The sequence below is a fragment of the Onishia taeanensis genome (genome assembly GCF_900100755.1).
Taxonomy (GTDB): domain Bacteria; phylum Pseudomonadota; class Gammaproteobacteria; order Pseudomonadales; family Halomonadaceae; genus Onishia; species Onishia taeanensis.
In genome coordinates, this window is the sequence record NZ_FNCI01000011.1 from 1 (window position 1) to 113455 (window position 113455).

The 113455-nt window shown below is 62.4% G+C and carries 112 protein-coding genes, 5 tRNA genes and 1 rRNA gene; 35 read left to right on the forward strand and 83 right to left on the reverse strand.

Annotated features, from left to right (window positions below):
- Window positions 1-624: 624 nt before the first annotated feature.
- Window positions 625-1455: a CDP-diacylglycerol--serine O-phosphatidyltransferase gene (pssA, locus tag BLR71_RS12655; RefSeq protein WP_092526987.1), complete on the reverse strand. Its 831-nt coding sequence runs from the start codon at window positions 1453-1455 to the stop codon at window positions 625-627.
- 173 nt (window positions 1456-1628) lie between these two features.
- A complete protein-coding gene (ilvC, locus tag BLR71_RS12660; RefSeq protein ID WP_092526990.1) occupies window positions 1629-2645 on the reverse strand; it encodes a ketol-acid reductoisomerase in 1017 nt (338 codons plus the stop codon).
- Between the two features lie 170 nt (window positions 2646-2815).
- Here ilvC and ilvY point away from each other — a divergent pair, with 170 nt between their 5' ends.
- A complete protein-coding gene (gene ilvY / locus BLR71_RS12665; protein WP_092526992.1) occupies window positions 2816-3703 on the forward strand; it encodes an HTH-type transcriptional activator IlvY in 888 nt (295 codons plus the stop codon).
- Window positions 3704-3818: 115 nt separating this feature from the next.
- Here the strand turns inward: ilvY and ilvN are convergent, their stop codons facing one another.
- Complete coding sequence (gene ilvN, locus BLR71_RS12670) at window positions 3819-4310, reverse strand: acetolactate synthase small subunit (protein WP_092526995.1); 492 nt, start codon at window positions 4308-4310, stop codon at window positions 3819-3821.
- Window positions 4310-6034, reverse strand: coding sequence for an acetolactate synthase 3 large subunit (locus BLR71_RS12675; RefSeq protein WP_092526997.1), 1725 nt, complete (start codon window positions 6032-6034; stop codon window positions 4310-4312). Before BLR71_RS12675 ends, ilvN begins: the two co-directional genes overlap by 1 nt.
- 713 nt (window positions 6035-6747) lie before the next feature.
- Here BLR71_RS12675 and BLR71_RS12680 point away from each other — a divergent pair.
- Complete coding sequence (locus BLR71_RS12680; RefSeq protein WP_092527000.1) at window positions 6748-8115, forward strand: sugar porter family MFS transporter; 1368 nt, start codon at window positions 6748-6750, stop codon at window positions 8113-8115.
- Window positions 8116-8248: 133 nt separating this feature from the next.
- On the opposite strand, the gene clpB is transcribed toward BLR71_RS12680, so the two are convergent.
- A complete protein-coding gene (clpB, locus tag BLR71_RS12685; protein ID WP_092527003.1) occupies window positions 8249-10852 on the reverse strand; it encodes an ATP-dependent chaperone ClpB in 2604 nt (867 codons plus the stop codon).
- Between the two features lie 160 nt (window positions 10853-11012).
- On the opposite strand from clpB, the gene BLR71_RS17660 reads away from it, so the two are divergent.
- Entirely contained in the window at window positions 11013-11168 is a 156-nt protein-coding gene (locus BLR71_RS17660; RefSeq protein WP_175491678.1) for a hypothetical protein, read from the forward strand.
- Here the strand turns inward: BLR71_RS17660 and pgeF are convergent.
- Both pgeF and rluD read right to left on the reverse strand, forming a co-directional pair.
- Window positions 11165-11929: a peptidoglycan editing factor PgeF gene (gene pgeF, locus BLR71_RS12690; RefSeq protein WP_092527005.1), complete on the reverse strand. Its 765-nt coding sequence runs from the start codon at window positions 11927-11929 to the stop codon at window positions 11165-11167. The genes BLR71_RS17660 and pgeF overlap by 4 nt on opposite strands.
- A gap of 28 nt (window positions 11930-11957) precedes the next feature.
- The gene (gene rluD / locus BLR71_RS12695) at window positions 11958-12917 is read right to left on the reverse strand and encodes a 23S rRNA pseudouridine(1911/1915/1917) synthase RluD (RefSeq protein WP_092527007.1); all 960 of its coding nucleotides are present in this window, start codon (window positions 12915-12917) and stop codon (window positions 11958-11960) included.
- A gap of 149 nt (window positions 12918-13066) precedes the next feature.
- Between rluD and BLR71_RS12700 the strand changes: the two genes are divergently transcribed.
- The gene (locus tag BLR71_RS12700) at window positions 13067-13873 is read left to right on the forward strand and encodes an outer membrane protein assembly factor BamD (protein WP_092527009.1); all 807 of its coding nucleotides are present in this window, start codon (window positions 13067-13069) and stop codon (window positions 13871-13873) included.
- Window positions 13874-14024: 151 nt separating this feature from the next.
- Here the strand turns inward: BLR71_RS12700 and BLR71_RS12705 are convergent, their stop codons facing one another.
- Window positions 14025-15656, reverse strand: a complete 1632-nt coding sequence (locus BLR71_RS12705; RefSeq protein WP_092527011.1) for an NAD+ synthase — start codon at window positions 15654-15656, stop codon at window positions 14025-14027.
- A 111-nt stretch (window positions 15657-15767) separates the two neighbouring features.
- Between BLR71_RS12705 and BLR71_RS12710 the strand changes: the two genes are divergently transcribed.
- Complete coding sequence (locus BLR71_RS12710; protein WP_092527013.1) at window positions 15768-16031, forward strand: PP0621 family protein; 264 nt, start codon at window positions 15768-15770, stop codon at window positions 16029-16031.
- Window positions 16032-16049: 18 nt separating this feature from the next.
- Here BLR71_RS12710 and thiO read toward each other — a convergent pair whose 3' ends face one another.
- On the reverse strand, window positions 16050-17153 hold the full coding sequence (gene thiO, locus BLR71_RS12715) for a glycine oxidase ThiO (RefSeq protein WP_092527015.1): 1104 nt from the start codon (window positions 17151-17153) through the stop codon (window positions 16050-16052).
- 154 nt (window positions 17154-17307) lie between these two features.
- On the opposite strand from thiO, the gene BLR71_RS12720 reads away from it, so the two are divergent.
- Window positions 17308-17832, forward strand: coding sequence for a GspH/FimT family protein (locus tag BLR71_RS12720; RefSeq protein WP_092527280.1), 525 nt, complete (start codon window positions 17308-17310; stop codon window positions 17830-17832).
- Here the strand turns inward: BLR71_RS12720 and BLR71_RS12725 are convergent.
- The 17 genes from BLR71_RS12725 to rplU form a co-directional block, all read right to left on the reverse strand.
- Window positions 17829-18251 (reverse strand): type IV pilin protein, encoded by a 423-nt coding sequence (locus tag BLR71_RS12725; protein WP_092527017.1) that lies wholly within the window; start codon window positions 18249-18251, stop codon window positions 17829-17831. The genes BLR71_RS12720 and BLR71_RS12725 overlap by 4 nt on opposite strands.
- A 9-nt stretch (window positions 18252-18260) precedes the next feature.
- The gene (locus tag BLR71_RS12730) at window positions 18261-21689 is read right to left on the reverse strand and encodes a pilus assembly protein (protein ID WP_175491679.1); all 3429 of its coding nucleotides are present in this window, start codon (window positions 21687-21689) and stop codon (window positions 18261-18263) included.
- A 4-nt stretch (window positions 21690-21693) separates the two neighbouring features.
- Window positions 21694-22113 (reverse strand): pilus assembly PilX family protein, encoded by a 420-nt coding sequence (locus BLR71_RS12735; RefSeq protein ID WP_175491680.1) that lies wholly within the window; start codon window positions 22111-22113, stop codon window positions 21694-21696.
- 71 nt (window positions 22114-22184) lie between these two features.
- Window positions 22185-23177: a PilW family protein gene (locus BLR71_RS12740; RefSeq protein WP_175491681.1), complete on the reverse strand. Its 993-nt coding sequence runs from the start codon at window positions 23175-23177 to the stop codon at window positions 22185-22187.
- Window positions 23174-23584, reverse strand: coding sequence for a type IV pilus modification protein PilV (gene pilV, locus BLR71_RS12745; protein ID WP_092527025.1), 411 nt, complete (start codon window positions 23582-23584; stop codon window positions 23174-23176). The genes BLR71_RS12740 and pilV overlap by 4 nt, the downstream gene beginning before the upstream one ends.
- Window positions 23581-24051, reverse strand: coding sequence for a GspH/FimT family pseudopilin (locus tag BLR71_RS12750; protein WP_092527027.1), 471 nt, complete (start codon window positions 24049-24051; stop codon window positions 23581-23583). The genes pilV and BLR71_RS12750 overlap by 4 nt, the downstream gene beginning before the upstream one ends.
- 153 nt (window positions 24052-24204) lie before the next feature.
- Window positions 24205-25158 (reverse strand): 4-hydroxy-3-methylbut-2-enyl diphosphate reductase, encoded by a 954-nt coding sequence (ispH, locus tag BLR71_RS12755; protein WP_175491682.1) that lies wholly within the window; start codon window positions 25156-25158, stop codon window positions 24205-24207.
- 190 nt (window positions 25159-25348) lie between these two features.
- Entirely contained in the window at window positions 25349-25795 is a 447-nt protein-coding gene (fkpB, locus tag BLR71_RS12760; protein WP_092527031.1) for an FKBP-type peptidyl-prolyl cis-trans isomerase, read from the reverse strand.
- Window positions 25796-25808: 13 nt separating this feature from the next.
- Window positions 25809-26351: a signal peptidase II gene (gene lspA / locus BLR71_RS12765; RefSeq protein WP_092527032.1), complete on the reverse strand. Its 543-nt coding sequence runs from the start codon at window positions 26349-26351 to the stop codon at window positions 25809-25811.
- A complete protein-coding gene (ileS, locus tag BLR71_RS12770; RefSeq protein ID WP_175491683.1) occupies window positions 26344-29178 on the reverse strand; it encodes an isoleucine--tRNA ligase in 2835 nt (944 codons plus the stop codon). Before ileS ends, lspA begins: the two co-directional genes overlap by 8 nt.
- A gap of 10 nt (window positions 29179-29188) precedes the next feature.
- Window positions 29189-30322 (reverse strand): bifunctional riboflavin kinase/FAD synthetase, encoded by a 1134-nt coding sequence (gene ribF, locus BLR71_RS12775; protein WP_092527034.1) that lies wholly within the window; start codon window positions 30320-30322, stop codon window positions 29189-29191.
- Window positions 30323-30419: 97 nt separating this feature from the next.
- Window positions 30420-32030: a murein biosynthesis integral membrane protein MurJ gene (gene murJ, locus BLR71_RS12780; RefSeq protein WP_092527282.1), complete on the reverse strand. Its 1611-nt coding sequence runs from the start codon at window positions 32028-32030 to the stop codon at window positions 30420-30422.
- A gap of 174 nt (window positions 32031-32204) precedes the next feature.
- On the reverse strand, window positions 32205-32471 hold the full coding sequence (rpsT, locus tag BLR71_RS12785; protein WP_092527035.1) for a 30S ribosomal protein S20: 267 nt from the start codon (window positions 32469-32471) through the stop codon (window positions 32205-32207).
- 216 nt (window positions 32472-32687) lie between these two features.
- Window positions 32688-33827, reverse strand: coding sequence for a glutamate 5-kinase (gene proB, locus BLR71_RS12790; protein WP_092527036.1), 1140 nt, complete (start codon window positions 33825-33827; stop codon window positions 32688-32690).
- 54 nt (window positions 33828-33881) lie between these two features.
- Window positions 33882-35072 carry an Obg family GTPase CgtA gene (gene cgtA / locus BLR71_RS12795; RefSeq protein ID WP_092527037.1) on the reverse strand — a complete coding sequence of 397 codons (1191 nt, stop codon included), beginning with the start codon at window positions 35070-35072 and terminating at the stop codon, window positions 33882-33884.
- An 87-nt stretch (window positions 35073-35159) separates the two neighbouring features.
- Complete coding sequence (rpmA, locus tag BLR71_RS12800; RefSeq protein ID WP_092527038.1) at window positions 35160-35417, reverse strand: 50S ribosomal protein L27; 258 nt, start codon at window positions 35415-35417, stop codon at window positions 35160-35162.
- Window positions 35418-35450: 33 nt separating this feature from the next.
- Window positions 35451-35762, reverse strand: a complete 312-nt coding sequence (gene rplU, locus BLR71_RS12805; protein WP_092527040.1) for a 50S ribosomal protein L21 — start codon at window positions 35760-35762, stop codon at window positions 35451-35453.
- A 262-nt stretch (window positions 35763-36024) separates the two neighbouring features.
- On the opposite strand from rplU, the gene ispB reads away from it, so the two are divergent.
- The 4 genes from ispB (at window position 36025) to BLR71_RS12825 (ending at window position 39696) form a co-directional block, all read left to right on the forward strand.
- Entirely contained in the window at window positions 36025-36999 is a 975-nt protein-coding gene (gene ispB, locus BLR71_RS12810) for an octaprenyl diphosphate synthase (RefSeq protein WP_092527043.1), read from the forward strand.
- A gap of 115 nt (window positions 37000-37114) precedes the next feature.
- Window positions 37115-37191, forward strand: a tRNA-Pro gene (locus tag BLR71_RS12815).
- A gap of 322 nt (window positions 37192-37513) precedes the next feature.
- Entirely contained in the window at window positions 37514-38665 is a 1152-nt protein-coding gene (locus BLR71_RS12820; protein WP_092527288.1) for a zinc-binding dehydrogenase, read from the forward strand.
- Window positions 38662-39696: a proline racemase family protein gene (locus tag BLR71_RS12825; protein ID WP_092527046.1), complete on the forward strand. Its 1035-nt coding sequence runs from the start codon at window positions 38662-38664 to the stop codon at window positions 39694-39696. Before BLR71_RS12820 ends, BLR71_RS12825 begins: the two co-directional genes overlap by 4 nt.
- A 39-nt stretch (window positions 39697-39735) precedes the next feature.
- On the opposite strand, the gene BLR71_RS12830 is transcribed toward BLR71_RS12825, so the two are convergent.
- Window positions 39736-41205 carry a sigma-54 interaction domain-containing protein gene (locus BLR71_RS12830; RefSeq protein WP_092527049.1) on the reverse strand — a complete coding sequence of 490 codons (1470 nt, stop codon included), beginning with the start codon at window positions 41203-41205 and terminating at the stop codon, window positions 39736-39738.
- Window positions 41206-41486: 281 nt separating this feature from the next.
- Between BLR71_RS12830 and speB the strand changes: the two genes are divergently transcribed.
- The 6 genes from speB (at window position 41487) to BLR71_RS12860 (ending at window position 49204) form a co-directional block, all read left to right on the forward strand.
- Window positions 41487-42437: an agmatinase gene (gene speB, locus BLR71_RS12835; protein ID WP_092527065.1), complete on the forward strand. Its 951-nt coding sequence runs from the start codon at window positions 41487-41489 to the stop codon at window positions 42435-42437.
- Window positions 42438-42553: 116 nt separating this feature from the next.
- Window positions 42554-43939, forward strand: coding sequence for a YjiH family protein (locus tag BLR71_RS12840; protein ID WP_092527068.1), 1386 nt, complete (start codon window positions 42554-42556; stop codon window positions 43937-43939).
- Window positions 43940-43950: 11 nt separating this feature from the next.
- Entirely contained in the window at window positions 43951-45570 is a 1620-nt protein-coding gene (locus BLR71_RS12845; protein WP_092527071.1) for a 5-guanidino-2-oxopentanoate decarboxylase, read from the forward strand.
- Window positions 45571-45643: 73 nt separating this feature from the next.
- Window positions 45644-46960: a purine-cytosine permease family protein gene (locus tag BLR71_RS12850; protein ID WP_092527074.1), complete on the forward strand. Its 1317-nt coding sequence runs from the start codon at window positions 45644-45646 to the stop codon at window positions 46958-46960.
- On the forward strand, window positions 46957-47706 hold the full coding sequence (locus BLR71_RS12855) for an MBL fold metallo-hydrolase (RefSeq protein WP_092527077.1): 750 nt from the start codon (window positions 46957-46959) through the stop codon (window positions 47704-47706). The genes BLR71_RS12850 and BLR71_RS12855 overlap by 4 nt, the downstream gene beginning before the upstream one ends.
- Before the next feature lie 52 nt (window positions 47707-47758).
- A complete protein-coding gene (locus tag BLR71_RS12860) occupies window positions 47759-49204 on the forward strand; it encodes an aldehyde dehydrogenase family protein (protein WP_092527080.1) in 1446 nt (481 codons plus the stop codon).
- A gap of 131 nt (window positions 49205-49335) precedes the next feature.
- Here the strand turns inward: BLR71_RS12860 and BLR71_RS12865 are convergent, their stop codons facing one another.
- Window positions 49336-49674: a hypothetical protein gene (locus BLR71_RS12865; protein WP_092527083.1), complete on the reverse strand. Its 339-nt coding sequence runs from the start codon at window positions 49672-49674 to the stop codon at window positions 49336-49338.
- 223 nt (window positions 49675-49897) lie between these two features.
- Here BLR71_RS12865 and BLR71_RS12870 point away from each other — a divergent pair, with 223 nt between their 5' ends.
- The 4 genes from BLR71_RS12870 (at window position 49898) to BLR71_RS12885 (ending at window position 52862) form a co-directional block, all read left to right on the forward strand.
- A complete protein-coding gene (locus tag BLR71_RS12870) occupies window positions 49898-50386 on the forward strand; it encodes a hypothetical protein (protein WP_092527085.1) in 489 nt (162 codons plus the stop codon).
- 209 nt (window positions 50387-50595) lie between these two features.
- Window positions 50596-51282, forward strand: coding sequence for a type 1 glutamine amidotransferase domain-containing protein (locus tag BLR71_RS12875; protein ID WP_092527088.1), 687 nt, complete (start codon window positions 50596-50598; stop codon window positions 51280-51282).
- 129 nt (window positions 51283-51411) lie between these two features.
- Window positions 51412-52224 carry a 2,5-didehydrogluconate reductase DkgB gene (gene dkgB, locus BLR71_RS12880; RefSeq protein WP_092527091.1) on the forward strand — a complete coding sequence of 271 codons (813 nt, stop codon included), beginning with the start codon at window positions 51412-51414 and terminating at the stop codon, window positions 52222-52224.
- A 224-nt stretch (window positions 52225-52448) separates the two neighbouring features.
- A complete protein-coding gene (locus BLR71_RS12885) occupies window positions 52449-52862 on the forward strand; it encodes a VOC family protein (RefSeq protein ID WP_092527093.1) in 414 nt (137 codons plus the stop codon).
- Window positions 52863-52881: 19 nt separating this feature from the next.
- Here the strand turns inward: BLR71_RS12885 and BLR71_RS12890 are convergent, their stop codons facing one another.
- Both BLR71_RS12890 and BLR71_RS12895 read right to left on the reverse strand, forming a co-directional pair.
- Window positions 52882-53097 (reverse strand): hypothetical protein, encoded by a 216-nt coding sequence (locus tag BLR71_RS12890; RefSeq protein ID WP_092527103.1) that lies wholly within the window; start codon window positions 53095-53097, stop codon window positions 52882-52884.
- Window positions 53098-53258: 161 nt separating this feature from the next.
- Entirely contained in the window at window positions 53259-53819 is a 561-nt protein-coding gene (locus BLR71_RS12895) for a YceB family lipoprotein (RefSeq protein WP_092527106.1), read from the reverse strand.
- A 243-nt stretch (window positions 53820-54062) separates the two neighbouring features.
- Here BLR71_RS12895 and BLR71_RS12900 point away from each other — a divergent pair, with 243 nt between their 5' ends.
- Window positions 54063-54860 carry a TlpA family protein disulfide reductase gene (locus tag BLR71_RS12900; RefSeq protein ID WP_092527109.1) on the forward strand — a complete coding sequence of 266 codons (798 nt, stop codon included), beginning with the start codon at window positions 54063-54065 and terminating at the stop codon, window positions 54858-54860.
- Window positions 54861-55047: 187 nt separating this feature from the next.
- Window positions 55048-57990, forward strand: a complete 2943-nt coding sequence (gene rapA, locus BLR71_RS12905; RefSeq protein ID WP_092527112.1) for an RNA polymerase-associated protein RapA — start codon at window positions 55048-55050, stop codon at window positions 57988-57990.
- A gap of 179 nt (window positions 57991-58169) precedes the next feature.
- Here rapA and BLR71_RS12910 read toward each other — a convergent pair whose 3' ends face one another.
- Complete coding sequence (locus BLR71_RS12910) at window positions 58170-59075, reverse strand: TIGR01777 family oxidoreductase (protein WP_092527114.1); 906 nt, start codon at window positions 59073-59075, stop codon at window positions 58170-58172.
- Between the two features lie 333 nt (window positions 59076-59408).
- Here BLR71_RS12910 and BLR71_RS12915 point away from each other — a divergent pair, with 333 nt between their 5' ends.
- The 10 genes from BLR71_RS12915 (at window position 59409) to BLR71_RS12960 (ending at window position 68750) form a co-directional block, all read left to right on the forward strand.
- Window positions 59409-60428: an NAD(P)/FAD-dependent oxidoreductase gene (locus tag BLR71_RS12915; RefSeq protein ID WP_092527116.1), complete on the forward strand. Its 1020-nt coding sequence runs from the start codon at window positions 59409-59411 to the stop codon at window positions 60426-60428.
- A gap of 95 nt (window positions 60429-60523) precedes the next feature.
- On the forward strand, window positions 60524-60892 hold the full coding sequence (locus BLR71_RS12920; RefSeq protein ID WP_092527118.1) for a sirohydrochlorin chelatase: 369 nt from the start codon (window positions 60524-60526) through the stop codon (window positions 60890-60892).
- A gap of 152 nt (window positions 60893-61044) precedes the next feature.
- Window positions 61045-61956, forward strand: coding sequence for a MerR family transcriptional regulator (locus tag BLR71_RS12925; RefSeq protein ID WP_092527120.1), 912 nt, complete (start codon window positions 61045-61047; stop codon window positions 61954-61956).
- A gap of 72 nt (window positions 61957-62028) precedes the next feature.
- Window positions 62029-63477 (forward strand): deoxyribodipyrimidine photo-lyase, encoded by a 1449-nt coding sequence (phrB, locus tag BLR71_RS12930; RefSeq protein ID WP_092527122.1) that lies wholly within the window; start codon window positions 62029-62031, stop codon window positions 63475-63477.
- A gap of 27 nt (window positions 63478-63504) precedes the next feature.
- A complete protein-coding gene (locus BLR71_RS12935; protein ID WP_092527124.1) occupies window positions 63505-63963 on the forward strand; it encodes a nuclear transport factor 2 family protein in 459 nt (152 codons plus the stop codon).
- Between the two features lie 105 nt (window positions 63964-64068).
- Window positions 64069-64872, forward strand: a complete 804-nt coding sequence (locus BLR71_RS12940; RefSeq protein ID WP_092527127.1) for an SDR family NAD(P)-dependent oxidoreductase — start codon at window positions 64069-64071, stop codon at window positions 64870-64872.
- Window positions 64869-66185 (forward strand): NAD(P)/FAD-dependent oxidoreductase, encoded by a 1317-nt coding sequence (locus BLR71_RS12945; protein WP_092527130.1) that lies wholly within the window; start codon window positions 64869-64871, stop codon window positions 66183-66185. The genes BLR71_RS12940 and BLR71_RS12945 overlap by 4 nt, the downstream gene beginning before the upstream one ends.
- Window positions 66182-66946 carry a DUF1365 domain-containing protein gene (locus tag BLR71_RS12950; protein WP_092527133.1) on the forward strand — a complete coding sequence of 255 codons (765 nt, stop codon included), beginning with the start codon at window positions 66182-66184 and terminating at the stop codon, window positions 66944-66946. The genes BLR71_RS12945 and BLR71_RS12950 overlap by 4 nt, the downstream gene beginning before the upstream one ends.
- Window positions 66943-68211, forward strand: coding sequence for an SAM-dependent methyltransferase (locus BLR71_RS12955; RefSeq protein WP_092527136.1), 1269 nt, complete (start codon window positions 66943-66945; stop codon window positions 68209-68211). Before BLR71_RS12950 ends, BLR71_RS12955 begins: the two co-directional genes overlap by 4 nt.
- Complete coding sequence (locus BLR71_RS12960) at window positions 68208-68750, forward strand: DUF2878 domain-containing protein (protein ID WP_092527139.1); 543 nt, start codon at window positions 68208-68210, stop codon at window positions 68748-68750. Before BLR71_RS12955 ends, BLR71_RS12960 begins: the two co-directional genes overlap by 4 nt.
- A gap of 49 nt (window positions 68751-68799) precedes the next feature.
- On the opposite strand, the gene BLR71_RS12965 is transcribed toward BLR71_RS12960, so the two are convergent.
- Window positions 68800-70662 (reverse strand): putative bifunctional diguanylate cyclase/phosphodiesterase, encoded by a 1863-nt coding sequence (locus tag BLR71_RS12965; protein WP_092527141.1) that lies wholly within the window; start codon window positions 70660-70662, stop codon window positions 68800-68802.
- Between the two features lie 251 nt (window positions 70663-70913).
- On the opposite strand from BLR71_RS12965, the gene fabA reads away from it, so the two are divergent.
- A complete protein-coding gene (fabA, locus tag BLR71_RS12970; protein ID WP_092527144.1) occupies window positions 70914-71429 on the forward strand; it encodes a 3-hydroxyacyl-[acyl-carrier-protein] dehydratase FabA in 516 nt (171 codons plus the stop codon).
- A 13-nt stretch (window positions 71430-71442) separates the two neighbouring features.
- Window positions 71443-72660 (forward strand): beta-ketoacyl-ACP synthase I, encoded by a 1218-nt coding sequence (gene fabB, locus BLR71_RS12975; RefSeq protein WP_092527146.1) that lies wholly within the window; start codon window positions 71443-71445, stop codon window positions 72658-72660.
- A 121-nt stretch (window positions 72661-72781) separates the two neighbouring features.
- Here the strand turns inward: fabB and BLR71_RS12980 are convergent, their stop codons facing one another.
- Genes BLR71_RS12980 through BLR71_RS12995 form a run of 4 tightly spaced genes read right to left on the reverse strand, consistent with a single transcriptional unit; the run spans window position 72782 to window position 76544 of the window.
- Complete coding sequence (locus tag BLR71_RS12980) at window positions 72782-73537, reverse strand: lysophospholipid acyltransferase family protein (protein ID WP_092527148.1); 756 nt, start codon at window positions 73535-73537, stop codon at window positions 72782-72784.
- On the reverse strand, window positions 73534-74430 hold the full coding sequence (locus tag BLR71_RS12985) for a sugar nucleotide-binding protein (RefSeq protein ID WP_092527164.1): 897 nt from the start codon (window positions 74428-74430) through the stop codon (window positions 73534-73536). Before BLR71_RS12985 ends, BLR71_RS12980 begins: the two co-directional genes overlap by 4 nt.
- A 49-nt stretch (window positions 74431-74479) precedes the next feature.
- Window positions 74480-75112 (reverse strand): single-stranded DNA-binding protein, encoded by a 633-nt coding sequence (ssb, locus tag BLR71_RS12990; RefSeq protein ID WP_092527166.1) that lies wholly within the window; start codon window positions 75110-75112, stop codon window positions 74480-74482.
- 55 nt (window positions 75113-75167) lie between these two features.
- Window positions 75168-76544 (reverse strand): MFS transporter, encoded by a 1377-nt coding sequence (locus tag BLR71_RS12995; RefSeq protein ID WP_092527291.1) that lies wholly within the window; start codon window positions 76542-76544, stop codon window positions 75168-75170.
- Window positions 76545-76717: 173 nt separating this feature from the next.
- Between BLR71_RS12995 and uvrA the strand changes: the two genes are divergently transcribed.
- Complete coding sequence (uvrA, locus tag BLR71_RS13000; RefSeq protein ID WP_092527169.1) at window positions 76718-79570, forward strand: excinuclease ABC subunit UvrA; 2853 nt, start codon at window positions 76718-76720, stop codon at window positions 79568-79570.
- A gap of 205 nt (window positions 79571-79775) precedes the next feature.
- Here the strand turns inward: uvrA and rplQ are convergent, their stop codons facing one another.
- The 47 genes from rplQ to rrf all read right to left on the reverse strand — a co-directional run bounded on the left by rplQ (window position 79776) and on the right by rrf (window position 113300).
- On the reverse strand, window positions 79776-80159 hold the full coding sequence (gene rplQ, locus BLR71_RS13005) for a 50S ribosomal protein L17 (protein ID WP_092527172.1): 384 nt from the start codon (window positions 80157-80159) through the stop codon (window positions 79776-79778).
- Window positions 80160-80198: 39 nt separating this feature from the next.
- Entirely contained in the window at window positions 80199-81197 is a 999-nt protein-coding gene (locus BLR71_RS13010) for a DNA-directed RNA polymerase subunit alpha (RefSeq protein ID WP_092527175.1), read from the reverse strand.
- A 78-nt stretch (window positions 81198-81275) separates the two neighbouring features.
- Window positions 81276-81896, reverse strand: coding sequence for a 30S ribosomal protein S4 (rpsD, locus tag BLR71_RS13015; RefSeq protein ID WP_092527178.1), 621 nt, complete (start codon window positions 81894-81896; stop codon window positions 81276-81278).
- Window positions 81897-81908: 12 nt separating this feature from the next.
- Window positions 81909-82295 (reverse strand): 30S ribosomal protein S11, encoded by a 387-nt coding sequence (gene rpsK, locus BLR71_RS13020; protein WP_011505752.1) that lies wholly within the window; start codon window positions 82293-82295, stop codon window positions 81909-81911.
- Window positions 82296-82334: 39 nt separating this feature from the next.
- The gene (rpsM, locus tag BLR71_RS13025; RefSeq protein ID WP_092527180.1) at window positions 82335-82691 is read right to left on the reverse strand and encodes a 30S ribosomal protein S13; all 357 of its coding nucleotides are present in this window, start codon (window positions 82689-82691) and stop codon (window positions 82335-82337) included.
- Window positions 82692-82815: 124 nt separating this feature from the next.
- Complete coding sequence (rpmJ, locus tag BLR71_RS13030; protein WP_031384759.1) at window positions 82816-82929, reverse strand: 50S ribosomal protein L36; 114 nt, start codon at window positions 82927-82929, stop codon at window positions 82816-82818.
- 28 nt (window positions 82930-82957) lie between these two features.
- Entirely contained in the window at window positions 82958-84286 is a 1329-nt protein-coding gene (secY, locus tag BLR71_RS13035; protein WP_092527182.1) for a preprotein translocase subunit SecY, read from the reverse strand.
- Window positions 84287-84721 carry a 50S ribosomal protein L15 gene (rplO, locus tag BLR71_RS13040; protein ID WP_092527184.1) on the reverse strand — a complete coding sequence of 145 codons (435 nt, stop codon included), beginning with the start codon at window positions 84719-84721 and terminating at the stop codon, window positions 84287-84289.
- A 3-nt stretch (window positions 84722-84724) separates the two neighbouring features.
- Complete coding sequence (rpmD, locus tag BLR71_RS13045) at window positions 84725-84907, reverse strand: 50S ribosomal protein L30 (protein ID WP_092527186.1); 183 nt, start codon at window positions 84905-84907, stop codon at window positions 84725-84727.
- Window positions 84908-84913: 6 nt separating this feature from the next.
- Window positions 84914-85414, reverse strand: coding sequence for a 30S ribosomal protein S5 (rpsE, locus tag BLR71_RS13050; RefSeq protein WP_092527189.1), 501 nt, complete (start codon window positions 85412-85414; stop codon window positions 84914-84916).
- An 11-nt stretch (window positions 85415-85425) separates the two neighbouring features.
- Window positions 85426-85776: a 50S ribosomal protein L18 gene (gene rplR, locus BLR71_RS13055; protein WP_092527192.1), complete on the reverse strand. Its 351-nt coding sequence runs from the start codon at window positions 85774-85776 to the stop codon at window positions 85426-85428.
- Window positions 85777-85785: 9 nt separating this feature from the next.
- A complete protein-coding gene (rplF, locus tag BLR71_RS13060) occupies window positions 85786-86316 on the reverse strand; it encodes a 50S ribosomal protein L6 (RefSeq protein ID WP_092527195.1) in 531 nt (176 codons plus the stop codon).
- Window positions 86317-86325: 9 nt separating this feature from the next.
- Window positions 86326-86718, reverse strand: coding sequence for a 30S ribosomal protein S8 (gene rpsH, locus BLR71_RS13065; RefSeq protein WP_092527198.1), 393 nt, complete (start codon window positions 86716-86718; stop codon window positions 86326-86328).
- A 31-nt stretch (window positions 86719-86749) separates the two neighbouring features.
- Window positions 86750-87055: a 30S ribosomal protein S14 gene (gene rpsN, locus BLR71_RS13070; protein WP_092527201.1), complete on the reverse strand. Its 306-nt coding sequence runs from the start codon at window positions 87053-87055 to the stop codon at window positions 86750-86752.
- 10 nt (window positions 87056-87065) lie between these two features.
- Window positions 87066-87605, reverse strand: coding sequence for a 50S ribosomal protein L5 (gene rplE, locus BLR71_RS13075; protein ID WP_092527205.1), 540 nt, complete (start codon window positions 87603-87605; stop codon window positions 87066-87068).
- Between the two features lie 18 nt (window positions 87606-87623).
- Window positions 87624-87941, reverse strand: a complete 318-nt coding sequence (gene rplX, locus BLR71_RS13080) for a 50S ribosomal protein L24 (RefSeq protein ID WP_092527208.1) — start codon at window positions 87939-87941, stop codon at window positions 87624-87626.
- Between the two features lie 14 nt (window positions 87942-87955).
- Window positions 87956-88327, reverse strand: a complete 372-nt coding sequence (gene rplN, locus BLR71_RS13085) for a 50S ribosomal protein L14 (RefSeq protein WP_092527211.1) — start codon at window positions 88325-88327, stop codon at window positions 87956-87958.
- 49 nt (window positions 88328-88376) lie between these two features.
- A complete protein-coding gene (gene rpsQ / locus BLR71_RS13090; RefSeq protein ID WP_092527214.1) occupies window positions 88377-88637 on the reverse strand; it encodes a 30S ribosomal protein S17 in 261 nt (86 codons plus the stop codon).
- Window position 88638: 1 nt separating this feature from the next.
- Window positions 88639-88830, reverse strand: coding sequence for a 50S ribosomal protein L29 (rpmC, locus tag BLR71_RS13095; RefSeq protein ID WP_092527216.1), 192 nt, complete (start codon window positions 88828-88830; stop codon window positions 88639-88641).
- Entirely contained in the window at window positions 88830-89243 is a 414-nt protein-coding gene (gene rplP, locus BLR71_RS13100) for a 50S ribosomal protein L16 (RefSeq protein WP_092527219.1), read from the reverse strand. Before rplP ends, rpmC begins: the two co-directional genes overlap by 1 nt.
- A 15-nt stretch (window positions 89244-89258) precedes the next feature.
- Entirely contained in the window at window positions 89259-89957 is a 699-nt protein-coding gene (gene rpsC / locus BLR71_RS13105) for a 30S ribosomal protein S3 (protein ID WP_092527222.1), read from the reverse strand.
- Between the two features lie 11 nt (window positions 89958-89968).
- Window positions 89969-90301, reverse strand: a complete 333-nt coding sequence (gene rplV, locus BLR71_RS13110; protein WP_092527226.1) for a 50S ribosomal protein L22 — start codon at window positions 90299-90301, stop codon at window positions 89969-89971.
- Between the two features lie 18 nt (window positions 90302-90319).
- Window positions 90320-90595, reverse strand: coding sequence for a 30S ribosomal protein S19 (gene rpsS, locus BLR71_RS13115; protein WP_072824351.1), 276 nt, complete (start codon window positions 90593-90595; stop codon window positions 90320-90322).
- A gap of 33 nt (window positions 90596-90628) precedes the next feature.
- Entirely contained in the window at window positions 90629-91459 is an 831-nt protein-coding gene (gene rplB / locus BLR71_RS13120) for a 50S ribosomal protein L2 (RefSeq protein WP_092527233.1), read from the reverse strand.
- A 17-nt stretch (window positions 91460-91476) separates the two neighbouring features.
- Window positions 91477-91773 (reverse strand): 50S ribosomal protein L23, encoded by a 297-nt coding sequence (gene rplW, locus BLR71_RS13125; RefSeq protein ID WP_092527236.1) that lies wholly within the window; start codon window positions 91771-91773, stop codon window positions 91477-91479.
- The gene (gene rplD / locus BLR71_RS13130) at window positions 91770-92378 is read right to left on the reverse strand and encodes a 50S ribosomal protein L4 (protein ID WP_092527239.1); all 609 of its coding nucleotides are present in this window, start codon (window positions 92376-92378) and stop codon (window positions 91770-91772) included. Before rplD ends, rplW begins: the two co-directional genes overlap by 4 nt.
- Window positions 92379-92392: 14 nt before the next feature.
- The gene (rplC, locus tag BLR71_RS13135) at window positions 92393-93031 is read right to left on the reverse strand and encodes a 50S ribosomal protein L3 (protein ID WP_092527242.1); all 639 of its coding nucleotides are present in this window, start codon (window positions 93029-93031) and stop codon (window positions 92393-92395) included.
- Window positions 93032-93182: 151 nt separating this feature from the next.
- The gene (gene rpsJ, locus BLR71_RS13140) at window positions 93183-93494 is read right to left on the reverse strand and encodes a 30S ribosomal protein S10 (protein ID WP_092527245.1); all 312 of its coding nucleotides are present in this window, start codon (window positions 93492-93494) and stop codon (window positions 93183-93185) included.
- 166 nt (window positions 93495-93660) lie between these two features.
- Window positions 93661-94854, reverse strand: a complete 1194-nt coding sequence (gene tuf, locus BLR71_RS13145) for an elongation factor Tu (protein ID WP_092527247.1) — start codon at window positions 94852-94854, stop codon at window positions 93661-93663.
- 29 nt (window positions 94855-94883) lie between these two features.
- A complete protein-coding gene (gene fusA / locus BLR71_RS13150) occupies window positions 94884-97004 on the reverse strand; it encodes an elongation factor G (RefSeq protein ID WP_092527248.1) in 2121 nt (706 codons plus the stop codon).
- Window positions 97005-97067: 63 nt separating this feature from the next.
- Entirely contained in the window at window positions 97068-97538 is a 471-nt protein-coding gene (gene rpsG / locus BLR71_RS13155; protein ID WP_092527250.1) for a 30S ribosomal protein S7, read from the reverse strand.
- 131 nt (window positions 97539-97669) lie between these two features.
- Window positions 97670-98044 carry a 30S ribosomal protein S12 gene (gene rpsL / locus BLR71_RS13160; RefSeq protein ID WP_092527252.1) on the reverse strand — a complete coding sequence of 125 codons (375 nt, stop codon included), beginning with the start codon at window positions 98042-98044 and terminating at the stop codon, window positions 97670-97672.
- 150 nt (window positions 98045-98194) lie between these two features.
- Entirely contained in the window at window positions 98195-102412 is a 4218-nt protein-coding gene (gene rpoC, locus BLR71_RS13165) for a DNA-directed RNA polymerase subunit beta' (protein ID WP_092527256.1), read from the reverse strand.
- A gap of 120 nt (window positions 102413-102532) precedes the next feature.
- On the reverse strand, window positions 102533-106609 hold the full coding sequence (rpoB, locus tag BLR71_RS13170) for a DNA-directed RNA polymerase subunit beta (RefSeq protein WP_092527259.1): 4077 nt from the start codon (window positions 106607-106609) through the stop codon (window positions 102533-102535).
- Between the two features lie 233 nt (window positions 106610-106842).
- The gene (gene rplL, locus BLR71_RS13175; protein WP_092527262.1) at window positions 106843-107214 is read right to left on the reverse strand and encodes a 50S ribosomal protein L7/L12; all 372 of its coding nucleotides are present in this window, start codon (window positions 107212-107214) and stop codon (window positions 106843-106845) included.
- Between the two features lie 92 nt (window positions 107215-107306).
- Window positions 107307-107813: a 50S ribosomal protein L10 gene (gene rplJ, locus BLR71_RS13180; protein ID WP_092527264.1), complete on the reverse strand. Its 507-nt coding sequence runs from the start codon at window positions 107811-107813 to the stop codon at window positions 107307-107309.
- A gap of 257 nt (window positions 107814-108070) precedes the next feature.
- Complete coding sequence (gene rplA, locus BLR71_RS13185; protein ID WP_092527266.1) at window positions 108071-108763, reverse strand: 50S ribosomal protein L1; 693 nt, start codon at window positions 108761-108763, stop codon at window positions 108071-108073.
- 2 nt (window positions 108764-108765) lie between these two features.
- Complete coding sequence (gene rplK / locus BLR71_RS13190) at window positions 108766-109197, reverse strand: 50S ribosomal protein L11 (protein ID WP_092527269.1); 432 nt, start codon at window positions 109195-109197, stop codon at window positions 108766-108768.
- Window positions 109198-109319: 122 nt separating this feature from the next.
- Entirely contained in the window at window positions 109320-109853 is a 534-nt protein-coding gene (gene nusG / locus BLR71_RS13195) for a transcription termination/antitermination protein NusG (RefSeq protein ID WP_092527272.1), read from the reverse strand.
- Window positions 109854-109861: 8 nt separating this feature from the next.
- Complete coding sequence (secE, locus tag BLR71_RS13200) at window positions 109862-110230, reverse strand: preprotein translocase subunit SecE (protein ID WP_092527274.1); 369 nt, start codon at window positions 110228-110230, stop codon at window positions 109862-109864.
- A 72-nt stretch (window positions 110231-110302) separates the two neighbouring features.
- Window positions 110303-110378, reverse strand: a tRNA-Trp gene (locus tag BLR71_RS13205).
- A 143-nt stretch (window positions 110379-110521) separates the two neighbouring features.
- A tRNA-Thr gene (locus BLR71_RS13210) sits at window positions 110522-110596 on the reverse strand.
- A gap of 20 nt (window positions 110597-110616) precedes the next feature.
- Window positions 110617-110690, reverse strand: a tRNA-Gly gene (locus tag BLR71_RS13215).
- A 48-nt stretch (window positions 110691-110738) separates the two neighbouring features.
- Window positions 110739-110822: transfer RNA gene (locus BLR71_RS13220), tRNA-Tyr, on the reverse strand.
- Window positions 110823-110930: 108 nt separating this feature from the next.
- Complete coding sequence (locus BLR71_RS13225) at window positions 110931-111770, reverse strand: type III pantothenate kinase (protein ID WP_092527276.1); 840 nt, start codon at window positions 111768-111770, stop codon at window positions 110931-110933.
- Entirely contained in the window at window positions 111767-112747 is a 981-nt protein-coding gene (locus tag BLR71_RS13230; protein WP_092527278.1) for a biotin--[acetyl-CoA-carboxylase] ligase, read from the reverse strand. Before BLR71_RS13230 ends, BLR71_RS13225 begins: the two co-directional genes overlap by 4 nt.
- A 437-nt stretch (window positions 112748-113184) precedes the next feature.
- A 5S ribosomal RNA gene (gene rrf, locus BLR71_RS13235) occupies window positions 113185-113300 on the reverse strand.
- Between the last annotated feature and the right edge of the window lie 155 nt (window positions 113301-113455).

Below are 113455 nucleotides of genomic sequence, written 5' to 3' on the forward strand. Positions count from 1 at the left end.
GGCTCAAGGTTCAAACGTCTCAAAAAATCAGCCGATATGGCTTCTTTTGACGAGTCGCTTGCCTTGAAGTATCGGTGACTGATCACCCCTTCATCGACAAGCGCCCACATGAATTATCTGATCGATTGTTAAAGAGCAGCTCCGAACTCTTAAAGAGTGGAGCATCTCGCATTTGCCTGGCCGTTTGGCCGGCGCCCTGCGAGGAAGGCGTATTCTACTGAATCGGCGGTGAATGTCAACCCCTGCTGTTGTCGTTCGCTCTAGATGACCGAGTGAACTAGCGGCGAGTTGAGCGCCGATCGAGTGGAGGAGCATTCTACCGTTTCCGGCGTTTTTGTCAATGCTCATCGACTCAAGCGAACCGAAAAACCTTAACGAAAACAAGTGCTTCCAACACTCTTTACCGCTTCCGACGTTTGCCCGTCGGCGGCAGCGGATGCGTACTTTACGGATTATCGGCGGGGCACACAACCCCTTTATGTGAAAAAGATGACAAAGGGGTTGTGGATAGATGACGGCGACCGACCGGGTGTGGATAAACAGGCCCATCAGACACGATAACGCCCGCACGAGGGCGGGCGTTATCGAGCAGGCAGCAGACGATCAGGCCGTGGTGCTAGAAGATTAGCTAGCCGGCTGCTTTTTCATCTTGCGCAGCGCGGCAAGCACTGGCCCCGAGGCAACATAGGCGGCGAACAGCAGCAGCAGCATGACCGAGGGTTCTACCGAGATCACCACGAAGCCCAGCACGATGGCGAGCAACACCACGAAAGGCACAGGCCCCTTGAGGTCGACATCCTTGAAGCTGTAGTAGCGGATATTGCTGACCATCAGCACGCCCGATGCGGCAACCACCACCAGCATCAGCAGCTTGAAGGCGAAGGCATTGGCATCGAAGCTGTGGAAGGTCCAAACGCTGGCGGCCACCAGGGCAGCGGCAGACGGACTGGGCAGCCCGATGAACCACCGCTTGTCTGTAGAGCCAATCTGCACATTGAAACGCGCCAGGCGTAGAGCGGCACAGGCCACGTACAGGAAGGCTACCACCCAGCCGACCTTGCCGAGGTCCTGAAGAATCCAGGTGAAGGACACCAAGGCGGGCGCCATGCCGAATGAAATCATGTCGGCAAGGCTATCGTACTCGGCGCCGAAGGCACTCTGGGTATTGGTCATGCGCGCAACGCGGCCATCGAGGCCGTCGAGCACCATGGCGATGAAGATGGCGATGGCGGCAGCTGAAAAGTCGCCATTGATGCCGGCCACTACGGCGAAGAAACCCGAGAACAATGCGGAGGTGGTGAACAGGTTCGGCAGCAGATAGATGCCACGCCGCCGGATCTTCTTACCATCCTCGACCGCTTCTTCGATCACCTCCGTCTCGCGCAAGAAGGTCGCAGTGACATCCTCGTCGTGTTCGGCGTGCTCGTGTTCGGTCTTATGCGAATCCTGGCTCATAGAGGTCTTCCGTTGCTGGGATATGTGTCTGTGACACGGGGACCATTCTACATGCTAGTTCCAACAACGATAGTAACGGTGGAATGAACGAAAACAGCGAGGGCGCGGAAATCCGCGCCCTCGCTGCCATGACGGCTATCTCACTAGCCGACTCTATCGATCCGAGCTATCGATCAGTTCTTGGACTTATCGACCAGCTGGTTGGCGGCGATCCAGGGCATCATGGAGCGCAGCTTCTCGCCGACCTGCTCGATCGGGTGCTCGGCGTTGAGACGACGACGCGCGGTCATCGACGGATAGTTGGTCTGGCTCTCAGCGATGAAGCTCTTGGCATAGTCACCGTTCTGGATGCGCTTGAGGGCATTGCGCATCGCTTCGCGGGACTGGTCGTTGATGACCTCTTTACCGGTGAAGTACTCGCCAAACTCCGCGTTGTTGGAGATGGAGTAGTTCATGTTGGCGATGCCGCCTTCGTACATCAGGTCGACGATCAGCTTGAGCTCGTGCAGGCACTCGAAGTAGGCCATTTCCGGGGCATAGCCTGCCTCGGTCAGGGTTTCGAAGCCGGCCTTGACCAGCTCGACTGCGCCACCGCAAAGAACGGCCTGCTCGCCGAACAGATCGGTTTCGGTCTCGTCACGGAAAGTGGTCTCGATGATGCCGGTACGACCACCGCCCACGCCTGCCGCGTAGGACAGTGCCAGCGCCTTGGCGTTGCCGGTCGCGTCCTGCTGGACGGCGATCAGGTCGGGAATGCCGCCACCCTTGACGAACTCGGAGCGCACGGTGTGACCCGGCGCCTTGGGCGCGATCATGATCACGTCCAGGTCCTTGCGCGGCTCGATCTGGTTGTAGTGGATGTTGAAGCCGTGAGCGAAGGCCAGGGTTGCGCCCTGCTTCAGGTTCGGCGCGACTTCCTGCTCGTAGATCGCCTTCTGGTTCTCGTCAGGCGCCAGCAGCATGACCACGTCAGCGGTCTGGCTCGCTTCGGTAACAGACGCGACCTTGAGGCCGGCCGCTTCAGCCTTGGCGGCAGAAGAAGAACCCTTGCGCAGCGCGACAGTGACGTCGACACCGGATTCCTTCAGGTTGTTAGCGTGTGCGTGGCCCTGGGAGCCGTAACCCACGATGGTGACCTTCTTGCCCTGGATGAGAGAGAGGTCGCAGTCCTTATCGTAATAAACGTGCATGGCGATATTCCTGATGATAAGTGAGAAAAGTGTCAGCGTTGATGGCAACCCGCGCCGTCTATCGCGACGCTTGTGGTATGTGATGCCGATGCAAGGACGATACGACAGACAATGCGTTGCGTAAAACGCTATATTTGCAATATCACATCCCGAAAAGTGCAATGACTCCTATGGACATACGCGACCTCAGGCATTTCCTGAGCCTGGCCGACACCCTGCATTTCGGCCGCGCCAGCGATGCCTGCCACGTCAGTCCCTCGACGCTTTCTCGTTCGATACGCTCCCTGGAAGAAAGCCTCGGCGCCACCCTCTTCGAGCGCGACAACCGCCACGTGGCCCTGACTCACCAGGGGCTGACCTTTCAGGCCTATGCCCGGGATGCCCTCGAGCAGTGGGAGCTGGTTCGTCATGCCCTGATGGAAGAAACCGCCGCACTCGCCGGCGAGATCAGCATTTTCTGCTCGGTCACCGCCAGCTATAGCTTCCTGTATGAGCTGCTGAGCGACTTTCGTACCCGCCACCCGCGCATTGAGCTCAAGCTGCATACCGGCGACCCGGCCCATTCGATCTCGCGGGTACTGGCCGGCGAAGAGGATATGGCAATCACCCCGCGACCGCGACGCCTCCCCGAGGCCCTGGCGTTCAAGCCGATGACCACCTCGCCACTGGTGTTCATCGCCCCACGGGACGGCGCCGACTGGATGCCCGCTCATCCAGAAGTCCCCACCGCCGAGCAATGGGCCGAGGTGCCGATGATTCTTTCCGAGTCGGGCCTGTCGCGGGAGTACAGCGACACCTGGTTCAAGGCGCTGGGCATCACGCCGCGCATCTACGCCCAGGTCGCCGGGCACGAGGCCATCGTCAGCATGGTCGGTCTGGGCTTCGGCATCGGCGTGGTGCCGAAGATCGTGGTCGACAACAGCCCTCTGGCCGCCCGGGTGCAGACCCTGGCGGTGAAACCCGAACTGCCCCACTACGACGTCGGCCTGTGCGTGGCCCAGCGCCGGCTGAAGAGCCCGCTGATCCGCGCGCTATGGTCCGAGGTCTCGGCACAATAGCGCCACACTCCACTGGACTGACACGAAGGCCAGGCACGAAAAAGCCGCTCCGAGGAGCGGCTTTCCTAGCGACTTGCCTAGGGCGTGGTCTTGGCTTGCGGCCACGTGTACGGCCTCAAAGGCTCAGCACCTTGTCGCCGCGGGCGATGCCCGAGACACCGGTACGCGCCACCTCGAGGATACCCACCGGGGCCATGGCCTGGAGGAAGGCATCCAGCTTGCTGGCGTCGCCAGTGATCTGCACCGTGTAGAGGTTTGGCGTCACGTCGACCACCTGGGCACGGAAGATGTCGGCGGTGCGCTTGACCTCATCACGGGCCGCGCCGAGCGCCTTGACCTTGACCAGCATCAGCTCGCGCTCGATGTGCTGCCCTTCGGTCAGGTCGACCAGCTTGACCACGTCGATCAGCTTGTTGAGGTGCTTGGTGATCTGCTCGATCACTCGGTCGTCACCGACGGTGGTGACGGTCAGGCGCGACAGCGTCGGGTCTTCGGTCGGCGCGACGTTGAGCGACTCGATGTTGTAGTTGCGCTGTGAGAACAGCCCCACCACACGAGACAAGGCGCCGGGTTCGTTTTCCATCAGGATCGAGATGATATGGCGCATCAGGTCCGCTCCGTCTTCGAAAGCAGCATGTCACGCATGGAGCCCAGGGGCACCTGCATCGGATAAACGTGCTCGCGCGGGTCGACGTAGACGTCGAGGAACACCAGCTCGTTCTTGTCAGCGAAGGCCCGCTCGAGAGCGGGTTCGAGATCCTCGTGACGTTCCACCTTGAGGGCGGTGAAGCCATACGACTCGATCAGCATCTGGAAGTCAGGCAGCGACTCCATGTAGGACTGGGCGTGACGGGACTTGTAGTTCAAATCCTGCCACTGGCGCACCATACCCAAGGAGCCGTTGTTCAGGTTGATGATCTTCACCCCCACCCCGTACTGCTTACAGGTGGAGAGTTCCTGCATCATCATCTGGAAACTGCCCTCGCCGGTGATGCAGACCACATCATCGTCCGGATAGCTCTTCTTGATGCCCATTGCCGCCGGGAAACCGAAGCCCATGGTGCCAAGCCCACCCGAGGTAATGAGACGATTGGGCTTGTCGAACTTGTAGTACTGGGCCGCGAACATCTGGTGCTGGCCCACGTCGGTGGTGACGTAGGCCTCGCCGCGGGTTACCCGGCAAACGGCTTCGATCACTTCCTGAGGCTTGAGCGGCTCGCCTTCCTGCGACGGCTCGTAAAGCTTGCCGACCCGCTCTTCGCGCCAGCCATCGAGCTTCTGCCACCACTCGGCGAGTGCCTCGGGCTGACTGACTTCCTTGCCCTGAACCAGGCTGATCATTTCGTTGATGACGCTGGCCGCCGGCCCGACGATCGGCACGTCGGCGCGCACGGTCTTGGAGACCGAGCTGGGGTCGATATCGACGTGAATGATCTTGGCCGTGGGGCAGAACTTGGAGGTGTTGTTGGTCACGCGGTCATCGAAGCGCGCTCCGATGGCGATCACCAGGTCGGCATGGTGCATGGCCATGTTCGACTCATAGGAGCCGTGCATGCCCAGCCAACCGAGACACTGCCGATCACTCTGCGGGTAGGCGCCGATGCCCATCAGCGTAGTGGTGATCGGAAAGCCCAGATGCTTGACCAGATCCGTCAGGCCTTCGCTGGCGTTACCGGTGACCACCCCGCCGCCGGTGTAGAACACCGGGCGCTTGGCCTTGAGCATCATCTCCACGGCTTTCTTGATCTGGCCGGTATGGCCGCGAGTCACCGGATTGTAGGAGCGCAGCTTGACCTTCTTCGGATAGACGTACTCGTAGCGCTCAGTGGGGGCGGTCATGTCCTTGGGAATGTCCACCACCACCGGCCCGGGGCGACCGGTCGACGCCAGGTAGTACGCCTTCTTCAGCACCTCGGGAATCTCCGACGGGTGCCGGATCGAGAAGCTGTGCTTCACCACCGGGCGGGTCACGCCGATGATGTCGGTTTCCTGGAAGGCATCGTCACCGATCAAGTGGCTCATCACCTGCCCGCACAGCACGACGAGCGGAATCGAGTCCATGTAGGCGGTGGCGATGCCGGTCACGGCGTTGGTCGCGCCGGGACCCGAGGTGACCAGCACGGTGCCTGGTTTGCCGGAAGCCCGAGCATAGCCGTCGGCGGCATGCGTCGCGGCCTGTTCATGGCGTACCAGGATGTGTTTGACCTTGTCCTGACGAAACAGGGCGTCGTAGATATGCAACGCCGCTCCGCCGGGGTAGCCATAGATATATTCGACGCCCTCGTCCTGAAGGAAGCGGGCGATCATGTCGGCGCCGGAAAGCAGTTCCACTGTATTTCTCCCCTGGAGGTCTCGAGTGCCTTGCCGTGCTCAAAGAGACACGCAAGTCGAGTGCGGCGGTATGCCGCGGCCGGTCGATGCCGGCACCTGATGCCAAACCCTGGCTTCATTCGGCCCGGATGGGGCCTGCACTCACATCACGGCGGTTCACCGTGTCGGGGCGTTGGCCGAGCGTGGCGGGTAGCCTTGCCCGGAAAATCCTTCGGCGGGTAGAGGTCTTGCGACCCACCCTTCACGCGGCGGTCGGGGATCGCCCGGTTTCGTCCGCGCCCGCAATCAGGAACCGTCAAGAGTCCAATAGGCCCTCGATAGTGTCAACCGTGAAACCGCGCTCCTGCGACGAGTCGACGAGAACCTGCCGCCTCAACCGGCTAATGGCGGCCCGAAATGGCCTATGGGTGCGGTGCATATGGTAACGGCGCCACTTCTCTTAGACCAATGTCTAGCGCATTCCGGATGGTAGATTTGTCGACTGGTTGCTGTAATAGTCTTCGGCTGACACGATTCAGCCAACCACACAACGCACTCATAGCCTTTCGTCGGGCTTTTCCGGCCGCTTGGATCAGCAGATAGCATCGCCCTGGCCCGAACCTTCTAGCCTTAGCGTTTGGGTCTTAGTCTTAGGTGAATCGATTCACCCAAGGCTAAACACTCAGAGGCTCAAGAGAAGCAGCGACGAAAGGTGCCCAGCAAGGAGAAAGTGAATGTCTCGCATCGTTCAGTGGTCGATCACGGTAGCCCTCGCCGGCTTCCTGTTCGGCTTCGATACCGCCGTCATCTCCGGCGCCGACAAGCCCATTCAGGCCCTCTGGGGACTCAGCGACCTCCAGCATGGCCTGCTGGTCATGTCGATGGCGCTGTGGGGCACGGTGATCGGCGCCATCGGCGGCAACTGGCCCACCGACAGGCTGGGGCGCCGAGCCACCCTGGTGCTGATCGGCATCCTCTACCTGAGCTCGGCGGTTGGCTCGGCGCTGTCCACCGACCCCTACTGGTTCTCGTTCTTCCGCCTGATCGGCGGCATCGGCGTGGGGATATCCTCGGTCGCCGCCCCTACCTACATTTCCGAGATCGCGCCAGCCAAGCACCGCGGCGCCCTGGTGGGCCTGTACCAGTTCAACATCGTGTTCGGCATCCTGATGGCTTTCGTCTCCAACTTCGTGCTGGGCTCGCTGCTGGGTGAGGGCGCATGGCGCTGGATGTTGGGCATCGAGGCCGTGCCGGCACTGCTGTATACGCTGATGATCTGCCGTGTGCCGAAGAGCCCGCGCTGGCTGATCCTCAAGCGTAACGACGTTGAGGGCGCCAGCGAGGTACTGAGAAAGATTGACCCCAACGCCGATGTGGACCACGAAATCGCCACCATCCGCGCCGCGGAAACCAGTGAGCAGAAGGCCCATGCGCCCTTCTTCTCCGGACGCTATCGCCTGCCAATCCTGCTGGCCTTCTTGATCGCCTTCTTCAATCAGCTCTCGGGCATCAACTTCATCATCTACTACGCGCCGCGAGTGTTCGAGGCCGCCGAGCTCGGCAATAGTGCCGCCCTGCTCTCATCCGCCGGTATCGGTCTGGTCAACCTGGTCTTCACCATGGCCGGCATGGCACTGATCGACCGCCTGGGGCGTCGCACCCTGCTGTATGTTGGCTCGGTGGGCTACTTGGTCTCGCTGGTCATGATCTCGCGGGCCTTCTTCCTCGGCGACCTGGGTGGCATCGAGGTGCCGCTGCTGCTGGGGCTGTTCATCGCCGCTCACGCGATCAGCCAGGGGGCGATCATCTGGGTATTCATCGCCGAGGTCTTCCCCAACCATGTGCGCGCCCGCGGCCAGTCCTTCGGCAGCTCCGTGCACTGGATCTGCGCGGCCCTGATCACCCTGGTGATGCCCTGGGTGCTCGGCACCTTCAACGGTGGCCCGGTGTTCGCCTTCTTCGCGGTCATGATGGCGCTGCAGGTGCTGTTCGTGAAATTCCTGATGCCCGAAACCAAGGGAGTGTCCCTGGAAGTCCTACAGGAGCGCCTGGTGCGCGAGCCGACACCGAAGGCGCGCCCCGCCAGCGCCGGCAGCCGCTGATCGCGCTGCAGCCGCTGGTCTGACAGCCAGCGCTGACGGTATGCAATAATCGACATGCAACGAAAAGGCCCGCCTCCGAGAGAGGCGGGCCTTCTTAGTATCGGCCCCTGAAGGCCGGTCGGCTTAGACGAGCTTATACCTTGCTGAACAACAGCTTGCCGTCGTCGCTGACCACCTTGATGGTATCGCCAGGCGAGAACTTGCCGGCGAGCATGTCCTGAGCCAGCGGGTTTTCGATCCGGCTCTGGATCGCCCGCTTGAGTGGCCGGGCACCAAATACCGGGTCAAACCCCACCACCGCCAGTTGGGCCAGGGCGTCGTCACTGACCTCGAGCGACAGCTCGTGCTCGGCGAGCCGGGCGCGCAGACGATCGAGCTGGATGCCGGCAATGGCCTGGATCTGCTCTTGGCCGAGGGCGTGGAAGACCACCACTTCATCGATGCGGTTGATCAACTCGGGACGGAAGTGGTCACCGACCACCGCCATCACCATGTCCTTCATGTGCTCGTAGTCTTTCTCGCTATCACCGCTGTCCTCGCTACCCATGCGCTGGATGATGTCCGAGCCCATGTTGGAGGTCATCACGATCACGGTGTTGCGAAAGTCCACGGTACGCCCCTGACCATCGGTCAGCCGGCCGTCCTCGAGCACCTGCAGCAGGATGTTGAAGACATCGGCATGCGCCTTCTCGACCTCGTCGAGCAACAGCACCGAATAGGGCTTGCGACGCACCGCCTCGGTCAGGTAGCCGCCTTCTTCGTAGCCGACATAGCCCGGAGGCGCACCGATCAAGCGGGCCACGGAGTGCTTCTCCATGAACTCGGACATGTCGATGCGCACCATGGCTTCCTCGGTGTCGAAGAGGAAGTTGGCCAGCGACTTGCACAGCTCGGTCTTGCCCACCCCGGTCGGGCCGAGGAACAGGAAGGAGCCGTTGGGCCGGTTCGGGTCGGCGAGCCCGGCGCGGGAGCGGCGCACGGCATTGGCCACCGCCGTGACCGCTTCGTCCTGGCCGATCACCCGTTCGTGCAAGGCCTCTTCCATACGCAGCAGTTTGTCGCGCTCGCCCTCGAGCATCTTGGACACCGGGATGCCGGTCCAGCGTGACACCACTTCGGCGACCTCTTCCTCGGTGACGTTGGAGCGCAGCAAGGTGTGGGTCGAGGTATCCGCGGTTTCGCTTTCCTCGATCTCGGCGATCTTGCGTTCGAGCTCGGGAATCACCCCGTACTGCAGCTTGGACATCGCCTCATAGTCGTTCTGACGCTTGGCAGCGTCGAGTTCGATGCGTGCCTTGTCGAGCTCTGCCTTGTGCTGGGCCGCGCCCTCGATGCTGGCCTTCTCGGACTTCCAGACCTCGTCGAGATCGGCGTATTCTCGGGCCAACTCGTCAATTTGCGCCTCTAGGCTCTCGAGACGCTTCTGAGAGGCATCGTCGGTCTCTTTCTTAAGCTGCTCACGCTCCATCTTGAGCTGGATCAGACGCCGGTCGAGGCGGTCCATTTCTTCAGGCTTGGAGTCGAGCTCCATGCGAATCCGCGAAGAGGCCTCGTCGATCAGGTCGATGGCTTTGTCCGGCAGTTGACGATCGGTGATATAGCGCGCCGACAGCTTGGCCGCGGCGATGATCGCCGAATCGGTGATGTGGAGACGATGATGGACTTCATAGCGCTCCTTGAGGCCACGCAGGATGGCAATGGTGTCTTCCTCGGAGGGCTCGTCGACCAGCACCTTCTGGAAGCGGCGCTCCAAGGCCGCGTCCTTCTCGATGTACTTGCGGTACTCATCCAGGGTGGTAGCGCCCACGCAGTGCAGCTCGCCGCGAGCCAGCGCCGGCTTCAGCATGTTGCCGGCGTCCATGGCGCCTTCGGCCTTACCGGCGCCGACCATGGTGTGCAGCTCATCGATGAACAGGATCACCCGACCCTCTTCCTGGGCCAGCTCGTTGAGCACCGCCTTGAGCCGCTCCTCGAACTCGCCGCGGAACTTGGCGCCGGCCAGCAGCGCGCCCATGTCCAGCGATAGCACGCGCTTGTCTTTGAGCCCTTCTGGCACTTCGCCGTCGATGATGCGGTTGGCCAGGCCTTCGACGATGGCGGTCTTGCCGACGCCGGGCTCGCCGATCAGCACCGGGTTGTTCTTGGTGCGACGTTGCAGCACCTGGATGGTACGGCGGATCTCATCGTCGCGGCCGATCACCGGGTCGAGCTTGCCTTCAGCGGCCCGGGCGGTCAGATCCAGGGTGTACTTGGAGAGCGCCTCGCGGGACTCCTCGGCGTTGGGATCGTCGACCTTCTGGCCACCGCGCAGGCTGTCGATGGCCGCGGCCAAGGCCTTCTGAGTGAGGCCGGCCTGGGTCAGCAGCTTGGTGATCGCATTATTCATGGAAAGCGCCGCCACCAGCACCAGCTCGCTTGCGATGAACTGATCGCCGCGCTTCTGTGCCTCCCGGTCGGCGAGATTCATCAGCCGCACGAAGTCCCTGGACGGCTGCACCTCGCCGTCGAACTGGCCCACCTCGGGCAGCCCATCCAGATAATTGGACAGCGCGCTACGCAGGGCGGTGGCATCGCCGCCTGCCTTGTCGACCAACCCCTTGAGACCGGCGTCGCGATCTTCGAGCAGCGCCATGAGCAGATGGCCCGGATCGAGCTGGTTATGGCCACGCCCCACCGCCAGGGATTGGGCATCGGCCACCGCGGTTTGCAATTTGCCAGTGAATTTTTCGAATCGCATCACATCCTCCATTAGGGCAGCGACGAGTTCGGACGCACCGCCTGCCTGTGTCGTGTCTTGACAGTATCAATGGAGGTATGTTGACCCGCTTTCAAGGCGTCGGCCGAGGAAAGAGGCGCCGACTTGATGCAGATCATAATTGGCAGGACGCCCCCGGCACATGAAGCGCGAAGACGCGGTGAATCCCTCCCAGGACGCTCGGCTTTTTCATCTGACCGCCACGGATGGCGGAAATACCGGAATTGCATGGATGCATTATCCGGCCCTGAAAAAGGCGCTTCGCTTTTCCATGCCCGGGGCCGAGAAAGACTCTTAGCGCAGCCAGATAGCGCTGGCCATGCGGCCGGTGACGCCGTCGTCACGGCGGTGGGAGTAGAAGCGCGGCTCGCAGGCGGTGCAGAAATGGCCACCGCTGATGTGGGCAACGCCAAGCCGCTCGAGACGCAGACGCGCCAGCCGGTAGATATCGGCCATGTAATGACCGAGACGATAGGGGCTAGGTTCGAAGGCGCTTTCGGCCTCGGGTTGCACCGCCACGAAGGCATCGTGCACTTCGGGGCCCACCTCGAACTGTGCGTTGGAAATGGCCGGCCCCAACCAGGCCATCAGCTCGCTGGGCTCGGTGCCGAGTGCGGCCACCGTGGCTTCGAGTACGCCGCCGGCAAGCCCACGCCAGCCCGCATGGGCGATACCCACCCGGGTGCCCAGCCGGTCGCAGAAGAACACCGGCAGGCAGTCGGCGGTCTGCACCACGCAGGCATGGCCGGCATCGAAGGCCACGGCGGCATCGGCTTGAGGCGCATCAGACACATAAACCTGCTGAACGTTGGCGCCATGCACCTGGTCGAGCCACAGCAACGGACGGTCACTGCCGATCTCGGCCTGCAGCAGCTCGCGGCAGCGCGCCACCGTGGAAGGATCGTCATCCACATGTTCGGCGGTATTGAAGGCCGCGAAGGGCCCTTTGCTGGGCCCGGTCTCGCGGGTAGTGACCAGGGCCCGCACCGTGCTCGGCGCCGGCCAGTCGGGCAGCACTAGCGTGGGGTGCGGGTGCAGCGTCTCAGCGGGGTCCGTCATCACCGGATTCCTCAGCAAAGCAATGGCCTCATCGCATGGTTTCGTGGTCGTCGCGCAGGTAATCGAGCAACATCAGCATATCGTCGGGCAGCGCGGCGCGAAACTCGAGGCGCTGGCCGCTTTCCGGATGAATGAAAGCCAGCTTGCGGGCATGCAGGGCCTGACGCGGGAAGCCACGCAGCAGGTCCTTGAGATCGTCGTCCGCCCCCGGCGGCAGCTTGAGACGGCCGCCATAGAGGCTATCGCCGATCAGCGGAAAGCGCTGGTGGGCCATGTGCACACGAATCTGATGGGTCCGTCCGGTCTCGAGCTTGCAGCGCACATGGGTGTGGTTGCGAAAACGCTCGGTCACTCGGTAGTGGGTAACAGCCGGCTTGCCAGACGCCGTGACCGCCTGGCGCTTGCGATCTTTTGGATGGCGCCCGATCGGCGCCTCGATGCGCCCGCCGGAGGTCACCACCCCGGTGACAATGGCATCGTATTCACGCGAGACGCTGCGCGCCTGGAGCTGCTCGACGAGCTGGGTCTGGGCGGCCAAGGTCTTGGCCACCACCATCAAGCCGGTAGTATCCTTGTCGAGGCGATGCACGATGCCGGCGCGAGGCACGCTAGCCAGCGCCGGGCAATGATGCAGCACGGCGTTGAGCAGGGTACCGTCAGGGTTACCGGCGGCCGGGTGCACCACCAGACCGCCGGGCTTGTTGATCACCAGCACGGCGGCGTCTTCATGGACGATGTCCAGGTCGATGGCCTGGGGCTCGAAGCGCAGCTCGTCCTCGACCACGGCGGTCAGCACGAGCTGCTCTCCGCCGTAGATCTTGTCCTTGGGCTTAGCACGGGCGCCGTCGAGGGTCAGGTCGCCGGATTTGATCCAGCCCTTGAGGCGTTCGCGGGAAAAATCGGCGAAGATTTCCGCCGCCACCTGATCGAAGCGCTGGCCGGCCATGGCCTCGGGAATGCGGGCGTCGCGATGTACGGTTTCTGACATGGGGGCTGTGTGCCTTTGAGGTGGCACTGACGAGACACCAAGGCTCGGCGCTTTGCGGCCTGCCCTGAGTGGTTTATCGTGAGTGCTTTATGATGAGCCGCTGCGTAATTCTACCACGGCCATTCGGGTTGTTTGAGACGAGGACCATGATGCGCGTTTTCCCCCGTGGCACACGGCTGGGCGCCTATGCCCTAACAGCCGCCCTGCTCGCCGGCTGCGCCGGCAACGATACCGTTCCCGATGAACTCGCGGAAGCCGAGCTCTACCAGCAGGCGATGACGGCGCTGGAAGCGCAGAACTATACCAACGCCGTGAGCCGGCTCGAAGCCCTCGACGCCCGCTACCCCTTCGGCGAGCACGCCGAGCAGGCACAGCTGGAGCTGATCTACGCCTACTACCAGACCGACAACTGGGAGTCGGCGCGGGCGGCTGCCAGCCGCTTCATCCGCTTGCAGCCAGATCACCCTCAGGTCGACTACGCCTACTACATGCGCGGCCTAGCCGCCTATCAGGCGGGCCGTTTCAGCCTCGAAGGGCTCAAGCTGATCGACATTTCCAAGCGCGACCTGGGCGCCACCCGCGACTCCTACAAGGACTTCCGGGAGCTCATCGAGCGCTTCCCGGACAGCGAGTATGCCCCGGACGCCCATCAGCGTCTGGTCTACCTGCGCAACGTGCTGGCCCGCCATGAGCTGCAGGTGGCCGACTTCTATCTGCGCAAGGGCGCCTATCTGGCGGCGGTCAAGCGCGGGCGCTGGGTGATCTCCCACTACCCGGAGGCGCCGGCCAATCAAGATGCCCTGGCGGTCATGGTCGAAGGCTATCTGGGTCTTGGCATGGACGATCGAGCCCGCGAAGTGCTCGCCACTCTGATCGAGAACGCGCCGGATAACGAGCGCCTCGACGGCAGGGCCTTCGAGCCCCGTTACGTCGACGCCGAGCCGCTGACGCTGTAACGGGCTCCTCCGGGGAGCTGTAAGTCATAAGAGGTAAGCTGGAAGAAAAATCAAACGCTAAAAACACCTGTCTTGGCAGATAGCGATTCTTCCAGCTTCCAGGCGCGCAGCGCCGCTTTTCCCTCTTATAGTTCCCCGGCGAAAGCCGGGGTCATTCCCCGGGCTGCCAACCGTTGACGATCGGGTAGCGACGGTCGCGCCCGAAGCCCCTTGGTGTCACGCGCACACCTACTGGCGCCTGACGACGCTTGTATTCACAGCGATCCACCAGCTTGACCACCTGGTAGACATCCTCGCGAGCAAAGCCGGCCTCGATGATCGCCTCGGCGCTCATGTCTCCCTCGATGTAGCGAACCAGGATGGCATCCAGGGTGTCGTATCCGGGCAAGGAGTCGCTGTCCTGCTGATCCGGCGCCAGCTCGGCCGACGGCGGCCGCTCGATGACCCGTTCGGGAATCGCCGGCTCCTGGTCGTTGCGCCAGCGTGCCAGGCGATAGACCCAGGTCTTGTAGACGTCTTTCAAGGCATTGTAGCCACCGACCATGTCGCCATAGAGGGTGGCGTAACCGACCGCCATCTCGCTCTTGTTGCCGGTGGTCAACACCATCAGGCCCTTCTTGTTGGAGATCGCCATCAGCAGCACGCCACGGCAGCGGGACTGCAGGTTCTCCTCGGTGGTGTCGCGCTCGGTGCCGGCAAAGCTCTCGGCCAGGGTGTCCATGAAGCTTTCGACCATCGGCGCGATGGGCATCACCTCATAGCCAACGCCCAGCAACTTGGCCTGTTCGGCGGCATCCGCCCGGGAGATATCGGCGGTGTAGTGATACGGCATCATCACCGCATGCACCCGCTCCGGCCCCAGCGCGTCTACCGCAATGGCCAGCGTCAGTGCCGAGTCGATGCCACCGGAAAGGCCGATCACCACGCCCTTGAAGCCGCTCTTGTTGACGTAGTCACGCACCCCGGTAACCAGCGCGCAATAGAGGCTTTCCTCGGGCTCGGGCAGCGGCTCACACTCGCCTGACTGTGGCACCCAGCCATTCTGCTCGCGCAGGAACTGCACCGGCATCAGCCCTACCTGCCAGTGGGGCGCCTGCACCTGCAACTGGCCATTGGCATCGACGCAGGCCGAGCCGCCGTCGAACACCAGCTCGTCCTGGCCACCCACCTGATTCACATAGACCAGCGGACGCTTGGCCTCGGCGGCCCGCTCGCGCAGGAGCTCGAGACGCTCTGCGGGCTTGTCCTGATGATAGGGCGACGAATTGAGCGTGATCAGAATCTCCGCGCCCGCCTCGCAGGCCAGGCGAACCGGCTCGGTCTTCCAGACGTCCTCGCAGATCAGGATGCCGAGCTTGGCGCCCTTATGCTCGATCACCAGCGGCTCGGTGCCGGCGCTGAAGTAGCGCTGCTCGTCGAACACCTGGTAATTGGGCAGCGCCTGCTTGGCATACTCGTCGAGCCATTCGCCGTTATACAAAAGGCCCGCCAGGTTATAGGTCTGCCCTTCTCGGCGACCGGGGTAACCAATGATCACCAGCACGTCGCGGGCGACCTTGGCGGCCATTCGCGCACGAGCCTCCCGCAGGCGCGTCTCCATGGAGGGGCGCAGCAGCAGATCCTCCGGCGGATAGCCGGTCAGAAACAGTTCGGGGAATACCACGATATCCGCGCCGTGCTCGATGCGGGCCTCGCGCACCGCTTCGATGGCACGCTCGGCGTTGCCGGGAATATCGCCGACCAGGGGGTCGAATTGGGCCATCACCAGCGTCAGGTCTTGCATGGTCGGGGAAATCTCTCGAAACTCTCGGATACTCGTATTGTCCCGCATGGCCGCCCGAGTAGCAAAACACAAGACCTTCTTAACGCGGCCCGACTAGGGAGTCACAAAAGGATGAACCTGTTGATCATTCGCCTGATCATTTTCGCTGTGGTGTTCTGGGCTGGCCTCAAGCTCTACCGCATGTACCGCGACTGGAAGCTGGAACGCGACGAATGGGAGCGCAAGGAGACTCGCCAGGATGGCGGCCATATGGTGCGCTGCGTCTACTGCCAGGTGCACCTACCCGAGGATGAAGCCCTACGCGAGCAAGGCGAATGGTTCTGCGGCACTCCCCATCGCGACAAGTACCTGGCCGAACAGCGCCCATCCGACTGAGGTCGTCGTCGGCCGCCGCTACCCGCCACCAAGGCGACCCGCCAGCCGGTAAGGGGCCGGATCGATGATCGGCTCACGGCCCAGCAGCTCATCGACCAGCAGTCGCGTCGAGGCCGGCGCCAGCACCAGACCGTTACGGTAGTGGCCGGCATTGACCCAGAGGTTCTCCACGCCTGGGACCGCACCAATGAACGGAATGCCCTCTGGGGAGCCGGGGCGCAGCCCGGCCCAGTGATGCTCCACCTCGCAGTCGGCGAGCGCCGGCAGGATCCGGGTGGCGCTCTGCCAAAGCGATTCTCGTGCATCAACGCTGAGCGCTTTGTCGAAGCCAGCTTCTTCCAGCGTCGATCCCGCCAGGACACGACCATCGCCGCGGGGAATCACATAGCGACCATCCATCAGCACCACCCGCTGGACGAGCCCCGCCGGCGCCTTGAAGAGAATCATCTGCCCCTTCACCGGCCGCACCGGCAGCGCCACCTCGACGCTCTCCAGTAACTGTGCCGCCCAGGCACCGCCGCAGACGATCACACGCCCCGCCGCGATCAAGCCCTCCTTCGTGCGGGCACCAACCACCCCGCCGCTCGCAGCGCGCTCGAGACCGGTTACCGTTTCATGCTCACGCAGCGTGACCCGCGGCATCATTGCCAGCCGCGCCCGCAGCGCCTGGCCCAGGCGCGGGTTGCGAATGCTGCCAAGCGTCGGCATCCATAGCGCCTGCTCACAGCCCGGCGTCGCCGCGGGCTCCTTGGCATAGATCACCTCCGGGCCCACCCGCTCTAAGGGCTTGCCAACCTGGCGTGCCCAGTCGAGGGCACGCGCCTCGTCCTCGACACGCAGATACAGCAGCCCCTTCTGGCGATACTCCGGGTCGATGCCGGTTTCTTCCAGCAGTCGCAGGCTAAGTTCCGGGTAGAACCCCTCGGACCAGCGCGACAGTCGCGACACCGGCGTGCCGTAACGCCAAGGGTATAGCGGCGAAACGATGCCGCCTCCCGCCCAAGATGCCTCGCGTCCGCATTCGCCACGTTCGACCAGCGTTACCGACTGGCCCGCGTCGGCCAGCTGCAAAGCCGTCATCATGCCGATGACGCCACCGCCGATAATCAGGAAATCGCTCACAATAGAATACGCTCTGGCTTACGACAGTTTTGGCTAGAGTAATGGAAAGCTCGACAGAATAAAGGGCAAGCGACAGGACGAGCGGGGAAAAGCAACAGCGAGCGCACCGCTCAAAATGCGTCAGTAATCGGACACTCCAGGGAAGGAGAGAGCTATGCGCACGGGAAAGGAACCCCATCCCCTCTATCGTAAGGCTGGCTTCACTCTGGTAGAGCTGTTGGTGACCCTAGTCGTACTGACGGTCATGCTTACCTGGGGCGTGCCCAACTTTCAGCGGCTCATAGAGCGGTTCTCGATAGATACAGGTATCAGCCGCCTTCAGCGAGCGATTGCGCTGACCAGAAATACCGCCATAAGCCAGCAGCGGCGACTGACGCTATGCCCCAGCGCTGATAACGAACATTGCAGCACCAACTGGGACCTGCCGTTACTGATCATGGAGGGTAATGTAAACGGGGATGCGCTCGAGGATGCTGAAATACTGAAGGTAGTCCCTGCTGGCAATCTCGAGCGCGTTAACTTCCGCAATGGCTATCGCTGGCTACGTATCGGTTCGAGTGGCTGGCCGCGGGGGTATAACGGCACCTTTACGCTGTGCGGTCAGGACGCATCAGCGACGCTGGTGATGAGTGCTACCGGACGCCTTAGGGTCGGCCCATCAGGGGACTGCGGGAGCTAGAAACACTGGGCAACCGTGCCAGACCCTGAAATGGATGCCTGCCCGGTCTGATCGAGTGACAGGGTGCCGCATTCGGCATCAGGCGCCTGAGGCCCCGTCGGGGAGGCCTCAATCTTAAACGACTGGGCCGTTGGTTCCTTATCAGCGAAAGCCAGCGTGTAGCGATTGGCATTAGCCAACTCACTGACACACTCAGCATTCGGCAATGGCTGATTATCGTTCTTGTAACTGAAGGTCTCGGTATACCGGCGCTCCATCCCTTGAGCCAACTCATCGAGACAAGCTGAAGCCCGGGTTCGCCATGTATCGGTTACATACCGCTGGTAGGAGGGATAGGCGATACTGGCCAAAATGGCGATGATCGCAACCGCAATCAGCAGCTCGATCAAGGTAAAACCGCGCGACAAACCACTGCGCATGGAAAACTCCTAGGGTTCAAAAATCTGACGCCATGACTGACGGCCTGTTGTGGCTCCCGAAACCCCAGTGCGTTGCGGGCCACCAGGACTGCCTATAGTACCTGCCAGAACGCCTTGGCCGGTTTCCGGGTCGCGCACCACGACCTGAGATTCCCCGTTACCCAGCTTGATGCCCGCCACCACTTGAGCATCGCCATTTGCATCAGTGATGTTGTCAGCACTGTCGACCTTGCCATCACCGTTGGTATCGAAGAAGGCCCTGATGCCAACACCCCCGGTTTCGAGAAGTAAGCTGTAAACGTAACCGTCGACGCCGGCAGTACATTGGCCAAACAGAGGTCTCAGCGTCGAAAATAACGCCCGCTGATGATAGACACCGGCCGGCAGAGTCGGCCTGGATACCATTCTTTCTCCCTCCGGCAGGTCCATATACCAGCCCCGCTGAGCCGTTCCACCATATTTCCTGATGGTACGGAAACCACTGCCTTCATCGATAACAAGGACTTTGTGGAGTAGAACCGAATCAGGGTCGCTAGCTTGTACCGCCGTTAAGTTCTCATTACCCGAATCGAACACTCCATATAAACGCTGTTCGCTTCTATCATAGCGATCATCAACGAACTGAAAACTGCCCGTACCAAATAGTACGACCAGGGTGCTGGAATCACCGGGCTTGAACTCAAGCTGCGCAGGCGCGGTAATCGGCTGGTCAGCTTGACCTTCCAGGAGCTTCTGCGGTGCACTCGACAGATCGGATAAATCAAAACGCCACATATTGCCCTGCTGGTCGCCCGCATAGGCATATTGACTGAAGCCATTGTAGTCTGGCCAGCGCGTTGCCGTAGGCGGTGCCAGTCCATTGGGATTGTCAGCCCCTCCGACGCCAGTATTCCAGCGCTTTAGCAACTGCCCGGTTTCTAGATCGACAACGAACAAGGCGGCTTGCTGAGTCTCGCTGTTATAGCCGTTGCCGAACAATACCACCCAGCGAGATCCTCCCTGATAGCGGATCTTGGAGATTGAAGGACGCGTCACGCCTTCTCCCAGCGCCACGTCGGAGAATTCCCATAGCACGTTCTCCGCGCTCATTTCCTCGGGCTTGGATACATCAAGCGCAAATACCGTACGTCCACCGGCCCCCATGGTGCCCACGACGACCGCATCCGGGCCATCTTCTATTTCGACGTTACGGGCGACCGGCGAGCCATCGACAAAGTATCGGTGAGTGTAATCAAGCGCCATCAGTGATTCTAGCGGTGCTTTATTGCCTCGCTGGTCGTTGACTAATTCACTGGGAAGGTAGGCAAATAGCTCTTTCCCATTATCGGCGGAGAAACCATGCAGCATGCCATCGTTAGCACCGACGAAAACCATACCGAGGCGATCGCTGCTGCTTGGCGGTGTAAGCAAGAAAGGCGCGCTATTCACGATATCGCCAAGCAGGTTAGGTTCTTCCTGACCGTCGGGAATACGGCTACGCAAGCCTTCGACCTCTTTGCCGTACAGCCAGCGAATTTGCCCTGCACTTAGATCGCTGCTGCTGGTACTCAGGATCTGGCCATTGCCGCCGCGCGAGGTTAACAGCAGCCGGTTGTCCGGTGACTGCTCGCGCAAATTATCCTCAGCATCCCACTTTACTTTCCGCTCGCTGCCGGAAAGTAACTGATAGCCCTTGAGCTCCCCCGACCAGTCGGTGCTGCGAAACCCAGCCGAGAAGAGCTGCGTATTCGGTCCAATAGTGTCGTTACTCACCACTACCGGTACGACAGACGCCTCCTGGCGAGAGACGATCGTGCCCAACGCGGTATTCAACCCGTCGACAAACGCTTGAGGATTGGACGCATTGAAGAAACCGCCACGGCCGTTTACTGACGCATGCAGCAGATCATCCAAGCGTGCTTGGTTTGCGGTATCCGAATCACGGCTGTTGAAATCACTTACACTGGGCCAGTCAACACTCTCTCCATTTTCAACCGCCTGCCAGGCGCTATCTGGATCAATAGAACCTGATACACCAAACCCCACACCAAAGGTGGCCATGTGCTGCCAGAAAGCAGGATCCTGAGTATTGACAGGCACATCATTCGCCAAGTCATCGCGGATGTCTCTTTTCCAAAAGTGCATCGCCACATCGGCAAGCGTTGATGACACATCATCGGCATAGGGTGCGGTGGCGGGATATCGATAAGTTCGATCATCAGAACCTTCAATAGTAGGCCCTGCATCCCCATCGGAGTTATTAATACCTGGAGGATTATTCCCACTCCGATAGCCGTCGGTCATCATCAGCGCATAGTTAGCACGGCAGGATTGAAAACCACGGGACTGGTTCGAACTAGGATCATCACGCCAAGGCTCATCATGTTTTTCATAGTAGCTACCGCTACGCTGCAGGCCCCGGCGGAGAGGTGTTCCCTCGGCAGGAACATCGTGAGTATAGAGCTCATCGAAAAAGCCACTGCGTCCTTCTCCTTTAAAGACACGCACGCCCTTCGACACATCTCCCTGAACGACGTTACCGTTGCTATTGATAGTGTCAAAGCCGACCCGTATCGTTTCTCCCAGCTGCGAAAAAGCCTCTCCGATGCCTGCCCGAGCCGCCAGGGTTCTCGAACGATAGTAACTATACCAGTTGGCGAAGTTCTGAATTTCTTCGCCATAGCTACAGCTCGGTGTATTGGCTGAAGCATTGGCACAATCGCTGCGATTCTCGCGCCCCTCCCCTTTAAAGGGCCCATTCCCGAAACGAACCTCCACGCGGCGATAGTGATCAATATCATTATAGCCGCCGCCCAAATAGGTAAAATAAGTCGCTGGGTAGAAGGTCACTTCATAGCTCTCGACCTCTCTATTAAAGCAAAAGAAGAAATTACAAACACGCTCGCTACGCGTAATCGCCTCACAACCCTCGGGCCCCGCCTCTGTAATGCTATTGCAACTGCCTATCCAACGACCCGCCGACTGCGTATTTTCAAACGTAAGGTTACGTCCACCGCGGTTTGGGCTGCTGGGGTTATGGTAGGCATTGATGGGGTTAGCCGCCGCCATTCTGGTACCGTCGGCGCGCGTCCAGGGTCGATAGGTCACGGCGGGGTTATAGTAAAGTGCATTAACTTGCGGTGAGCGGCTATAGGCATTGTAAGCATCGCCCTGATCGAAAGTCGGCACTATATTGGCGTATTCATCTGCTCGAAAACCAGTCTGGTAGACATTATCAGCCCGTGGATAAATAAAACGTGCTGACTCGGCAATATTTGACTCTGGCATATTTTCAAAGCGCATGGAGCCTGAATCATCGATGATGAACATCAGGTTCGGGTCGACTCTGGGGCCTACTGAAAGTGGTGCCTGTGCCAGGCCGGCTGCCTGTGCCATCTGCACAGCCCCCACAAGAAGTGGCAGTAGGGTGCCAAGAAAATATCGTATACGCATGAGCATGCCTTTAATCACCTGGGATGTACCAGCTCTGCAACACCACGCGGCTATTTGGTGAACCACCATAGCCAACTGCATTAATCTGATAAATAGGATAGGGATTATTATTGTCATCCCCCTCTCCAGCCTGCCCTGCCAAGCCACTAGGGTGCCAGATATAGTATCTCGGGCTGCTACTTAACCGTTTTGCATTCAAAGACGTTTTGGTCAAAGAACTATCGTTCCCATTCCACTGGGTGTCCTTGATATTATTCCCCTTACTTGCCTGCTCTTCCGCAGCCTTCAAGGCGGCTTCTGCTGCTTGAAAAGCCATGGCATGATCTCGCTGGTTGGCGACCATACGCTCCTGCAGCGTGGCGTCCTGAACGGAAGATACCGCTAGCAAACTCAACAACAGCAGAAAAAACAGCGAGACAATCAGGGCCATGCCTTGTTGCCGATAAGCGGGAGGCCGGGGCAGCGATTGAGGACACAGAGGCCCAGCGCGCAACGATGGCATCATCTCCTCCCCTCGACCAAACGATTTCGCAAGGCAATCGTTGTCGTAAAGCCTTGATAAAGCCGAAGATCATCTTTCCCAGCCTGGAAATCGATATCGCCGACCGTCACCTTGGCGGGGCTATCTAGCACATTGGTCTCAGACGAGCGCAGCAGCAGGCTAACGCGAACAGCGGAGATATCCCGCCAGCCAGCGCTCGGTGGCGCTTGCACATATTTGTCGCCTACTAAAAATCGTAGCTCCATATCCACCACCGGGCTCGCCAATGTTTCTGAACGACCAGAGACCACATCACGACGCCTAAGGCCAGGCTCACTACGAGTACTGTCCCAGCCAATGTAGTAAATACTCGCCTCAGGCTTTCCAATCCAGCTGGCCCCTCCGGTAAAAGCTTGGGTAAAGGGCTTAGGAGCGCTCAGCTTTTTATCGCTGGTCGTCTCGACGATTTCGCAGTTATTTTTTTCGATAAAGGCCAGAAGGTCTCCAGTCTCCAGCGTACCCTCATTACCCAGCGTTACGTTTTGGCCGCCGGCATTGATATCCTGGACTACGCGTTGCTCGGCTGGCGTGGCCGCATGATGAATCAGCAACAGGTTGCCTTGCTGATAATCATTGGCGCCTATCCCTGAGGTATAGGCATCGTTACCTCGACTTTGCCAGCCTCCTACCGCATCGAAGCGATCATTCGGGAATATATTGTTGGCCGTACCATCTTTCAGATTCAGCACTAAGCCAACGCCTGACCCTGCATCGCCCTGGCAGGCGGGCGCATAACCGGCGTGACGAAGGTCGCGCTGCAATACATCCAGTACAAAGCGACCGTTTTCCTGTACCTCGGAGAGGGCATTCTGTAAGCGGTAGGTGCGCTGATTAGCACTGAATAACTGATAAATGCCTGCGGTGATCACCAACGCTAGCACCAGCACTATCATCAGCTCGATAAGGTTCGCACCACGCTGGCGCGACAGTCTCGAATAATGAACATCTCTCATGGCCGCACCCATGTCTCGAAGCGTTGCTTATTGCCGCCCAAGCTTGGGGATGAGGACCATTCTACGGTGATAACAGCTTCATCACCGTTAACGACCACACTGCCATCACCGCCCGGCAAAGCGGATGCGATATCGCCCAGCCAATCGGTCAGATCACGCTTGGCAAGGCTGCTGCCACTGGGTTTGCCATCCTTGATTGCAATGGCGTAGGTATTCAGTTGATCTTCATTGGCCCGTATTCGATCTCCCAAGTCGTAGGCTAGGCTTTCGGCCTGACTGCGCAGGTAGGCTTCCCGATCCAGGGCGAGCGAGCGTGTCTGCAGGGCAACCATGCCGAGGATGCCGATCCCGAGTACGAGCAGCGCGATCAGCACCTCTATCAACGAAACACCGCTTTGACGTGTCATGGTGGGCAAGAGCTCCCTGCTGCTATTGAACCACTGGGGGCAACCGATAGAACCTGGCTTTTCCCACCCGCACTCAGCGTCAGACAATAGCTACTGGCGCCGGCAGGCCGGCCAAAGGAGTTGAAGGTGACGGTGGCGCTACTGGTGACGGTGACACCGTCATCTCGGGCCGCTTGTTGCTGAATCACCGTCCCGTTGGTTTTATCAGTCACCAGTTGCCAGCCAGTACTCCAGTCGTTTCCGCACTGTTTGAGGCCGCATAGCGTCAGCGTGCGGTTACGCTTGATAGCCTCGCTGCGGGCGAGCCGTAAGGTAGCGTTGAGGTTATTGGTCACGGCCGTTAGTCGGCTGTCACTCACTAACCCGGAAAAACTCGGCACGGCAACGGTCGCAATGATGACGATCAAAGCAACCGTCACCAGCAACTCGATTAGCGTAAAGCCTGACTGCCGCCCAAACCGTGTCATTCAGTCCACCTAAAACCTAGCTGCCTTCATTAATCCATCCCAGCCCAGTATGTCGCAGGAAGACTAACGACGTCATACCCAAGACCAAAAAAACCGGGCCTGGGCCCGGTTCCTATTGGTAGCGGCCCGCCTGAACCTCAGGCGGTAGCCATGCTAACCGCTGGCGATCACCTGCTCGCGCAGTTCCTTAGGCATCGAGAAGGTGATGGTCTCCTCTCGGCCGGCGAGTTCCTCAGGCGCCTCGGCGCCCAGCGCCTGAAGACGATCTATCACACCCTTGACCAGCACCTCGGGAGCGCTGGCACCGGCGGTGATGCCGATCTGCTCGACGCCTTCGAGCCAGCCGGCCTCGATCTGCTCGGCGTCATCGACCAGGTAGGCCGGAGTGCCGACCCGCTCGGACAGCTCACGCAGGCGATTGGAGTTGGAACTGTTGGGGCTGCCCACCACCAGCACCAGTTGACTGTCGGCGGCGAGTTCACGCACCGCATCCTGACGGTTCTGGGTCGCGTAGCAGATGTCATCCTTGCGCGGGCCCTGAATCTCAGGGAACTTGGCGCGCAGCGCATCGATCACCCGGGCGGTGTCGTCCATCGACAGCGTGGTCTGGGTGACGAAGGCCAGGCGGCTCGGGTCCTTGACCTCGAGGGCCGCCACATCGGCCTCGTCTTCGACCAGGTAAATGGCGCCGCCATAACCCGCGTCGTAGCGGCCCATGGTGCCCTCCACCTCAGGGTGGCCGTGATGACCGATCAGGATGCACTCTTGGCCGCGCCGCGCGTAACGCAGCACTTCCATGTGCACCTTGGTCACCAACGGGCAGGTGGCATCGAAGACCCGCAGGCCGCGACGATCGGCCTCCTCCTGCACCGCACGGGACACGCCGTGGGCGGAAAAGATCACGATCACATCGTCGGGGACCTCGTGGAGCTCCTCGACGAAGACCGCCCCGCGCTCGCGCAGAGTGTCGACCACGAAGCGATTGTGGACCACCTCATGGCGTACGTAGATAGGCGCGCCGAAGACATCGAGGGCGCGATTGACGATCTCGATGGCCCGATCGACGCCGGCACAGAAACCGCGCGGGTTGGCCAACTTGATTTGCATATGTTGCCTTGCCTTGATGCCTAGGCATCGCATCTTGGATTTTGTCAGCGGACGTGGCTGCGCTGGGGGCGGGCCATTGCGAAGGCGCTGTAAACCCTTCCCTGGGCGCTACTTTTGCCATCCATGGCAAAAGACCTTCGCCCCATTCAGCCCACAGCGCCACTCACCAGAAAGCACTCAACTAGGGGCATCAGTGAGTGGTCGCCGGGGCGACCTTGATCACGTCGACCTCGAAGGTCAGGGTACGCCCGGCCAGCGGGTGGTTGAAGTCCACCGTCACCTGTTCGCCATCGATCTCTGCGATCACGCCAGGCAGTTCACCGCCAGCGGCATCGGCGAAGGACATCACCATGCCCACCTCCGGCACCTCGCCCTCGAAGTCATCACGCTTCATCAGTTGCACGTTCTGCGGGTTGTGCTGACCGAAGGCATGCTCCGGGGTGATATCGTAGCTGCCGGTGTCGCCGTCGGTGAGCCCGGTCAGCGGCGCTTCGAAGCCCGGAGGCAGGTTACCGTCGCCGACCTGAAAGGTAGCCGGCGCCTTGTCACGGGTGGAATCCACCACCGTGCCATCCTCGAGCTTGAGGGTGAAGTGAAGGGTCACTTCCATGCCCTCGTCGATGCGGTAGTCGCTCATCTGGTTGGCTCCGTCAGGAACTGGCTCGCCCGCGGCGGGCGTCGCGCAGGGATTCGATGATCAGGCTGATGGCGCCCAGGGTAATGGCGACATCGGCCAGGTTGAAGGCCGGGAAGTAGGCCTGGCCCCAGTGGAACGACAGGAAATCGACCACGTAGCCATGCACCAACCGGTCATAGAGATTGCCGAGCGCACCGCCGATGATCAGCGCCAGCGCCACGGCCAGCAGCGTCTCGCCGGCGCGCAGCCGACGCATCCAGACGGTAAGGCCGATACTGGCGCCGATGGCGATGACAGCGAACAGCCAGCGCTGCCAACCGTCGTGCCCGGCAAGGAAACTGAAGGCGGCGCCGGTGTTATGCAAGAGCGTCAGGTTGAAGACCGGCAGCACCTCCACCGGACGGGCGTAGACCAACATGGCCGAGGCCAGCACCTTGCTGCCAAAGTCGGCAACGATCACGGCAAGCGATAGCCATAGCCAGCGCAGCGGCCGCGTCATCGGCGGCGCGCTGTGCTGATCGGCCTTGGCAGCGGCTGATGGTTCTTGATCAGGCATAGTGACGCGTCTCGCCGGGGCCGTCAGGCAGGTTGGTGATGCAGCGCCCGCATAGATCCGGGTGATCCGGGTGGCTGCCCACGTCGGCACGATGGTGCCAGCAGCGCTCGCACTTGGTGTGGGCGCTTTCCACAACGCTGACCTTCAGGCCCTCAAGCTCAGTGGCCTCAGCGGCACTGCCTTCCGCCAGAGGCGCAAGGCGCACGTCGCTGGTCAGCAGCACGAAGCGCAACTCATCGCCGAGCTTGGCCAGGGTCGCCTCGAGGGCGTCATCGACGTAGAGCGTTACCTCAGCGGCCAGACCGCTCTTGATCTGCTTGGCGTTGCGGGCGTCTTCGAGACACTTGTTGACCGCCTGCTTGACCTCGAGCACCCGTGACCAGAACTCGCGGCCCAGCGTCGCGTCCGCGGCGAGCGTGGAGAGCCCCTCGAAATAGGTCTCGAGCAGCACGCTATCAGCGCGCTTGCCGGGAATGTTCTCGTAGATTTCCTCAGCGGTGAACGACAGGATCGGGGCGACCCAGCGCGCCAGCGCCTCGACCACCCGATAGAGCGCCGTCTGGGCACTGCGCCGGGCCAGCGAGTCGCGCTGAGTGGTGTACTGGCGGTCCTTGATCACATCCAGGTAGAAGCCACCGAGCTCCAGCGAGCAGAAGGAATGCACCTGCTGGTAGACCTCGAGGAAGCGATACTCTTCATAGGCGGTTTCGATGCGCGCCTGTAGCTGGGCCGCCCGGTCGACCACCCACTGGTCCAGCGACAACATGTCCTCAAAGGCCACGGCGTCCCGCTCGGGCTCGAAGCCATTGAGGTTGGCGAGCAGGAAGCGCGAGGTATTGCGAATCCGCCGGTAGACATCGGCGGTACGCTTGAGGATCTCATCGGAAACCGCCATCTCGCCGGAATAGTCGGTAGAGGACACCCAAAGGCGCAGGATATCGGCGCCGAGCTTGTCCATGACTTCCTGGGGCGCGACCACGTTACCCAGCGACTTGGACTGTTTGCGTCCCTTCTCGTCCACGGTAAAGCCGTGGGTCAGCAAGCCCTTGTAAGGAGGATGACCGTCGACGGCAGTGCCGGTGAGCAACGAGGAATGGAACCAGCCACGGTGCTGATCGGAGCCTTCCAGGTACAGATCGGCGATCGGCCCTTCGGTATGACCATAGGGGTGTGAGCCGCGTAGCACGTGATAGTGGGTGGTACCGGAATCGAACCACACGTCCAGGGTATCGGTGACCTTTTCAAAGTCGGCCGCCTCGTCGCCGAGCAGCTCGGCCGAATCGAGGTTGAACCAGGCATCGATGCCCTCGACCTCGACACGCTTGGCGACGTCTTCCATCAGCTCGACGGTGCGCGGGTGCAGCTCGCCGGTCTGCTTGTGCAGGAAGAACGGGATCGGCACGCCCCAGTTACGCTGGCGGGAGATGCACCAGTCCGGGCGGTTAGCGATCATCGAGTGCAGACGCGCCTTGCCCCAGGCCGGCACGAACTGGGTCTGCTCGATGCCATCAAGGGCCGCTTCGCGCAGGGTACGACCATCACGGGCGGTAACGTCCATGCCGACGAACCACTGCGCGGTGGCGCGGTAGATGATCGGTGTCTTGTGGCGCCAGCAGTGCATATAGCTGTGAGTGATGGTCTTGTGGGCCATCAGCGCACCGACCTCATCCAGAGCGGCGACGATCTTCGGGTTGGCCTTCCAGATCATCATGCCGCCGAACATCGGCAGGTCATCGACGTAGACGCCATCGCCCTGTACCGGGCTGATGAAGTCATCGAATTCCAGGCCATAGGCGCGGCAGGTGTTGAAGTCGTCCACACCGTGAGTCGGCGAGGAGTGCACGATGCCGGTGCTGCCCTCATCGCAGGTGACGTAGTCGGCCAGGTGCACCGTCGAGGCGCGCTCATAGAGCGGGTGGCGGAACTCGATCAGGTCGAGGGCCTCGCCGCGAGCGGTAGCGACGACCTCGCCCTCGAGGCCGAAGCGCGCAAGACAGCTCTCGACCAGATCCTCGGCCAGCAGCAGCAGGCGATCACCCACGTCGACCAGGGCGTAGTTGAACTCCGGGTGGACGTTGAGCGCCTGGTTGGCGGGAATGGTCCAGGGCGTGGTGGTCCAGATCACCACCGCCGCGGGCTTGCTAAGCTCCGTGAGGCCGAAGGCCGCCGCCAGCTTGGCGTCATCGCCGCTGGGGAAGGCGACATCGATGGCTTCGGACTTCTTGTCGGCGTACTCCACCTCGGCTTCGGCCAGTGCCGAGCCACAGTCGAAACACCAGTTGACCGGTTTCAGCCCCTTGAAGACATAGCCTCCCTTGACCATCTCGGCCAGCGCCCGGATCTCACCGGCCTCGTTGACGAAATCCATGGTGCGATAGGGATTGTCCCAGTCGCCGATCACCCCCAGCCGTATAAAGCCCTGGCGCTGATCCTCGATCTGCTCGCCGGCATACTCGCGGCACAACTCGCGGGCCCGCTGCGGCTCCAGACGCTTGCCATGAGTGGTCTCGACCTTGTGCTCGATGGGCAGGCCATGACAGTCCCAGCCGGGCACGTAGGGCGCGTCGTAGCCAGCAAGGCTCTTCGACTTGACGATGATGTCCTTGAGGATCTTGTTGAGCGCATGCCCTAGGTGAATACTGCCGTTAGCGTAGGGAGGGCCGTCGTGGAGCACGAAGAGTTCCTTGCCCTGGCGCTCCTGGCGCAGGCGCTGATAGAGCGCCATTTCCTGCCAGCGAGCCACCCGGGCGGGCTCTCGCTTGGGCAGCATCCCGCGCATCGGGAAGTCGGTCTCGGGCAGATTCAGTGTGTGCTTGTAATCGCTCATAGCCTTGGGGTCAGCCGTCATCTTGGTCGGTAGGGGCCGGGCCCACCGAGGAGTCAGAAGTCGCGGCTTCGCGCGCCAGAGGCGCCGATGCCAAAGGAAGTCCGGTAGAACGTGAAATTGAAGAGGCAGCAGAAGATGCCGCGTCATCAGCAAAGCCGGCAGCGTCCTGCCGCGCCTCACTTTCTTGCGTTGTCGCTGCTGCCGTCACCATCAACCCATGGCGCGCAAAGTAATGCCTCGCCTGGGTCTGATCGACCTTGATCTGCTGCTTGAGAGCATCCAGCCCATCGAAGGTGATCTCGCCCCGCAGCCGGGCGCAGGGGTAGACGCGCAGCCGCTGGCCGTAGAGGTCCTCGTTGACATCGAACAGATGCACTTCGAGCACGGGGCGCTTGCTGCCCACCGTGGGCCGCCAGCCGATATTGGCCACCCCGGGCAGGAAGCGGCCATCGCTCAGCTCAGTGATCACCGCATAGACGCCCCGCAGCGCCAGGGGCTGAAGGAGCAACGGCACATTGGCGGTGGGCACGCCGATGGTGCGACCAAGCTGCTGATCGACGATCACTCGCCCGGCTAGCCGATAGGGGCGCCCCAGCATCCGCGCCGCCTGAGCGAAGTTACCGCTCGCCAACAGGGTCCGCACTCGGGTACTCGAGACACGCTCGTCATCGAGCAGGAAGGTGCGCGTGTGCTCGACGTCGAAGCCGCACTCCTCACCCACCCTGGCCAACAGCGCGAAGTCACCGTCCCGCTCGCGGCCGAAGCGGAAGTCATCACCGACCACCAGATGGCGCACGCCCAGGCCTGCGACCAGGACGCGTTCGATGAACTGGCGCGCTGTCAGGCTGCGCAGCGCATCATTGAACGGCAGGCACAGCACCTGATCGACGCCGCATTCGGCAAGCAACCGGACCTTGTCGCGCAGCCGGGTAAGCCGCGGCGGGGCCTGGTCGCCGGCGAAAAATTCCCGCGGCTGAGGCTCGAAGACCACCACCGTGACCGGCAGCCCCAGCTTGGCGGCGCGCTCACGCAACTGATCGAGGATCGCCTGATGGCCGCGATGGACGCCATCGAAGTTGCCGATGGTGGCCACGCAGCCTTGCGATGCCTTGGGCAGATTGTGTAGTCCTCGAATCACTCGCATGCGTTACTCGCGCGCCAAGTAAAGGGATCGATTATAACGGCCAGGCCGGCCGGCGCCTATCCATGCCGGCGGGCGCCCCGTTGCTATCCATTCGCCACTAGCCATTCAAGCGAAAGTGGCTCAGCCGAACGCCCAGTGCAGCCAGCCAGGCGAAATAGGCCAGCGCCCCGCCGGCTACCAGAGCGGCCAGGGTTGCGACCCGCAGCCACAGCCCCCAGCCGAGCCACACCTGCCAGTTCGGTGACAGCAGGTAGAGCCCCAGCCCCATCACCGCACAGCCGCCGCCCAATTGCAGGGCAAAGCGCCCCCAGCCGGGCTGGAACACCAGCACGCCATCGCGGCGTAGCCCCCGCGCCAGCAAGCCGGCATTGAGGTAGGCCGAGAGTGCCGTGGCCAAGGCCAGGCCGGCATGCGCCAAGGGCCAGATCAGCATCAGGTTGAAGACCATATTGGCCACCATGGCGATGATGCCGATCTTGACCGGCGTCTTGGTGTCCTGGCGGGCAAAAAAGCCCGGCGCCAACACCTTGATCAGCATGAAGGCCACCAGGCCCAGCGCATAGGCCCTCAGACTCATGGCCGACATGGCGATGTCGTGATCGGTCATGGCGCCATAGTGGAACAGGGTAATCAACAGCGGCTCGGCCAATACGCCAAGCGCCAGCGCCGCGGGCAGGCCCAGCAGCAACACCGCGCGCAATGCCCAATCGAGCATCTTGGCAAAGTGCTCGGCGGACTGCTCGGCGTGGCGCTTGGAAAGCGCCGGCAGAATCACCGTACCGATGGCGATCCCGAACACCCCAAGCGGCAGCTCGACCAGACGGTCGGAGTAATACAGCCAGGACACGCTGCCGGCGGCCAGCAGGGAGGCCAGTACCGTATCCAGCAGCAGGTTGATCTGGGAGACCGACACCCCGAACAGCGCCGGTGCCATCAGGCGCAGCACACGCCGCACGCCCTCGTGGGCGAACGACGGCCAAGGCTTGGGCAACAGCCCCAGCCGGGCAAGGAAGGGCGCTTGGAAAGCGAGCTGGGCGACACCCGCGATCAGCACCCCCCAGGCCAGCGCCATGGCCGGTTCATCCATCAGCGGCGTCAGCAACAGCGCCGCCCCGATCAGCGAAAGGTTGAGCAACACCGGCGTAAAGGCCGGCACCGCGAAGCGATTCCAGGTATTGAGCACGCTGCCGGAAAAAGCGGTCAGCGAGATCAACAACAGATACGGAAAGGTCAGCCTCAGCATGTCGGCGGTCAACGCCAACTTGGTCGGATCGCGGCCGAAACCTGGCGCAAATACCCATACCAACCAGGGCGCGGCAAGCATCGCCAGCGCCGTGATCAGCGCCAACACCACCGTCAGGCTGCCGGCCACCGCATCGAGCAGCTCGCGCACCTCCTCGCGGGTACGGCGAGTCGCGTACTCGGAGAGCACCGGCACGAAGGCCTGATTGAAGGCGCCCTCGGCGAACAGCCGGCGCAGAAAGTTGGGAATCTTGAAGGCCACGAAGAAGGCATCGGCGCCGCTGCCGGCGCCCAGCAAGGCGGCAATGACCACGTCGCGCACCAGCCCCAGCACGCGCGAGAGCATGGTCATGACGCTGACCACCATTCCCGAACGCAGCAGGCCGGCGCGGGCGACGGGCTTCGCTGTTTGCGAAGATGTCGAGTCTTGCTGAGCCACGCGCGATCGTCCCTTCAGTGTTCCCATGCCCTCGTTGCGGGCATCCATGTCGCTCGGGCCGCCCGCAGCACGTCTGGCCTAAAAGCGCCGCGGCCCAAAAGTTTCAGCCATAAAAAAACCGGCCGAAGCCGGTTTTTTCCCTGAGGACCGAATGCCAGGCGCGCGAGGCGCGCCGGCCCATGTCCCTAGGTAGCGTCCGGCTTACGCAGCCAGCGCCTTAATTCGCTTGTTCAGACGGCTCTTGATGCGAGCGGCCTTTTTCTTGGACAGCGCGTCCTTGTCAGCGATGCGGTCGATGACCGGCTGAGCTGTCTTGAACTCTGCCATGGCCTGGCCGTGGTCACCGGTCTGGATCGCCTTGATGACGCGCTTGATGTAGGTACGCACCATGGAACGCTGACCGGCTTTGAGGACGCGACGAGCTTCTGACTGACGAGCGCGCTTACGCGCCTGTTTAGTGTTTGCCACCGTTATCTCCTTGGAGAATCATTACCGGTTTTGCCGGCAACTCTGTATAAGTGTTTGACCTTGCTGGGAAAACCACAAGGCTCCCAACCGGTTTGGCCGTAAAAGTAAACGGGCCGTGTCTGAGAGGATGGCATAGTCTATCACGCGATCCTTGCCCATGCTACAGCCCCCGCCGTCTCTGGGCCGGGAGCCTCTGGGCCATCTCACTAATCGGCCTTATATCACCACCAGATTGTCGCGATGGATCAGCTCGGGGGCTTCCATATAACCGAGCAGGCTTTCGATCTGGTGGCTTGGCTTACCCAGAATGCGCGCGGCATCGTCGGCGCCATAGTTGATCAGCCCCTTGGCGATGCGCTGACCCTGCTCATCGACACATTCCACCATGTCGCCGCGCACGAAGCCGCCGCTGAGCGCCTTGACCCCGACCGGCAGCAGACTCGAGCCCCGCTCACGCAGCACCGTTACGGCTCCGGCATCCAGCGTCAGGCGGCCACGCACCTGCAACTGACCGGCAAGCCAGCGCTTGCGGGCCGCAATAGGGGCCTGCTCCGGACGCAGCAGCGTACCCAAGCGCTCACCCTCCGCCAGACGCGTCAGCACATCGGGCTGGCGACCACTGGCAATGGCGGTGACTGTGCCGGAACGGGCTGCCAGGCGCGCCGCACGCACCTTGGTAGCCATGCCGCCACGCCCTAGCGCACCGCCGCCACCGGCCATCGCCGTCAGCCGCGCATCATCGGCGCGGGCCTCGGGAATCAGGCTCGCCTCAGGGTTATGGCGCGGATCGGCGTCGAAAAGCCCTTCCTGATCGGTAAGGATGATCAGCGCATCGGCTTCGAGCAGGTTGGCCACAAGAGCACCCAAGGTATCGTTATCGCCGAAGCGGATCTCGTCGGTAACCACGGTGTCGTTCTCGTTGACCACCGGCACCACCCGCAGCTCGACCAGCGTGCGCAACGCCGAGCGGGCATTGAGGTAACGCTTGCGGTTAGAGAGATCATCGTGGGTGAGCAGTATCTGTGCAGTGAGCACACCATGCCGGTCGAAGTGGCCTTCATAGCACTCGGTCAGCACGTTCTGGCCCACCGCAGCGGCGGCCTGTAGCGCATGCACGGCACTGGGCCGAGCCTGCCAGCCCAAACGCACCATGCCGGCGGCCACGGCGCCGGAAGATACCAGCACCACTTCTATGCCGCGACGGTGCAGCTCGGCAATCTGGTCGACCCAGCCGCCAATCGCCGCCTCATCGAGGCCGCGGCCGTCGTTGGTCAACAGGGCGCTACCGATCTTCACCACCACGCGCCGCGCACCGGCCAGAGCATCCCGCCCCGGCGCCTGCTCACTGGCCATCATTCCCTGCTCTCCCGAAAAGACACCGCACGCGACATGACATAGCCTACTCGGCGGTCAGGGCGCGTATTCGACTTCGACATCGTAATCATCGTCGTCGAAATCGTCATCATCATCTTCGCCGAAGGTCTTGCGCTTGCGACCCAGCCGCGCCTCGGTGCGCGCTACCGATTCTCGCTCCATGCGCTCACGCATGTCACGCTCGTGCTCGGCGACGGCCTCGTCCTCATTTTCGAGGCGACGCTGCTCGGTCAGCCAGCGATAGACCGCCTGCACCAGCGCATCACAGCCTTCACCGGAGATGGCCGAGATACGGAACACCGGCCCCTGCCAGCCGAGGCGCTCGACGATCTTGTCGGCCACCGCCTGCTGATCTTCTTCGGGAAGCAGGTCGAGCTTATTGAGCACCAGCCAGCGCGGCCGCTCGGACAGCGCCTGAGAGAAGGTCTCGAGCTCGTGCACGATCGCCTCGGCAGACTCCACCGGGTCGGTCTCGTCGAAGGGCGCCACATCAACCACGTGCAGCAGCAGCCGGGTACGGGTCAGGTGCTTGAGGAAGCGCAGACCGAGGCCGGCGCCGTCGGAGGCGCCTTCGATCAGCCCCGGCACGTCCGCCATCACGAAGTGCTGATGCTGACCGAGCTTCACCACCCCAAGGTTCGGCACCAGAGTGGTGAACGGATAGTTGGCGACCTTGGGCTTGGCCGCCGAGACGGCACGAATCAGGGTCGACTTGCCGGCATTGGGCATGCCCAGCAGGCCGACATCCGCCATCACCTTCATCTCGAAGCGCAGGTTGCGGCGCTCGCCTTCGGTGCCCGGCGTAGTACGGCGCGGCGCGCGATTGGTCGAAGACTTGAAATGGATATTGCCAAGCCCCCGGCGGCCGCCCTGGGCGACTAGCACCACCTGACCAATCTCGGTGACGTCGGCGATCACCTCGAGGGTATCCTCGTCGATCACCGTGGTCCCCACCGGCACCTTGACGTGCAGATCCTCGCCGGCGCGGCCGCTCATCTGCCGACCCTGACCGGGCCGTCCGTTCGGGGCCTTGTAAAAGCGCTGGTACTTGAAGTCGATCAGGGTATTGAGGGCGTCGTCACCGATCAGGTAGACGCAACCACCATGGCCGCCATCGCCGCCATCCGGGCCACCCTTGGGCACGTACTTCTCGCGCCGGAAGCTCAGGCAGCCGTTGCCGCCATTGCCGGCTTCAACGATGACCGAGGCTTCGTCGAGGAACTGCATCTCTCACTCTCCTGACGGGATATTACCGTCATGATACGAAAAGGCCCCGCCGGGGCGGGGCCTTTTTCACTGCAGGTTCGCGGCGTCTCAGGCAGAGACGACTGTCACGAACTTGCGGCTTTTCGGACCCTTGGTCTCGAACTTGACCACGCCTTCGTCCAGAGCGAACAGGGTGTGGTCCTTGCCGATGCCAACGCCGGTGCCGGCGTGGAACTTGGTGCCACGCTGACGCACGATGATGTTACCCGGTGCGACGGCCTGGCCGCCGAACAGTTTCACACCAAGACGCTTGGATTCGGAATCGCGACCGTTGCGGGTAGAGCCCGCCGCCTTCTTATGTGCCATTACGAAAACCTCCTGTAAGGGGAACCGCTGCGCTTAGGCAGAGATACCAGTGATCTTGACTTCGGTGAACCACTGACGGTGGCCCTGACGCTTCATGGAGTGCTTACGGCGACGGAACTTGATGATCGACACCTTATCGCCACGGCCATGAGAGACGACTTCTGCCGCCACTTTGGCACCTTCGACCAGCGGAGCGCCAACCTTGACGTCATCGCCGTCGGCGACCATCAGCACTTCGTCAAACTGCAGGCTTTCGCCGGTGGCCACTTCCAGCTTCTCGAGCTTCAGGGTCTGGCCTTCCTGAACGCGGTACTGCTTGCCACCGCTCTTGATAACTGCGTACATAGCGTATCTCCAAACACTCATCGGGTTGAGCTCTTCATCGACCTGCGGCGAGTGGCGCCCCTTTTGGCAGCCATCTGACAGGGAGCATGATGAGTCGGGTGCGGGATTATAATCGCCTCGCACCTGTCAAGCAAGTCGGCCTCTATTATAGCGAACTGCCCCAGCTTGACGCCCTAACGGGGGGCCCATAGCATAAGCGCCATCATACAGGCCCACAGTGCTCACGAAGGCCGACTCCCACCTTTATATAAGCAGCTAGCCCATGCAGCCTACAGCGTCGCCTATTCATGCGGCGGTGGCCGAGGACTTCGCCGCCGTCAACCGCACCATCCTGGCCCAGCTGGCCTCCCGGGTCCCGCTCGTCGAAACCATCGGCAACTACATCATCGAAAGCGGCGGCAAACGGCTGCGCCCGATACTGGTGCTGCTGGCTGCCCGTTCGCTGGGTTACGACGGCAACCGCCATATCCACCTGGCGACGCTGATCGAGTTCATGCACACCTCGACGCTGCTTCACGACGACGTGGTCGACGAATCGCACATGCGCCGCGGCAAGACCACCGCCAACGATGCCTGGGGCAACGCACCCTCGGTGCTGGTCGGCGACTTCCTCTATTCCCGCTCCTTCCAGATGATGGTCGAAGTGGGCTCGATGCGGGTCATGGAAGTGCTATCCGGCGCGACCTGCACCATCGCCGAAGGCGAAGTACTGCAGCTGACCAATATCGGCAACCCCGACATCGACGAAGCCGCCTACTTCGAGACCATCCAGGGCAAGACCGCCATGCTCTTCGAGGCCGCCAGCCACAGCGGCGCGATTCTCGCCGGCGCTAACGCCGAGCAGGAAGCCGCTCTGCAGCGCTTCGGCCGCTACCTGGGCCTGGCCTTCCAACTGGTCGACGATTTGCTCGACTATCAGGGCGATGCCAAGGCTATGGGCAAGAACGTCGGCGATGATCTCGCCGAAGGCAAGCCGACCCTGCCGCTGATCCAGGCCATGGCCAAGGGCAGCCCCGAGCAGGCCAAGCTGATCCGTCGCGCGATCCGCGAAGGTGGCCTTGACCACCTCGAGGAAGTGCTCACCATCGTGCGCGAGACCGGCGCGCTAGAATATACCCGCGAGCGGGCCGAAGCCATGGCCGACCAAGCCCTAGCCGAACTCGACGCCCTGCCGCCCAGTGTCTATCGCGATACCATGGCCGAACTGGCCCATTTGGCAGTCGACCGCCAGACTTGAGCCACCGACCGGCACGGGTGGCCGATAAACGGAAAAAGCCCAACCAGCGTTAGGGCTTGCATAACACCAGCGGATCCGTATAATGCGTCTCCGTTGGGCCGCACGGCTCACACATCGGAGTATAGCTCAGCTTGGTAGAGCGCTGCCTTCGGGAGGCAGAGGTCGTAGGTTCGAATCCTGCTACTCCGACCACAGAATTCAGTAGAAACGGCCACTTAGCTCATCAGAGCGGTGGCCGTTTTTCGTTGGGCACTGCCTAGATTCCTAATAGGCCGCCTACCGCAGCACCGAGCCCAACCTCCTTCCTGCCTCTCCGGCTTTATCCCCCCCCCCCTCCGCAGATCAAGTCGCCGCATCAGCCACCTCCGGCATGATTCCCCCTGCGCATGGGGTTCCTCACGGCTACTCTTCGGGTGCATATTGTCGGCTAGATGCTCGACAACGCTAACTATCTGACGACAAGAGGAGACCCGCTGTGCCTGCCGACACACCGACCGATCAGCTACCCACCACCATGGCCGCGATGTTGCTGACCGGCCATGGCGACATCGACAAGCTCGTCTACCAGGATGACGTCGCGGTGCCAAAGCCTGGCCCCAGCGAGGTACTGGTGCGCGTCACCGCAACGGCCAAGAACAATACCGACCGCAAAGCCCGCGAGGGGCTATACCCCACCAAGGACAAGGGCGACGTCACCTCCTTTGCCATGGGCGGCTCACCGACGCTGACCTTCCCGCGCATCCAGGGCGCCGATGTGGTCGGCCATGTGGTGGCGGTGGGTGACGGCGTGGCCAGCGTGCGGATCGGCGAGCGCGGCCTTCTCGACTTCAACCTCTACCCGGATGAGCGCCACGACCTGAACCTGGTGCCAGATTACTATGGCCACGGCGCCGACGGCGGCTTCGCCGAGTACATCGCCGTGCCCTCGGATCAGTTTCATGCGGTCAGCAACCCGGGGCTACATGACGCCGAACTGGCCGCCATGGGCATGTGCTCCTATCAGACCGCCTATCACATGATGACCTCCGCTCGGGTCTCGGCCGGCGAGCGGGTGCTGGTCACCGGTGCCAGCGGTGGCGTGGGTACGGCGCTGATCCAGCTGTGCCGCATCGTCGGGGCAATTCCCTACGCCCTTAGCCAGCCGGACAAGGCCGAGGCCCTGCTCGCACTGGGCGCTGAAGCCGTACTCGACCGTAGCGACATGGCGGACTTTACCGAGCAGGTGAAGGCCGTGACCGGCGGTGCGCCCATCGATGCGGTGATGGATCTGGTCGGCGGCGAGATGACCGACCGCTTCATCGATACCATGATCTTCGACATGCGAAAGCGCAGCAGCTACCCGCGCCTGTCGATTGCCGGCGCCAGCGGTGGCAACCTGAGCGAGATCATGTGGACACGCATCTACCTATATCAGGTGCAGATCTTCGGCGTCTCCCACGGCACCCGCGCGGAAGCCGAACAGCTCGTCGAGTGGATCCGCAGCGGCCAGCTCAAGCCGGTGCTGCACGCCGCCTTCAAGCTCTCGGCCTTGCACGACGCCGAACGCTACTTCGTCAATCGCGGCAGCAACTACCTGGGCAAGATCGTGATCGTGCCCGATGCCCAGTGGGCCAAGCACGGCGCCCCCTTCGCCCTTAAAGACGCCCCGCAGGAGAGCGCGCAATGAGCCAGCCGCTGAGCTTTCAGTTGATCGACACCCACGCCGGCGGCGACGTCAGCCGCATCGTCATCGGCGGCATCGCACCGCTGCCCGGCGCCAGCGTGCGCGAGCAGATGCACTACCTGCGCGATGACGCCGACGGCCTGCGCCGGCTATTGCTGGAGGAGCCCTACGGCATTCCGGAGATGTCGGTAGACCTGATCGTGCCGGCCACCGACCCGGCGGCCGCGGCGGGCTACATCATCATGGAGGTGATGGGCTATCCCATCTATTCCGGGTCGAACACCCTGTGTACCGCTACGGCGGTACTGGAAAGCGGCATCGTGCAGAAGCAGGAAGGACACCAGCAGTTCAAGCTGGAGTCGCCGGCGGGGCTCGTTCAGATCGACGCGCGCGTCGAGAACGGGGTGGTCGAAGCCATCACCTGCGAGGGCTTGCCCAGCTATATCGACACCTACCAGGCCAGCATTCAGGTGCCCGGCATCGGCAAGGTCACCTATTCGATTGCCTACTCGGGCGGTTTCTATGCGCTGGTGGATGCCGCCGAGCTCGGCTTCTCGCTGGTGCGCGAAGAAGAGCGGGCACTGGCTGACTGTGCCCACAAGATCGTCGAGGCTATTAAAGCCGAACGCGGCTTCTCTCATTACAGCCTGGGCGACGTCGGCCCGCTGCCCTTCCTGCACTTCATGGGGCCTGTCGAGCAGATCGCCGACGATTTCTATCGTTCGCGCTCGACCACCTATGTGCATCCCGGCGTGATCTGTCGCAGCACCACCGGTACCGGCACATCCGCGCGCCTGGCCCTGATGCATCACGAGGGCCGCATCAAGCCGGGCGACCGGCTGGAAACCGTCTCGCTGCGCGAGACCGGTTTTATCGGTGAGTTCACCGGCACCCACCAGGAAGGCAGCCAGGCGGTGGTGGAAAACACCATCACCGGCAAGAGCTATGTACTGGCCCGCTCGGAGATCGTCGTCAACTGTGACGACCCGATGGTCGAGTGCCAAGGGCTTCGCCATATCCTTAAGCAGGACTAAAGCGACAGGAAGGAAGAAAGAACAGGCGCCAGGCAAGCCCTATGACGCCGGGCTGATACGCAGCCCGTGGCGCTGCATCTTGCGCACCACGCTTGGCTGACTGATGCCCAGCCGTTCGGCGATGGCATAGCTGCTGCCAAGCTCACCGCACAGCGAGGCCAGAATGTCGCGTTCGATACGCGCCATGGCCTCCTTGAGCCCCTCGCCCTCGGCCAGCCGGCTCGCTTGCTCACCGGCGGCAGCTGGCCTGGCACCTATGCCGGGCGCAGTCGCCAGGCCCTCACTGACAGAGGGGTCGTTGACCGCCGCCAGGGCATCGCCCTCGGGCGTTGCGATCACCCGGCCCGCGGCAGAAAGCCAGGCGCGCTCCAGCCAGTTCTCAAGCTCGCGCACGTTGCCCGGCCAGTCGCGTCCCATCAGCTCCTGCCAAACGCCGCTGTCGAGAATCTTGTCGCCGCCATAGCGACGGTTGAGCTGCTTGAGCTGGCGCTCGACCAAGCCGGGAATATCCTCGCGACGCTCCCGCAGCGGCGGCAGGGTCACGGGAATCACGTTCAGCCGGTAGTAGAGGTCGAGCCGGAAACGGCCTTCCTCCACGGCCTCGGCCAGGTTCTGGTTGGTAGCTACCACCAGCCGGAAGTCGACCCGCCGCGGCGTGGTGTCGCCCAGCCGCATCAGGCTGCCGTCCTGAATCACCTTGAGTAGCTTGGTCTGCATGGCGAGCGGCAGTTCGCCGATTTCATCGAGGAACAGCGTGCCACCGGCCGCCTGCTCGAGGAGCCCCGCCTTGCCCTTGGGGTTGCTGCCGCTGAAGGCCCCCGGCTGATAGCCGAACATCTCTGACTCGAACAGGCTCTCGGGAATGGCGCCGCAGTTGACGTCGATGAAGGGCCCCTCGCCCCGCGCGCTCCAGCGGTGCAGTTGCCGGGCGAAGGCGGTCTTGCCGACGCCGGACTCGCCCAGCATCAGCACATTGGCATCGGTGGGGGCGACACGCTTGAGCAGCAGGGCGATTTCCTGCATTACGCTGCTGCGCACCTCCAGCACGCCCGCCAGGCCCGCCAGTGCCGGGTCCTGCTCGCCGGGAACCGCGCTCTCCCCGACGCTGCGCTTGAGGTGGTCGCTGAAGCGCTGCTGCAGCAGGGCGTACTCCTCCTGCAGCAGTTGAAGGTCGGTTAAATCCATCGAGCGGCTGACCACGCAGGCCAGCCGCCCCTCGCTGAACACCGGATGTGCCTGGGCGACCACCCGCCGGCCGGTGCCGGTATGCTGCAGCAGCTGCGCCGGCTTGCCGGTGCGAATCACCTCGAGACTCACCGACGGCTTGAGCACGCCCTGCTCGACCAGGGTCCGCACATTGCTGCCACGCAGTGCCTCGCAGGACATGCCATAGACGGCAGCGGCCCCTGGGCTTACATCCCGCACCTGGCCGCTGGCATCGACCACGAAGAAGTGATCATGGGCGGTATCGATGATGGTGCTGAGAATGGCACTGTCCAGCTCGCTCATGAGACGCCCTCCGGCGATACATTGTTGAATCAACGATACGACAATGCATCAACACAGCCCGCCAGGCAATGCATAACTGCATCATGGGCAACTCAACTCGTTGAAATTCAATGACATAAAAGTTGGCACGTTTCCTGCTCTACTACTCCCTATAGAGAGGCGCCTGACCGTCACGACGCGCCAGGACGCTTTGCAAGGTCTTTTGAACAAGGACGGACTCGCGACCAGGACGCCTTACGCGAGAAGCCTTGACTACCGACACCAAGAACAAGGAGCAGGACGTGAGCGACTTCAATCAGCCATTGGGCGGCAATGACATGCCACGTTTCGGCGGCCCGGCCACCATGATGCGGCTGCCGACCCAGGAAACCGCCGCCGGCCTCGACGCCGCCTTCATCGGCATTCCGCTGGATATCGGCACCTCGAACCGCCCCGGTGCCCGTCTGGGGCCGCGTCAGATTCGCGACGAGTCCCGCATGCTGCGCCCCTACAACATGGCGACTCGCGCGGCGCCCTTCGACAGCCTGCAGGTCGCCGATATCGGCGATGTGCCGATCAACACCTTCCACCTGCCCAAGAGCATGGACATCATCAGCGACTTCTACGATGAGGTGCTCGCCCACGGCTGCGTGCCGCTCACCCTGGGCGGCGACCACACCGTGACGCTGCCGGTGCTGCGCGCCATTGCCAAAAAGCACGGCCCGGTGGGGCTGATCCATATCGACGCCCATGCCGACGTCAACGATCACATGTTCGGCGAACCCATCGCCCACGGCACGCCGATCCGCCGCGCCCAGGAAGAAGGCCTGCTCGACAGCCGCCGCGTCGTGCAGATCGGCCTGCGCGGCACCGGTTATTCCGCCGAGGATTTCGACTGGTGCCGCGACCAGGGCTTCCGCGTGGTCACCGCCGAGCAGTGCTGGCACAAGTCCCTCGAGCCGCTGATGGCTGAGGTACGCGAGCAGATGGGCGATGGCCCGGTGTACATCACCTTCGACATCGACGGCCTCGACCCGGCCTTCGCACCGGGCACCGGCACCGTGGAAGCGGGCGGCCTGACCATGCCCCAGGGCATGGAGATCGTGCGCGGCGCCCGCGGCCTCAACGTGGTCGGCGGCGACCTGATGGAAGTCGCGCCGCCCTACGACACCAGCGGCAATACCGCGCTGATGGGCGCCACCCTGCTTTACGAAATGCTCTGCGTGCTGCCGGGCGTCATGCATCGCGACTGACGGCTCAGGCTTCAAGGCACCCCACGACTGACCCGGCCAGCGACACCGCTGGCCATCGGGCCTGAATCACGCACTACACACCCTAAGCCCAATACAACTCCAATAGGGAATACCTCATGTCTTCATCACTAGACGCGACCGACGAGATTGCCACCGATCCCGAACCGATAAACCGCCGAGGGCTGCTGAAGTTTCTAATCCCCTCGCTGCTGGGGGTCGGCCTGTTCCTGGTGCCGTTTTCGGTCAACGACACCATCAATATCGGCATGGGCCTGATGGCCGACGGCCTGAAGGCGGCACTGGGCGATACTCTGCCGGCCATCGCGGTGTTCGTGCTCTGCCTGTCGGTGGTGCTCACCGCCGTGGTCAAGTTCGGCAAGCCCGCTTGGGGCCAGCAGGGCATCGGCAAGGAGCTCTTCGATGTAGCGCCGCTGTGGTTCGCCATGCGCGGCCTCGGCGCGCTGTTCGCGCTGATGACCTACTTCCAGGTCGGCCCTTCCTTTATCACCGCCGCCTACACCGGTGGGGTGATGCTCAACGACCTGGCGCCGGTCCTGCTGACGTTCTTCTTCTTCGCGGCCATTCTGCTGCCACTGCTGGTCGACTTCGGCTTCATGGAGTTCATCGGCAGCCTGGTGCGCAAGCCGTTTAGAATGATCTTCGGCCTGCCCGGTCGCAGCGCCATCGACGCTACGGCTTCCTGGATGGGGTCGGGCACCGTTGGCGTGCTGATCACCACCCAGCAGTACGAGCAGGGCTACTACAATCGGCGCGAAGCGGCGGCCATCGCCACCAACTTCTCGATCGTGTCGATCGCCTTCGCGCTGCTGGTGACCAGCTTCATCGGCATCAACCACCTGTTCGTGCCGTTCTATCTGACCGTGGTGGTGTCGGGGCTTATCGCGGCGATCATCGTCCCGCGCCTGCCGCCGCTGTCGCGCAAGGCAAACACCTACCATGAGCCGGTCGGCTGCCAGATCGCCGAAGAAAGCACCGGCGACATGGGCCTTTTCCGCTACAGCCTGAGCATCGCCGTGGCTCGCGCCGAAACGGCACCCGGCCCCCGCGCGCTGGTGCGCGTTGCGCTCTTCAACGTCGCCGATATCTTCCTCGGCCTGCTGCCGCTGGTGATCGCGATTGGCACCGTGGCGCTGGTATTCGCCGAATTCACGCCGCTGTTCACCTGGCTCTCCTACCCGATGGTGCCGGTGCTCGAGTGGCTGCAGATTCCCGATGCCGCGGCCGCCGCACCGGCAACGCTGGTGGGCTTCGCCGATATGTTCCTGCCGGCGGTGCTGGCCAAGGACATCGACAGCGAACTGACCCGCTTCGTGATCGCCTGCCTGTCGCTGACCCAGCTGATCTACATGTCGGAAATCGGTGCCCTGCTGCTCAAGTCGAAGATCCCGCTGAAGCTCTGGGAACTGGTGGTCATCTTCCTGCTGCGTACCGCCATCACCCTGCCGATCATTGCCTTGATCGCCCACGTCTTCGTCTTTTGAGGAGTGCTGACATGACCTGTGCCGAGCTGCTCATCGCCCTGCTGCGCGACCGTTACGGCGCCGATACCGTCTTCGGCATCCCCGGCGTGCATACCGTCGAGCTCTACCGGGGCCTCGCCGACAGCGGCCTGCGCCACATCACGCCGCGCCACGAACAGGGCGCCGGCTTCATGGCCGACGGCTATGCCCGCGCCACCGGCAAGCCCGGGGTCTGCTTCATCATCACCGGCCCAGGCATGACCAATATCGCCACGGCGATGGGCCAAGCACTGGCGGACTCGGTGCCGATGCTGGTGGTCTCGAGCGTCAATCGCCGCGACACCCTGGGGCGCGGCCAGGGGCGGCTGCACGAGTTGCCAAGCCAGCAGCAGCTGCTGGCCGGCGTCGCCCGTTTCAGCCATACCCTGCTCGATCCGGCGGCCCTGCCGGAGGTGCTGGCCCGGGCCTTCGCAGTCTTCAATGGCATGCGCCCGGGGCCTGTGCATATCGAGATTCCCATCGATCTGTTCGATGCCGAGGTGTCGGCGCCCACCCAGTGGAGCGCCCCAGCCATTCATCGCCCGGCACCGGACCCCGCCGGGCTCGCCACCGCCGCTGCCTGGCTGCATGACGCCAAGCGTCCGCTGGTACTGCTGGGCGGTGGCTGCGTCGCGGCACCCGAGGCGGCCCGCGCGCTGGTCGAGCGCCTGGATGCGCCAACCGTCACCACCATCAACGCCAAGGGGCTGCTGGGGAACGGCGATGGCGCATCGCCCTCGCCACGCCATCCGCTCGATCTGGGGGCCAATGCCGCCCTGCCCGCCGTGCGCGAGCTGGCCCATGATGCCGATGTGATTCTCGCCATCGGCACCGAACTCGGCGAGACCGACTACGATGTGGTGTTCGACGATGGTTTCCTGCTGACGGGCCGGCTGATCCGGGTCGATCTCGACCCCGAGCAGCTGGTGCGTAACCAGTCGCTCTCCCTTGGCCTGATCGCCGATGCCGGCGCCACTCTCGAAGCGCTGCTGGCCCACTTCCCGACGGCCCTGTTGCGTCAGGGACAGGTGCGCACCGCCGCGGCGCTGGAAGCCCTGGCGCTGCCCCTGGACCCGGCGTTCGCGCCCTTCGTGCCCTTGTTCGACACCCTGAACGAGGTGATGCCCGAGGCGATCCTCGTCGGCGACTCCTGCGCGCCGGTCTACGCCGCCAATCATCTGGTCACCAAGTCCGAGCCGCGGCGCTTCTTCAACGCCTCGACAGGCTACGGCACCCTGGGCTACGGCCTGCCCGCGGCCCTCGGCGCCAAGCTGGCTCGCCCGGACCTGCCGGTGGTGGCGATGGTCGGCGATGGCGGCGTGATGTTCACGCTCTCAGAAATTGCCACCGCCGTAGAGGAGCGCCTGCCGGTGGTGATTCTGCTGTGGCACAACGGGGGCTACGAGGAGATTCGTCGCTACATGGCCGCCAACGGCGTCACCCCGATCGGCGTCAACCTGCATGCTCCCGAGTTTCAGACCCTGGCCAATGGCTTTGGCTGCCTATCCACCCGGGTCGAGGATCCTGCAAGTCTCGCCAAGGCCCTGGCGCAGCGCCCCGAACAGGGCCCCTTGCTGATCGAGATAGATGCCCATCGCTGGTCCACCGGCTGAGGGTCTCGATCTGTAAGGCTGCATGGCATCGACAGATCCCGTTTCACCCCAACTCTTGATAAGGACAACAACAATGAGCCAATCCTCGTCACCCTTCGGCCAGGACACCCTGGCCGCCGATAACGTCGAACGCAGCCTGGGCATGCCCGGCACCTTCGCCCTGTGGCTGGGTGCCAATGTGGTGGTCACCACCATCCTTACCGGCATGCTGCTGGTGCCTGACCTGAGCTTTCAGCACGCCATGCTGCTGGTGCTGATCGGCTCTGCGGTCGGCATCATCCCGCTGGTGCTAATCGGCCTGATGGGCCAGCAGACCGGCATGACCACCATGGTGCTGGCGCGCGGCACATTCGGGCGACTGGGGGCGATGTTCCCGGCCTGGGTCAACCTGTTCGCGCTGATCGCCTGGAGCTGGATCCAGGCGCTGCTGGCCGGCATGAGCCTCGACTATGCCGTCTCGAGCCTGACCGGCTATTCCAACGTCGCGCTGTTCACGGTGCTATGCGAGGCACTGGTGGTAATGATCACCCTGCGTGGCCACCTGGGCATCGAGAAGGCGGAAAAGCTTGCCGCGGTGCTGATGCTGCTGCTGTCCGGGGTGGTGGTGTTCGCCTTGGCCCGCAACTACGACCTTCCCTCGATCACCGACATGGAAGCGACGGGCGCCCTCGGTGCCGGTGTGGCCTTCGATATCATCATCGCCACCGCCTTTTCGTGGATTCCGCTGGCCGCCGACTACAACCGCCACTGCCGCTCGCCCAAGGCCGCGGTCATCGGCACCTGGGCCGGCTATGTCACCGCCACCCTGATCGCCATGGGCCTTGGCGCCACGGTCTCGGCCTTGTCGGTCTCGATCGGCTTCCCGCAGACCTATGACCCGACCCAGCTGCTGAGCAGCTTCGGCTTCGGACTGCCCGCCGCCCTGGTGATCTTCTTCTCGGTGCTGACCACCAACGTGATGTGCGTCTACAGCGCGACCCTGTCGTACATGAGCGTGCGCACCCAGAGCCCCTTCTGGAAGCCGGCCCTGATCATCGGCGTCATCTCGGTGCTGGGCTCGCTGATTCCTGGCATCCTCGACCAGTTCCAGACCTTCCTGCTGATTATCGGCAGCGTCTTCATCCCGGCCTTCTCGCTGATGATCGTCGACTACTTCCTGGTCGACCGCGACCGCTACACGCCCAAGCACCTGATCACGGACGCCGCGACCCTGCCGGCGATCAATCCGCAGGCGCTCGGCTGCTACGTGGTCGGGGCGGTTCTCGCCTACTACTGGAACTGGGTCGCGCCGCTGAGCTTCGGCGCATCGCTGCCGGTATTCGTGCTAACTGGGACGCTCTACTTCGTCATCAGCAAGCTGTCCAGGCGCCAGCAGAAGGCCCGCGCATGAGTTCAACGTCCTCGCGCCTCGAGCGCATCGCGCCGGATCAGTGGTATCGCACCCAGCGCCTGAGTGATGGCATCACCCTGATCGACGAGCCTTGGATCAAGCCGTTCTTCCGCTGCAATATCTGGCATGTCCGAGGACGCGACCGCGATCTGCTGGTGGACTTCGGCCTGGGTGCCGTGCCCCTGCGCCGGCATGTCGCGCTGCTCGCCGAGCACGACCTGGTCGGCGTGGCCAGCCACACCCACTTCGATCATATCGGGGCGGCCAGCGAGTTCGACTGCTGCCACGTGCATGCCGCCGAAGCCGATATCCTCGCCGCGCCGGATAACGCTCGCACCCTGGCCGATGCCTTTCTCAACGATGAGATGTTCGACGCCCTGCCTCCGGCGCCCTATGCCCACAGCGGCTATCGCATCCCAGTACCACCCAAGATCGCCCACCTCGAAGATGGCGACGTCATCGACCTGGGCGACCGACGCTTCGAGGTCATTCACACGCCGGGCCATTCGCCCGGCGGCATCGCCCTTTGGGAAGCCGCCACCGCTACCCTGATCTCCGGTGACCTGGTCTATGACGGCCCGCTGATCGAGGACGCCTGGCACAGCAATCTCGCTGACTATGCCGCCAGCATGCGGCGCCTGCGCGCCCTGCCGGCCCGCACCGTTCACGGCGGCCACTTCCCGAGCTTTTCTGGCGAGCGGCTGAACGCCATGATCGACGACTGGCTTGCCCATCACGATCAATGACCTCTCGCCCCACCTCTCTAGACCCATCTCTCGACTTATGACGGAGCGCGTCATGCAAAAGATTGACCAGCAGTTCATCAACAATCACTGGGTGGCCAGCCAGAGTCAGCGCCGGCTGGCCGTCATGGACCCGTTTCGGGAAACGGTGATCGCCGAAGTCACCGCCGGCGACCCGGCCGATGTCGGGGCCGCCGTTACCGCGGCCCGTCAGGCGCAGCCCGCCTGGGAAGCCCTTGGCGGCAATGCCCGTGGCGACTATCTGGACGCCTTCGCCGAGGCCCTGAGCGCACGCCGCGAGACGCTGACCCGGCTCTCGTCCACCAATAACGGCAAGGCGCTGATGGAAGCCGGCATCGACCTGGACGATGCCATCGCCTGCTACCGCTACTATGCCGGTCAGGCCCGCGCTCTGGAGGCCCGGCAGGGGCGCCTGGTGGAACATGCCATGGACGGCGTCGAAGCCCGCTGCTATGAAGATCCCGCCGGCGTGGTCGGCCTGATCGCGCCCTGGAATTTCCCGCTGGTGACCAGCGCCTGGAAGCTCGCCCCGGCACTGGCCGCCGGCTGTACCGCAGTCTTCAAATCGTCGGAAGTCACACCGCTGCCCGAGCTGGCGCTGGCCGATATCGCCCTCGAGATCGGTCTGCCCGCCGGTGTGCTCAACCTGCTCAACGGTGACGGCGACGGCATCGGCGCGCCCCTGAGCCAGCATCCCGGCATCGACAAACTCTCCTTCACCGGCAGCAATGTGGTCGGCGAGAAGATCATGCAGGCCGCCGCCCGTGGCGTGCGCGGCGTGTCGCTGGAGCTCGGCGGCAAGTCGCCGATCCTGGTGCTCGACGATGCCGACGTCGAGCAGGCCGCCGATTGGGTGATGGCCGGCATCTTCTTCAACAGCGGCCAGATCTGCTCGGCCACCTCGCGCCTGATCGTCCACGAGGCGATCAGCGAGCCGCTGTATGCCGCCCTCGGCGAACGTATCGACGCGCTGACGCTGGGCGACCCGCTGGATGAGGGCACCGACATGGGCCCGATGACCAGCGAACGCCAGCGCGATGCCGTGCTGTCCTACCTGGCGCAGGCCGAACGCGAAGGGCTCGAGGCCGTCCGCGACGCCCGCCATCGCACCCTGCCGGATCAGGGCTTCTTCGTCGCCCCGGCGCTGTATCGCGACGTGCCGACCGACAGCCGCCTGTGGCGCGAGGAAATCTTCGGCCCGGTGCTGTGCGCCAGAAGCGTGGCAAGTGAAAAAGAAGCGATTGCGCTGGCCAACGACTCGGCGTTTGGCCTTGCCGCCACCGTGATCAGCGGCGACGCCGAGCGCGCCAAGCGCGTCGGCCGCGCCCTCAGGGCGGGCAGTATCTGGTTCAATACCGAGCAGTTGGTGCTGCCCGAAACGGGCTGGGGCGGCTTCGGCATCAGCGGCATTGGCCGCGAGCTGGGCCCCTGGGGGCTGGCCGGCTATCTCGAGGTCAAGCATATCGTGGGGCCGGCCTGAACCTCGTCAAGGTCACCCCAACGACGCGCCGTCACCCCTGCGTCCGCAAAAAAGAGACCGCCGAGGCGGTCTCTTTTTTCGTTCGCTTGGTTAGGTTCGATGCGACGGCCCGTCGTCGAAGGCGCGGGCCATCAGGCGGCGCCTGGCACCGGGGAAAAATGGGTGCGGGCGTGGTGATAGAGGACGCTGGCATAGCCGTTGCGATGAAGCAGCTTGTGAATCTTGGCCGGGTCTTGATCCTCGAGCGCGCGGCGCAGCTTTTGTTGCTGCTCGGCATCGATCGCTTCGTGCCAGTGGAAAGGCGCTCCCTTTGCCAGGGCCTGCTCGGCCTGCTGCATGAGGTCGATTTCCACTCGCCCACCCTGCTGATAGAGCAGGTCGAAGCCTTCCTGGCGCTCAGCGGCGGGGACGTCGCAGGGCTTCTCCATCGCTTCCAGTACATTGACGTAGTAATAGCTAAGCGGCTGCATCTCGGCTCCTTTCAAGGGAATTGTTGTCTTGCCAACGTGCGTTCTGCCGGTCTTGCCGACCACCCCGCAACGGGGTACTACAGGTTGAGTGTATCTTACCCATGGCATTCCGACAGCCACCCTCGCTCTTGTGCTGGAGGGCCCATGACGGCGCCGGCGTTGCCAGCTCAATAAGAACCCTGTAGGGATAAACTTACTGAATTCGCTATTGGCTAGGTGATGCATGGCGCTACACCCTTTCACGCTCTCGATGAGCAATGCTTCCTCGACAACCAATGCTTCCTCGACCGCCACGGCGTCCTCGGCAGCGACGGCGCCAGGCCGCCCACCTCAGCCGGCCTGGCTCAGGGAGTGCCTGATCTCACTGGCGATCGCGGTACTGATCGGCGTGCTGGCGGTGGGCGCCGGCGTCATCTGGCAAGCACAGGGCCTTGGCTGGCTGGCAGCCGGGCCGCTGGTGGTCGCCATTGGCTGGTGTCTGGCCTGGGGGTTCTTGCTGATACGCCATCTCCACCAGTCGCTGATCGGCGCCCTTGGCTTCTGGCTGGTGCAGGGAACCCTGTGGCACGGCAGCTACCGGGATGGGCCGCTCGGCAAACTCGAGACGCCACTGCTGGTCATCTGGGCCCTGATGCTTGCCGCTCTGGCCTTGACCCTGCTGGCACTCTGGCTTGCCAAGGCTTACCGAAGCCGCCTCGGTATCGGCCGTTAAAACAGGCTCGCCTTCCCAAGCGCCTCGCGTGCGGGCCCGCTATTCAAGAAGAGTTCCCGCCCCTCATATGCGCATACTGCATATCTCGTATCAGTATTCATCAGTTCTCGAATACGGTGACAGCCTCTAGAGTGGCTATTATTAATTCGCCGCCGCGGGCGGCGAGGTAACAGTCGTCACCTTTTTCCAAACCATCACCAGGAGCTTTCATGAGCAAACGCATTCTGATGGTACTGACCTCTCACGACCGTCTTGGCGACACCGGCAAGAAGACCGGTTTCTGGCTCGAAGAGCTGGCAGCCCCCTACTACGCCTGCCTGGATGCCGGCGCCGAGGTAACTTTGGCCTCCCCCCAGGGCGGTCAGCCACCGCTGGACCCCGCGAGTGACGCCGAAGACAGCCAGACCGATGCCACCCGTCGCTTCAAGCAGGACGATGCTGCCAAGGCCGAGCTGGCCAACACCCATCGCCTGTCCGAGATGAAGGCCGACGACTTCGACGCCATCTTCTACCCGGGCGGTCACGGCCCGCTGTGGGACCTGGTCGACGATGCCGATTCGATCCGCCTGATCGAGACCTTCTGGGCTCAGCAGAAGCCGGTGGCAGCGGTCTGCCATGCGCCCATCGTGCTGCTCAATGCACGCGATGAGTCAGGCGAGCCGCTGGTCAAGGGCCGCGAGGTCACCGGGTTCACCAACGGCGAGGAAGACGCCGTGGGCCTGACCGAGATCGTGCCCCAACTGGTCGAGGATGCGCTGATCGGCTGCGGCGGCGTGTACTCCAAGGCCGACGATTTCACGCCCTACACTCGCCAGGATGGCCGCCTCATCACCGGTCAGAACCCGCCCTCTTCCGAGCCGGTGGCCAAGGTACTGCTCGAGGCGCTCGGCCTCTGAGGTCGTCATCGACGCCTCTCATCCCGCCCTTGAATCCGGCGGGATGATCCCAAGGTTTATTAGTCAGCTATCGAGCATGGTGAGAGCGACTCGCCAGGCTCGAATCTTGATCACTGTTACGGAGGTTGCATGACTCAGCACAGCGTTATTCCCAATCCCGGGCTCGGCACCTTCCGTCTTAAGGGCGATACCCTCAAGAGCGCCGTCAGCAACGCCCTGGAGCAGGGCTATCGTCATATCGATACGGCCCAGATGTATGGCAACGAGGCCGAGGTCGGCCAGGCGATCGCCGAGAGTTCGGTGCCGCGTAACGAGATTTTCCTGACCACCAAGGTCTGGCACGACACCCTCAAGCCCGATGATCTCAAGAAGAGCGTCGACGAGAGCCTGGAAAAGCTCGGTACCGATTACGTCGACTTGCTGCTGATCCACTGGCCGTCGCCGAACGATGAGGTGCCGATGCGCGATTACCTCACCGCTCTGCGTGAGGTACAGAAGGCTGGTAAGACTCGTCATATCGGCGTATCCAACTTCACCATGGCGCAAATCGACCAGGCCGTGGATATCCTCGGCGAAGGCGTACTGCTGACCAACCAGATCGAGGTCCATCCCTTCCTGCAGAACCGCGCACTGGTGGAGCACTGCAAGCGCCACGACATCGCGGTCACAGCCTTCATGCCGCTGGCCGTGGGCAAGGTGATGGAAGACGACACCCTCAAGCGCATCGCCGCCAACCACGATGCCACCCCGGCACAGGTCACCCTGGCCTGGCTTCAGGCGCTGGATATCGTGACTTTCCCGTCGTCCACCAAGGCCGATCACCTCAAGAGCAACATCGAGGCGCTGAAGATTACCCTTAGCGACGACGAGCTTGAAGAAATCGCCACGCTCGACCGGGGCGAGCGCATCGCCAACCCCGACTTCGCCCCCGACTGGGACTGATCGCGAAGCACGGTAGCCGCATCGTTCGTATCTGATCTAGCGACGAGATACGAGCGTATAAGGCGATATAAAAAGGGGCGGCGGCCATCAGCCACCGCCCCTTTTTTGCATCTGCCCTTCGGCTCGATAGACCCAGCCACTCACACACATAGCGACAATTCAGCGGCACTGCACCTCGCCGTGGGCAACACTCACGGCATAGACACGGCAATCAGGTGGCCACGATGCAGCGCCTTTCTCTGGACAAGGCAACCCTCAGGGTTCGTGATCTCGATGCGCTGACCCAGGTCTTCGGCGAGCTGCTGCCGCTGTTGATCGCTACCCCCACCGGGGCGGTTTTCGAGCTGGGCAGCGATGCCCGAGGGCATACCCAGGTACTGATGCTGGTGAAGAGCGAAACGCCCTCACTGCCACGCCGCATGACCCTCGAAATCCCCGACGCCGACTTTCCCGCGCTATGTGAGCGCATGACCGCCCGCGGCGCCCGCCTCTATCAGAGCCAGGGCAGCAGTTCCCCCGGCTGCGCCTGGCGGGTGCTGAGCTGCCCTCTGCCCGAGGGGCATCATCTGCAGGTGGTCACCATCGACCCTAGGCGCTGTGCGCCGGTCAACATCCGGCCCGCCGCCACGGGCGCCTGAGCGCCCGGTGAGCGCGCCCTCAGCCGCGATCTGACTGCTTGCGCTGGCGATTTCGCCGGTAGGTTCGCGCCACCGCCAGCACCAGTGCTGCGGCGATCATCAGCCCGAGCGTCAGCCCCTGCCAGGGCCGAGCGGCGTCGCCCATCACGGTTTCAAGCGTAATGACGGCGATCAGGCCAACGGCCTGACTGGCAATTGCCAGCGCGCGCAGGATGTCGAAGGCAGGCTTGGCCATGAGAGCTCCCGGTGTGAATCATCTGAGTGTGGATCGTTTGAGCAGGCGAGGGGGTGTGGATAAAAAATCTCGGATAAAACAGTCTCGGATAAAAAAAGTGTCAGACTGAGACGCCACCCTCGCCAAGCCTCATGATACCCAATGCAAAGGGGCCGGGTCGTCTAGAGCCCCGGCTTCAGCACCAGCCTGCCGGGCTCGATATCCAGGGTCACGGCTCGCGAAGCCAGGCGCTCCTTCCACCCCCAGCCCATGGCGTCCGGGTCCAGGCGATACACCGGCACGCTCTCCAGGGTCTGGGCGACCAGGCGCACCACCATGTCGGTGACCGGCGCGATATCCACCGGCAGCCAGGGCGCATCGATGCGGCTGTCGAGCAGCGTCAGGCGACGCAGATAGATCGCCCTCTCGTCGTTATCGTAATAAGGCATGCCCTCGAGGCTCAGCGACACATCGGCGGGCAAGTTGGACGCGAAGGCGTTGACGGCGACACGACCGGCCACCGCGATACGCACCACGTCGCGACCGTCCGGGCCAACGGCGAGATCGGTGGACTCGAGGCGCAGCGACAGCGGTGAGCCGGCCTTGAGCTGGGTCCGGTCGAAATCTTTCACGGCCGCCGTCAGTTCCTGCTGCAGCGCCTCCTCGCTGACCGAATAGGACAGCGAGGAGCAGCCGCTCAGGCCAAGCAGGCAAATCAAGATCAGGGGAACGAGATGGCGCATGGGACAGACTCCGGCAGAGGGATGCGGCCATCCTGTCCCATTCTTGCCCTGTCGCCAAGCGCCAGCGCGCCTTTGCGCTATAGGCCGCTCTCTTTATGGACGGCATTAGTGACAGGCATTCGTGACAGCCATCGGGCGAGGCAGTAGGCTAAGCGCGACTCTTTGCCACGCGGCGCCGGCGTGCCTGCCGCTCGCTCGTCCTTTTTCGCCGCTGATATTCGCTACTTATCGGAGCCCGACGACATGGATGCCCTGGCCATCGGTCCGCTGCTGATCTCGCTACCGCGCCTCTATGCCCTGGCGGCAGCGCTCGTCCTGCTGGTCCTCAGCCTGGTGCTGCTTGGCCTGCCAAGGCGCGCCCATGCCCGTTGGTTCAATGGCCTGCTGCTGAGTTGGCTGGTGGCGGCGCGCCTGGGGTATGTGCTCACCCACCTCGACAGCTTCGCCGCCGCGCCGCTGGATGCCCTCAAGTTCTGGCAGCCCGGCTATATGGGCCTGGCGGGGCTCGCCGCCGCCAGCGCCTGGACGGGCTGGACGCTGCGGGCCCATATGGGGCGCATGCTGGGCGGCCTGGCGCTGCTGCTGGGCTGCTCGGTGCTGTGGCTGGCGCTGGTCGGCTGGAACCCACTGGGATCGAGCGCCAGCCTGCAAACCCTGCCCGAGCTGACGCTCGAGAACCTCGACGGCGAGCCCATCGAGCTTGCATCGCTCGAGGGCCAGCCGGTGTTGATCAACCTCTGGGCCACCTGGTGCCCGCCCTGCCTGCGCGAAATGCCGCTGCTCGCCGACGTCGCCCGTCGCGATGACATCACCGTGGTCGCCGCCAACCAGGGGGAAGAGCTGCTGCAGGTGGTGCGCTACCTGGACGATAACGACTTAGGCTTCGACCAGACACTGCTCGACCCGCAGCAGCGCCTGGGCGTGATCGTCGAGTCACCGGGGCTGCCCACCAGCCTCTACTTCGATGCCGACGGCCGGCTGGTCGAGCGCCATGTCGGCGAGCTCAGCCGGGCCCAGCTCGAGGCCTGGACGACGCGCTGAACGGGATTCTGCCCACTCGTTCTGCCTAAGGCCGCATGACCTCATCGGCATGCGGCCCTCGCTTTTCCGGCAGGCGCCTTGCCCACTTAAGCCGCGCCCCGCTTTGCTGTAAGATACCGCGCCCTGTCGTCGTCGGCCGCTTTGTGCCGGCTACGTGCGCATCGACCCTTTCAGTATCCGAGGCAGCATGAGCGAATTTTCTCCCGGCCAGCGCTGGATCAGCGACGGCGAAGCCGAGCTGGGTCTGGGCACCGTCCTGAACTGCGATTTCCGTACCGTCACCGTGCTGTTTGCCGCCAGCGAGGAAACACGCACCTACAGCGTGCGCCAGGCCCCCCTGACCCGGGTGGCCTTCGGTAGCGGCGACCGCATCCAGTCCGCCGAGGGCTGGCAGATGCTGGTCGACGACAGCAAGGAAGAACGCGGTCTGATCGTCTATATCGGCGAGGACGACCAAGGCCAACTGCGCGAGCTTCCCGAAGCCCAACTGGCCGACACCATGCAGTTCGACCAGGCCCGCGACCGTCTGCTGACCGGCCAGGTCGACCGCAACGACTGGTTCAACCTGCGCTTTCGCACCCTGCACCACCACAACCGCATCGAGCAGAACCCGGCGCTGGGTCTCGCCGGCCCCAAGGTCGACCTGATCGACCACCAGCTCTATATCGCCGACGAAATCACCGGCCGCCATGCGCCCCGCGTGCTGCTGGCCGACGAAGTGGGCCTTGGCAAGACCATCGAAGCCGGCCTGATCCTGCATCGGCTGCTGCTCACCGGCCGCGCCGAGCGGGCGCTGATCCTGGTGCCGGACAGCCTCACTCACCAGTGGCTGGTCGAACTGCTGCGTCGCTTCGCTCTCAAGGTCACCCTGCTCGACGAGCACCAGAGCCAGGCCCATAGCGACGGCAACCCCTTCGAGACCGGCCAGCTGGTGCTGGCGAGCCAGCAGTGGCTGTTCAACAACCCGCACCGCCAGGCCCAGGCCGAGGCCTGCGACTGGGACATGCTGATCGTCGACGAGGCCCATCACCTGGACTGGACCCCGGACGAGCAGGGCCCCGGCTATAGCTGCGTCGAGCGCCTGTCGACCGCCATCGACGGCGTGCTGCTGCTCACCGCCACCCCCGAGCAGATGGGCCTCGAGAGCCACTTCGCGCGGCTGCGCCTGCTCGACCCGGACCGCTATCAGGACCTCGAACGCTTCAAGGCCGAGGAGGCCGGCTACGTGCAGGTGGCCGAGGCCATTGATGCCCTGGATGCCCTTCCCGCCGCCACCGCGGCCGAGAGCGCCGCCGCCCGGGCGCGGATCGATGCGGTGATCGACGACGCCGACAGCCAGGCCCTCCTCGATACCCTGGCCGAGCCGGAAAGCGATGACGCCCAGCGCGAGGCGGCCCGGCGCCAGCTCACCGAGCAGCTGCTCGACCGTCACGGCACCGGCCGGGTGATGTTCCGCAACAGCCGCCGTCATGTCGGCGGCTTCCCCTCCCGGGAGCTGCACGTCAGCGAACTCGCCCTGCCCTCGGCCTATCGCCGCGTGCTGCGCCGGATCGAGCGCGACGAGGACTACCTCGACGAGCTGCTGATCGAGACCGGGTTGGATCATCCGGACGTGCTGATCTATCCGGACGCCATGTACCGGGCGCTCGGCGAGGACCCGCTCAACGCCGAACCCTGGTGGCAGTTCGACCCCCGTGTGACCTGGCTGCTCGAGCAACTCACCGAGGTCGGCGACGACAAGATGCTGGTCATCGCCCACGACCGCGACACCGCCCTCGAGCTCGCCGAGGGCCTGCGGGTGCTGGGCGGCGTGCATGCGCCGGTGTTCCACGAGGGCCTGACGCTGGTCGAGCGCGACCGCGCCGCCGCCGCCTTCGCCGATGACGAAGACGGCTGCCAGGTGCTGGTGTGCTCGGAGATCGGCTCCGAGGGCCGCAACTTCCAGTTCTGCCGCCACCTGGTGATGTTCGACCTGCCCCAGCACCCGGACCAGCTCGAGCAGCGCATCGGTCGCCTGGACCGCATCGGCCAGCAGCACGCCATCCAACTGCATGTGCCGGTGTTCGAACAGAGCCCCGGCGCCCGCCTGTTGCGCTGGTATCGGGAAGGGATGGACGCCTTCAGCGCGCCCCATGGGGTCGGCAGCGAGCTGTTCGATGCCTTCGGCGACGAGCTGGCCGAGGCGCTGCTCGACGAGGAAAGCCTCGAGGAACTGATCACCGAGACCCGCGCCCTCTTCGACACCAAGCTCAAGGAGCGCGAGGCCGGCCGCAATCGCCTTCTCGAGCACAATGCCTGCCGCCCCGCCCGCGCTGCCAAGGTGATCGAGGCGATCCGCGAACTCGACGACGACAAGGCGCTGCCGCGCTACCTGGAGCAGGCGCTGGATATTTTCGGCGTCGACAGCCAGGACCTCGGCGGCAATATCATGCATCTGCAGCCGAGCCCGCAGATGCTCGACGGCCTACCGGGCCTGGTGAAAGGCGAGGATGGCTTCTCGGCCACCCTGTCGCGCGCCCAGGCCCTGGCGCGGGACGACGTGCAGCACCTATCCTGGGAACACCCGCTGGTGCGCGAGATGATGGCCCGCCAGCTCGACGGCAACATGGGCAACACGGCGCTTGCCCTGCTCAAGCATCCGGCGATTCCCGGCGGCCGCCTGATGACCGAGCTGGTCTTCCGCACCCACTGCCCGGCACCCAAGAAGCTGCACGTCAACCGCTTCCTGCCGGCCACCGCGGTGCGCGTGCTGCTCGACGAAGCCGGCAGCAACCTGTCCTCCAAGGTCTCCTTCGGCGGGCTCGCCAAGAACCTCACCAAGGTCAAGAAGGCGGTGGCCCGCGACCTGATCAAGGACCGCCACGATCAGCTGCGCGAGCTTTTGACCCAGGGCGAGCAAGAAGCCGAGCGCGAGCTGCCGAGCATCGTCGAGGCCGCCCAGACCCGCATGCGCGAGACTCTGGACGGCGAGCTTTCTCGTCTCAAGGCGCTCTCCCGGCACAACCCAGCGGTGCGCGAGGATGAGCTGAAGGCCCTCGCCGACACCCGGGCCGCGCTGGACAGCGCCATCGAAGGCACCCGGCTGCGCCTGGATGCGGTGCGCGTAATCGTCACCATCGACACCGACTAGCCTCGGCGCCGGTCCCGGCGCCCTATCGAACGCCTGAAACCCAGCGCGCCCGGCCACTTTGGCCGGGCGCGCTGGGTTTTACGGCAATACCGCGACTCACGAACCTTCCGTTGCCAAGGGAGATCTTGGTGATAAGGGGGAACGTAGGCGCCGAGAGTTCTGAACCGACTCGAACAGCGCTAGCGCCCAAGGATCGCCGTCAGCGCCTGATCGAGTGTTGGGTACTGGAAGCGAAAGCCGGCCTCCTCGAGGCGCGCCGGGCGCATGTCGGCGCCGGTCAGCAGCAGGTTGGCCATTTCGCCGAGACCGACCTTGAGCACGCAGGCCGGCACCGCCATGAAGGCCGGCCGCTTGAGATGGCGAGCCAGCGTGGCGGTGAAGGCGGCGTTGGTTTCGGGCTTGGGGGCCGAGGCATTGAAGGGGCCGCTAAGGTCCTCGCGCTCGAGCAGGAATTCGAGCAGCGCCAGCATGTCCTCGCGGTGAATCCAGGGCATGAACTGACGCCCACTGCCGAAGGGGCCGCCGAGCCCCAGCTTGAAGGGCGTCAGCATCTTCGCCAGGGTTCCGCCGTCCTTCTCGAGCACCAGCCCCGTGCGCACCAGCACGACCCGCACGCCATGAGCCTCGGCGGCCTTGGCCTCCTGCTCCCAGCGCTCACACAGGCGGTGGGCGAATTCGTCGTGGGGCGGCGTCTCCTCGGTGACCCGGTTATCGCCCTGATCACCGTAGTAGCCCATCGCCGAGCCGGAAAGCATCACCTGCGGCGCGGCGTCGCTCTCGGCGAGTCGACCGCAGAGTTTCACCAGCTCCCGGGTGATATCGACGCGAGAGTCCACCAGCCGATGCTTTTGCGCCTCGCTCCAGCGCTTGCCGGCGATCGACTCGCCGGCCAGGTTGATGATTGCCTCCGGCCGCGCCTCGGCGAACGCCATGACCGTGTCCGCGACCCTCGCACCCGCCGGCAGCAGGTCCCGCGCGCTAGCCGGGTCCCGGGACACCACCAGCAGGTCGTGTCCTGCCTCGGCCAGGCGTTGGCACAGGGGCCTACCGACGAAGCCGGTTCCACCAGTGACCAGAATACGCATGCTGCCTCCTTAGAATACCGAACCCTATGTGATGCCCAACGGCGACGAGCGGTCTTGCCTTGGCAAGCTCTCCCGAATCAGTCGCTGCCGCGGTGCCTGGAAACCAGCACCCGCTGACGTAAAACCGAGCACTAGAAGCTGAGAAAAGAGCCTGATGACAAGCGTGGCTCATGACGATCCTGCCACGCCAGGACCCACTGCCTGCGTCGAGCTCCGGGGCGCTGATGGACCATCACAACCTAGACTAGGGGTTATACAGCGTTTGTACGAGTCTGTTAACCTAGTAAGCATTGATGACTGTAGCGCCAGCCACGACAGTCACCCGGAGGATTCATGACTGCCATTCCATCCATCGCCATTATCGGTGCCGGGCTGTCGGGCCTCGCCTGCGCTCAGGCACTCGCCGATCACGATATCTCAAGCGAGGTCTTCGACAAGGGCCGGGGGCCGGGTGGCCGCATGACCAGTCGCCGGCTCCCCGGGGCCGTCGTCGACTTGGGGGCTCAGTATTTTACCGCCCGCGAATCACGCTTCTCCGAGCAGGTCGCCGTCTGGCGCAAGGCCGGCTTGGTGGCTCCCTGGCCGCAGCGGCTGTGGCGCGTCGAGGCCGACGGCTGGCAGCCCCATCATGATGATCAAACGCGCTATAGCGCTGCGCCGCGCATGAGCGCCCTGACACGCTCGCTGGCCGAGGGCGTCGACCTGCATGCCCAGACGCGCATCACCGGCCTGCAACAGAGAGCCGACGGCTGGTGGCTGGCCGACGATGCGGGTCGCGATCATGGCCCCTATGCCAGGGTCGTGGTCACGGTACCCACCCCCCAGGCCGAGCCGCTGGTCGCGCCCCATGACCCGGCGCTGGCCGCCGACTGCCTCGCCATCGTGCAACAGCCCTGCTGGGCTGGCTACGCGGTATTCGATGAGCCCTTGCCGGAACTGCCCGGCGTCGATGCCGACTGGCAAGCCGCCTTCGTCAATGTCGGCCCGCTGAGCATGGTCAGCCGCAACGACACCAAACCTGGCCGCCAAGCGCAGGACGAGAGCCTGACCCTGCTCGCCAGCCACGAGGCCAGTGCGGCATGGCTGGAAGACGATGCCGATGCGGTTGCCGAGCGGCTTTTCTCGGCCTTCGAGTCGCTCTATCCACGGCCACTGCCCAAGCCGCGTCTGATCGGCGCCCATCGCTGGCGCTATGCCAAACCCTGCGGACCGGCCACCGGCGGCCCTGGTTACCGGCTCAGTGCCCGCGGCATTGCACTTTGTGGCGATGCCTTGCGTTCATCTCGCATCGAGGGAGCCTGGCTTTCCGGGCATGACCTGGGCCAAACCCTGGCCGCCGAAATCGGTTCCTGAACAAAGTGTAAGACGTTGATAGCTGAAAGACTGACGCCCGACGTCAGCGCTGCCACCGATACCACCGCTCATTTCTTGTACGCCACGAGGTTTACATGTCACACGCTCTGATCCTGCTCGCCCACGGTTCTCGTGACCCGCGCTGGAAGGCCCCCTTCGAATCCTTGGCCGAGACCTTGGCGGCACGCCTCTCGACTCCGCTGCGCATGGCGTATATGGAGCTCTGCGAACCGTCGCTCGAAGCCACTGTGGCCGAGCTTCGCGACAGCGGCATCGAGCGCGCCGACATCCTGCCGCTATTCTTCGCCGCCGGTCGGCACCTCCGCGAAGACGTGCCGGGCCAGATCACTGCCCTGGGCGCTGCCCACCCCGATATCGCACTGACGCTACTGCCACCGGTAGGCGAACATCCGGCCTTCGTCGATGCCCTGGCCGGCATTATCGACGAGCGGGCCAACGGCTGATCGGCGGTGATGATGGGATGCCGCTCAACCCATGCTTTGTACAACATCATTGCCTTGTATAATATTTTGCACCATTCTTAGCCCCATCGGCGACGTAGCGTAGTGTTAACGCGTCGCTGCTTCGACCGACCCAGCAAGAGGCTCCCAAGCGCATGACTACCAAGGCGACCCATCCGGCCGATACGCCGCTCTACCCTATTCGTGAGGTCTCACGATTGACGGGGGTCAACTCGGTGACCTTGCGGGCCTGGGAGCGACGCTACGGCCTGATTCGCCCGCAGCGCACGGCCAAAGGCCATCGCCTCTATGCCTATGAAGACGTGGAGCGCGTCGAGAATATCCTGCAATGGCTCAATCGCGGCGTGCCGGTCAGCCAGGTGCGCGAGCTGCTCGACCAGCCGGCGCCAGCCGAGCCCATGGCGCCGGCCATCGGCGATTGGGAAGGGCAGCGCCAGCAGTGGCAGGCCGCCATCGAAGCCTTGGATATCGAGCGCCTGGATGCGCTCTACCACCAGGCCATGACGCTCTACCCGGTGACCACCTGCGTCGGCGAACTGCTCAAGCCATTGGTCGTGTCGTTCGAGGAAAGCTGGGGCGACCAGCTCGGCGCGGCACTGCAGCGCACCACCTTGGAATCCTTCCTGCGCAGCCGCGTGGGCACCCGCCTGTATCACGGCAACAAGGTGGCGACCAACGGCATGGTGCTGATCAGCCGGCTGCCTGACGCCCACGGCATGCTCTGGGAACTGCTGACCGCCCTCACGGCAAGCGACGCCGGCTATCGCGTTCAGCTGTTCGACGACGCCCTGCCCCTTAGCGAGATGCCGCTGGCCGTGCAGCGCCTGAATGCCGTCGCCATGCTGGTGAGCAGCGGCCAGGCCGAGCGCACCGAGCTCTTCCGGCGCCAGCTACCCAAGCTCGCCGAACAGCTCAGCGTGCCGCTGGGGCTCTGCGGGCCGGTGGCGCGCATCCGCGAGCAGGAGCTTAGCGATACTCAGGTCGCGGTACTCGGCGATGACCCGCTCCAGGCCATCTCCCGGCTCAAACCGCTGACCCGGGGCTGAGCGCGGTCACTCCCGATAGCCCTGATACCGCCTTCTCGGACACGGCCCCCTTCCACAATCACAGGAGCGATCATGCAAGGTGAGACTCCGGCCGGCGCGGCCCCTCGACTGGTCTGGCTGCGCAGCGATCTGCGGCTGCACGACAACACCGCCCTGAGTGAGGCGGCCCGACAGGGACCGGTAGTCGCCGTCTTTCTGCGCTGTCTGCCCCAATGGCAGGCTCATGGCCACGGGGCCAACAAGCTCGATTTCCTCAACCGCGGCGTCACCGCCCTGGCCGAGGATCTTGCCGGTTACAACATCCCGCTGCTGCATCGGGAGATCGACCACTTCGATGCCGCCCCGGCTACCCTGCTCGCCCTGGCGGAAGAGGTCGGCGCCTGTGCCCTGCACTTCAACCGCGAATATCCGCTTGACGAGTGGCGCCGCGACGAAGCGGTCATCGCCGCCTTCGACCGCCAGGGTCTGACGGTCAAGGCGCATACCGATGCCATCGCCTTCGCCCCCGGCGAGTTGCTCACCGGTCAAGGCGACTACTACAGCGTATTCACGCCCTTCGCCAAGGCCTGGCACCGGGCACTCACGTCCGAGCGGCTGGCCCTACGCGACACTCCTGCCGTCCAGGCGCCGCTTGAAATTTCAAGCGAGCCGGTACCCGAGCTGCCCGCCCTTGAGGATACCCCCGCCGCACCGGAGCGTTGGCCCGCCGGCGAACAGGCCGCCGCCGACCGGCTGGAACGTTTCCTGCGCTTCCGCGGCCGCCACTACAAGGAACAGCGCGACCTGCCGGCGGTCGCCGGCACCAGCGAGCTGTCTCCCTACCTGGCACTGGGCATGCTGTCCTTTCGTCAGTGCTGTCAGGCGGTGCTGGCCGAAAACGACGGCCACCTCAACGAGGGTGACGCAGGCCTTACCGCCTGGGTCAACGAACTGGTCTGGCGGGAGTTCTATCAGCACATCGTCATCGGTTTTCCCCGCGTGTGCCGCCATCGAGCCTTCCAGCAGCACACCGAGGCGCTGGCCTGGCGCGACGACGAGGCCGCCTTCACGGCCTGGTGTGAAGGACGCACCGGCTACCCGATCGTCGATGCCGCCATGCGCCAGCTGGTCGAAACTGGCTGGATGCACAACCGGTTGCGCATGGTGACCGCGATGTTCCTGACCAAGCACCTGCTGATCGACTGGCGCCGTGGCGAGGCCTTCTTCCTGCGCCACCTGATCGATGGCGAATTCGCCGCCAACAATGGCGGCTGGCAGTGGGCCGCGTCCACCGGCACCGATGCCGCGCCCTATTTCCGCATTTTCAATCCCACCACCCAGTCTCAGCGCTTCGACCCGGAAGGCACCTTCATCAAGACCTACCTGCCCTCTCTGGCGACGCTATCTGCCAAACAGCGCCATGCGCCACCGGCAGGCGATCTGCTCGATCAAGCCGATTACCCTGCGCCGATCGTCGACCACAAGGCTGCCCGCGCGCGGGCGCTGGACGCCTTCAAGGCCCTCAAGAGTGACGCGTCCTGACAGGGCGCGCCCTGAACAGGAGTCATCATGTCCCGTGACCCGGCACTGGAAGCTTTCTGCGCCTTCTTCAATAAGCTAGACAAGACCTATACAGATCAATTGGGAAGCGTATACACTGATGACATCGTCTTTCAGGATCCACTGCACCGTATCGAGGGCCTGAGCGAACTCGAACGCTACTTCGCGGCCTTGTACACGCATGTAGAGGAATGCCAGTTCGCCTTCCACCAACGGCAGCGCCAGGGCGACACCGCCTTCGTCACCTGGACCATGACGCTGCGCCACCCCCGTCTGTCAGGGGGCAAGGCCTATGAGGTGGAAGGCTGCTCACGGCTGACGTTCGCCCCATTCTCGGCCGGCAGTGACGAAGGAATACAAAAGGTGCAGCACCACCGCGACTACTTCGATGCCGGGGAATTGCTCTACGAGCGGCTCCCCGGGCTCGGCTGGGTGATTCGTCAACTCAAGCGACGCGCCGGGGCCTGAAACCCATTGGCCGCTGCCATCGTAGCTAATAGCAATGCTGCCGCATGAAGGATCGCAAGGCGCGTGCCCATCGAGGCCGACACGGCCGTCTGGCCAGGAGGAAGCATGACCACAACACCGCATCCGCAGCGCATCTGGTTGACCGGCGCAACCTCGGGTATCGGCCGGGCACTCGCCGAACGCCTGCTCGACGACGGTCATCGGGTGGCCCTCAGCGCCCGCAGCGCCGAGAAACTTGAGGCGCTGACCGAAGGTCATGACAATGCCCTGGCGGTACCGCTGGACATCACCGACCGCGGCGCCGTGACGGCCGCCGGCCAGCAGATCATGGAGGCCTTCGGCGGGCTCGAGCTTGCCCTGCTCAATGCCGGGACCTGCGAGTACCTGGACGCGCGGGATTTCGATGTCGACCTCGTCGAACGGGTCTTCGCCCCCAACTTCCACGGCGCCCTCTATACCATCGAGGCGGCGCTGCCGCTGCTGCGCCAGGCACGCGACCATGACGGCAGCCGACCGCTGCTGGCAGCCACCTCCAGCGCCTCTGCCTATGTCGCGCTCCCCAGGGCCGAGGCCTACGGCGCCTCCAAGGCGGCGCTCAGCTACTTCATGGAGTCGCTGCGCCTGGACCTCGCCGCCGAAGACATCGGCGTCAGCGTGATTCACCCGGGCTTCGTCAAGACGCCTCTCACCGAGCGCAACGACTTCCCGATGCCGATGCGGGTCAGCGTCGATACCGCCGTGGAGGCCATCCTCAAGGGCCTCGAGAAGCGCGACCTGGATATCCACTTCCCCAAACGCTTCACCTACCTGGTCAAGCTGATGGGCATTCTGCCACCCGGACTGCGCTGGCGACTGGGCCGGCGCATGACCCGCGACCGGGATAACCGGGCCGCAGGAGACGAGACATGAGCAGGCAGCGCATCGCCGTGATCGGCAGCGGCATCAGCGGCATGGCCGCGGGCTACTACCTGTCGAAGCATCACGATATTACGCTCTTCGAGGCCGGCGAGCGCCTGGGCGGTCACACCGCGACCATCGATGTGACGCTGGACGGCCGCGACTACGCCATCGATACCGGCTTCATCGTCTTCAACGACTGGACCTACCCGCACTTTCAGGCGCTGCTGGCCGAGCTGGGCGTTGCCAGCCAGCCCACCGAGATGAGTTTCTCGGTGCATGAGCACGCCTATGATTTCGAGTACAACGGCCACACGCTGGGCTCTCTCTTTGCCCAACGCCGCAACCTGCTACGCCCACGCTTCTATCGCATGCTGGCCGATATCCTGCGCTTCAATCGCTCGGCCGTTCGCGACCTGGACAGCGGCCGCCTGGATCCGGCGATGACGCTTGGCGACTACCTGGACGCCGGCGGCTACGGCGAGGACTTCCGCCACCGCTACCTGCTGCCGATGGGCGCGGCCATCTGGTCGGCCAGCATCCAGGACCTGATGGGCTTCCCGCTGACCTTTTTCGTGCGCTTCTTCAAGAATCACGGCCTGCTGTCGGTCAGCCATCGTCCCCAGTGGCACACCCTGGTGGGCGGCTCCCGCGCCTATATCCCGGCGCTGACAGCCCCCTACGCCGAGGGCATTCGACTGGAAAGCCCGGTGCAGGGTATCCGCCGCCACGCCGATGGCGTCGAGATCAGAAGCCGCCATGGCGTCGAGCGCTTCGATCAGGTGGTGATGGCCTGTCACTCGGACCAGGCCCTGGCACTGCTCGAGGATTCAAGCGACGCCGAGCGTGAGATTCTCGGCGCCATGCCCTACCAGGACAACGAAGTGGTGCTGCACACCGACACCCGCCTGCTGCCCCGCCGTCAGCGCACCTGGGCCAGCTGGAACTATCGCCTGGATGGTCGCGGCACTGCCGCTCGGGTCTCGGTGACCTATGACATGAATATCCTGCAGCGCCTGGAGGCACCGCACACCTTCTGCGTGACCCTCAACGACAGCGCCAGCATCGATCCGCAGCGGATCCTCGGCCGCTTCACCTATGCGCATCCCTGCTTCACCCTGGCCGGCCAGGCCGCCCAGGCGCGCCATGCCGAGATCTCCGGCAGCAGCCGGCGCACCCACTTCTGCGGCGCCTACTGGCGCAACGGTTTCCATGAGGATGGCGTCTGGAGTGCTCGCCGGGTAGCCCTGGCGCTGGATGACACGCCGTGTCCCGCCGACGACGCCCTGGCAGGCAGCGAGAGCGGCGCGGAGGCGCCCGCATGATTGCCGCCCCCCGCTCCAGGATCTACCACGGCCACCTGCGCCATCGGCGCTACTGGCCCAAGGCCCACGCCTTCCGCTATGGACTGTGGATGGCCTGGCTGGATCTCGACGAACTGCCGGCACTGTTCCGCGGCGTGCCCGGCTTCGGCGAGGGAAAACTGGCGCTGGCCCGTTTTCGCCGCAGCGACTATCTGACGCCCCACGAGCGCCCGCTCAAGCAGGTGGTCAGGGAAGAGCTCGAACGCCAGCTAGGCGAGGCGCCTGACGGGCGGGTGTGCATGTTGACCCAGTTGCGCACCTTGGGAGTGGCCTTCAACCCGGTCACCCTCTATTACGCCTATGACGCCGATGACCAACTGGCCGCGGTGCTGGCCGAGGTCACCAATACCCCGTGGGGCGAGCGGGTGCGCTATGCCTGCGGTGTCGATCCGCAGCGTCACAGCCACCAGGCGAGTTTCGACAAGGCCATGCACGTCTCGCCTTTCAATCCCATGGACATGACCTATCGCTGGCGCTTCTCGACGCCCGGTGAGCACCTGATGATGCACATGGAGACCTGGAAAGACGAAGCGCTGCACTTCGATGCCACCCTGACCTTGAAGGCCCGGGCCGCGACCCGCGGCGCACTGGTGGCCACCCTGGTCCGACAGCCCTTCATGAGCCTCAAGACCCTGGCCGGCATTCATCTGGAGGCCCTGCGCCTGTGGGCCAAGCGCGTGCCGATCCATGACCATCCCCATCGCGAGGAGACACCGCCGTGAGTACGATCCGCTCTGCCACCTCAGCGCCGCAGCCCGAGACGGGCGACCGCCTGACCCGACTGCTCAAGCCCCGCCTGCTCGCTCAGTTGAACGATCTAGAAGGCGGCCAGATCACCCTGGTCGAAGGCGATCAGCGTCATACGCTGGGCCGCGGTGGGCCCCTGTCCGTCACGGTCGTGGTCAAACGCGCCCAGGCCTGGCGCCGGCTGGCGCTGGGCGGCACGGTGGGTGCCGCCGAGGCCTATATGGATGGCGACTGGGACGCCGATGACCTGGTCAGCCTGACCCGGCTGTTTGCCGCCAATATGGAAAGGGTCAACGGCGAGGTCGAGAACGGCAGCGCGCGCCTCGGCCGCTGGCTGCTGACCGCCGCTTATGCCCTGCAGCGCAATACCCAACGCGGCGCCCGGCGCAACATTTCGGCCCACTACGACCTGGGTAACGACCTCTTCGCCACCTTTCTCGATACCCAGCACTGGATGTACTCGAGTGCGGTCTTTCCTCACCCGGAGGCGAGCCTCGAGGAAGCCTCGACCCACAAGCTCGACGTGATGCTCGACAAGCTCGACGTGGGCCCTGACAACCATCTGTTGGAAATCGGCACCGGCTGGGGCGGGCTCGCCATCCATGCCGCCAAGAGCCGCGGTTGCCGGGTCACGACCACCACCATCTCCGACGAGCAGTACGCCCATACCGCGAAACGCATCGAGGAAGAGGGGCTTGGCGAGCGAATCACCCTGCTCAAGGAGGACTATCGCACCTTGAAGGGCCGCTATGATCGACTGATCTCGGTGGAGATGATCGAAGCGGTAGGCCACCAGTATCTCAACACCTACCTCGAGACCCTGGACCGGCTGCTCACCGACGATGGCATGGTGATGCTGCAGGCCATCACCATCCGCGATCAGCGCTTCGAGGCCGCCAAGCGTGAGATGGATTTCATCAAACGCTATATCTTCCCCGGCGGCTTCCTGCCCTCGCATCGCGCCATTCTCGACGGCATGACCCGCCATACCTCGCTGAACGTGCTGTCGCTCGACGAGATTGGGCTGCACTATGCGCGCACCTTGCGCGAATGGCGCCACCGCTTCGAGTCGAAGCTAGACCGGATCCGCAAGCTCGGCTACGACGAGCGCTTCATCCGCATGTGGCGCTACTACCTGTGCTACTGCGAAGGCGGCTTCCTGGAGCGCAGCATCGGCACCTGCCACCTGCTGATGGCGAAACCCGGCGCCCGCCGGGATGCGCAGACGGGGTCGCCATGACCCGGCTTGATGCCAATGGCTGGGCAGCCTCAGTGGTCAATATCCTGGCCTTTCAGGTCGGTTGGTTTGCCTGCGTATTGGGGGGCAGCGCGATAGGCGCAGTCGTGGCGGCATTGATCCTGACCGCGCATCTTTACTGGCTGGGGCAACCGCGGGAATGGCGGCTACTGGCGGCGTTCGCCACGCTTGGGCTGGTCATCGATGGCAGTTTCGGACTGCTCGGCGGCTTTGATTTCGCTGGCGGCGATACTGCCCTGGCGGGTGCCGGGGCTGGCCCTTGGGGGGCGCTACCGCTGCCCCTCTGGCTGTGGCTACTGTGGCCGCTGTTCGCCACCCTGCCGCTGCATTCACTAAGCTGGCTATGGCGGCGCCCTTGGCTGGCGGCGCTGGGTGGGGCGACGAGCGGCCCCCTATCCTACCTGGCCGGCGCACGGCTATCCGGTGTGGAGCTGGCGCCCTGGCTGCTGCCGGCGGAGGCACTGGTATGGGCGGTGCTCTGCCTGGGGCTCAGCTATCGTCTGGGCCGAGCGCCATCCTGACCGCCTTTGCCCACTTGGCGCCCTGCAAGCACCTTTAGACCTAAGCTCGCTACGCCGAGGCGACAGCCGCGCCGTCACCCGAGTAAACCCCCGTGGCTTCTTGCCTGAGCTTGGCTTCGACCTCGCCTGACGTCACAGGGCGCGAGAACAGGAATCCCTGCACTTCGGGACAGCCTAGCTTGCGCAGGTAGTCCCGCTGCGCCGGCGTCTCGACACCTTCCGCGACCACCGTCAGCGACAGCCCCTTCGCCATTGCCAGCACCGCGCCAACGATCGCCGCATCCGCTTGATCGTCGGGCAGCGCACGCACGAAGGCGCGGTCGAGCTTGAGCTTGTCTACCGGCAAGCGCTTTAGGTAACTCAAGGAAGAATAGCCGGTCCCGAAATCATCGATGGCAATCTGGTGGCCCTTGTCACGCAGTGAGGTCATGCGCGGATAGACATCGCCTGCCCGCTCATCGAGCAGCACCGACTCGGTGAGCTCGAGCCCGAGCAGGCGGGTCGGCACCTTGTAGCGGGCCAGACACGCGGAAATACGCGATTCCAGGTCGCCTTGAATCAGCTGTAGCGCGGAAATATTCACCCATACAGTCACCCGCGGCAGCCCGGCCTGCTGCCAGCGCGCCAGTTGAGAGGCCGCCTGTTCGATCACCCAGGCCCCCAACGGCGTCATCAGGCCATGACGCTCGGCCAGCGGAATGAAATCTCCAGGAGAGACCATACCAAGCCGCGGGTGGCGCCACCTCATGAGCGCCTCCATGCCCACCAGTGAACCATCCTTCAGGCTGTGCTGGGTTTGGTAATGCAGCTCGAGTTGGTCGCCGTGGGCGAGCGCCGCACGCAGGTCGTTGACCAGCTCGAGCTGCCGGTCTCCAGGCTCATCCAGGGCGGGCTGAAAGCGCTTGTGGTGGTTACGGCCGTGGCGCTTGGCGCTATAAAGGGCGCTTTCCAGCCGCTGCAATAGCACATTGGAATCGCGACCATCGTCCGGCGCCCGGCAACTGCCCACGGTCAACCCTAGGCGCAGCGACTGGCCGTCCAGTTCGAAGGGCGCCGTCAGGTGCTCACTGAGCCCGGCCACCCAGGTATCGTGATCGTCGAAGTTGGTGGTGCGGATGACCATGAACTCATCGCCGCCCAAGCGCCCCACCACACCGCCTGCGACCTGCCGCGCCAGCCGCTGGCCAAAACGCGACAGTAACCGGTCCCCTGCCTCGACGCCCATGGCATCGTTAATGGCCTTGAAGCCGTCGATGTCGATCAGCGCCATATCCAGCCCTTCGCCGGCACGCAGGTGGCGTAGCCGCGAACTCAGTAGATCGTGGAGTCGCCGACGGTTCGGCAGGCCGGTCAAGGGATCCTCGAAACCAATGCGCTGCATGTCCTGCTCACGGGCCTTATGACGAGAAATATCGGTAAAGAGCCCCACGAAATGACTGATCTTGCCATTCTGGGAGCGATAGGCCTGAATGCGCAGCCATTCTGGGTATTGGTCGCCCTGCTTGCGCTGGTTCCAGATCTCGCCTTCCCATTTGCCAAGCGTGGTGAGGGTTTCCCAGTAACGGTCGTAGAATGCCTTGTCGTGACGGCCGGCCGATAGCATCGATGGGTCCTGACCACGCACTTCCTCGAGGGCGTAGCCGGTGATCTGGGTAAAGGCAGGGTTGACCGTGAGGATGCGATGACGGGCGTCGCAGATCATGATGCCGTCTTCGGAGTTCAGCATCACCTGTTCTCCCAGGGCTCGGCGATCATGCTCCTGGCGAACGGCCCGCAAGGCATCCCACACCCCCAGTGCGAGCAGCAACAGGCTCGCCAGGCGCATCCCCACCGCATTGGCCCAGGGCAGAGCGGCGACGCCGAGCAAGCCCAGCCAGACCACAGGTCGGTTAAGTGTGAAGAGCGGCCACATAAGGATTCATCAATTTTACGGTCCATGGACTCGAGCACGAAAGAGGTTCGCACCTTTCATTACTCTATCGGCGAACGCTACCATGGGTTTAATAGTTAATCACCAAAATGCTGAGGGCGCGGCATTAACCCTCGCGTCAGCCGGAGAGCTAGCAAGGGTGGCGACGTGCAATCATCTGGCGCTGCCAGTAGAATGGCACGCAGTCTAGCCGGCTTCCGGCCCACCCTAATATCGACTCTCGGAATGATTCTGTGACCAAGCAACACTCCTTTAGCCACGAAGAGCTGCTGGCATGCAGCCAAGGTGAACTGTTCGGCCCTGGCAATGCCCAGCTGCCGGCACCCAACATGCTGATGCTCGACCGCGTCACCCATATCCATGAGGAAGGCGGTGAATACGGCAAAGGCGAGCTGATTGCTGAACTCGATATCCATCCGGACCTGTGGTTCTTCGACTGCCACTTCCCGGGCGATCCGGTCATGCCCGGCTGCCTGGGCCTGGATGCCATGTGGCAGCTGGTCGGCTTCTACCTGGGCTGGCTCGGTCATCCGGGACGCGGCCGCGCGCTGGGCTGTGGCGAGGTCAAGTTCTCTGGCCAGATCCTACCGGAAGCGAAAAAGGTCAAATACCATATCAACGTCAAGCGCATCATTACTCGGCGTCTGATTCTTGGCATCGCCGATGGCACCGTGTCCGTCGACGGCCGCGACATCTACCAGGCCAATGACCTGCGGGTCGGTCTGTTCACCTCCACCGCGAATTTCTGATCAGGAGGCTCCCATGCGACGAGTGGTAGTCACCGGCCTGGGCATCGTGTCTTGCCTCGGCAACGACCGTCACCAGGTCCTCGATGCGCTCAGGACAGGGCGCTCTGGCATCCGTTTCAAGGACGACTATGCTGAACGCGGCTTCCGCAGCCAGGTAGCAGGCGTCGTTGATATCGACCTCGACACGCTGGTCGATCGCAAGCTGCGTCGCTTCATGGGGGATGCCGCTGCCTATGCCTATGTAAGCATGGCTCAGGCGATCGAAGACTCGGGCCTTACCCCAGAGCAGGTATCGAACGAGCGTACCGGCCTGATCGCCGGCTCCGGCGGCGCTTCCAGCGCCAATCAGGTCGAAGCCGCCGACGTCATGCGCGAAAAGGGCCTGCGCCGCGTGGGGCCTTACCGAGTCACCCGCACCATGGGCAGCACCGTCTCGGCCTGCTTGGCGACCCCGTTCAAGATCAAGGGCGTCAACTACTCGATTTCCTCGGCCTGCGCGACCTCGGCTCACTGCATCGGCAGCGCCGTCGAGCAGATCCAATTGGGCAAACAGGACGTGGTATTTGCCGGCGGTGGCGAAGAAGAGCACTGGACCCTGTCCTGCCTGTTCGACGCCATGGGCGCCTTGTCGACCCATTACAACGAGACGCCGGACAAGGCCTCGCGCCCCTATGACCAGTCTCGCGATGGCTTCGTGATCGCCGGCGGCGGCGGCATGCTGGTGCTCGAAGACCTGGAACACGCCCAGGCACGCGGTGCCAAGATCTATGCCGAAGTGGTCGGCTATGGCGCCACCTCCGACGGCTATGACATGGTCGCACCCTCCGGTGAGGGGGCAGCCCGCTGCATGCGCCAAGCCATGGCGACGGTCAAGGGCGACATCGACTACGTCAACACCCACGGCACCTCCACACCCGTGGGCGATGTTGCCGAGTTGAAGGCGATTCGCGAAGTGTTCGGCGACCGTACGCCGGCGATGAGTTCGACCAAGTCGCTGACGGGCCACTCGCTGGGCGCCACGGGCGTGCAGGAAGCCATCTACTCGCTGATGATGATGGAGCATCGCTTCATCGCGGCCTCGGCCAACATCGAGCAACTCGACGACCAGGCTGAAGGCTTCGATATCGTGACCGAACGTCGTGACGACGTCGAGGTGACGCGTGTACTGTCCAACAGCTTCGGCTTTGGCGGCACCAATGCCTGCCTGGTGCTGGAGAAGTTCAGCGGCTAACGCTCAGGCTTGTCATCTCGCTAACGCAAAGAAGGCGCCCTAGGGCGCCTTCTTTGTTTATCGCACCCGTGTGCGTCGCGTCGGCTTGATCGATATCTCCGCTGGCCGACTGCATCGAGCGTCAGCTATTCACGGTCTCCTTGGCAGGCTCGCTTGCGGGCCTCGGCACCTCGGATATCTCCGCCAGACGCCCCTCGATCCAGGCTTCGACGTCGACCAGCACTTCTTCGGCCGTACGACCTTCGGTCTCGATCGGCGGGCCTATCTCCAGCGTCAGGCGCCCTGGATTCTTCACCCAGTGCCGCCCCGGCCAGCGCTCCCCCGCATTGTGCGCAACGGGCAGCACCGGCACGCCGGCGCGGCAGGCGATCACCGTACCGCTCTTGTTGTAGCGGCGGCGCTCTCCTGTAGGCACCCGAGTCCCTTCCGGAAAGATCAATACCGAGAGCCCCTCATCGAGACGCTCCTTGCCCTGGATGAGGACCTGCTTCATGGCGCGAGCCGGCTTGGAGCGATCCAGTGCAATCGGCTTGAGCAGCCTCAGGCCCCAGCCGAAGATCGGAAAGTTCAGCAGCTCCTGCTTGAGTACCGTGCATACCGGTGGCTTGATCAATTGAAGATAGATGGTCTCCCACTCGCACTGGTGATTCGAGAGAATCACGCAGGCGCCCTCGGGCACGTTTTCCTGCCCGTGAAAGTCATAGCGCACGCCGCAGGTAATGCGGAACCAGGCGATCACCACATGGTTGTAGAGATTCAACAGCCGATAGCGCGAGCGTAATGGCAACAGCGGCGCCAAGGGCAACAGAAAAATCCCGCTAAGTATCATGGCCAGGAAGTAGCCGGCATAGAAGAGCAGACTGCGCAGGATATTCATGCGTTGTCCCCGCAGCGATCAAGCAGTTGGTCGGAAGGACGGTAGGCCTGGCACCAAGCGTCGAGCATGCGCCCGACCTCGAGACGCCAGGGTTTCTGATGCACGCCGAACACCTGAAGCACGCGACGACAGTTCAGGACTCGGCGCAGCGGTTGCCCATGATGATGATCGAGCGCCTTGAGCTCGCCGAGCACCAATGACTGGCCGAGGCCTTCGAAGCGGGTGACCAGCTGAGTGCGCACCATGGAGGCGAAGGCGAAAGCGCTGACCGGCTCGGTGCCCGCCAAGTGATAGACGCCCCAGCTTTCCGCACCGCACTGAATCTGCTGCAGCATGCCGATCAAGGCCAGGGCCGCCGCATCCGCCGACGTCGGGCAGAAGATCACGTCCTGGGCCGCGCTCAATTCATCGCCGCCTACCAGGCTGTCGAGCATGCTGCCAAGCCAGGCGCCACTCCCTTCCAGGGCGAACAGCGGCCCCAGGCGGATGATCAGGTGGCGGGGGTGGAGGTCACGAATCTGCTGGCCGACGGCCATCAGTTGGCGCAATCCCTCATCACGCGGCTCGGGCCGGACGTGCTCGTCGATGGGACCATCGAAGCCATCTTCATAGAGCTGATCCGATACCGCCCAAACCAGGGGCACGCCAAGCTCCCGACAGCTCGCCAGGCAACGCTCTACCGCAGCGGCATGAGCCGTGACGGCTGCCGGCTCGATATCCATGGGCTGCACCAGCGGCGGCACCAGCACCGCATCGGGTGAGATCTCGGCGAGTCGGCTGGCCTCGAGATCCATTCCGGCCTCGATGACCAGCTCGGTATCGGTACGACGATTGGCCTCACGGGCCAGTGCCAGGCTCAGACAGTGCCCGGCATCCAGTATCAACAGCTTCACGAAGACTCCTTCATGGACACCGATTCAGCGCAGGAAAAGGTGGGGCGTCTCAGAACGGAATCTCATCGTCGAAGTCGTCGAAGCTGCCGGGATTCGGTGCACCGAAGTTGTTCCCCTGCTGCGGCTGCTGGGGCGGTTGCTGCGGCGGACGCTGTTGCTGCCCGCCCTGCTGGCCATAGTTGTTACCCTGGGGAGGCTGCTGGGGTGCGTTGCCGTAGTTGCCCTGCTGAGCACCGCCACCCTGCTGGGGCGCATTACCCTGCGGCATGCCGCCGCCCTGGTTCATGCCGCCCGCATAGCTACCGCCCTGAGGGTCGTTCTGCGGATAGCCACCCTGGCCGCCGCTGCGCGAGTCGAGCATCTGCATATCGTTGCAGACGATCTCGGTGGAATAACGATCCTGACCGTCCTGGCCCTGCCATTTGCGGGTCTGCAGACGGCCTTCGACATAGATGCGCGAGCCTTTCTTGACGTACTGCTGAGCGATCTCGGCGAGCTTGTTGAACAGCACGACGGTATGCCATTCGGTGCGTTCCTGGCGCTGCCCGCTCTGGCGATCGGTCCAGCTGTCGGTGGTGGCAATACGCAGGTTAGCGACCGGGTTGCCGGAAGGCAGGAAACGCACGTCCGGGTCCTGGCCCAGATTGCCGATCAGGATGACCTTGTTTACACCACGGGCCATATTCTACTCCTTGATTGCGGGCGACCGCCTGGCCGCTCGAATGAATGATGACCGCCTAGCGGTCCTGGGCGCCGGCCACTCGTGCCAGCGCCTCGCTGTCCAGTTGCTTGCGATCGACCTTGAGGTAGGCAAGACGCTCCTCAGGGACCACCAGCACGTCTTCGACCCCAGCCACTTCGGCGAAGCGCTGCATCAGGGTTTCCAAGGCATCCTCGTGGGTACGCTCATCGAGCGCTACCACTTCGCTTGATAGATGACGCGGCGCGGGCATGCCATACATCACCCCCAGCCAAAGCACACCTACCAGCGTAGCACCGAAGAATACCGCATCCTGCCCCCACTGCTGACTCAGGGCGCCGCCCAGCACACCGCCGAGGAAGGCGCCGAGGAACTGGCTGGTGGAATAGACCCCCATGGCCGTGCCCTTGGTTCCCGCCGGTGCCAGTTTGCTGATCATGGAAGGCAGCGTGGCCTCGAGAAGGTTGAAGGCGGTGAAGAAGACCATCAGCAGGGCGGCCAGACTCCACCAGCCGGTATTCATCAGCCCCATCCCCGCGAGACTCAGCGTCAGCCCGGCCACCGCCAGCACCATCATGCTCTTCATGCGCTGACGCTTCTCGGCAACGATCACCAGCGGCACCATGGCCACGAAGGCAAGCCCCATGATGCCGAGATAGACCCAGCCATGCTGATCGGCCGGCACGCCCAAGGCCGCGAGACGCACCGGCACCGCGACGAAAATCATCATCAGCAGCAGATGCAGGGAGAAAATCGAGATATCCAGGCGCACCAGATCGCCGCGCTTGAGCATCGACTTCAACTGGCCGCGATCGAGCCCAACATCCCGATGGCGCAGCCGGCGCGGTGCCTGAGGCACCAGCTTCCACAGCACCAGAATGCCCAACAGCGCCAGGCCGGCAGTGAACCAGAACACACCACTGAGACCATAGTGGGCGGCAAGCAAAGGGCCCAACACCATGGCCACGGCGAAGGCCACGCCGATCGACAGGCCGATGGTGGCCATCGCCGCGGTGCGCACCTGCTCACGGGTCTGGTCGGCGAGCAGTGCCATGATCGCAGCAGCCACCGCCCCGCAGCCCTGCAGGCCGCGGCCGATGATGATCTCCAGGATACTGTCCGCCTGGGCAGCTACAGCGCTGCCCAGGAAGAACAGCAACAGGCCGACCGCGATCACCGGTTTGCGGCCGATGCGATCCGATAGCTGTCCGAAGGGGATTTGCAGCACGGCCTGGGAGAGCCCGTAGATACCCAGGGCGACACCGACCAGGAAAGGCGTGGCGCCGGCCAAGTCTCCGGCGTGCAAAGCGAGCACCGGCAGCACCATGAACAGGCCCAGCATTCGCGAGGCATAGAGCCCCGCCAGGCCACTGATGGCGCGCCGCTCAGAGGCGGTCAGCAAACGAGAAACCATGGAAAATAGAAATCCCAAACGCATGAAAGGGGCGCGAAGCGCGCCTTGGTAGACCCCGTATTCTACCGGCTCGGCCATGCCCAGGGAAAGGCAGTACCGCGTAAAGCTGCCTGGCTTTGGCGCCGCACTCGCCTAGCCCGTATACTTGAGCTTTTGTGCTGCACGAGGTGGCAATGGACAAGATCCTGGTCAGGGGTGCCCGTACCCACAACCTCAAGCAAATCGACGTCGAGCTGCCACGCGACAAGCTGATCGTCGTTACAGGCCTGTCCGGTTCGGGCAAGTCGTCACTGGCCTTCGACACCCTCTATGCCGAGGGTCAGCGGCGCTATGTGGAATCGCTGTCCACCTACGCCCGCCAGTTTCTGTCGATGATGGAAAAGCCCGACGTCGATCATATCGAGGGGCTGTCACCGGCGATCTCCATCGAGCAGAAGTCGACCTCCCACAATCCGCGCTCCACCGTCGGCACCATCACCGAGATCTACGATTACCTGCGTTTGCTGTTCGCTCGCGCCGGCACGCCACGCTGCCCCGAACACGGCGAAGATCTGGAAGCCCAGACCATTTCCCAGATGGTCGATCAGGTCCTTGGACTGCCCGAAGGCAGCAAGCTGATGCTGCTAGCACCGGTCATCAAGGGCCGCAAGGGTGAGCACCTGCAACTGCTCAGCGAGCTGCGTGCCCAGGGCTTCGTGCGGGCCATGATCGACGGCCAGGTGCTCGAGCTAGACGACCTGGCACCACTGGAAAAGAACAAGAAGCACGACATCAGCGTGGTGGTGGACCGGGTGAAGGTTCGCGAAGGCCTAACCCAGCGCCTAGCGGAGTCCTTCGAGACCGCCCTGGGGCTGGCTGACGGCGTAGCGATCGTTCACTTCATGGACGGCGAGCATGAGGACATCAACTTCTCGGCGCGCTTCGCCTGCCCGGTGTGTGGCTACTCGATCGCCGAGCTCGAGCCGCGCATGTTCTCCTTCAACAACCCGGCCGGCGCCTGCTCCACCTGCGACGGCCTCGGCGTCCAGCAGGTCTTCGATCCGGACAAGCTGATCAGCCATCCTGAGCTGTCGCTGGCCGAGGGCGTGATCAAGGGCTGGGATCGGCGCAGCGTCTACTATTTCAGCCAGCTCCAGGCCGTGGCCGCGCACTACCGTTTCGCCCTGGAAACTCCCTGGCAGGATCTGGCCCGGCATGAGCGAGACGTCATCCTCCACGGCAGCGGTCATGACGACGTCTCCTTCAGTTACGTCAACGACCGTGGCCGCCAGGTGACACGCGAACACCCCTTCGAGGGCGTGCTGCCCAACATGCAGCGCCGCTATCGGGAAACCGAATCGAGCATGGTCCGCGAGGACCTGTCGCGCTATATCGCCGTTCAGCCCTGCCCCAGCTGCAATGGTTCGCGGCTGCGCAAGGAGTCGCGCCACGTCTACGTCGACGACCAGACCCTGCCAGAGCTGGTCGGCCTGCCGATCGGCGAAGCGATGCGCTACTTCGCGTCTCTCAGCCTGCCGGGGCGCAAGGGCGAGATTGCGGTCAAGATCATCCACGAGATCCACGCGCGCCTGGAATTCCTGGTCAATGTTGGCCTGGACTACCTGAACCTGGAACGCAGCGCCGAGACCCTATCCGGCGGCGAAGCCCAGCGCATTCGCCTGGCAAGCCAGATAGGCGCCGGCCTGGTCGGGGTCATGTACATCCTCGACGAGCCCTCCATCGGCCTGCATCAACGCGACAACGACCGCCTGCTCAAGACCCTCGAGCGACTGCGAGACCTGGGCAACACCGTGATCGTGGTCGAGCATGACGAGGATGCGATCCTGGCCGCGGACCACGTGCTGGATATCGGCCCCGGCGCCGGCGTCCATGGTGGCGAGATCGTCGCCCAGGGCACGCCGCAGCAGATCAAGGATACCCCCGGCTCGCTGACCGGTCAGTACCTGTCGGGCACGCGGCGCATCGAGGTTCCGCCCTGGCGCATCCCCGGCAACCCCGAGAAACAGCTCAGGCTCACCGGCGCCTCAGGCAATAACCTGCGTGACGTTACCCTGACGCTGCCGCTGGGTGTGTTGACCTGCGTCACCGGGGTATCCGGCTCGGGCAAGTCGACGCTGATCAATGGCACCCTGATGCCGATCGCCGCCCGTGAGCTCAACAAGGCCACTACTCTGACCCCGGCGGCGTATACCGGCATCGAGGGCCTCGACCAGCTCGACAAGGTCATCGACATCGACCAGAGCCCGATCGGCCGCACGCCGCGCTCCAACCCGGCCACCTATACCGGCATCTTCACCCCGATCCGCGAACTGTTCTCCGGTACCCAGGAGGCGCGCTCGCGGGGCTACAAGCCGGGGCGTTTCAGCTTCAACGTCAAAGGGGGACGCTGTGAGGCCTGTCAGGGCGAGGGCATGATCAAGGTGGAGATGCACTTCCTGCCGGACATCTACGTGCCCTGCGACGTCTGCAAGGGCAAGCGCTATAACCGCGAGACGCTGGAGATCCAGTACAAGGGCAAGAGCATTCACGAGGTGCTCGACATGACCGTCGAGGACGCCCTGGAATTCTTCAGCCCGGTGCCCGCCATCGCCCGGCGCCTGCAAACGCTGCTGGACGTGGGCCTGTCCTACATTCGCCTGGGCCAGAGTGCGACGACGCTTTCCGGCGGCGAGGCCCAGCGCATCAAGCTGGCACGCGAACTCGCCAAGCGCGACACCGGCAAGACGCTGTATATCCTCGATGAGCCCACCACCGGCCTGCACTTCGAGGACATCCGCCAGCTACTGACGGTACTGCACCGCCTGCGCGACCATGGCAACACCATCGTGGTCATCGAGCATAACCTGGACGTGATCAAGACCGCCGACTGGTTGATCGATCTCGGCCCCGAGGGTGGCTCAGGCGGCGGGCAGATCATCGCCGAAGGCACCCCCGAGCAGGTCGCGGCCAACGCTGCCTCGCACACCGGGCACTTCCTCAAGCCCTTGCTGGCACGGGCTACCACCGCCGAGCCCGTCGAAAGCTAGGCTAGCTCTGGGCCTTACGGTCAAGCCCCGTCGACCCGGTGTGCAGTTCCGTGTCGGCGGGGCTTTTCATTGCCTGAACGAAATCGGGTGATAGCGCCGTGAGAACGAACAGAGTGTGCCCGGCATATCCGACAGACATAAAAAAACCGACTCCCGGAGGAGTCGGTTTTCTGTGTCGGATGCCTGGTGCGAGGCAGCGCGAGGATCAATCCTCGGCGGCTTCCTCTGCGACCGGACGATCGACCAGTTCGACGTAGGCCATGGGGGCGTTGTCGCCGGTGCGGAAGCCGCACTTGAGGATACGGACGTAACCGCCCGGACGCTCGACGTAACGCGGACCCAGCTCATTGAAGAGCTTGCCGACCGCTTCTTTGGAGCGGGTGCGGCTGAAGGCCAGACGGCGGTTGGCGACACTGTCCTGCTTGGACAAGGTGATCAGCGGCTCGACGTGACGACGCAGCTCCTTGGCCTTGGGCAGGGTTGTCTTGATCACTTCATGCTCGACCAGAGACACGCACATGTTCTTGAACATGGCCTGACGGTGCGAGCTGTTGCGATTTAATTGGCGACCACTCTTACGATGACGCATGGTTGTAATTCCTTACCAAACTGGGACTCGAGGCGACGCTCACGCGGATGCCTTGTCGTCCTTCAGGCTTGCCGGCGGCCAGTTTTCCAGCCGCATGCCAAGGGACAGACCGCGCGTAGCCAACACATCCTTGATTTCGTTCAAGGACTTCTTGCCGAGATTCGGGGTCTTCAACAGCTCCACTTCGGTGCGCTGAATCAGATCGCCGATGTAATAGATATTCTCGGCCTTGAGGCAGTTGGCACTGCGTACGGTCAACTCGAGATCGTCTACGGGGCGCAGCAGGATGGGATCGATCTGATCCTCTTCCTCCACCACTTCCTGTTCCTTGTCGGCTTCCAGGTCGACGAACGCAGCCAGCTGCTCTTGCAGGATGGTTGCGCTGCGACGGATCGCCTCTTCCGGATCCAGGGTGCCGTCGGTTTCCAGGTCGATGATCAGCTTGTCGAGGTCAGTACGTTGCTCGACACGCGCGGCATCCACGGAATAGGAAACACGACGCACGGGGCTGTAGGTCGCATCCAACTGCAGGCGACCGATGGCCCGGGACTCGTCCTCGGCACCATCGCGGGTATCCGCCGGCTCGTAGCCACGACCGCGGGCCACCTTGAGCTGCATTTTCAGCTCGGCGCCTTCGTTGACGTGTGCGATCACATGGTCGGGATTGACGATCTCGACATCATGGTCGACGGCAATATCACCAGCTGTGACGACGCACGGGCCCTGCTTGTTCAGCGTGAGCATTGCTTCGTCGCGGCTGTGCATTTTGATTGCCACGTCTTTGAGGTTCAGAAGCATCTCGATGACGTCTTCCTGAACCCCTTCGATCGCACTGTACTCGTGATCGACTCCCGCGATTTCGACTTCCACCACGGCGCAGCCGGGCATGGAAGACAGCAGGATACGACGCAGAGCATTCCCCAGGGTGTGACCGAAACCGCGCTCGAACGGCTCGAGCACGATCTTCGCGTGGTGCGCGCTGATCTCTTCGACCTTGATATCGCGAGGACGGAGAAACTCTGTCACTGAACGCTGCATATGAACACCTTTCAGGCTGCCAAACGGATACTCGGTACTCGACCGGGCCACCTCGGTGGCCCGGCGCCGCTAAGCGGATTACTTCGAGTACAGCTCGACGATCAGGTTTTCGTTGATGTCGGCAGACAGGTCGCCGCGTTCAGGCAGTGCCTTGAAAGTGCCTTCCATCTTCTTGGAGTCGACGTCGACCCAGGATACATCACCACGGTTAGCGGCGATGGACAGCGCATTCTGGATGCGCGCCTGGTTCTTGGCCTTCTCGCGAATGCTGATCACGTCACCCGGCTTGACCTTGTAGGAAGCCACGTTGACGGTACGGCCATTCACGGTGAGGGCCTTGTGACTGACCAGCTGACGCGCTTCAGAGCGAGTCGAGCCGAAGCCCATACGGTAGACGACGTTGTCCAGTCGGGTTTCGAGAAGCTGCAGCAACACTTCGCCGGTCGCGCCCTTAACACGGGCCGCTTCCTTGTAGTAGTTGCGGAACTGCTTCTCGAGTACGCCATACATGCGACGTACTTTCTGCTTCTCACGAAGCTGCAAGCCGTAGTCGGAAAGACGCTGACGGCGCTGGCCGTGTACACCCGGAATCTGCTCGGATTTACACTTCTTCTCGAAGGGAGTCACACCACTCTTCAGAAAGAGGTCGGTGCCTTCACGACGAGACAGTTTACACTTCGGTCCAATATAACGAGCCATGAGTCTGTCTCCTTAAACGCGGCGTTTCTTCGGCGGACGGCAGCCGTTGTGGGGAACGGGCGTCGCGTCGGTGATGCTTTGCACGCGGAAACCGGCGGCATTGAGTGCACGCACGGCGGACTCACGACCAGGTCCAGGACCTTTGACCAGCACGTCTACGTTTTTCACACCATACTCGGCTGCAGCAGTCGCTGCACGTTCACTTGCCACTTGAGCAGCGAACGGGGTGCTCTTGCGAGAACCACGAAAACCCGAACCACCGGCTGTCGCCCATGACAGAGCGTTGCCCTGGCGGTCTGTGATCGTCACGATAGTGTTGTTAAAAGAGGCGTGGATATGCGCAACGGCATCCACCACCTGCTTTTTAACCTTTTTGCGATTACTACGCGGGTTAGCCATGTTGATGTTTCTTCCTGTCTTAACGCCAGAACATGCGTGTTATTTGCGAATCGGCTTACGCGGGCCCTTACGGGTACGCGCATTGGTCTTGGTACGCTGACCACGCAGCGGAAGACCACGACGATGACGCAGACCACGATAGCAACCCAGATCCATGAGACGCTTGATATTAAGCGTCGTATCACGGCGAAGGTCGCCTTCTACGGTGTACTTGCCGACCTCGGTACGCAGGCTGTCGACTTCATCAGAAGACAGTTCCTGAACCTTGGCGGTCGGCGCGATACCGGCAGCTGCACAGATATCCACTGCGCGAGTACGGCCGATCCCGAAGATATAGGTCAGCGAGATCGCCGCATGCTTGTTGTCCGGGATATTGACGCCTGCAATACGGGCCATCAGCTTACTCCGAAATTTGAGCGGCTTGCTCGTTTAATCATCTACAAAAGGCGCAACAGCATACCCCTTTACCCAGCTAAGGGCAAGGGGCATGCCGGCACCCGGTTTAGTACAGCCGCCAGGATTAACCCTGACGCTGTTTGTGCCGAGGCTCCGTGCAGATGACGCGGACGGCGCCATTGCGACGGATGATCTTGCAGTTACGGCACATCTTCTTCACGGAAGCTCGAACTTTCATCGTTCTCTCCAAATCGCGTGCGACGCGCTTAGCGCATGCCGCCGCTACCGTAGCCTTTCAGGTTGGACTTCTTCATCACCGAGTCGTACTGGCTCGACATCAAGTGCGACTGTACCTGCGACATGAAATCCATGATGACAACCACCACGATCAGCAATGACGTTCCGCCAAAGAAGAAGGGAACGTTCCAGGCCACGATCAGGAATTGGGGCATCAAGGATACGGCGGTGATGTACAGGGCACCAAACAAAGTCAGACGCGTCATGACCTTGTCGACATAGCGAGCGGTCTGCTCACCAGGACGAATGCCCGGCAGGAAGGCCCCTGACTTCTTGAGGTTGTCAGCGACATCCTTGGGGTTGAAGACCAGCGCTGTGTAAAAGAAGCAGAAGAATACCACCGCGAGCGCGAAAAGCAAGATGTACAGCGGTTGACCTGGCCCGAGAGCCAAGGACGCCTGTTGCAACCAGTCCAGCCCCTCACCGGAGCCGACCCACTGTCCGAGCGATGCAGGGAACAGCAGGATGCTGGACGCAAAGATTGCCGGGATAACCCCTGCCATGTTGACCTTGAGCGGCAGATAGCTGCTTTGGCCCGCATACATCTTGTTGCCCACCTGGCGGCGCGGATAGTTCACCGTGATGCGGCGTTGGCCGCGCTCGATGAACACCACGAAAGCCACCGTGGCGATGCCGAGGATCGTCAGTGCCAGCAAGGGCAGCACGTTCCAGGCACCGTCGTTGCGAGCCAGCTCGAAAGACTGGCCCACCGCGCCCGGCAGACCCGCGACGATTCCCGAGAAGATCAGCAGCGAAATGCCGTTGCCGATGCCCTTCTCGGTGATCGGCGCACCCAGCCACATCATGAACACCGCGCCGGCAACGAAGGTAACCACGGCGGTGAAATAGAAGCTGAAGTCAGCGGTGTAGGCAATCCCTTGTCCGGCCAGACCGACGGACATGCCGACAGCCTGGACGAAGGCCAGGATCACCGTACCGTAGCGGGTATATTGGCTGATCTTGCGGCGGCCGGCCTCGCCTTCCTTCTTCAACTGTTCCAGTTGAGGCGAGACCGCCGACAGGAGCTGCATGATAATCGACGCCGAGATATAGGGCATGATGCCCAGAGCGAAGATACTCATGCGCTCCAGCGCACCACCCGAGAACATGTTGAACATGCCAAGGATGGTGCCCTGCTGCTCCCTGAACAAGGCAGCAAGCTGGTCAGGATTGATACCGGGTACGGGAATGTGAGCACCGATTCGGTACACCACAATGGCGAGGAGCACAAAGCGCAAACGCGCCCAGAGTTCACTCAGACCGCTGCCCATCGCCGGCATGTTTCCTGACTTAGCCATTTAGTCCTCTACCTTGCCGCCAGCGGCTTCGATCGCGGCCCGGGCACCCTTGGTGACCTTGAGACCGCGGACGGTAACCGCTTTGTTCAGTTCGCCAGAGAGGAGCACCTTCGCATAACGCGTGGCGTCCTTGAGCACGTTGGCTTTCTTCAGCGCTTCCAGGTCGACGACATCGCCGTCTACCTTGGCAAGCTCAGCCAGACGAACTTCTTCGCTGACCAGAGATTTCGCTGAAGTGAAGCCGAACTTCGGCAGACGACGCTGCAGCGGCATCTGACCGCCTTCGAAGCCGGGCTTCACGGAGCCGCCGGTACGTGACTTCTGGCCTTTATGACCGCGGCCACCGGTCTTGCCCAGACCGGAGCCGATGCCACGACCGACACGCTTTTCAGCGTGCTTGGAACCCGGTGCCGGGCTCAGGCTATTGAGTTTCATGGATTACTCTCCCTCTACACGCACAAGGTAATTCACCTTGTGGATCATGCCGCGCACGGCAGGGGTGTCTTCCAGCTCGACCGTATGACCGATGCGGCGCAGGCCAAGACCATTGATGGTGGCCTTGTGCTTGCCCAACACGCCGATGGTGCTGCGGATCTGGGTAACCTTGATCGTTGCTGCCATGGTGTCTTACCCCGTGATCGCTTCGACAGACAGGCCACGCTTGGCGGCGATGTCTTCCGGAGACTGCATGGCGGCGAGACCGTTGATGGTCGCACGCACCACGTTCACCGGATTGGTGGAACCGTAGCACTTGGCCAGGACGTCATGGACGCCAGCCAGTTCGAGCACGGAGCGCATAGCGCCGCCAGCGATGATCCCGGTACCTTCGGAGGCCGGCTGCATGTACACCTTAGAGGCGCCGTGACGGGCCTTGATCGGGTACTGCAGGGTGTGGCCGCTGAGGCTCACCTTGATCATGTTGCGACGCGCCTGGTCCATGGCCTTCTGGATCGCGACCGGCACTTCACGCGCCTTGCCGCGGCCAAAACCGACACGACCACTGCCATCGCCTACGACGGTCAGAGCGGTGAAACCGAAGATACGGCCACCCTTGACCACCTTGGCGACACGGTTGACCTGCACCAACTTCTCTTGCAGATCGCCGCTGTTCTGTTCGTTCTTCGCCATCGTAAAACCCTTTAGAATTCCAGGCCGCCTTCACGAGCGGCGTCGGCCAGGGCCTTGACTCGACCGTGGTACCGGAAACCGGCACGATCGAAGGCAACCTGAGTGATGCCTGCTTCCTTAGCGCGTTCAGCAATCAGCGCACCCACCTTGGCGGCGGCGTCTGCATTGCCGGTCGCACCCTCACGAAGCGCCTTGTCCAGCGTGGAAGCACTGGCGAGGACCTTGCCACCATCCGGCGAGATGATCTGCGCGTAGATGTGGCGTGGGGTACGGTTGACGCTCAGGCGATACACGCCCAGCTCGCGAATCTTGGCGCGAGCGCGGCGGGCACGACGGAGACGAGATTCTTTCTTCGCGTTCATAACCCTGCCTTACTTCTTCTTGGCTTCTTTACGACGGATCTGCTCGTCGCCGTACCGGATACCCTTGCCCTTATAGGGTTCAGGCGGACGGAAGGCGCGGATTTCCGCGGCGACCTGGCCGAGACGCTGCTTATCGGCACCTTTCAGCACGATAGTGGTGTTCTTGGGCGTTTCCGCCACGACACCTTCAGGCAGCGTGTACTCGACCGGGTGTGAGAAGCCCAGTGTCAGGTTGAGCGTCTTGCCACTTGCCTGGGCACGATAGCCGACGCCATTGATCTCGAGGGTCTTGGTAAAGCCCTCAGTGACACCGGTAACCATGTTCTGGACCAGTGCACGGGTGGTTCCAGCCATCGCCCAGCTCTTGGCTGACTCGGTCGGAGCGAAGGTCAGTTGACCTTCTTCCTGGCCGATCACGACTTGGTCGTGAACGGTCATCGCGAGTTCGCCCTGACCGCCCTTGACGGTCAGTTGATTGCCGTCGAGTTTAACCTCGACGCCGCTCGGCAATTTAACCGGATATTTGGCTACGCGGGACATTCCAAACTCCTAGAATACGGTGCAGAGGACTTCACCACCAACACCAGCATGACGGGCCGCACGATCGGTCATCACGCCATTCGAGGTGGAAACGATCGCGATGCCCAGGCCGTCGGCAACTTTCGGCAGCTCGGCCTTGCCCTTGTACGAGCGCAGCGACGGCTTTGACACCCGCTGGATGTGCTCGATGACGGCCTTGCCCTCGAAGTACTTGAGGGTAACGGCCAGTTCAGGCTTGGTGCCTTCAGCGACGCTGTAGTCGTTGATAAAGCCTTCTTCTTTCAGTACGCGGGCCACCTCGACCTTCAACTTCGAAGACGGCATGGTAACCGTCTCCTTGGTGGCCATCTGCGCATTACGGATACGAGTGAACATATCCGCCAGCGTATCTTGCATGCTCATTACGTTGCGCTCCTGATAATTCTACGTGGCGTTACCAGCTGGACTTCTTCAGCCCAGGGACATCGCCACGCATGGCGGCTTCACGCAGCTTGTTACGGCCCAAGCCAAACTTGTTGTAGTAGCCGTGCGGACGACCAGTGATGCGGCAGCGGTTACGCTTACGCACCGGGCTGGAGTCACGCGGCAACTGCTGCAGCTTGAGCTGCGCGTCGAAGCGCTCTTCGTCAGAAGCGTTCACGTCATAGATGATGGCCTTGAGCTCTGCGCGCTTGGCAGCATACTTAGCTACCAGCTCTGCACGCTTCTGCTCGCGCCCTACCATGCTTTTCTTTGCCATGATCCCACCCTTATTTCTTGAACGGGAAGTTCAGCGCACGCAGCAGCGCACGGCCTTCTTCATCGGTGTTGGCAGTCGTGGTGATTGTGACATCCAGACCACGGATCCGGTCGATCTTATCATATTCGATCTCCGGGAAGATGATCTGCTCACGCACCCCCATCGAATAGTTGCCACGGCCGTCGAAGGACTTCGGGTTGAGACCACGGAAGTCACGAACGCGGGGGATCGCGATGTTCACCAGGCGATCGAGGAAGTCCCACATGCGCTCGGAGCGCAGTGTGACTTTGATCCCGATCGGCCAACCTTCACGCACTTTGAAGCCCGCGATGGACTTGCGTGCCTTGGTCACCATCGGCTTTTGACCGGAGAGCTTCTCCAGGTCGCCGACGGCATTATCGATCAGCTTCTTGTCGCTGGTCGCTTCGCCGATGCCCATGTTCAGGGTCACTTTAGTGATCCTGGGCACCTGCATCACGTTGGCGTAGCTAAACTGCTCTTTGAGTTGAGCTGCCACCTCGTTTTGATAACGTTCTTTCAAGTTCGCCATTTTGCTACCCGACTCACGTTAGGCGTCGATCTGCGTCTGCGTCGACTTGTAGATACGTACCTTGGTACCGTCTTCTTTCACCTGGAAGCCGACTCGATCCGCTTTGCCGGTCTCCTGATTGAAGATGGCCACGTTGGACGCGTGAATCGGAGCTTCGCGCTCGACGATACCGCCTTGATTGCCTGCCATCGGATTAGGCTTGGTGTGACGCTTGATCATGTTCACACCTGCCACCACGTAGCGATCGTCCTGGAGGACGCGCTTGATGGTGCCACGCTTGCCTTTATCCTTGCCGGCAATGACGATCACTTCATCGTCACGTTTGATTTTTTGCATATCCGCCTCGCTCCTTACAGCACTTCAGGCGCCAAGGAAATGATCTTCATGAACTTTTCGGTGCGAAGTTCACGAGTGACCGGACCAAAAATACGGGTACCGATCGGCTGCTCGTTGGTGTTGTTCAACAGAACCGCCGCATTTCCATCGAAGCGGATCAGCGAACCGTCGTTACGACGGACGCCACTACGAGTGCGAACCACGACCGCCTTCATGACCTGGCCTTTCTTGACCTTGCCACGCGGAATGGCTTCTTTAACTGTTACTTTGATGATATCGCCTACGCGAGCATAGCGACGGTGAGAACCGCCCAGCACCTTGATGCACTGCACCCGGCGCGCCCCGCTGTTGTCGGCGACATCCAGCATTGACTGCGTCTGAATCATCGGTTTTCTCCAAACCTAATCTGACTGCACTGGTTTCGAGCGCGGGGCGTTAACCCTTGGCCTGCTCGACCACTTCGACCAGCGTCCAGGCTTTCTTCTTGGACAGGGGACGCGATTCCTCGATGGAAACCGTGTCACCGGCCTTCGCCTGGTTCTGCGCGTCATGGGCGTGCAGCTTGGTGGAGCGCTTCACGTATTTGCCGTAGATCGGATGGCGCTCGCGGCGCTCGATCATCACGACGATAGATTTGTCCATCTTGTCACTCACCACTTTGCCGGTGAGCGTCCGGACTTTCTTTTCTTCGGACATCTCAGTCACCTGCCTTCTCGTTGAGCACAGTCTTCACGCGGGCGATATCCCGACGAACCTGCTTGAGCAGATGGGTCTGGCTCAGCTGGCCAGTGGCCTTCTGCATGCGCAGGTTGAACTGCTCGCGGAGGAGTTCGAAGAGCTGCGCCTGCAGGTCTTCTACTGACTTTTCACGAATTTCCTGGGCTTTCATCACATCACCGTCCGTTTCACAAAGGTGGTGGATACCGGAAACTTCTGAGCGGCCAGGCCGAAGGCCTCACGAGCCAGCTCTTCAGAAACACCTTCGATCTCGTAGAGGACGCGGCCGGGCTGGATCTGTGCGACCCAGTACTCGACAGAGCCCTTGCCCTTACCCATACGGACTTCAAGGGGCTTCTTGGAGATCGGCTTGTCCGGGAAGACCCGAATCCAGATCTTACCGCCACGCTTCACGTGACGAGTGATGGCACGACGCCCAGCTTCGATCTGGCGCGCGGTAACGCGACCACGACCGGTAGCCTTCAGGCCATATTCGCCGAAACTAATTTTGCTTCCGCGATGTGCAAGGCCGCGGTTGCGACCCTTCTGCACCTTGCGGAACTTCAAACGCTTAGGTTGTAACATCGATCCGCTCTCCCCTTACTTGGAACCTTTCTTCTTGGAGGGCGCACTCTGAGGCTGCTTAGCCTTGGCGCGGACCTCTTCGATGCCCCCGAGGATTTCACCCTTGAAGACCCAGACCTTGACGCCGATGACGCCGTAGGTGGTGTGGGCTTCGTAGGTGGCGTAATCGATGTCGGCACGCAGTGTATGAAGCGGCACACGGCCTTCGCGGTACCATTCGGTACGTGCGATTTCCGCACCACCAAGACGACCAGACAGCTGGATCTTGATGCCGCCGGCGCCGAGGCGCATGGCGTTCTGTACGGCGCGCTTCATGGCACGACGGAACATGACACGACGCTCGAGCTGGCCGCAGACGTTCTGGGCGACGAGCTTGGCATCGAGTTCCGGCTTGCGCACTTCTTCGATGTTGACGTGAACCGGCACGCCCATCATTTGGGTGACGTCGCGACGCAGACGGTCGACGTCCTCACCCTTTTTACCAATCACGATGCCCGGACGGGCCGTGTGAATGGTGATACGAGCATTGTTGGCCGGGCGCTCGATGTGGATGCGACTCACGGACGCATTCTTCAGACGCTCCTCAATGAAGCGACGCACTTCGAGATCGTTATTCAGCTTATCGGCATAGGTACCGCGCTCGGCGTACCAGACCGACGTGTGGTCCTTGACGATACCCAGCCGAATGCCTGTCGGATTTACTTTCTGACCCATCTGGTCGACTCCTACTTCTCGGCTACCATAACGGTGATGTGGCAGGTGCGCTTCAAGATACGATCCGCACGGCCCTTGGCGCGCGGCTGGATGCGCTTGAGCGTCATGCCCTCATCGACGCAAATGGTCGAGACACGCAGCTCGTCGATGTCCATGCCGTTGTTTTCTTCCGCATTCGCGATGGCGGACTGCAGCACTTTCTTAACCAGCTTGGCAGCCTTCTTCGGTGAGAAGGTCAGCAGGTCGAGTGCCTCGGCGACAGGTTTACCGCGCACCTGGTCAGCCACCAAACGGGCCTTCTGGGCGGATAAACGAGCGCCACGCAGCTTAGCTGTGACTTCCATCTCTCAATCCTCTTTGGCTTACCGTTTGGCTTTCTTGTCCGCCGCATGACCGCGATAGGTGCGGGTAGCAGCGAATTCGCCCAGCTTGTGGCCAACCATTTCCTCGGAGACATGCACCGGGACATGTTGACGCCCGTTATGGACCGCAATGGTGAGCCCGACCATATTCGGCAGGATCATGGAACGACGCGACCAGGTCTTGATCGGTTTGCGGTCGTTCTTCTCCACTGCAGTCTCAACCTTCTTCAGCAGATGAAGGTCAATGAAAGGACCTTTCTTCAGTGAACGTGGCACAGCCGTTACCTCTTAATGTCTTGGCAATTTCGATCAGCTACGGGCCTTGCGGCGACGTACGATCAGCTTGTCGGTGCGCTTGTTCTTGCGAGTCTTGTAACCCTTGGTGGGGACGCCCCACGGGGTAACCGGGTTACGACCACCGCTGGTACGGCCTTCACCGCCACCGTGCGGGTGATCCACCGGGTTCATCGCAACACCGCGAACTGTCGGGCGAACGCCACGCCAGCGTTTGGCACCGGCCTTGCCCAATTGACGGAGGCTGTGCTCAGAGTTGCTCACTTCGCCCAGGGTCGCGCGGCACTCGGCCAGGATCTTGCGCATTTCGCCGGAGCGCAGACGCAAGGTGGCATAGTTGCCTTCACGCGCCACGAGCTGGGCGCTGGTGCCGGCACTGCGAGCGATCTGAGCGCCTTTACCGGGCTTCAGTTCGATGCAATGCACGGTGGAACCCACCGGAATGTTGCGCAGCGGAAGGGTGTTGCCCTTCTTGATCGCAGCGTTGACACCGGACTCGATGCGGTCGCCGGCCTTCACACCCTTGGGTGCGATGATGTAGCGACGCTCACCGTCCAGGTACTTCAACAGTGCGATATGAGCGCTACGGTTCGGATCGTATTCCAGGCGCTCTACGACGGCCGGAATGCCATCCTTGATGCGCTTGAAGTCGATCTGACGGTAGTGCTGACGGTGCCCACCACCCACGTGACGTGTGGTGATACGACCGTTGTTGTTACGTCCACCCGAGTGCGACTGCTTTTCCAGCAGCGGCGCGTACGGCCGACCCTTGTACAGATCATCGGAGACGATCTTGACGAGGTGGCGACGACCGGCGGATGTGGGTTTGGTCTTGACGATTGCCATTATCCGTACTCCTGCCCTTATTCGGCGCCAGAGAAGTCTTCAAGGGTCTCACCCGCGGCGAGAGTTACATACGCCTTGCGGTAACCCTTGCGCTGGCCCAAGCCATTGGCGGTGCGCTTGGTCTTGCCCTTGATGTTCAGGACCTGTACGCGGTCAACCTTCTTACCGAACAGTGCCTGGACGGCCTGTTTGATTTCCGGCTTGGTCGCGTCAGAGGCCACCTTGAACACGTACTGGTTGTTCTCGGCGGCGGAGGCGGCCTTCTCGGTCATGTGCGGACCGAGCAGAACCTTGAATACGCGTTCCTGGTTCATGCCAGCTTCTCCTCGAATTTGCGCAGGGCGGAGACGGTGACCAGCACCTTATCGAAGGCGACCAGGCTCACCGGATCGGCAGCAGCGACGTCCACCACATCCACGTGCGGGATGTTGCGAGCGGCCAGGTAAAGGTTCTCGTCGACTTCTTCGGTGACGATCAGTGCCTTTTCCAGGTTCAGCTCTTTGAGCTTGGCGGTCAGCTGCTTGGTCTTGGGTGCGTCAACGGAAATATCCTCGACGACGACCAGACGCTCCTGGCGGACCAGCTCGGAAAGAATCGAGCGGATCGCGGCCCGGTACATCTTGCGGTTGACCTTCTGGGTGTAGTCCTGCGGGCTAGCCGCAAAGGTCACACCGCCGGCGCGCCAGATCGGCGAGCGGATGGTACCAGCACGAGCACGACCGGTGCCCTTCTGGCGCCACGGCTTCTTGCCGCCGCCACGCACATCGGCGCGATTCTTCTGGGCGCGAGTACCCTGACGACCGCCTGCCAGATAAGCAGTAACGACCTGATGGACCAGCGCTTCGTTGAATTCTTTGCCAAAGGTTGCGTCGGACACTTCAACCGTGCCGGCACTAGCACCTGAAAGATTCAGATTCATTGGATCAAACCCCCTTAGCGAGCTTTCACGGCACTGCGAACAACAACGTCGCTGCCCGGTGCACCCGGTACGGCGCCCTTGATCAGCAGCAGATTGCGTTCAGCGTCGACGCGCACGACTTCCAGGCTTTGCACGGTGCAGCGGACATTGCCCATCTGACCGGCCATTTTCTTGCCTTTGAAGACGCGGCCCGGGGTTTGACACATACCGATGGAACCCGGAGCGCGGTGCGCCAGAGAGTTACCATGGCTGTTGTCTTGGGTACGGAAGTTCCAGCGCTTAACGGCGCCCTGGAAACCCTTACCCTTGGAGGTACCGGTCACATCAATCTTTTGACCAGCTTCAAAGAGGGATACGGTGAGCTCGCCACCCACTTCCGGAGCTTCGTCGCCTTCAGCCAGGCGGAACTCCATCAGCGAACGGCCGGCCTCGGTACCTGCCTTGGCAAACTGTCCAGCTTGCGCTTTGGTCAGGTGCTTGGCCTTGCGTGAGCCAGAGGTAACCTGCACGGCGCTATAGCCGTCGACGTCGACGGTCTTAACGCGCGTGATGCGGTTAGGCTCAACTTCGATAACGGTCACGGGCACGGATGCGCCATCTTCGGTAAAGACACGGGTCATCCCGGCCTTCTTACCGACTAAACCGATAGTCATGTTCAGTCTCCTATAGTGTACGGGGCTATCACCCGCTATGGCTGCCCTTTCCAGAGCATTCCACTAGCACATTGTGTGACGCCATCTCGGCGTGACGGCGGCTGCTCCTGACCTTGAAGGGGAGCGGCGACCGTGAGTGTCTAGTGTGGTCTCAGTCGAGTTTGATCTGAACGTCCACGCCAGCGGCGAGGTCGAGCTTCATCAATGCATCAACGGTCTTTTCAGTGGGCTCAACGATGTCGAGCACACGCTTATGAGTGCGGATCTCATACTGGTCGCGCGCGTCCTTGTTGACGTGCGGAGAGACCAGGATGGTGTAGCGCTCACGATTGGTCGGCAGCGGAATCGGACCGTGCACCTGAGCACCGGTACGCTTGGCGGTCTCAACAATCTCCGCGGCGGACTGGTCAATCAGGCGATGATCGAACGCCTTCAACCGAATGCGAATCTTCTGGTTCTGCATTTGCCCTAAACTCCAATGGATGTCGACGGCGCGAGCCGTCTACCCACGCATTCAAAGGATGCGCATTATAGGCATGCAGCCTCACAGAGTCAAACCCTGCGAGACAACATGCGCAGAAAGGGGGCTCCCGCAGGAGCCCCCTTCGATCATCGGGTGAGCCTAAGGCTTACTTGACGATCTTGGCGACAACGCCGGCGCCAACGGTACGGCCGCCTTCACGAACAGCGAAGCGCAGGCCGTCTTCCATGGCGATCGGAGCGATCAGGGTAACGGTCATTTTGACGTTATCACCCGGCATGACCATCTCAACGCCTTCCGGCAGCTCACAGGTACCGGTCACGTCGGTGGTACGGAAGTAGAACTGCGGACGGTAGCCCTTGAAGAACGGAGTGTGACGACCACCCTCGTCCTTGGACAGCACATAGACTTCGGCTTCGAAGACGGTGTGCGGCGTGATGGTGCCCGGCTTGGCCAGAACCTGACCACGCTCGACGTCGTCACGCTTGGTGCCACGCAGCAGGGCGCCGACGTTCTCACCAGCACGACCTTCGTCGAGCAGCTTGCGGAACATCTCGACACCGGTAACGGTAGTCTTGACGGTGTCTTTCAGACCGACGATTTCGACTTCTTCGCCTGCCTTGACGATGCCGCGCTCGACACGACCGGTCACAACGGTACCGCGACCAGAGATGGAGAACACGTCTTCGATCGGCATCAGGAACGGCTGATCGATAGCGCGCTCCGGCTCCGGGATGTACGCGTCCAGGGCCTTGATCAGGTTGGCAACGGCGGTAGTACCCATGCCGTTGTCGTCCTTGCCTTCCAGGGCCATCAGCGCAGAGCCGATGATGATCGGGGTGTCGTCACCCGGGAAGTCGTACTCGCTCAGGAGTTCGCGGACTTCCATTTCGACCAGCTCGAGCAGCTCTTCGTCGTCGACCATGTCGGCCTTGTTCAGGAACACGACGATGAACGGCACGCCGACCTGACGCGAGAGCAGGATGTGCTCGCGAGTCTGCGGCATGGGGCCGTCGGCAGCGCTGCAGACCAGGATAGCGCCGTCCATCTGGGCAGCACCGGTGATCATGTTCTTGACGTAGTCAGCGTGACCCGGGCAGTCGACGTGAGCGTAGTGACGCTCTTCGGACTGGTATTCCACGTGAGCGGTGGAGATGGTGATACCGCGCTCACGCTCTTCCGGGGCGTTGTCGATGGAGTCGAACGCACGAGCGTCGCCACCGAAGACTTCTGCAGATACGCGGGTCAGAGCCGCGGTCAGCGTGGTCTTGCCGTGGTCAACGTGACCGATGGTGCCGACGTTGATATGCGGTTTGGAACGTTCGAATTTTTCCTTAGCCACTGCTATAACCTCTTTACGTTAGCTAACGGTTAACCGTTCTGGTTGATGACGGCTTCCACGATGCTGGAGGGCGCCTCGTCGTACTTCGCAAACTCCATGGAGTAGCTTGCACGGCCCTGGGTCTGAGAACGCAGATCGGTTGCATAACCGAACATCTCAGCCAGCGGCACCATTGCGCGGATGGTCTTCCCAGAGGAAGTATCATCCATGCCCTGCACCAGACCGCGACGACGGTTAAGATCGCCCATGACGTCACCCATAAACTCTTCGGGGGTCACGACTTCGACCTTCATCATCGGCTCCAGCAGCACGGCCTTGGCCTTTTTGGCACCTTCTTTGATCGCCATGGAAGAAGCGATCTTGAACGCGGTCTCGTTAGAGTCCACGTCATGATAGGAACCATCGTACAGCGTGACCTTGACGTCGATCATCGGGTAGCCCGCGATGACACCGTTCTGCAGCTGTTCATAGGCCCCTTTCTCGACAGCAGGCACGTATTCCTTCGGAACCACGCCGCCGACGATCTCGGACGAAAACTTGAAGTGCATCTCCTCGTCTTCGCCCTTGTCTTCTGCAGTCAGCGGTTCGATGCGCAGGTACACATGACCGAACTGACCGCGACCGCCTGACTGACGTACGAACTTACCTTCCTGTTCGACGCTGTGGCGGATGGTCTCACGATAAGCCACCTGCGGCTTACCGATGTTGGCATCGACCTTGAACTCGCGACGCATGCGGTCAACGATGATGTCGAGGTGCAGCTCACCCATGCCGGAGATGATGGTCTGGCCGGTTTCCTCGTCAGTCTTGACTTGGAAGGACGGATCCTCCTGAGCCAGCTTGCCGAGGGCGACGCCCATCTTCTCTTGGTCGGCCTTGGACTTCGGCTCCACGGCCACCGAGATCACCGGATCCGGGAACTCCATGCGCTCGAGAATGATCTTGTCATTCAGGTCGCACAGGGTATCACCGGTGGTGACGTCCTTGAGACCGATACAGGCAGCGATGTCGCCGGCCAGCACTTCCTTGATCTCTTCACGAGAGTTGGAGTGCATCTGGACGATACGGCCAACACGCTCTTTCTTGCTCTTCACAGAGTTGAAGACGCTATCGCCAGACTTCAAGACCCCGGAATACACACGGATGAAGGTCAGGGTGCCAACGAACGGGTCGGTGGCGATCTTGAAGGCCAGAGCGGCGAAGGGTGCACTGTCATCGGCCTCACGGGTCGCGATGGTGCCATCCTTGTCGTCCAGCTCACCCTCGATGGCCTTGACCTCGGTCGGAGACGGCATGTACTCGATGACGCCATCCAGCACGGCCTGCACGCCCTTGTTCTTGAACGCGGAGCCACAGGTCACCAGCACGATCTCGTTGTCGAGGGTGCGACGACGCAGACCGGCCTTGATCTCCTCGATGGACAACTCGCCTTCTTCGAGGTACTTCTCCATCAGTTCTTCGGAGGCCTCGGCGGCGGCTTCGACCATCTCTTCGCGGTACTTCTCGGCGGTCTCTTGGAGCTCAGCCGGGATATCAACCAGGTCATAGTTCATGCCGTGGTTGTCTTCGTCCCACAGGATCGCCTTCATCTGGATCAGGTCGACGACGCCCTTGAACTCGTCCTCGGCACCCCAGTTGATCTGGATCGGCACCGCATTGGCGTTCAGGCGAGTCTTCAACTGGTCGAGAACCATGAAGAAGTCGGCGCCGGCACGGTCCATCTTGTTGACGAACACCATGCGCGGAACTTCGTACTTGTTGGCCTGACGCCAGACTGTCTCGGTCTGCGGCTGCACACCGGAGCTACCACACAGCACGACGACCGCGCCATCAAGCACACGCAGGGAGCGTTCGACTTCGATGGTGAAGTCAACGTGTCCCGGGGTGTCGATGATGTTGATGCGGTGCTCATCGAACTGCTTGTTCATGCCCTGCCAGAAGCAGGTGGTCGCCGCGGAGGTGATGGTAATACCACGCTCCTGCTCCTGTTGCATCCAGTCCATGGTGGCTGCGCCATCATGGACCTCGCCGACCTTGTGAGAAAGGCCGGTGTAGAACAGGACACGCTCGGTAGTGGTGGTCTTCCCGGCGTCGACGTGGGCAACGATACCGATATTACGGTAGCGCTTAAGCGGTGTCTTACGTGCCACGATGGAATTCCCCGTTGGTTGGAGGCGCCCTGGAATATGGGCGCCTCGTGTTGCGAAGCCTGCTTAGAAGCGGTAGTGCGAGAAGGCCTTGTTGGCCTCCGCCATGCGGTGCACGTCTTCGCGCTTCTTCACAGCGGCGCCCTTGCCTTCAGCGGCATCGAGCATCTCACCGGCCAGACGCTGCACCATAGTCTTTTCACCACGGTTACGGGCAGCATCGGCCAGCCAGCGCATGGCCAGCGCCTGACGACGCGAGGGACGCACTTCCACGGGCACCTGGTAGGTAGCACCACCGACACGACGAGATTTCACCTCGACCATGGGCTGAATGGTTTCCAGCGCCTTGTCGAAGATCTCCAGCGGGTCATCATTGTTGCGCTCGGACACACGGTCCAGGGCGCCATAAACGATACGTTCAGCTACAGACTTCTTGCCGCTGATCATGAGGTGGTTCATGAACTTTGCCAGGCGCTCGCTTCCGAACTTCGGATCCGGGAGGATTTCGCGCTTCGCAGCAACTCTTCTTCTAGGCATGATAAGCCCTCAAAACTAAGGGGTCCTTCAGGTAAACCCGAGACTGGTACAGGGCTCGCCTGCAACGCTCGACCTTACTCTTATCAGACCGGTGCAATATGGTATGGCGGTTCCGGCGGCGTTCGAGTCGCTTAGGACTTCGGACGCTTGGTGCCGTACTTGGAACGGCCCTGCTTACGGTTCTGGACACCGGAGGTGTCGAGAGCGCCGCGAACGGTGTGATAACGCACACCCGGCAAGTCCTTCACTCGACCGCCGCGAATCAGCACGACAGAGTGTTCTTGCAGGTTGTGACCTTCACCACCGATGTAGGAAGACACTTCATACCCGTTGGTCAGACGAACACGGCACACCTTACGCAGTGCGGAGTTCGGCTTCTTCGGGGTAGTGGTGTAAACGCGGGTGCAAACCCCGCGACGTTGCGGGCAGGCCTGCAGCGCCGGAACGTCGCTCTTGACGACGGGACGCTTGCGCGGCTTGCGCACGAGCTGGTTAATAGTTGCCATGGTCTGTAGCTGACTCCAATGGTTGCCTTGGCCTTTCGATAGCGAGCGCGGGCGCACCCACCCCACTTTCAAAGGCTGCGCATTCTACTGTCTCAGAGCGATCCGCGTCAAGGCCGGCGCCAAATGGCACCGGCCTTGCGCTGGCTCTGGCTAGATCTCGTCGTCATCCGCGTCGAGGGCGGTGAGCTGAGCGCCCAGCTCCTGCTCGACGTCCTGGGCCGACGGTTGGAGCACGCGCTCGGCGTCTTCGCGACGACGGCGACGCTCCGCATGGTGGGTCAAGCCAGTACCGGCCGGGATCAGACGTCCCACCACCACGTTTTCCTTCAGGCCGCGCAGGTAATCGCGCTTGCCAGTCACTGCCGCTTCGGTCAGCACCCGCGTGGTCTCCTGGAAGGAGGCCGCGGAGATGAACGACTCGGTGGCGAGGCTCGCCTTGGTGATACCCAGCAGCAGGCGGTCGTACTTGGCCGGGAACTTGCCTTCCTGTTCCAGGCGCGCGTTCTGTTCGATCACGCGCACCACTTCGACCTGATCACCGGTGATGAAGTCGGAGTCACCGGCATCGGTGATTTCGACCTTGCGCAGCATCTGACGCACGATCACTTCGATGTGCTTGTCGTTGATGCCCACGCCCTGGAGGCGATAGACCTCTTGCACCTCGGCGGTGATGTACTTGGCCAACTCGCTGACACCCAGCAGACGCAGGATATCGTGCGGGTTGCTCGGGCCATCGGAGATGACCTCGCCCTTCTCGACCGTCTCGCCTTCGAATACCGCGATCTGACGCCATTTCGGGATCAGCATCTCGAACGGATCGCCATCGGTCGGGGTGATCGTCAGACGACGCTTGCCCTTGGTCTCCTTGCCGAAGCTGAGCACGCCGCTGATCTCGGCGAGAATCGCCGATTCCTTGGGCTTACGCGCCTCGAACAGGTCGGCCACGCGGGGCAGACCACCGGTGATGTCCTTGTTACCGGTCGCTTCGACCGGAATACGGGCGACGACTTCACCAACCCCCACTTCGGCACCGTTCTCGATCGAGACGATGGCCTTGCCGGGCAACAGATACTGCACCGGCGTGTTGGAGCCCGGCAGCGAAATGTGCTGGCCGGCGGCGTCGGCGAGCATGATCATCGGGCGCTTGTCACGACCGGAGGCCGGACGTGCTGCGGACTCGATCACCTCGATGGAGGACAGGCCGGTCATCTCATCCACGCTGCGGTGGATGGAGACCCCCTCATCCATGTCGATGTACTGGGCCTTACCTTCGACCTCAGCCACGATCGGATGGGTGTGCGGGTCCCACTTGGCGACGGTCTGACCACCGTCGACCAGTTCGCCGTCCTTGACCGACAGCTCGGCGCCGTAGGGCAGCTTGTAGTACTCGCGCTCACGGCCGTGGTCGTCGGCGACGGCCAGGGCACTGGAGCGAGAGACCACCACCAGCTTGCCGTCGGCACGTTCCACGGACTTGATGTTGTGCAGGCGCACCTTGCCGCCATGCTTGACCTGAACACTGTCGACGGCCGAGGCACGAGAGGCCGCACCGCCGATGTGGAAGGTACGCATGGTCAGCTGGGTACCCGGCTCACCGATCGACTGTGCGGCGATGACGCCGACCGCTTCACCGGTGTTGACCTGATGGCCACGCGCCAGGTCACGGCCATAGCAGGCCGAGCAGACGCCATGCGGCGTGTCGCAGGTGATGGTCGAGCGCACCACGATCTCGTCGACGCCCATGGTGTCGAGCTCGGCACACCAGGCTTCGTCGAGCAGGGTGTCACGCGGAATCAGCACTTCGTCGGTGGCCGGGTCGACCACGTCCTGAGCGACCACACGGCCCAGCACACGCTGTGCCAGGGAGACGATGATGTCGCCACCTTCGATGACCGGGTGCAGCGTCAGACCGTTCTCGGTGCCGCAATCAGGTTCGGTGATCACCAGATCCTGTGCCACGTCGACCAGGCGACGGGTCAGGTAACCGGAGTTGGCCGTCTTGAGGGCCGTATCCGCCAGACCCTTACGGGCACCGTGAGTGGAGATGAAGTACTGGAGTACGTTCAGACCTTCACGGAAGTTGGCGGTGATCGGCGTCTCGATGATCGAGCCATCCGGCTTGGCCATCAGGCCACGCATACCCGCCAGCTGACGGATCTGGGCGGCACTACCACGGGCACCGGAGTCGGCCATGATGAAGACGCTGTTGAAGGAGTCCTGTTCGACTTCTTCACCGTCGCGGTTGACCACGCTCTCCTTGGAGATGCCGGTCATCATCGCCTTGGCGACCTTGTCGTTGGCCTTGGACCAGATATCGATGACCTTGTTGTACTTCTCGCCCGCGGTCACGAGACCGGAGGAGAACTGGTCCTCGATTTCCTTCACTTCGTCCTCGGCAGCATCGACGATGCCCTTCTTGGCATCGGGGATGACAAAGTCGTTGACGCCGATCGAGGCGCCGGACCAAGTGGCCAGACGGAAGCCGGTGTACATCAGCTGGTCGGCGAAGACCACGGCGTCCTTGAGGCCGGTGCGGCGGTAGACCTCGTTGATCAGCCCGGAGATCGCCTTCTTCTTCATCGGCTGGTCGACCAGCTCGAAGGGCGCGCCCTTGGGCAGGATGCGGAACAGCATCGCACGACCCACGGTGGTGTCGTAGAGCGAAGTGCGCTCGACGAGCTCACCGCCCTCTTCCTCCGGCAGGAATTCAGTCAGACGAACCTTGACCCGAGCATGCATGGACACGCTCTGGGTGCCGAAGGCGCGCTCGACTTCCTTGAGATCAGAGAAGATCATGCCTTCGCCCTTGGCGTTGATCTTCTCGCGGGTCATGTAATACAGACCCAGCACCACGTCCTGTGACGGCACGATGATCGGATCACCGTTGGCCGGCGACAGCACGTTGTTGGTGGCCATCATCAGCGCACGGGCTTCGAGCTGGGCTTCCAGGGTCAGCGGTACGTGGACCGCCATCTGGTCACCGTCGAAGTCGGCGTTGTAGGCGGCACAGACCAGCGGGTGCAGCTGAATCGCCTTGCCTTCGATCAGCAGCGGCTCGAAGGCCTGGATGCCCAGACGGTGCAGGGTCGGTGCACGGTTGAGCAGTACCGGGTGCTCGCGGATGACGTCGGCGAGGATATCCCACACCTCCGGCAGCTCGCGCTCGACCATCTTCTTGGCGGCCTTGATGGTGGACGCCTGGCCGCTGGACTGCAGCTTGGAGTAGATGAACGGCTTGAACAGTTCGAGCGCCATCTTCTTCGGCAGGCCGCACTGGTGCAGACGCAGGGTCGGACCCACGGTGATCACGGAACGACCGGAGTAGTCGACGCGCTTACCCAGCAGGTTCTGACGGAAACGCCCCTGCTTGCCCTTGATCATGTCGGCCAGCGACTTCAGCGGACGCTTGTTGGAACCGGTGATGGCGCGACCGCGACGACCGTTGTCGAGCAGTGCGTCCACGGACTCCTGCAGCATGCGCTTCTCGTTGCGCACGATGATGTCCGGCGCATTGAGGTCGAGCAGACGCTTGAGGCGGTTGTTGCGGTTGATCACGCGACGGTACAGATCGTTGAGATCCGAGGTCGCGAAGCGACCGCCGTCCAGCGGCACCAGCGGACGCAGGTCCGGCGGCAGCACCGGCAGCACTTCCATGACCATCCAGGCCGGCGCATTGCCCGACTTGGAGAAGGCCTCGAGCAGCTTGAGGCGCTTGGATAGCTTCTTGATCTTGGTCTCGGAGTTGGTCTGCGGAATCTCTTCGCGCAGATGATTGATCTCCTCGTCCAGGTCGATGTCCTTGAGCAGCGCCTGCACGGCTTCGGCACCCATGCGGGCATCGAAGTCGTCGCCGAACTCCTCGAGGGCCTCGAAGTACTGCTCGTCGTTGAGCAGCTGGCCACGCTCGAGGGTGGTCATGCCCGGGTCGACGACCACGAAGCTCTCGAAATAGAGCACGCGCTCGATGTCACGCAGGGTCATGTCCAGGAACATGCCGATGCGGGACGGCAGCGATTTCAGGAACCAGATGTGCGCAACCGGGCTGGCCAGTTCGATATGGCCCATGCGCTCGCGACGAACCGCGGCCTTGGTGACCTCGACGCCGCACTTCTCGCAGATGATGCCGCGGTGCTTCATGCGCTTGTACTTGCCGCACAGGCACTCGTAATCCTTCACCGGGCCAAAGATCTTGGCGCAGAACAGGCCGTCACGCTCCGGCTTGAAGGTACGGTAGTTGATGGTCTCGGGCTTCTTTACCTCGCCGTAAGACCAGGAGCGGATCAGGTCCGGTGACGCGAGCGTGATTCTGATCGCGTCGAACTCTTCGGACTGTGCCTGCGACTTGAGAACTTTAACCAAATCTTTCATAGGTCGGCTCCGTTGCGGAGTTGTCATAGGCGGGGGCGGCGTGCTGCCCGCCCCCGCGGACCATCTTTCTCGAGCACTGTCGTGAGTACTGTCGCCAGTACTGACTCAAGTCCCGGGTGCTTAGCCTTCCAGCTCGATGTCGATGCCCAGCGAGCGGATTTCCTTCACCAGTACGTTGAAGGATTCCGGCATGCCCGCCTGCATGGTGTGGTCGCCATCCACGATGCTCTTGTACATCTTGGTACGACCTTCCACGTCATCGGACTTGACCGTGAGCATCTCCTGGAGGGTATAGGCTGCACCGTAGGCTTCCAGGGCCCAGACCTCCATCTCACCGAAGCGCTGACCACCGAACTGCGCCTTGCCGCCCAGCGGTTGCTGGGTGACCAACGAGTACGAGCCCGTGGAGCGCGCGTGCATCTTGTCGTCGACCAGGTGGTTGAGCTTGAGCATGTACATGTAGCCCACCGTGACCGGGCGGTCGAAGGACTCGCCGGTACGCCCATCGTAGAGCGTCATCTGACCGGAATCCGGCAGGTCGGCAAGGCTCAGCAGATGCTTGATCTCATGCTCCTTGGCGCCGTCGAAGACCGGCGTGGCCATCGGCACACCGCCCTGGAGGTTCTTCGCCAGCGCGATCACCTCGTCGTCGGACAGGGAGCTGATGTCCTCGAGGCGCGAGCCCTCGGTGTTGTAGACCTTGCCGAGGAAGTCACGCAGCTGGACGACCTGCTGTTCGCGGGCCTCGCGCAGCATGTGCTCGATCTTGACGCCAAGACCACGCGCGGCCATGCCCAGGTGGGTCTCGAGGATCTGACCGACGTTCATACGCGACGGTACGCCCAGCGGGTTCAGAACCACGTCGACCGGCTCACCGCCGCCGTCGAAGGGCATGTCCTCGATCGGCATGATCGCGGAGATAACACCCTTGTTACCGTGACGACCGGCCATCTTGTCGCCCGGCTGAATGCGACGCTTGACCGCCATGTAGACCTTGACGATCTTCAGCACGCCAGGCGCCAGATCGTCGCCCTGGGTCAGCTTGCGTTTCTTGTCTTCGAAGCGCTCGTCCATCTCCTTGCGACGGTTTTCGAGCTGCTCATCGGCCTGAGCCAGCAGTTCGTTGAGCGACTCGTCCTGCATGCGCAGCTTGAACCACTGCTGACGCGGCAGCTCTTCGAGGTACTCCTCGGAGAGGACATCGTCCTTCTTGAGCTTGGGACCACCGTTGACCGGCTGACCGGACAGGGTGCGCTTCAGGCGTTCGAAGGTCGCGTCTTCGGCGATGCGGTAGGTCTCTTGGAGATCCTTGCGCACCTCATCGAGCTGCATCTGCTCGATGGACAGCGCGCGGGAGTCCTTCTCGACGCCGTCGCGGGTGAAGACCTGAACGTCGATGACCGTGCCCTTCATGCCGGTCGGGGCACGCAGGGAGGTATCCTTAACGTCGGAGGCCTTCTCACCGAAGATGGCACGTAGCAGCTTCTCTTCCGGCGTCAGCTGGGTCTCGCCCTTCGGCGTGACCTTACCGACCAGAATGTCGCCCGGGCCGACCTCGGCACCGATATACACCACGCCGGCTTCGTCGAGCTTGGACAGCGCCGACTCACCCACGTTGGGGATATCCGAGGTGATTTCCTCGGCGCCCAGCTTGGTGTCGCGAGACACACAGGTCAGTTCCTGGATGTGGATGGTGGTGAAGCGGTCTTCCTGCACCACGCGCTCCGAGAACAGGATGGAGTCCTCGAAGTTGTAGCCGTTCCAGGGCATGAAGGCGATGCGCATGTTCTGGCCCAGCGCCAGGTCGCCCATGTCGACGGACGGGCCGTCGGCGAGTATATCGTCCTTCGATACCCGGTCACCCGGGCGCACGATCGGACGCTGGTTCATGCAGGTGTTCTGGTTCGAGCGGGTGTACTTGGTGAGGTTGTAGATATCCACACCGGCTTCACCGCCGATGATCTCGTCCTCATTGACCCGCACCACGACGCGACGGGCATCGACCGAGTCGATCACGCCACCACGACGGGCCACCGCGCAGACACCGGAGTCACGGGCGACGAATCGCTCCATGCCCGTACCTACCAGCGGCTTGTCGGCGCGCAGGGTCGGCACCGCCTGACGCTGCATGTTCGCACCCATCAGGGCGCGGTTGGCGTCATCGTGCTCGAGGAACGGAATCAGGGCCGCTGCCACGGACACCACCTGGCGCGGAGACACGTCCATCATGGTGACCTTGTCCGGCGCCATGAAGGTGGTCTCGCCGCGGTGACGCACCTGAACCAGGTCATCGACCAGATGGCCGTTCTCGTCAACCGTGGCCGAGGCCTGGGCGATAACGAAGTTGCCTTCTTCGATGGCCGACAGCTGCACCACTTCATCGGTGATCTGACCGTCCACGACCTTGCGGTACGGCGTCTCGAGGAAACCGTAGCTGTTGGTGTGGCTGTAGGTCGCCAGCGAGTTGATCAGACCGATGTTCGGGCCTTCCGGCGTTTCGATCGGGCACAGGCGACCATAGTGAGTCGCGTGTACGTCACGCACCTCGAAGCCGGCGCGCTCACGGGTCAGACCGCCCGGACCGAGCGCCGAGACACGACGCTTGTGGGTGACCTCGGACAGCGGGTTGTTCTGGTCCATGAACTGGGACAGCTGGCTCGAACCGAAGAACTCCTTCACCGCCGCCGCGACCGGCTTGGCGTTGATCAGGTCCTGCGGCATCAGGCCTTCGCTCTCGGCCATGGACAGACGTTCCTTGACCGCACGCTCGACGCGCACCAGGCCAACGCGGAACTGGTTCTCTGCCATCTCGCCGACACAGCGGATACGGCGGTTACCCAGGTGGTCGATATCATCGACGTCGCCGAAGCCGTTGCGGATCGCAATCAGCTCCTTGAGCACATCGAGGATGTCGCCATTGTCGAGGACGCCGGAACCGGTATCACCGTCACGACGCAGACGACGGTTGAACTTCATCCGACCCACGCCCGACAGGTCGTAGCGGTCTTCGGTGAAGAACAGGTTGTGGAACAGCGTCTCGGCGGCTTCCTTGGTGGGCGGCTCGCCGGGGCGCATCATGCGGTAGATCTCGACCAATGCCTCGAGCTGGCTGCGAGTGCTATCCAGCTTCAGGGTGTCGGAGATGAACGGACCGCAGTCGAGGTCGTTGGTATAGAGCGTTTCGAGGGTAGTGATGCCGGCGGTGGCCAGCTTCTCGAGCAGCTCCGGCGTGATCTCGGAGTTGCACTCGCAGATCAGCTCGCCGGTCTTTGGATCGACTTGATCCTTGGCCAGCGTCTTGCCGTACAGGTACTCCATCGGCACTTCGAGACGCTCGAGGCCCGACTTTTCCATCTGACGGATGTGCTTCTGGGTGATACGACGACCTTCTTCGACGATCACACTGCCATCGGCATCCTTGATGTCGAAGGTCGCGGTTTCGCCGCGCAGGCGCGACGGCACCAGATCCACCGAGAAACCGCTCTTCTCGATGTGGAAGGTGCTGGTCTCGAAGAAGTTATCGAGGATCTCCTCGGCGCTCATGCCCAGCGCGCGCAGCAACACGGACGCCGGCAGTTTGCGGCGACGGTCGATACGCACGAAGACGTTGTCCTTGGGGTCGAACTCGAAGTCGAGCCAGGACCCGCGGTAGGGGATAACCCGCGCAGAGTACAGCAGCTTGCCTGAGGAGTGGCTCTTGCCCTTGTCATGGTCGAAGAACACACCCGGCGAGCGATGCAGCTGGGAGACGATGACACGCTCGGTACCGTTGACCACGAAGGTACCGTTCTCGGTCATCAGGGGGATTTCCCCCATGTAGACTTCCTGCTCCTTGATATCCTTGATCGCTTTGTTGGACGACTCGCGATCGTAGATGATCAGACGTACCTTGACGCGCAGCGGTGCCGAATAGGTGACCCCGCGCAGCTGACATTCCTTGACGTCGAAGGCCGGCGTGCCGAAACGATAGCTGACATACTCGAGAGCAGCGTTGCCCGAGAAGCTCTCGATCGGGAATACGGACTTGAAGGCGGCGTGCAGGCCGAGCTCGAGCCGCTCTTCCGGCGAGCGATCCTGCTGGAGGAAGTCGTAGTAGGAATCAAGCTGGATGGCCAGCAGGTAAGGCACATCCATCACTTGGGGCAGTTTGCCGAAATCCTTGCGGATGCGTTTTTTCTCAGTGTATGAGTAAGCCATCTGTATTCCCCAGCTTGTTCACCATGGGTGACCGATGCGTGTCGGCGCCACCTGACGGGATGGGTCCCGTCAGGCGCTGACGGCAAGCCCCCTCTTGGAAGCTCGCCGTCGGAATTCGGCTAGCGGCGTCGCATGAAAGCGGGCAGCTAGTAACAACAGAAAAAGGCCGGTAGCGGGAAGCCCGCCACCAGCCGTGGAAGCTTACGCAGCGCGTGAAGCCATGGGCACAAGGATTACTTGAGCTCCACGCTCGCGCCGGCTTCTTCCAGCTTCTTCTTCGCTTCTTCAGCGTCGTCCTTGGACATCGCTTCCTTGATGGTCGCCGGAGCGCCGTCGACGGCACCTTTGGCTTCCTTCAGGCCGAGACCAGTGATCTCGCGGACGGCCTTGATGACGTTGACTTTCTTGTCGCCAGCGCCGGTCAGCACCAGGTCAAATTCAGTCTGCTCTTCTTCAGCAGCGGCTTCACCGCCACCCGGGCCGGCGACGACGGCTGCAGCCGCGCTCACGCCGAACTTCTCTTCCATTGCAGAGATCAGCTCAGCCACTTCCATGACGGACATGTCGGCGACGGCGTTGATGATGTCTTCTTGGGTAAGTGCCATGTTCAATTTCCTAGACTTTGCGGAGCCTCGGCCAGGAGACCAAGTGCTCATGATTCAATGGTCGGTTCAGGCTACTCGGAGAAGCGCGCCAATCAGGCAGCGGCCGCTTCTTCCTTCTGGTCGCGCAGTGCCGCGAGAGTACGAACCAGCTTGCCGGCAGAAGCTTCCTTCATGACGGACATCAGCTTGGCGAGCGCTTCTTCGCGTGTCGGCAGCGTGGCCAGACGGTCAAGATCGGAAGCCGGGATGAACTCGCCTTCGTATGCCAGCGCCTTGACTTCGAAGTCCTTCTCACTCTTGGCGAACTCCTTGAACAGACGGGCAGCAGCGCCCGGGTGCTCGTAGGAGAAGGCCAACAGCGTCGGACCTGAGAAAGTCTCATCCAGAATCTCCCAGGGAGTTCCGGACAGAGCGCGGCGCGCCAGAGTGTTGCGAACAACACGGATCTGCACGCCATTCTCGCGTGCCTGCTTGCGCAGGCTGGTCATGGCACTAACGTCCACGCCACGAGAATCAGCAACTACGACGGAGAGAGCGTCCTTAGCGGCCTCACTGACCTCGGCAACAATTGCCTTCTTGCCTTCGAGAGCTAGTGGCACAGTGATCACTCCTTCGTGCCGGAACCGAGAGACTCACGCCTCACAGTTCCGGGGGTTACCATCTCTTCTCACCTAATGGTGAGAAGGCTTGGGTGATGGTGCACACCAGTGACTGGCGGCCACACCATCTGCGCAGGCTTCCCCTGAGGGAGATTAAGCCGTGTCTCGCATGCAAGACACGGCACCTGCGGTCTTTGACGGCGCCCCGGACTCCATGAGGAAGGCCGAGGACCGCAAAGTATCTTTGGCTACATCGATCACGCGTAAGCGGAATGATCGACGGTCAGACCCGGGCCCATGGTGGTGGACAGGGTCAGTTTCTTGAAATACACACCCTTGGAGGTGCTGGGCTTGAGGCGCTTGAGGTCTGCGACCAGCGCTTCAAGGTTGCCGCGGATATCGTCAGCAGCGAAATCCACTTTACCCAGGGTGGTATGAATGATGCCGTTCTTGTCGGTACGGAAACGCACCTGACCAGCTTTGGCGTTCTTGACCGCGGTGGCGACGTCCGGCGTCACGGTGCCGACCTTCGGGTTCGGCATCAGGCCACGCGGGCCGAGAATCTGACCCAGCTGACCGACGACGCGCATGGCGTCCGGCGAGGCGATGACCACGTCAAAGTCGAGCTGGCCTTTCTTGACCTGCTCGGCCAGGTCGTCCATGCCAACGATGTCGGCACCGGCTTCCTTGGCAGCATCAACGTTGGCGCCCTGGGTAAAGACGGCTACGCGCACGTCTTTGCCAGTGCCGTTGGGCATGACGGTAGCACCGCGCACAACCTGGTCGGATTTACGCGGGTCAACGCCCAGATTGATGGCGACGTCGAGAGATTCTTTGAACTTGACGGTGGACAGCTCGCTGAGCAGAGCCACGGCTTCATCCAGGGTGTAGACCTTGGACGCGTCAACCTGCTCTTTGATCTTCAGAGCGCGCTTGGACAGTTTAGCCATGATCAGAGACCCTCCACGTTGAGGCCCATGCTACGGGCGCTACCGGCAATGGTACGCACCGCGGCGTCAAGATCAGCAGCCGTCAGATCCGGCTCCTTGGTCTTGGCGATCTCTTCGAGCTGGTCGCGAGTCACGGTGCCGACCTTCTTCTTGTTCGGCTCACCAGAGCCGGACTTGATGCCAGCAGCCTTCTTCAGCAGGACGGCCGCGGGCGGCGTCTTGGTGATGAAGGTGAAGCTGCGGTCGGAATAGACGGTGATGACGACCGGCGTCGGTAGGCCCGGCTCGATATCCTGGGTCTCAGCGTTGAACGCCTTGCAGAACTCCATGATATTGACGCCGTGCTGACCCAGCGCGGGGCCCACGGGAGGACTCGGGTTAGCTTTACCAGCTGCAACCTGCAGCTTGATGTAAGCCTGTACTTTCTTGGCCATGATAAGACTCCAATTGGGTGCTAGCGCCTTTCGGCTCCCCGGTTGAATGACCGCCTTGGCGGCCTGACTACTTCTGACTGGCGTTTGATCATACTCAGCTGATCACGCCTCCAAATCGAGATTCAGTCCTTCTCGACCTGGGAAAACTCAAGCTCGACAGGAGTCGCACGACCAAAGATCAGCACGCTGACCTGGACGCGACTCTTGTCGTAGTTGACCTCTTCCACCACACCATTGAAGTCGGCGAAGGGGCCATCGATGACACGCACAGATTGACCCGGCTCGAAGACGGTCTTCGGCCGCGGCTTGTCGGTGCCGTCCTGGACGCGACGCAGAATGGCATCGGCTTCTTTCTGACTGATCGGGGCAGGCTTTTCTTTCGTACCACCGATAAAACCGAGAACGCGGGGCGTCTCGTTGACCAGATGCCAAGTTGCGTCGTCCATCTCCATCTCGACCAACACATAGCCGGGATAGAACTTGCGCTCACTCTTGCGGCGCTTGCCGTCGCGCATCTCGACCACTTCTTCGGTCGGCACCAGAATCTCGCCGAAGCGATCTTCCATGCCATACATCTTCACGCGCTCGATGAGCGAGCGCATGACATGCTTTTCGAAGCTGGAGTAGGCATGCACGACATACCAACGCTTGGACATGGAATCTCCTAACCAATGACGCCGGACATCGCCCAGCCAAGAAGGGTATCAATCAGCCACAGCATCAGACCTACCACCAGCACAGCCACCATCACGATCGCAGTGGTCTGAATGGTTTCTTGGCGGGTCGGCCAGACGACGCGCTGAATTTCCTTGCGCGCACTGCGGGCCAGCTCCAGGAGATTGCGCCCCTTGGTGGTGGTGATAGCCACACCGGCGGCAAGCGCACACAGCACCACGACGCCCAATACACGGTAGAGCAGCGCTTGATCGGCGAAATAGGAGTTACCGACAACGGCAACGACTACCAGAGAGACGACAACCGCCCACCTGAGCCCGTCGTGGCGCGACTCCTGCACCTCGGCGTTTTGTTTCATGCGAACGAGACTCCTCAGGGTGCAGCAATCGAAACATGAAAGTATAAGGGATATTACCAGTCTGGGGAAGACTGGCAGGCCAGGAGGGAATCGAACCCCCAACCTGCGGTTTTGGAGACCGCTGCTCTGCCAATTGAGCTACTGGCCTGTATCTGTGCTTCCACTGGAAACCCTTTGCAGGCATCCCGTAACAGCGGGCGCTATCATAGCGAAAGCCCCTCTGCCTGACAACCCCCGAAAACCACCGGGAGCAAAAAGAAAAGGCGAGCTTGCGGCTCGCCTTTTCTAATATGGAGCTCGTGGGCGGATTTGAACCGCCGACCTCACCCTTACCAAGGGTGTGCTCTACCCCTGAGCTACACGAGCGAAACACTTACAGCAAAAACTGGAGCGGGCAGCGGGGATCGAACCCGCATCATCAGCTTGGAAGGCTGAGGTTCTACCATTGAACTATGCCCGCCTGCCCGGCTCTTACTACCGAATCGACTGAAGGCGGTTCGGCAAAATCTGGTGGAGGGGGAAGGATTCGAACCTTCGAAGCTTTCGCGGCAGATTTACAGTCTGCTCCCTTTGGCCACTCGGGAACCCCTCCGAATCACGCGGTAAATTCTACCGCTTTTCGCAACAATGTCAAGCGCTTATCTTACTTTATCCGAACCGCGGCTCGAACACGCTTGCCCTGCGAACGCGCTGCATTCTGTCAAAGCAGCATGGAGAATGCAAGGCTTGCACGTATTTTTTCCAGCGACACGGGGGCAGGGATCTGCGGTGCACCCGACAGCCGCCCTGCTCGCTCGGCGGCCGTCTGCGGGAAGCACGCCTCCAGCCCGCCATAGACCATATCGGGCCACAGGGCATGTGGCACCCGGATGCCGCGCGACACCACCCGCGCATCGCCACCGGTCAGTAGCAGGGGGAGCGCCACGCCCTCGCGGTCACAGACTTCGCCATAGATACGGTTCACGGCACTGACCGCCGCCATATAGATGCCATGATTGACCGCTTCCACCGTATTGCGCCCGGGTGCCAGCAGCTCATCGGCTTCGCTATCGGGGTCAATCGCCACGTTCCGCGTGCCAAGCTTCAAGCTCTCCTTCATCAGGCGCAGACCCGGCAAGATATAGCCGCCCAGGTGGCGCCCTCCGGGAAGCACGAAATCGATGGTGATCGCACTCCCGCAGTCGACCGTGCAACAGGCTCCCGCCAGCTGGTAGCTCGCCAGCGCGCCCAGCCACCGGTCCACGCCGAGCCGGCCGGGCTCGTCGTAGCCATTGACAACGCCAAGCGACTCTCGCACCGGTCGCGCCACGTGCACCAAGCCGACCTCATGGCGCAGCAGCTCGACGGTCTCCTGCAGCACCTTCTGGCGAGCGACGCTTGAGATGCGCACCGCGCTCACCACATCGAGGTCAGGAATATCCGAGCCTGGCCGCCATTCCTCACGCGTCCACACCGCACCACGCGAACGGATCTCGCTGCTCGCGACGTCCTTGAGGCGCCACTTCGACAGAGTGTTGCCGATATCCAGGTCCAGAATCATGAATGACCACGCACGCTGATTTCGCCACTCGCCAGTGACTGACGCTCTCCATCCAGCCATACCACCAGGTTACCGGCGGCATCGACCCCCTCGGCTATCGCTTCCTGACGTCGCGGCCCCTGGATGATATCGATGGCCTGGCCTGCGTGGGCGTGACGTCGGTTCCAGCCGTCACGCCAGCCAGCGAAACCTTCGCGCTCGAAACGCGGCAACAGCTTCAACAGGGCATCGATGATATCGGCGGCCAGCCGGTTACGCGTGACGCCGGGCGCTTGATCATGGACCGACGCCACGGGCTGATCGATGGCCTCTCGAACGGCCTCAGGAAGGCTGACATTGAGGCCCAGCCCGATTACCACCTCGCAGGGCCCCGATAGGTCACCGCTGACCTCGAGCAGGATGCCGGCGAGCTTGCGGGAAGGCCCTTTGCCGAGCACCAGAACGTCATTGGGCCACTTGAGCGCCACCTCGACGCCATGGCGCTCGAGTACATCGGCCAGCGCCACGCCAACCGCCAGGCTCAGCCCCTCCAGCGATGCGGCGCCGGACTCGAATCGCCAGCCCAGCGATAGCAGCAGCCCACGCCCCCAGGGACTGGACCAGCCACGACCACGGCGACCACGCCCCTCGCTTTGTGACTCACTCAGGCACACCTCGCCGTGCCCCGCCCCCTGCTCGAAGCGCTCGCGCAGATAGCGGTTGGTCGAGGGGAGACTCTCCTCTATGAACAGCCGCGCCATCTCCTGGCGACTGTCACGGGATAGCTCGGCGATGATCGCCGGCCCATCCAGCAGCTCTACCGGGTTCGCCAAGCGGTAACCCAGCCCCTTGACCGCCTCCAGAGGGATATCCATAGCCTCGAGCTTCTTGAGCTGCTTCCACACCGCAGTACGGGATACGCCCAGACGCTCACCCAACTGCTCGCCCGAGTGAAAGTCACCGTCACTCAACAAGCGAATCAGTTCACCGATGGTCATGCGCACCTTCCCGCCGCAAAAACCGCCATTCTAGCGGATGCCGGCAGCCCCCGGAAATCATCGCGACCAAAGTTGCGCCCTGCCTGATATTGGTACACGACGCCACAGGTAAATACCCAGCGCCGACACCGCCCTACCCAAGGCAAGATTGAGACATCAGTTTCGCGCCCAAGGCCTGGCCCAGGGCCTAATCCGCGCCTAAACACCTCCAGCGATCGTTCCAGCCATTTTTAGGACCACTGACAGGGGTATCGATGGCAAGACCCCATGAAAGCTGCACGCCCTAATGCCAGGTGGCTGACACAAAAAACCCCGGGCGCGGATGCGTCTGGGGTAAGAAGAAGAGGATAGAGGCGCCCGTATCGGGCGCGCCTTTCAAGCGCCCAGACACGAAAAAACCCCGACCTGTAAAGGACCGGGGTTTTCTCTGAATAAGTGCCTGACGATGACCTACTCTCGCATGGAGAAGCTCCACACTACCATCGGCGCTAAGCGGTTTCACTTCCGAGTTCGGCATGGGATCGGGTGGTTCACGCTCGCTATGGTCGTCAGGCGAAACGGGTGATGAGTCGCCGTGGCGGCCCATCGCAATAAGAATCATGCTGACGTGATGCGTCTCGCGTATCCGTCAATTGTGCGCGTCATGCGCAGACCCCTTGGGGTTATATGGTCAAGCCTCACGGGCCATTAGTACACGTTAGCTCAACG

Coding starts and splice junctions, on each gene's coding strand:
- pssA (WP_092526987.1), bottom strand. CDS start 1,455: ATGAGCCAGGATTCGCATAAGACCGAACACGAGCACGCCGAACACGAC.
- ilvC (WP_092526990.1), bottom strand. CDS start 2,645: ATGCACGTTTATTACGATAAGGACTGCGACCTCTCTCTCATCCAGGGC.
- ilvY (WP_092526992.1), top strand. CDS start 2,816: ATGGACATACGCGACCTCAGGCATTTCCTGAGCCTGGCCGACACCCTG.
- ilvN (WP_092526995.1), bottom strand. CDS start 4,310: ATGCGCCATATCATCTCGATCCTGATGGAAAACGAACCCGGCGCCTTG.
- BLR71_RS12680 (WP_092527000.1), top strand. CDS start 6,748: ATGTCTCGCATCGTTCAGTGGTCGATCACGGTAGCCCTCGCCGGCTTC.
- clpB (WP_092527003.1), bottom strand. CDS start 10,852: ATGCGATTCGAAAAATTCACTGGCAAATTGCAAACCGCGGTGGCCGAT.
- BLR71_RS17660 (WP_175491678.1), top strand. CDS start 11,013: ATGAAGCGCGAAGACGCGGTGAATCCCTCCCAGGACGCTCGGCTTTTT.
- pgeF (WP_092527005.1), bottom strand. CDS start 11,929: ATGACGGACCCCGCTGAGACGCTGCACCCGCACCCCACGCTAGTGCTG.
- rluD (WP_092527007.1), bottom strand. CDS start 12,917: ATGTCAGAAACCGTACATCGCGACGCCCGCATTCCCGAGGCCATGGCC.
- BLR71_RS12700 (WP_092527009.1), top strand. CDS start 13,067: ATGCGCGTTTTCCCCCGTGGCACACGGCTGGGCGCCTATGCCCTAACA.
- BLR71_RS12705 (WP_092527011.1), bottom strand. CDS start 15,656: ATGCAAGACCTGACGCTGGTGATGGCCCAATTCGACCCCCTGGTCGGC.
- BLR71_RS12710 (WP_092527013.1), top strand. CDS start 15,768: ATGAACCTGTTGATCATTCGCCTGATCATTTTCGCTGTGGTGTTCTGG.
- BLR71_RS12720 (WP_092527280.1), top strand. CDS start 17,308: ATGCGCACGGGAAAGGAACCCCATCCCCTCTATCGTAAGGCTGGCTTC.
- BLR71_RS12725 (WP_092527017.1), bottom strand. CDS start 18,251: ATGCGCAGTGGTTTGTCGCGCGGTTTTACCTTGATCGAGCTGCTGATT.
- BLR71_RS12730 (WP_175491679.1), bottom strand. CDS start 21,689: ATGCTCATGCGTATACGATATTTTCTTGGCACCCTACTGCCACTTCTT.
- BLR71_RS12735 (WP_175491680.1), bottom strand. CDS start 22,113: ATGGCCCTGATTGTCTCGCTGTTTTTTCTGCTGTTGTTGAGTTTGCTA.
- BLR71_RS12740 (WP_175491681.1), bottom strand. CDS start 23,177: ATGAGAGATGTTCATTATTCGAGACTGTCGCGCCAGCGTGGTGCGAAC.
- pilV (WP_092527025.1), bottom strand. CDS start 23,584: ATGACACGTCAAAGCGGTGTTTCGTTGATAGAGGTGCTGATCGCGCTG.
- BLR71_RS12750 (WP_092527027.1), bottom strand. CDS start 24,051: ATGACACGGTTTGGGCGGCAGTCAGGCTTTACGCTAATCGAGTTGCTG.
- ispH (WP_175491682.1), bottom strand. CDS start 25,158: ATGCAAATCAAGTTGGCCAACCCGCGCGGTTTCTGTGCCGGCGTCGAT.
- fkpB (WP_092527031.1), bottom strand. CDS start 25,795: ATGAGCGACTACCGCATCGACGAGGGCATGGAAGTGACCCTTCACTTC.
- lspA (WP_092527032.1), bottom strand. CDS start 26,351: ATGCCTGATCAAGAACCATCAGCCGCTGCCAAGGCCGATCAGCACAGC.
- ileS (WP_175491683.1), bottom strand. CDS start 29,178: ATGAGCGATTACAAGCACACACTGAATCTGCCCGAGACCGACTTCCCG.
- ribF (WP_092527034.1), bottom strand. CDS start 30,322: ATGCGAGTGATTCGAGGACTACACAATCTGCCCAAGGCATCGCAAGGC.
- murJ (WP_092527282.1), bottom strand. CDS start 32,030: ATGGGAACACTGAAGGGACGATCGCGCGTGGCTCAGCAAGACTCGACA.
- proB (WP_092527036.1), bottom strand. CDS start 33,827: ATGATGGCCAGTGAGCAGGCGCCGGGGCGGGATGCTCTGGCCGGTGCG.
- cgtA (WP_092527037.1), bottom strand. CDS start 35,072: ATGCAGTTCCTCGACGAAGCCTCGGTCATCGTTGAAGCCGGCAATGGC.
- rpmA (WP_092527038.1), bottom strand. CDS start 35,417: ATGGCACATAAGAAGGCGGCGGGCTCTACCCGCAACGGTCGCGATTCC.
- rplU (WP_092527040.1), bottom strand. CDS start 35,762: ATGTACGCAGTTATCAAGAGCGGTGGCAAGCAGTACCGCGTTCAGGAA.
- ispB (WP_092527043.1), top strand. CDS start 36,025: ATGCAGCCTACAGCGTCGCCTATTCATGCGGCGGTGGCCGAGGACTTC.
- BLR71_RS12820 (WP_092527288.1), top strand. CDS start 37,514: ATGGCCGCGATGTTGCTGACCGGCCATGGCGACATCGACAAGCTCGTC.
- BLR71_RS12825 (WP_092527046.1), top strand. CDS start 38,662: ATGAGCCAGCCGCTGAGCTTTCAGTTGATCGACACCCACGCCGGCGGC.
- BLR71_RS12830 (WP_092527049.1), bottom strand. CDS start 41,205: ATGAGCGAGCTGGACAGTGCCATTCTCAGCACCATCATCGATACCGCC.
- BLR71_RS12840 (WP_092527068.1), top strand. CDS start 42,554: ATGTCTTCATCACTAGACGCGACCGACGAGATTGCCACCGATCCCGAA.
- BLR71_RS12845 (WP_092527071.1), top strand. CDS start 43,951: ATGACCTGTGCCGAGCTGCTCATCGCCCTGCTGCGCGACCGTTACGGC.
- BLR71_RS12850 (WP_092527074.1), top strand. CDS start 45,644: ATGAGCCAATCCTCGTCACCCTTCGGCCAGGACACCCTGGCCGCCGAT.
- BLR71_RS12855 (WP_092527077.1), top strand. CDS start 46,957: ATGAGTTCAACGTCCTCGCGCCTCGAGCGCATCGCGCCGGATCAGTGG.
- BLR71_RS12860 (WP_092527080.1), top strand. CDS start 47,759: ATGCAAAAGATTGACCAGCAGTTCATCAACAATCACTGGGTGGCCAGC.
- BLR71_RS12865 (WP_092527083.1), bottom strand. CDS start 49,674: ATGCAGCCGCTTAGCTATTACTACGTCAATGTACTGGAAGCGATGGAG.
- BLR71_RS12870 (WP_092527085.1), top strand. CDS start 49,898: ATGGCGCTACACCCTTTCACGCTCTCGATGAGCAATGCTTCCTCGACA.
- BLR71_RS12875 (WP_092527088.1), top strand. CDS start 50,596: ATGAGCAAACGCATTCTGATGGTACTGACCTCTCACGACCGTCTTGGC.
- dkgB (WP_092527091.1), top strand. CDS start 51,412: ATGACTCAGCACAGCGTTATTCCCAATCCCGGGCTCGGCACCTTCCGT.
- BLR71_RS12885 (WP_092527093.1), top strand. CDS start 52,449: ATGCAGCGCCTTTCTCTGGACAAGGCAACCCTCAGGGTTCGTGATCTC.
- BLR71_RS12890 (WP_092527103.1), bottom strand. CDS start 53,097: ATGGCCAAGCCTGCCTTCGACATCCTGCGCGCGCTGGCAATTGCCAGT.
- BLR71_RS12895 (WP_092527106.1), bottom strand. CDS start 53,819: ATGCGCCATCTCGTTCCCCTGATCTTGATTTGCCTGCTTGGCCTGAGC.
- BLR71_RS12900 (WP_092527109.1), top strand. CDS start 54,063: ATGGATGCCCTGGCCATCGGTCCGCTGCTGATCTCGCTACCGCGCCTC.
- rapA (WP_092527112.1), top strand. CDS start 55,048: ATGAGCGAATTTTCTCCCGGCCAGCGCTGGATCAGCGACGGCGAAGCC.
- BLR71_RS12910 (WP_092527114.1), bottom strand. CDS start 59,075: ATGCGTATTCTGGTCACTGGTGGAACCGGCTTCGTCGGTAGGCCCCTG.
- BLR71_RS12915 (WP_092527116.1), top strand. CDS start 59,409: ATGACTGCCATTCCATCCATCGCCATTATCGGTGCCGGGCTGTCGGGC.
- BLR71_RS12920 (WP_092527118.1), top strand. CDS start 60,524: ATGTCACACGCTCTGATCCTGCTCGCCCACGGTTCTCGTGACCCGCGC.
- BLR71_RS12925 (WP_092527120.1), top strand. CDS start 61,045: ATGACTACCAAGGCGACCCATCCGGCCGATACGCCGCTCTACCCTATT.
- phrB (WP_092527122.1), top strand. CDS start 62,029: ATGCAAGGTGAGACTCCGGCCGGCGCGGCCCCTCGACTGGTCTGGCTG.
- BLR71_RS12935 (WP_092527124.1), top strand. CDS start 63,505: ATGTCCCGTGACCCGGCACTGGAAGCTTTCTGCGCCTTCTTCAATAAG.
- BLR71_RS12940 (WP_092527127.1), top strand. CDS start 64,069: ATGACCACAACACCGCATCCGCAGCGCATCTGGTTGACCGGCGCAACC.
- BLR71_RS12945 (WP_092527130.1), top strand. CDS start 64,869: ATGAGCAGGCAGCGCATCGCCGTGATCGGCAGCGGCATCAGCGGCATG.
- BLR71_RS12950 (WP_092527133.1), top strand. CDS start 66,182: ATGATTGCCGCCCCCCGCTCCAGGATCTACCACGGCCACCTGCGCCAT.
- BLR71_RS12960 (WP_092527139.1), top strand. CDS start 68,208: ATGACCCGGCTTGATGCCAATGGCTGGGCAGCCTCAGTGGTCAATATC.
- BLR71_RS12965 (WP_092527141.1), bottom strand. CDS start 70,662: ATGTGGCCGCTCTTCACACTTAACCGACCTGTGGTCTGGCTGGGCTTG.
- fabB (WP_092527146.1), top strand. CDS start 71,443: ATGCGACGAGTGGTAGTCACCGGCCTGGGCATCGTGTCTTGCCTCGGC.
- BLR71_RS12980 (WP_092527148.1), bottom strand. CDS start 73,537: ATGAATATCCTGCGCAGTCTGCTCTTCTATGCCGGCTACTTCCTGGCC.
- ssb (WP_092527166.1), bottom strand. CDS start 75,112: ATGGCCCGTGGTGTAAACAAGGTCATCCTGATCGGCAATCTGGGCCAG.
- BLR71_RS12995 (WP_092527291.1), bottom strand. CDS start 76,544: ATGGTTTCTCGTTTGCTGACCGCCTCTGAGCGGCGCGCCATCAGTGGC.
- uvrA (WP_092527169.1), top strand. CDS start 76,718: ATGGACAAGATCCTGGTCAGGGGTGCCCGTACCCACAACCTCAAGCAA.
- rplQ (WP_092527172.1), bottom strand. CDS start 80,159: ATGCGTCATCGTAAGAGTGGTCGCCAATTAAATCGCAACAGCTCGCAC.
- BLR71_RS13010 (WP_092527175.1), bottom strand. CDS start 81,197: ATGCAGCGTTCAGTGACAGAGTTTCTCCGTCCTCGCGATATCAAGGTC.
- rpsD (WP_092527178.1), bottom strand. CDS start 81,896: ATGGCTCGTTATATTGGACCGAAGTGTAAACTGTCTCGTCGTGAAGGC.
- rpsK (WP_011505752.1), bottom strand. CDS start 82,295: ATGGCTAACCCGCGTAGTAATCGCAAAAAGGTTAAAAAGCAGGTGGTG.
- rpsM (WP_092527180.1), bottom strand. CDS start 82,691: ATGGCCCGTATTGCAGGCGTCAATATCCCGGACAACAAGCATGCGGCG.
- rpmJ (WP_031384759.1), bottom strand. CDS start 82,929: ATGAAAGTTCGAGCTTCCGTGAAGAAGATGTGCCGTAACTGCAAGATC.
- secY (WP_092527182.1), bottom strand. CDS start 84,286: ATGGCTAAGTCAGGAAACATGCCGGCGATGGGCAGCGGTCTGAGTGAA.
- rplO (WP_092527184.1), bottom strand. CDS start 84,721: ATGAAACTCAATAGCCTGAGCCCGGCACCGGGTTCCAAGCACGCTGAA.
- rpmD (WP_092527186.1), bottom strand. CDS start 84,907: ATGGCAGCAACGATCAAGGTTACCCAGATCCGCAGCACCATCGGCGTG.
- rpsE (WP_092527189.1), bottom strand. CDS start 85,414: ATGGCGAAGAACGAACAGAACAGCGGCGATCTGCAAGAGAAGTTGGTG.
- rplR (WP_092527192.1), bottom strand. CDS start 85,776: ATGAACGCGAAGAAAGAATCTCGTCTCCGTCGTGCCCGCCGCGCTCGC.
- rplF (WP_092527195.1), bottom strand. CDS start 86,316: ATGTCCCGCGTAGCCAAATATCCGGTTAAATTGCCGAGCGGCGTCGAG.
- rpsH (WP_092527198.1), bottom strand. CDS start 86,718: ATGAGCATGCAAGATACGCTGGCGGATATGTTCACTCGTATCCGTAAT.
- rpsN (WP_092527201.1), bottom strand. CDS start 87,055: ATGGCAAAGAAAAGCATGGTAGGGCGCGAGCAGAAGCGTGCAGAGCTG.
- rplE (WP_092527205.1), bottom strand. CDS start 87,605: ATGGCGAACTTGAAAGAACGTTATCAAAACGAGGTGGCAGCTCAACTC.
- rplX (WP_092527208.1), bottom strand. CDS start 87,941: ATGCAAAAAATCAAACGTGACGATGAAGTGATCGTCATTGCCGGCAAG.
- rplN (WP_092527211.1), bottom strand. CDS start 88,327: ATGATTCAGACGCAGTCAATGCTGGATGTCGCCGACAACAGCGGGGCG.
- rpsQ (WP_092527214.1), bottom strand. CDS start 88,637: ATGTCCGAAGAAAAGAAAGTCCGGACGCTCACCGGCAAAGTGGTGAGT.
- rpmC (WP_092527216.1), bottom strand. CDS start 88,830: ATGAAAGCCCAGGAAATTCGTGAAAAGTCAGTAGAAGACCTGCAGGCG.
- rplP (WP_092527219.1), bottom strand. CDS start 89,243: ATGTTACAACCTAAGCGTTTGAAGTTCCGCAAGGTGCAGAAGGGTCGC.
- rpsC (WP_092527222.1), bottom strand. CDS start 89,957: ATGGGTCAGAAAGTAAATCCGACAGGCATTCGGCTGGGTATCGTCAAG.
- rplV (WP_092527226.1), bottom strand. CDS start 90,301: ATGGAAGTCACAGCTAAGCTGCGTGGCGCTCGTTTATCCGCCCAGAAG.
- rplB (WP_092527233.1), bottom strand. CDS start 91,459: ATGGCAATCGTCAAGACCAAACCCACATCCGCCGGTCGTCGCCACCTC.
- rplW (WP_092527236.1), bottom strand. CDS start 91,773: ATGAACCAGGAACGCGTATTCAAGGTTCTGCTCGGTCCGCACATGACC.
- rplD (WP_092527239.1), bottom strand. CDS start 92,378: ATGAATCTGAATCTTTCAGGTGCTAGTGCCGGCACGGTTGAAGTGTCC.
- rplC (WP_092527242.1), bottom strand. CDS start 93,031: ATGACTATCGGTTTAGTCGGTAAGAAGGCCGGGATGACCCGTGTCTTT.
- rpsJ (WP_092527245.1), bottom strand. CDS start 93,494: ATGCAGAACCAGAAGATTCGCATTCGGTTGAAGGCGTTCGATCATCGC.
- rpsG (WP_092527250.1), bottom strand. CDS start 97,538: ATGCCTAGAAGAAGAGTTGCTGCGAAGCGCGAAATCCTCCCGGATCCG.
- rpsL (WP_092527252.1), bottom strand. CDS start 98,044: ATGGCAACTATTAACCAGCTCGTGCGCAAGCCGCGCAAGCGTCCCGTC.
- rpoC (WP_092527256.1), bottom strand. CDS start 102,412: ATGAAAGATTTGGTTAAAGTTCTCAAGTCGCAGGCACAGTCCGAAGAG.
- rpoB (WP_092527259.1), bottom strand. CDS start 106,609: ATGGCTTACTCATACACTGAGAAAAAACGCATCCGCAAGGATTTCGGC.
- rplL (WP_092527262.1), bottom strand. CDS start 107,214: ATGGCACTTACCCAAGAAGACATCATCAACGCCGTCGCCGACATGTCC.
- rplA (WP_092527266.1), bottom strand. CDS start 108,763: ATGGCTAAACTGTCCAAGCGCGCTCTGAAGATCAAAGAGCAGGTTGAC.
- rplK (WP_092527269.1), bottom strand. CDS start 109,197: ATGGCCAAGAAAGTACAGGCTTACATCAAGCTGCAGGTTGCAGCTGGT.
- nusG (WP_092527272.1), bottom strand. CDS start 109,853: ATGTCCAAGCGTTGGTATGTCGTGCATGCCTACTCCAGCTTCGAAAAG.
- secE (WP_092527274.1), bottom strand. CDS start 110,230: ATGAAACAAAACGCCGAGGTGCAGGAGTCGCGCCACGACGGGCTCAGG.
- BLR71_RS13225 (WP_092527276.1), bottom strand. CDS start 111,770: ATGATTCTGGACCTGGATATCGGCAACACTCTGTCGAAGTGGCGCCTC.
- BLR71_RS13230 (WP_092527278.1), bottom strand. CDS start 112,747: ATGACCATCGGTGAACTGATTCGCTTGTTGAGTGACGGTGACTTTCAC.